Below are 115,343 nucleotides of genomic sequence, written 5' to 3'. Positions count from 1 at the left end.
CCTTCTTTAATTAATGCTTTGGCACCTTCTCCAATTTCTTCTGCAGGTTCAAATATAAATTTAACATTACACTTTAATGTGTGTTTTTTTTCATTTAATATTTTGGCTAATCCTAAAGCAATTGCAACAATACCATCATGACCGCAAGCATGCATAACACCATTATTCTTTGAAGCATATTCGCATGATTTTTCATCTTGTATTGGAAGTGCATCCATTTCTGCTCTAACTGCAATGGTTGGTAATTTCTCATCATTTATAATTGTTGCTATTACTCCTGTATCTAGAACCTTTATGTATTCAATGCCTAAATCATCGAAAAAGTCACAAATAGTTTGGGAGGTTTGAAATTCTTTAAAACTTAACTCTGGAAACATGTGCAACTTTCTTCTTATTTTAATTATTTCAGAAACAATGTTATCAATTGATTCAACTGTATGTCTATAGTGCATCTAAACACTCTCCTCTCTTTTTAAATTTACTGTATATATTTTTAGTAAAAACCTTTGTTAAGATAAATTACAACTTTAGCACTGTTTTGTATTTTAATTTTTTAAGTATTCATATGTATCTTTTACTGACATATTAAGTGCAGTTGAAATTTCATTAATTTTCATGCCTTCTTTTGACATTATCTTTACTTTGTTTATAATAGTATCTTCATATTCCTTGGTAGAAGTATAAATTGGCTCCAACATATCCTTCCAAATATCAACATCCCCATATTCATTTTTCTCAATTATATCATATATTAAATCATCTAACTCTCTACATGTAATCCTTGGATTAGTATTTTTCATACTCTTTTCACTAATAAAATTATTTATACATTTAATTTCATTTATAAACTTATCTATGGATTCTGACAAGTAAGTTCCTCCACTCCAATCTCCCATTCCATGCATTAATAATGATATTGGAAAGCCCTCTTCTTTAATATCCATTATAATAGGATCTCCACATAAATTTTCACATCCTATTACAATCCACCCTGACTCCCACGAACCTTCTTTACCAGAGACTAAAAAGTTACCATCTTGATCAATACTATATCCTATTTGTTCTTCTTCAATATCTTCTATATTAAAAAATTTAAAATTTACAAATTCTTCAATCTTTTGTATTTCGCGTTTAAGTAACAGTAGCTTTTCTTTCAATTCATAACTTAAATTCAATTTTTTCATCCTCTCTTACTTTATATTTTTACCTTTCTATCCTTAAAATCGTGTTTTTATAGCTTAAACTTTACTTATATGGAAATTATAGAATATACTTTTTAGGTAACAAAATACCTGCAATTAAATAAATTAGTATTATAGATTTAATAATTAGCAGGAGGATTATAAATGAACTATGAGGTGAGAGACTGTATAGATGCAGGAAGTGAATATTGTCCTTGCCACTTAGCGGAAAGTGGTGAATGTATATTATGCTCCCAATTAAAAAATAAAAATTTTTGTGATTGTATAAATTGGAAGGGAGTATGCATCTATCAAGAATTTGTATGGAATGGAGAAAAAGCAAAGGAAGGAAGAAAAGAACTTGAATGTATATTGATAAATAAGAATTTTATATATGATGATTTAGCTTTATTTACTATATCAGTACCTCATAAATTAGCTAAGGAATTAACAGCTCCTGGAAGTTTTGTTTTCTTGAGAAATCCAAATAGTGAATCCTTTTTTTCTACACCAGTATCTATAATGGATGTAAATGTAGAAGAAAATAGAATAATTTTAGCTATTGAAATAAAAGGAATAAAAACCAAAAACCTTAATTTAATCAAAGAAGGAGAAAAAATTATAGTAAAGGGTCCTTTTTGGAATGGAATATTAGGATTGAAAAATCTTTATAAAAGTAAAGATGGAACTTCTATAGTTATATGTAGAGGTATAGGGCAAGCACCTATTGTGCCAGTACTTAAAAGGCTTTATGCTAATAGAAATAAAATATATGTAATAATGGACAAAAGCCCCTATAAAGATTTATTTATAAAAAAATATACGGATTTATATAATTGTCAGGTTATTGATACTATATTAATAAATGAAAAAGGAGAAATAACTTCTGAATTTAAAAACATACTATTATCTATATTAAAAACTGAAGATGTAAATGTGGTCCATTCCTCTGCTGCAGATATTATAAATTATAATGTTTTAAATCTTATAGGAGAAACCATTGAATTTTCCTGTTGCAATAATGCAAAAATGTGTTGTGGCGAAGGAGTATGTGGAAGTTGCAGTGTTAAAAATAAATATTTTAATATAGAAAGATCCTGTAAACTTCAAATAGATCCTAGAAATATTTTGGAGGGAAGAAAATTACTATGAAAATTATAATTATAGGTGGAGGCTGGGCTGGTTGTGCTGCAGCTATAGCTGGAATAAAAGCTGGTGCTAAAGTAGTTTTATATGAAAAGACAGATATGTTAGTAGGTCTAGGTAATGTAGGTGGAATAATGAGAAACAACGGACGATATACTGCCGCAGAAGAACTTATAAACTTAGGAGCAGGAGATTTATTAAATATAACAGATAAAAATACAAGACATAGAAACATAGAATTTCCTGGTCATGGGCATGCTTGGTTATATGATGTTAATAAAATAGAGCCAGAAGTAAGAAAACATCTACAACATTTAGGTGTAGAATTGCACTTTATGAATAGAGTAGTAGATGTAGAAAAAGACAAAGATAAGATATTAGGAATTTATTTATCTGATGGCACTTATGTAAAAGGAGATGTATTTATAGAAGCCACAGGTTCTACAGGTCCTATGGGAAATTGTTTACGATATGGCAATGGTTGTTCAATGTGTATATTGAGATGCCCTGCTTTTGGCCCAAGGGTAAGTATAAGTGCTAGAGCTGGAGTGGAAGATCTCCAAGGAGAAAGAGAAGAAGATGTTTATGGAGCCTTTAGTGGATCCTGTAAGTTATGTAAAGAAAGTTTAGATGAAACACTTCTTAAAGAAATAGAAGAAAAAGGATCTGTAGTATTAAAAGTTCCTCCAGAGGATATAAATATTGATAAATTAAAACTTAAAGTTTGCCAGCAATATGCTCTAAGAGAATTTGCAGAAAATATAATACTTTTAGATACTGGTCATATAAAACTTATGACCCCTTTTTATCCTTTAGATAAATTAAGAAAAATAGAAGGATTACAAAACGCAAGATTCATGGATCCTTATGCAGGAGGAAAAGCTAATTCAATAAGATATTTATCTGTAGCACCACGAACAGATGATATGAAAGTTAAAGGCTTAGATAATTTATTCTGCGCTGGTGAAAAATCAGGCTTATTTGTAGGCCATACAGAAGCTATGTGCACAGGGTCTTTAGCAGGCCATAATGCAGTAAGATATGGTTTAGGTATGCCACTTTTAATTCTTCCAAAAGCTACGGCCATAGGAGATCTTATTTCTTATGCTAATTTTCAAATGGCCACAAAAGAAGGAAGAAGAAAAAGATATACCTTTGCAGGGGCAGAATATTTTAAGAGAATGAAAGATTTAGGATTATATACAATAGATAATAAAGAAATAATGAAAAGAATAGAAAAATTAAATCTTACAGGAATAATGGCAGAAAAATTAGTTTAAATAAAAAAGGGATACCATTTTTTAATAAGTGGTATCCCTTTTTTCCATATGTCAAAACACTTTACATAAAATATGATTAATAACTTTACAAAATTGGGCATGAAAAGAGAAGATATATATTTTATATTGTGCTAAACTTTTTAACATAAGGAGGTCATGATATGGAGTGGTTGAAAAAACTAAGCCAAGCAATTGATTATATAGAAAACAATTTAGATGGTGATATTTCTTATTATGAAGCTGCAAAAATCGCCTGCTGTTCAACCTATTATTTTCAAAGAATGTTTTCTTATGTAGCAGGTATTCCCCTATCTGATTATATTCGTCGTAGGAGAATGACAAAAGCTGCTTTTGAACTACAGATAAGTGAAAACAAAGTCATGGATATTGGTTCAAAGTATGGTTATGTTTCGCCAACATCATTTAATCGTGCATTTCAGAGCGTTCATGGTGTTGCTCCAACTGCGGCTCGCAGGGCTGGAATCAAATTAAACTCTTATCCACCTATTAGTTTTTCTATTAAAGTCACTGGAGGTGAAAGTATGAGGTATCGAATTGAAACAAAAGATCCTATCAGAATTGTTGGGGTGAGAGTTCCATTAAAAGAAGACTTAGAACAAAATTTCAAAATTGTTCCTACATTTTGGGATAAAACATTAAAAAGTAATTCATTTTCGAGAATTTGTAAATTAACAAACCAACCCCCTCATGGTATCTTGGGTGTAAGTGTTTATAAGAATCCAAAGGACATCTATTATTATATAGCTGCAGCCACAGATGAAGCTGTACCAGAAGGAATGGTTGAACTAAAGATACCAAAAGCTACATGGGTTATATTTGAATGTGATGGCCGCTTTCAAGATTCCATTCAAACAATCTTCAAAAGATTTATCACAGAATGGCTTCCCTTTTCTGGATATGACTATGCTAAATTGCCAGATATAGAAGTTTATCCTATAGGTGATCCAAATTTAGGAAGCGGACATTCTGAAGTTTGGATTGCTGTTAAGAAAGAAAAATAACTTTAAACATATTTAAGGAGGAGAAAAAATGAATTATAAAATTGAAATTAGGTATATTGAGCCTATTAGAGTAGCTGCAATGCGTTATAAAGGCCCTGTTACCGAAGCATCAAAAGTATTTCCTAATGTATTTAAAGCCATAAAGGGCAAAGTAAATGGCGCACCTTTTTTCTACTACTATGTAATGGATGAAAAAAGTAAAATAGGAGAAATGGAACTCTGTGTGCCTACTGCTGAAAACCCAAACAGCAATGGTGTTACCATAAAAGATATTCCAGGTACAAAAGCTGTCTGCGTTACCCACATAGGCCCTTATGAAACCATGTATGAAGCATACGAAGCAATTCACTGCTATGCGCAGGAAAATAAACTTTCACTACAACCACCCTTTAGAGAAGTTTTCATAAAAGGTCCTGGAATGATATTAAAAGGTAATCCCAATAAATATATTACAGAAATTTTATTTCCATTGAAAGAGGTGGAATAGAATGCTAGCAATTGAAGTTGACAAATTGGTTAAACAGTACAAGAATGGCGTGAGAGCCTTAGACGATTTAAATCTGGAAGTAAAAGGTGGAGAAATCTTCTCTTTACTAGGACCAAATGGTGCGGGAAAATCTTCTCTTATTAATATCTTAACAACCTTTTATAAGCCAACATCAGGGAAAGTAACAATGTTTGGAAAAGATTTATGTAAGGAACCTGCCTGGGTCCGCACACAGATTGCTTGTGTTGCTCAACGTGTATCTATTGATGAACACCTATCACTTATGGAGAACATGATGTTTCAAAGCAGGCTGTACAAAGTAGACCCACAGGTAGCAAAAGAAAGAGCTAATTCTTTAATTGACAGCTTTGAGCTTTCTGGGTACCTAAAATACCCTACTGCATCCTATTCAGGAGGAGTAAAACGTAGACTTGACATAGCTATGAATATGATATCAATGCCTAAGGTTTTGTTTTTAGATGAGCCTACAGTTGGTATGGATGTTGATTCCCGTAGGGCTATGTGGAAAATGCTTTTAAAAATTCGAAATAAATATAACACAACCATTTTTCTTACGACCCATTATCTTGAGGAGGCAGATCAACTAAGCGATACTATCTGTATTATGAAAGACGGTAAGGAATTAACTCAAGGCACACCTGACAACTTGCGTAATTACATTAGACAAAACATGCTTCGTATAGGATTTGGTAATCATCAAGAAACAATAAAATACAAAGATATTCTTTATAATACAGAGCTTATTAAATTTACCAATGTGCGAGGAAATTCTATTTTTGCAGCAGTGGATGATAGTAAAACATCCTTTACAGCTGTGAATAAGTGGCTTTTGGATCACCATGTAAAATTTGAAGCAATTGAAATTGTAGAACCTAGTCTTGAAGATGTATTTTTGGCATTAACTGGCTCAAAAGAAGATAAAAAGGAGGAATGGATGTGTTAAATATTTTGTGGAGAAATATGAAATGGCGCTTTCAAACTCCTATTTCCATTGCAATTACAATACTACAGCCTCTTCTTTGGCTTGTTATATATAGCTCTGTTGCCAGCCAGACAATGGAAAACATAGGCATTAGCAATTACACTGCTTTCATTCTACCTGGTATTATGGTACTAGTAACCTTTTCTTCTTGCTGTAGTGGTGGTATAATCAATTTCATTATGAAATCCAGTGGCAGTTTTTACAGAGTATTGATCTCCCCTGTAAGCCGAAGTTCTATAGTGCTTGGACAAATGCTGGAGGCAATATTACTTTCTTTCATAGAAATAGCAATTTTATGTGTGGTAAGCCTTTTTTTCTCAGTAAAAGTAGCGTCTGGCGTTTCAGGCATGTTGCTTATGATACTGATTATTTTTATGACAGCCTTCTTCTTATCAAGTCTGGCCTATTCCATCAGTCTCTTCCTACCAAATGAAGTGATCTACGAAACAATCATGACTGCCATTATACTACCTATCTTTTTTTTAAGCACAGCGCTTTTCCCTTCAGAAAATTTGTCTGGAGGCTTGGCTGTAGCTGTAGCTATGAATCCATTTACACATATTATTAACGCTCTGCGAAGCTTAATATTTGGTGAAAGGATTTTATTGGGAGACATCCTTCCTGTTATTGTACTATTTGCAGTGATGTGCTGTGGAAGCTTTGCACTGGCGATGTGGAGACTGAAAAAGGAAACATCTCACTAATATATACTTTCTTTAGCTAAAATTGCACAACAAAAGCCTAAGGCGGTTTTGAAATAAACTTCAACACCGCCCACCTTCGTTTTTAAAATTTTAATTTAATTTATTTAATTCCTCTTTAACAAAATCCATAAGTTCTTTTATCATCTGCTCTGAAAAATCAAATTTTATTCCTGCTTTGTTATACACTTGGTCAATAGAAACAGAGCTTCCTAAAGATAAAGCTTTTTTATAATCTTCTATAGCTTTTTTACGATTTGTATTATAGTTTCTCCATATCTGTAATGCTCCTAATTGAGCCATGGCATACTCTATATAATAAAATGGTACTTCATATATATGAAGTTGTTTCTTCCAAAAATGTTTTAACTCTTCTTCATAGCCTGAAAAATCTACTGTAGGAAATTGAAATTCCTTAGCCATTTCTAAAAACTTATTATTTCTTTCTTCAATGGAGCTGTTAGGATTTAAATATAAAAAGTGCTGGAATCTATCAACTAATATTCCCCAAGGTAAAAATGTTATTATCCCTTCTAACTGCTCTCTTTTAGCTCTTTTTAATTCCTTTTCATCTTTATAAAATTCATTCCATCTATCCATAGATAAAAGCTCCATACTCATACTAGCAAGTTCTGCTGTTTCGCTAGGCATATCTCTGTATTCATATATTTTTATATCTGAAGTCAATGTATTATGAACAGAATGTCCTCCTTCATGTACTAATGTTACTAAATCATCCTGTGAATGAGCTCCATTCATAAAAATACAAGAAAGTTTACTTAAAGGAAAATAATCACAAAATCCACCAGGTGATTTTCCCTTTCTGCTCTCTAAATCAAGAGTTCCTGCATTTTTCATATTAACCATTGTATTTTTAAATACTTCATCTTTTTCTTCAAATATTTTAATTACTCCATCTATTAATTCTTCTATATTATTATAAGGTTTTAATGGTTTTTCCCCTTCTTTAATTCCTTCTAAATCCCAAGGTCTATAGCTGTCTATATTTAATTCTTGTTTATGCTTATTACGTATTTCTGAAGCAAGTGGTACTACATATTTTAATACAGATTCATGAAAATTTAAGCAATCCTCTGGAGTATATGAAAATCTTTCTAACTTCTTAAACATATATTCTCTAAAATCATTACAGTCTGCATTTTTTGCTTTTTTATCTCTAATTTTTATGAGTTTATCCATTACTTCATCTAACTTTTCTTTATCTTGAAGTCTTCTTTTTTGAACTAGAGTCCAAGCTTCTTTACGAATTTGCCTATTAGCATCTTTCATATATTTATTCATCTGTTGAAGAGTTTTCTCTTTCCCTTCCCAATTTACCATCATATTTCCTGTTATATTATAATACTCAGTAGATAATTTAGATTCCTCTACCTCTAAGGAAATATTTTCTTCTCTAAATAATTCTATAGAATTTACACATTTTTTTATTAATAAATTATATTCTTGAGACAGCTCATCTTTAAATTTATTTTCATAAAAATATTTATCCAGCTGTGCTGAATACTTTTTTACTAAAGGCATAAGAATCTGTTCATCATACTCATAAGCTTTTCTTAATTCTTCATTATTATTATTTCCATTAAAAGCAAAGTAATTTCTGCTCACATTCTCCTTTATTTCATCTCCTAATTTGCTTCTATCTTCTATCCATTTTTCTAATTCTTTTACTTGATGTATTTCTCTTTCTAGAAGCTCTTTAAAATCTTTTTCTAGTTTATTTATGTCTATTTTATATACTTCAGTCATATGCTACTCCTTCCTAATATATTATAATTTATATTTTTCTAATATTTCTTCTTTAAACTTTCCATTTTCATAGAATAATTCTCCATCTGCATATATTTTACCCCCATGTCTCATATCACATAACATATCCCAGTGGATTGTAGATCTATTTTTCCCACCAGCTTCAGGCATAGAATCTCCAATAGCCATATGAACTGTTCCACCAATTTTCTCATCAAATAACATATTCTTTGTAAACTCTTTAATTCCATAATTTGTTCCAATAGCAACTTCTCCAAAAAAAGAAGCTCCTTCATCTGTGGATAATAGGGTTTTTAAAAGTTCCTCTCCTTTTTTAGCTGTAGCTTCAACTACTTTACCATTTTCTACTTTAAGCTTGATTCCTTCTATTTCCTTTCCTATATATATGCCTGGAAAACTAAATGTAATAACTCCATTTACTCCATCTTCTACTGGAGATGTGAATATTTCTCCATCTGGAAAATTAACTTTTCCATCACAGTTAATCCACTTACGTCCAGAAATATTGACTTTTATATCTGTTTCTTCTGAAATAATATGTAGTTCATTTTTGGTGTCTAAATATTTAATCCATTTTTCCTGTTCTAAGCTAATTCTTTTCCATTCCTTTACTGGATCTTCACTATCCAATAAACCTGCTCCATATACAAAATCTTCATATTCTGCTAAACTCATTGAAGCTTCTTGGGCATTAGCATGAGTAGGAAATTGAGTTCCACACCATCTTAAAGTACCATTTCCCATTTTTTCAGAATATATTTTTCTCCAAGATGCAGAACCTTTAGCAGATGATTTTATATTGTCTACATTAATATTTGAGTTTAATTTTGTATTTAAAGTTCCCCACGCGGTTAACCATACATCTGCTTTATCTAATGCATTTTTTTGTATAAGTTTCTCTTCTTCTAGCTGCTCTTTTGAAGCATATTTTAATTTTGTATAATTTACTTCACTAGAATCTATTAAAGTTTCTACATGGGCTCCAGCCTTTATTGCTTCCTTTACTACTTCTACCATCCAAGGAATAGCTACATCCTCACACTGAACTAATACGAAATCTCCTTTTTTTACCTCTGCTGAATAATTAACCAATAGTTTTGCTAACTTATTAAGTCTTTTATCTGCCATAATTTTCCCTCCATTAAATAAAAATTATTAATAGCTTCAAAAGAATCTATTATAAAATTATGAATTAAAATACTCTCCTAGAGCTTTTAAATTAATTTTTTCTCCAAAGCTTACAATGGATACTCCTAATATTATTATTAAGCATCCAATTACCTGTTCTAAAGCTACATTTTCATTTAAAAGAATTTTTGCTCCTATTAAACTTACAATTGGTTGTAAATTTATATGAGTAGTTATTGTAGTAGCCCCTAAATTCTCTAGACAATATATATAAATAGCATACCCTACACAGGAGCATATAATAGCTAAATATAATAAATTTGCAATTACCTTCATTGATGGTACATGGACTGGCATAAATAATATAGATGGTGATAAAAATACACATCCCCATATAGATTGATATGTTGTTATAGTTATACTCTTGTAACTTCCTTTAAAACTACTAGTAAGAATAGTATATAGAACCCAACATAGTGCAGCTCCTAATGCCATTAAATCTCCTTTAGTTCCACTGGAAAAGAGACTTATTTTTCCCTTTGATAATACTATAATAAATATACCTATAGCACTAAACATTGTCCCAAATATCTTAGGCATTGTTAATTTCTCTTTAAATAATATTCTTTGAGTTATTAGAGTAAATATAGGTATAGATGATATTAAAACTGCCACATTTGAAGCTGTGGTATAATATACGGAATAATTCTCAAAAAAGAAATACATAGCCACACCAATTAAACCGCTTAAAACCATCTTTATTCTATCTTCTTTTAATATCCTCTCTTCTGGGAATTTAGTTTTTAATACTATAAAAAGTATTATTGATGCCATAAAAAACCTATAAAAGGCTGCTTGTATAGGATTAATTTCTCCTACTACTACTTTAATACTTATAAATGATATTCCCCAGATAATCATTAAAAGTATGGCTAAAAAATGTGCTGTTTTTTTATTTTTCAATTTCCCACCCCCGTAAATACAATATTTAATAATTATATAGGTAGTTTACTCTAACACTATGTTAAATCATAAATTACACTTCAATTCTACCATAAAAAAGGGAATATTTATATAATTTTGTATAGGCCACCAAATTTATTTTTAATCTTATTTGGAAATAAAAGAACTGTTGACAAAATATATTTATCAACAAGTTAAAAGAGGCTGTCGTATTAAGAAATTTACATACAACATATTGCTTTGCAAATGAATAACAAACACAATATACTGTAACATTTATTCTTAGTACGACAGCCCCTTCATCAATCTTTTTGTTCTGACCAATTAGCTGGATAAGTAACATATAAAAATCTAGCATAATCGGGTACATTAAATTTAATATTAGAGCCTTTAGGAATAAAAATTATATCCCCTTCTTCTCCACTAATAGTTCTTCCATCAATAATTATTTGAAGGTTTCCCTTAATAATATAGTCCACTTCATCATAATTTAAAGTCCAGTCAAAACAAGTCTTATCCATTTCCATTAATCCACAGCCAAGTCTTGGACTTTCTTCTAAGCTAACTACATCTTTTAAATAAACTTTATCTCCTTCTTTTCCAGTATCAAATTTATCACATTTTACAGTAGGTAACTTTACACTTAAAACTCCACTTTTATCTATATGTTTTTCAGTACTATCTTCCTTCATTTTTTCTGTTAATATTTTTCTTACAATTTCCCCTATAAGCTTTTCATCAAGTTCCATTTATTATTCCTCCCTTTTATATTCCCTGTGAATTGCTATTTAGGTCAGAATTAGATGACTTTTTTATAGTACTTGTTGGAGCAATGATGCAAGCTAGTATAACCGCTGTAATTCCTCCTACAAGCTTTCCAACTATCATAGGAAATATCATATCTTTATTTACTCCCGCCGTAAATCCTAAATGATCACCAAATACAAAGGCTGCACTAACAGCAAAAGCTACATTTATAACTTTACCTCTGTCATCCATATCTTTCATCATTCCAAACATTGGTATATTATTAGCAAGTGTAGCTACCATTCCTGCTGCAGCCACATCTCCCATTCCTAAAATTCCACCAAGTTTCATAAGAGGTTTTTTAAATACTTTTGTTATAAAATATACCATTGGAAATGCTCCTGCAAGCATTATAGCTATAGATCCTATTATTTGTATACCTTCTGTTATAGGTGCCATTCCTGGTATAACTACAATTCCAGTTAAAGTCTCAATTATTATTGCAGCAAGTCCAATTGTAATAATTATTACTACTATTTTACCAAATACATTAAATCCTTTAATCATCTTTTCAGGTATTTTCCATAACCCTAAGGCTATTAAAACTGCAAATATTATTATAGGAACTAAATTTTTAAGTATCATTGTTAAACTAAATCCTGCAACTAATCCACCAACCAAACATCCAATAGGAATAGTTATAATACCAGCTAAAACTCCTGAAGCTAAAAATTTTCTATCTTCTTCTTTGATTATTCCTAAAGCAACAGGAATTGTAAATACTATTGTAGGTCCCATCATTGATCCTAAAATTAATCCAGCAAATAATCCAGCATCTTGAGATTGTGCTAATTCTATAGCTAGTGGATACCCTCCCATATCACAAGCTAAAAGTGTAGTAGCAAACATAGATGGGTCTGCCCCTAGTGCTGTATAAAGCGGAACTACTACAGGTTTTAAAACTTTCGCTAAAACTGGTGCTAAAGATACAACTCCCACCATGGCGATAGCCAAAGATCCCATAGCCATAAAACCTTCATCAAATTTTTCTCCTAATCCAAATTTATTGTCTAAACATTTATCTATAGCACCTAAAGTCATAAAGATAACCATTATATAAACTATTATTTGGTTAATACTACTCATTATACAACCTCCTTAGGCTAACAGGTTTTTAAATTAAATTTTTAAATAATTCTTTATCAGGTGATGGAATTAAGACTTTACTTATAAGTTTTTTCTTATTTATACCATGTGAAGCAGCCTCCAAAGCTTCTTTTACTGAACTTACATCACCGGAAATTATAAAATAAGACTTTCCTCCTATACCCATTCCAAGTCTTAGTCTTAATAAATTAACATTTCCGCTTTTACATGAAATATCTGCTGCCACAATGCTTGAAGATATATTAGAAAACTCCATAATGCCAATTGAATCAAAATCTAAAATAATAATTTTACCTTTTATTCCATCTAGCAATCCATTATAAATTGAAGGAAGGATTAATTTATCTACTACATAATTTTCTGAAATACTAAGTCCCTTATTAATAGCTTCTTCTACCTCTGCTACATCTCCACTAATAAGTATAATATATTTTCCTGGACATACAGTTCTAGAAAAAACAACTTCTACCTGTGAAGCTTTAACCATAAAATCTGTAGCTTCTATGCCTTTGGCGATACTTCTAAGCTCTATCATTCCAATTGTTTTAATCATAATATCACTTTCTTATTCTAAACTTTTTTCAACTTCCACTGTATCAATAATCCCTACTATGGTAGCATCAACAGGTACATTATTATTTCCTACAGATACTCTAGCGGAGCTTCCTTGAACTATTAGTACAGTTTCACCTATGCCTGCTCCTATACTATCTACTGCTACAAAAGTAGGAAATTCTTTATTCGAATAATAATCTATTGGCCTTATTACTAAAAATTTTAAGCCATTTAAATTTTCATCTTTCCTTGTAGCCCATACATTTCCTAGCACTTCCCCTATAATCATTTTATACATCCTTCCTTCTTATTTTTAAATTCTCTTTACTATTATCTTCTTTATTCTTATATAATCTTTTGCTAAAGGAGTTATTACTGTTTTATTCTTTATAATGATTTCCCTTATGCCAGATTTATATAGTTTATCAATATCAGTTTCTGTTAATAGTTTTTTATCTCCTTCTAATATACATTGCTGATTACATGTGTTAATATCATTAGTTTTAATATCTGTATTTTCATTTTCTTCTTTTTTAACTTCTTTATTTTCTTCTTCCTCTTCGCTTAAAGTATTAAACTTATTTTTACCTACTATACTTAGCCCAAACTCTATAAGCTTTTTTTCATAATCTTCATACATTTTAAAGAACACCTTGTTACAAGTTTTATTATATTTTCTATATTCCAATCCTTCTTCAAATATATATACTTTTTTGCCTCTTAATATAGAATCAATAACTATTTCTTCTCTTATCCCACAAGATATTCCTAAAGATATATTAGCTAATTCCCTATTATTTAGCTTTGGTACTAATATAAAGTCATAACATTCAGTATTTTTTTCATACAAATCCAATGAAAAACACTCATATAACTCTTTATTATAGTTCTCTGTTAATACTAAAAATTCCTCACTATTTGATTGCTCAAGAACTAAAATTTTTCTTTTCTTGTAACTTTTTATATTATCTTTAAGTCTTCTTGTTACTTCATCTGTAACAAATTTTATTAATTCTTCTAACTCCATAAAGTCACATCCTTTATACAACACAATTCATAGCAATCCCTAAAGGTGTTACTAAAAATGGATTAACAGGTTTAAAAGTTTTTATTCCAGTATCTTTTTCTATAACTTTTTCTATTCCTTCTAAACAACAGGTTCCTCCAACTAGATATATTGAGTCTACATTAAAATCCTTTATATTATTCTTAATAATATGAGAAATCTTTTGTATAACTGGAAGCACTATATTGAATACCTCTTTAGAACGTTCTTTAGATTTTTTTATATCTTCAGCTTGTTCAAAGCTTATTTTGTAATTTCCTGAAATAACCAAAGATAAGTGTGTGCCTCCTGTAGCCTCATCTGCAGTATAAACTACCTCACCATTTTCAAATATAGATAATCCTGTAGTACCACCACCTACATCTACTATAACTCCATTTTCTATGTTTAACACTGCATTAGCAGCAGTAGGCTCATCTAGTATATTAGTTACTTCAAAGCCAGCTCCTTCTACCACATATCTATGAGTATCACAGTCTCTTTTACCTGTACCTGGCGGAACTGCAATAGCTGCTTTAGTAAGTTCAACACCTAATTTTTCTTCAATTTTATCTTTTAGTCTTTTAACTATAGTTCTTGCTCCAGCATAATCTACTACTAATCCATCTTTTATAACTTGTGCAAACTCCATTTCACAAGCCACAGGATTTTTATCTTTATCTAAAACTACTATAACTATATAAGCTGTTCCAAGATCTACTCCTACTAAAAGTTCTTCATTGAAATTTTTTCTTTCATAACTTTCATTTCTTTTTTCTAAATCTTCTATAAGATTATTTATTCTATCAAAATTTACCATATCATATTACCTCTCACTTTATAATTTCAGCTTTTACTCCTTTAATGTATCCACATGCATTAGCTTCATCATAATCTATGTGCATATTTAATTTGTAATTATCACTTACTCTTACTAATACATCCTCAAATATAAGAGGTCTTTCTCCGTAAATTTTAACCTTTACTATTTCTTTGTCCTGTACTTTAAAATACTTAGAATCCTCTGGAGTCATATGAATATGTCTTTTAGCTATTATTACCCCTTCTTTTATCTGTAAAAATCCTTTTTGTGATAAAAGAATAATGCCTTCACTATTCTCTATATCTCCTGAGTCTCTTACAGTTGGATTAATTCCAAGTATTAAAGCATCAGTTTTTGAAATTTCAACTTGAGTTTTATTTCTTACAGGACCTAAAATAGATACATCCTTTATTACTCCTTTTTTACCAACAAGCATAACTTTTTCACTAGATTGAAATTGTCCTGGCTGCGAAAGCTCTTTTTTTACATTTAATTCATAACCTTCTCCAAATAGGCTATATAAATCATCTTTACTTAAATGCACATGTCTCCCTGAGGCTTCTACTTCAATCATACTTTTTTCTTTTATTTTTTTAACTACTTCTTCTACAATAGGTTTTAAATCAATACTTGTCATTTAACACACCTCTTATTTATACTGACCTGCTAAATGTTTACACATCATTATATAAAAACAACTACTTAACCTATTTAAGCATTGAATTATATCATTTCTCTTAATTTCTCCTTCTTCATTCTTAAATGCGTTTAATGCTGCAATTTCCACTTCTCTTGAATAACTTCTAAGTGAATTTAACTCTACTAAAATTTCTCCCATTTTATAGCTTGGCAATATATGATCTACATTAAAATATTTTTTAGGGTAATGAGACATTTCCCTCATTTCACTTTCATTCATTCCAAGTAAAATAAAATCTTTTATCTCCTCTTCTAGCACTTCACTTCTTAAAATATTTCTTACAAAATAAATAACTTCTTCTAAATCTTTAACAAGTTTTTCATTTCGTTCTTTGTTCGCCAGTATTTGAACTTGTAGTATTCTTGACTCTAAGCTATCTATTTTTCCTCTTAATACAATCCTAGGATGAGTTTTAAATACAAGTTTATTTCCTAAAAGTTGAGTCATATGCTCTGGTTTTTTTTCAAAATATCCCCCTGAATACATACTCACGTATTTAGGCATAATGTATTTATCCTTATTTTCATCAACTATACTATTTTTAGTATTTTCCTTTTCTTTTTCTTCCTTTATAACAAGTTTAATGTTTCTTTCATTTAAATACTGTCTAGCTGATGGGGTAACTAAAGTATCCTTGCTAACCACATACTCATCCATTTTTTTATTTCTCAATTCTGATCTTAATTTGTATTCTGTTAATACACTCACAGCATCACATCCTTTTATGAATGTATATTCCCGGATCCCTAGATCCGGGATTTAATATATTAGCCCTCTAATTTAGGTAAAATAATTTCAACTTCTCCATGAGGTCTTGGAATTACATGAACTGAAACTAAATCTCCTACTCTTTCAGCAGCTGCTGCTCCTGCGTCTGTTGCAGCTTTTACCGCTCCAACATCTCCTCTAACCATTACAGTTACAAGTCCTCCACCTACATGAACCTTTCCTATTAAAGTAACGTTTGCTGCCTTTACCATTGCATCTGCAGCTTCTATTGCTCCTACCAAACCTTTAGTTTCAATCATTCCTAATGCATTTGTATTAGCCATAATAAATTCCTCCCTATAATCAAATATTTAAATTTTAAAAATATTAACTGTTTAATTTTTCTAATACCAATTTTGTTATTTCTGAAATCAATTCATCATTAACTATTGGTGACTCTTTTGGTTTTAAATCCTCTAATTCTCTTGCTCCATAAGCAAGTCTTCTAATGTTTATTAAATTTAATGGACTAACATTATCAGAAGTTGCACTTCCTCCTACAGCACCACATCCCAAAGTTAATGCTGGCAGTAAATTAGTAGTTCCTCCTATTCCTCCTAATGCTCCAGGAGTATTTACTAATATTCTAGAAACGGGCTTTTTTAAAGCAAATGCTTTTATAACTTCCTCATTATTTGAATGAATTATAAGAGTGTGCCCAATTCCTTCATTATTTAGGATTTCTATGCATTTTTCACAAGCTTCTTCCCAGTTCTTTTCTGTATAGAAAGCTAATAAAGGAGCTAACTTTTCTCTTGAAAATGGATATTTCTTTCCAACTTTTTCTTGTTCATATATTAAAACTTTTGTCTCACTTGGGATACTTATTCCAGCCATGTTAGCTATATCTTTTGCTGCCTTTCCAACTATCTGTGGGTTCATTGTCCCATTAACTCTTAATATAAACTTAGATACTTTTTCTCCCTCTTCTGTATTTAAGAAATAACATTTTTGTGCTTTTAACTCTTCTATAACCTCTTCTCTTATGCATTCTTCAACCACTATAGATTGCTCAGAAGCACAAATTACTCCATTATCAAAAGTTTTACTATCGATTATTCTTTTAACAGCCTTTTTTATATCTGCTGATTTTTCTATAAAAGCTGGGCCATTACCTGGTCCTACACCTATTGCAGGAGTTCCTGAACTATAAGCTGCTTTCACCATAGCACTTCCACCAGTAGCAAGAATAAGTGCTACATCATCATTTTTCATCAACTCATCTGTTCCCTCCATGGTAGGTATAGTCATGCATCCTATTATTCCTTCTGGAGCACCTGCTTCTACTGCTGCTTTACTTAATATGTTTACAGTTTCTATTATGCAATTCTTAGCATTAGGATGAGGACTAAATATTATTGCATTTCCAGCTTTTAATGATATTAATGATTTATAAATTGCTGTAGAGGTTGGATTAGTAGAAGGTATAAGTCCAGCTATTACTCCTACTGGAGTTCCTATTTCTACAACTTTCTTATTCATATCTTCTTTTATAATACCTATAGTTTTTAAATTTTTTATACTTTCATATACAACTCTACTAGCAAATTTATTTTTTATAATTTTATCTTTATATTTTCCAAATCCTGTCTCTTCAACGGCTAATTTAGCCAATGTTTCAGCATTTCTTTCTCCTGCTTCTGCAACTTTTTTTGCTATATAATCTATTTTTTCTTGTCCTAGCTCACAATAAATCTTTTGAGCTTTTTTTGCCCTTTCTATGAGACATCTTACCTCTTGTATTGACTTTAAATCATTATAGATAAGATCCATTTCTCCCTACTTCCTTTCGTAAAATTGAAGAATAGCTTTAATTATTTCCTTCTTTCTTCCATCTCTTATTTGAACTTTAGTTAGTGTATTAATTTTTAATTTTCTTGCAAGTCTTCTAAGTTCTATTACCTTCATTTTTTCTAAAGTTTCTTTACTTATTTTTAACTTTTTTTTTCATCTTCTATTTTTTTATTTTCGTCTTCTATTAATTTGTCCTCTTCAACTTCTTCTTTAACTTTTTCTGAATTATCTTCAATATCTTTATTTTTTTCTTTATTATCTTCTAACTTTTCTAAGGTATTCTCATTTTCTTTGTTATCATAATTTTGTAGATCTTCATTTATACTTTTATCTTTTGGGTCAGTTCTTTCTAGCATATTCCACACACTATCAGCTGGTCTAGGTATTACATGAGTTCCTATTAAACTAGAAGAATTTTGCAAAGAACCTGTAACAGAATCTATAGCAGCTTTAACTGCACCTACATCTCCAGAAATAGTTATATTAATAAGTCCTCCTCTAACAAAATTACAATTTACAAACTTTACGTTAGCTGATTTTAAACTTATATCCAAGGCTTCTACAGCAGCAATGTATCCTAAGGTTTCAATAATTCCTAAAGCTTCTTTTCGCATAGACATTCCTTTAATTAAAACTTATCAGGATTTTCCGCTACATATTGAACTGCTGCTGCAAAAGCATCACAAGCTGCTTTACATGCGGATTGACTTCCTGTTAAGAGTCCTCCACCAAAGTTTGTTTCAGATGGTGGCCCATAGAATGCAGCCATTTTTACATCTGCTGCTTTTAGTGCCGCATCTAATGCATACATTGCTTCCAATGGAGGAGCTATTAAATAAGCTATTGCTTCTCCTTCTTCAATATTAGCTACTTTGGATAAATAAGAACCTGTTCTTGATATACAATGAGCATAGTAAACAATATTATCTTCATCATTAGCACTATAAAAACAAGCATCATTTTCTATAAAGTCTATAGCAGCATTTAATCCACTTCTTACCTCTGCTGGATTAGGTCCTGCAATAATTCCAATAAACTCACCTGCAAGTTTCGTATTAGCGTTAGCAGAACCACCATACATGGATCTAGCATATACTACTTCTATATCTGCCTTCTTTGTTGCTTCATCTAGCGCAGTATAGGAAACGTCATCTATATCTGCGGATATAAGTCCTAGACTTCTTTGATGTGGTTGTAGTTTAAAAGCTTCAACCATATCCTCATCTACATTTGGTATCATCTTTACACTTAATACTTTTGCTCGAATAGGATCATTTTTCATGAATTTCCCCTCCAAAATTAAAGTTTTAGATCAAGTCCGCTGGCCTTCTTTTCAAGCATTAACTTTATAATATCTGCAATATGTGCCCCAGCTTCAACAGGTGGTGTTCCACCTTTATGGATATTAGATACAACTGTTCTTCTGGCTTCTGGCATATTTATTGTAGCTTTATATGCAATATAAGCACTCATACTTTCTCCAGTAGCAAGTCCAGGTCTTTCCCCTATAAGAACACAGGTTACATCTGCACCTGTTGTTTCGGAAATTACATCCATAGCTGGTACTCTTCCATATTTTACAAAGAACGGAGTGCCTACTTTTATTCCATATCCTTCAAGTCCCTGTATTATAGCTGGTAGTACATCTCTTACATTTGCTTCAATAGAAGTAGAGCTTAGTCCATCAGATACATATATTTGTACTTGAGGATTCTTAATGCAGTTATTTTTTATATTCTGTAATTCTTCTTCATCAAATTTTCTCCCTAAATCAGGCCTTGTTAAATATTCATCCTTATTATTACATTTTGTCTTTATGGAAAATAAGTTCATTTCATTTAAAAATTCTTCTGAAACATCATTAAAAACTGCATCCATTGCTACTGCATGATCTGCTCTAAATCTAAGCATAGTTTCTGTTTTATACCTTGGACCTGCCCTCCACACTCCAACTCTAGCAGGTGTACTATTTTTAAGCTTTAAAAATTCTTCTTTATGTTCTGGATTAGGAACTAATATTTGACTTTTTAAATCTACTTCTGTTATGTCCGGAATTTCTCCATCTTCTATTACTGCATTTATACATTCATTAACAATGCTATTATCTTGACAAGTATTGTCATCTTTATTTTTCTTATTTAATTCCAACATAACCTGTTCTACTAACTTCATTATGTCATTTTCATTAATCATATAATTCACCCCTCTACTTATCTAATAAATATTGATGCATCCCCTGCTCTATCAGTTAATTTTCCATTTTCCATAAGTCCCATATTTTCTAACCATTGTTCAAACTCTTTTATAGGCCTTAGATTTAGTAATTGTCTTAATGTTGGAGTTTCATGGTATCCTGTACATTGATAATTTAACATTACATCGTCGCCATGAGGAATTCCCATAAAATAATTACATCCAGCATTAGATAATAATACAGCCAAATTCTCTATATCATTTTGATCTGCCTTCATATGATTTGTATAACAAGCATCACATCCCATTGGTATGCCTGTTAATTTACCCATAAAATGATCTTCTAGTCCTGCTCTAATTACTTGTTTATTATCATATAAAAATTCAGGTCCTATAAAACCTACAACTGTATTAACTAAAAAAGGACTATATCTTTTAGCAAAACCATAACATCTTGCTTCCATTGTTACCTGGTCTGCACCATGATGTGAATCTGATGATAATTCAGAACCTTGTCCTGTTTCAAAATACATAACATTAGGTCCTGTTCCTGTACCTTCTTTTAAAACCAATGCTCTAGCTTCCTCTAACAATTCTCCTGTAATACCAAATGCTTCATTACCTTTTTGACTTCCTGCAATACTTTGAAATATAAGATCTGAAGGAGCTCCTTTTCTTATTGCCTCCATTTGAGTAGTTACATGAGCCAAAACACAGCACTGAGTTGGTACCTTCCATTCCTCTTTAAATTCATTAAACCTACTTAAAACCTTTGTTACACTGGCTACAGTATCTTCTACAGGATTTAACCCTATAACTGCATCTCCAACTCCATAACTTAATCCTTCCATAAGAGAAGCCATGATACCATCTATATTGTCTGTTGGGTGATTAGGTTGCAATCTTGCAGATAGTGTTCCTTCAAGACCTATAGTTGTATTACAGTGAGCACTAATTCTTATTTTTCTTCCACCATATATAAGATCTAAATTTGACATAAGTTTTGTTACTGCTGCTACCATTTCACTAGTAAGTCCTCTGCTTATCCTTTTAATTTCAGTTCCTGTGGTGTGATCATTTAATATCCACTCTCTAAGCTCTGATACTGTCCAATTTTTTATTTGGTTATATATTTTTTCATTCACATCATCTTGAATTATTCTAGTTACCTCATCTTCTTCATAAGGCACAACAGGATTATTTCTTAAGTCACTTAATGTTAAGTCACTTAGTACAACCTTCGCTGCTATTCTTTCTTGTACAAATGTAGCTGCAATACCTGCTAATTTGTCACCGGATTTTTCTTCATTAGCTTTCGCTAACACTTCTTTAATTGATTTAAATTCATAACTTTGTCCAAATAGTCTAGTTTTAAGTTTCATTAAAATTCACCTCTCACTATAAACTTTAAGTATTAAAAACTAATGTTTTCACAACAACAGGAAGCACTCTTCCATTTGAAAGTGGCCTACCTACATCAATATAATCGCCATTTTCTACTTTTATACTGTCTATACATATTACTTCTTTGCTTCCATTAAGCAACCTATTAATGGTCTGTCCTAGAACTTTAGCTACATCATTCTCCACAACCACAAACACTGGGAAATCTTCTTTTAAAATACTTTCCATACCCTGAAGTAAAACTTTTGCTATATGCTGAATCTGTTTAAAACTTGGGTTCTTCACCCCCTTTAAAGCGATGGCTACATGCTGCATACCATCTTCTACATTAAACCATTTAAGTTTTTCCTTTATTATTTGGGCTGTATCTTTATAATTATTAGCCTCATCATTAGATGAAAGCTTTAATATTGGTACGTTTTTTATAGGAAACAAATCTTTTGTAAAAGTTATTGTACTTCCACTTATTTCGGTAGTATGTGATCCTGCTCCAACTACTGTAGCTCTTATGGTTTCCTTAGGAACCTCTAATTTTAACTTTTTTACTATATCTGAATCCTTAATCTGTTTACCTAGTAGTATTCCTATATCTGAAAACTTAAATAAATCTTTATTTTCATCTTTGTAAATACAATCTGCAACTCCTCCGGAAAAGGTAACACAATCAATTTTATAATTTAAATTCAATCCTTTGTTTGTAATAATCCTTCTATATATTAATGATTTCTCTCTTAATCCAACAGTTTCTTCTAAAATATTTACCATTTCCTCTACTGCTTTACTAATTATATTTAAATCTATTTCCATGCCCTCTTTTAGTTCAATCTTTTTAAAACTACACAATTCTTTGATTTTAGGAGCAATATAATCTATCTTATTATCTTTAAATTTTATAAGTCTTCCTCCTATATCTAAACATCCAGTATCTATAACTTCTCCATCTTTAAATACTGCTAAATTTGTAGTTCCCCCTCCTATGTCCAAATTGACAACAGTTCGTCCTTTGTCTTTTGAAAGGGAAGCTGCTCCAGCTCCTTTACCTGCAATTATTGATTCTAAATCTGGCCCTGCAGTTGCAACTACAAAATCTCCTGCAAGTCCACTTAAATTTTGTAAAACTTCTTTAGCATTTTCTTTTCTAGCTGTTTCTCCTGTTATTATTACAGCTCCTGTATTTACTTCACTTAATTTTATTCCTGCTTTTTTATATTCCTTTTCTATTATTTCTCTTACCTTTACCCCATCTATCTCTTTTTGTGAAATTAATGGAGTAAAATATATATCACTTTTATAAATTATCTTCTTATCTGTTATTACAATTCTTGGTATTGAAAAACTAGAAGCCATATTTTCTATAATTATTTTGCTAAATACAAGTTGAGTTGTAGATGTTCCTATATCAATTCCTACACTTAATATGTCTTCACTCAATTTACTTCCCTCTTTTCTTTAAATCCCTATTTATCACTAAAACTAAAAGCCCAGAGCTATACCATAATAGTATAAATCTGGGCTTCTTTGCCTTAATATAAAAACACTTCTTTGTGTTTTATTATTCAATTTTTAAAATCAAATTCAACTTTTGTTCCTTTATTTCCTGAATATATATTTAAACTTCCATTTAATTTATCTTTTACTATACTTCGCACTATATTTAATCCTAAATTTTCTGGATTAGTACATTTTGGATCAAATCCTCTTCCATTATCTTCTATACTTAATTTACAATAATTAGTCCCTTGTTCTACCTGTATATTTATCTTCCCTTCATTTTTATCTACAAATGCATGCTCTAATGAATTTTGTAGTATTTCATTTACAATCAATGCAATAGAAGTTGCTTTATCTGAGTTTATATTTAAACTATCTCCCTCTACATTAACTTCTATATTCCTAGATGATATACTAAAAAATCTTAATATATTTTCCTTTATTCTAAGTATAACTTCTTTAATATCTACATCATCTACTCCATTTTGGGCTAATATTTCATGGGTGGCTGCAATACTTAATATTCTGCTTATACTTTCATTAAAAGCATCTTTTGTAAGTTCATTATCTATTCTTCTTGACTGAAGTCTTAAAAGACTTGCTATAGTTTGTAAATTATTTTTTACTCTGTGATGTATCTCCTTTATAGCTACTGATTTTAAAATTAATTCCTTTTCTTTTTCCTTTACCTCTGTTATATCTCTTACTATCATTAACATCTTTATACGATCATTTTTAGGTTTTGTTAAAATATATTTTATTTGTAAACATAGTTTTCCAACAGTTACTTCTGATATAATGGAGTCACCATCTTCCACCATATTATTAAAGTTCCTACCATCCAAAACTAAGTTTTCAAAATTCATTCCAACTATTTTATCTTTATATCCTAATTTTTTATATAGCAAGTTAGCAACTGGGTTTGAAAATACTGCTATACCATTTGAATTAAATATTATTATTGCATCATTTAAATGGTATGTAATATTTTCTTCATTATTAGTATTACTTAAAGATACAATAGTTTCTGTAAGCTGTTCTGTAGTCTCTTTAAGCATTTTCATATGTCTATTATTATTTATATGTTCAGTTATATCTTGTTCTAAAATAAGCACCCCTATGGTTCTTCCTTCATTATTTTTTATAGGTGCTACCTTTTGAGTAACATTGGCATTTTCTTGAGTAACAGCCTTTAAATTTATTGTAGTGCGACCTAATTCCAATGTTCTTAATGCTGCTGGCTCATTATCCCTTAAAGCCAGTTGTCCTACAACAGTTTTGGTATACATGGAAGGTACAGTAGTGGGCTTAGCTTCTGCTACTACAATAGCCTCATTTGTATCCCTTGTAGGGCAATCAATGAATACATCTGCCTTAGCCAAATCTGCTATACCTTGAAGTATATCCTCAATATTTTCTAGTTTCTCTATATCCTTATTGGATAAGTTAGTGTATTCTCTACACAATTTTCTAATCATTGTCATAATAGCCACCTTAAATCACTGATTCATAATTATTATTGAAGCAATGTCCTTCATAGTACATCTCTTATCCATACTTAATTTTCTTAATTTTTGATATGCTTCTTCTTCACATAAATTATATTCTCTCATTAAAATTCCTTTAGCCTTTTCTATAACTTTTCTGGCATCAAGCTTCTCTTTAGTTTCCTTTGCTATTTTTTTTATATTTCTTATTTCCCTTCCTTTATGTTCTGCAATTTCTAATGTAGGTATTAGGGATTTTTCCTCTATAGGCTTTACTAAATATCCCATTATACCAGCCTTTTTTGCTTCTTCAATAAAGTCTCTGTCACTATATGCAGTAAGCAACACTACTGCACCTGCTAACTCCTGACTTATAATAATATTTGAAGCTTTAATTCCATCAAGTAAAGGCATTTTTATGTCCATTATTACAATACTTGGATTAAACTTCTTGCATAATTCTATTGCATCAAATCCGTCAGAGGCTTCTCCTACAACATTGTATCCAACTTCCTCTAACATTTCTCGTAAATCCATTCTAGTAATAGGCTCATCATCGGCTATTACTATAGTCCTCATATTTCTCCCCCTCTAATGTTATATAATGTAATTTTTATCATTTTATCCATGATATTATAATAGCATAAAATGCCCTATTCATAAAGCATCTAATACAATATTTCCTTTATTCTGTCTATTCCTTCATTATTAATAGCACTTACTTCAAATATTTCATTTACACCACTACTTATCAAATAATTTTTTGCAGCATCAATATCTTCTTTACACTTACACATATCTATTTTGGTTATGATCCCAATCACTGGCTTAGAAAATGTAGCTGCAAAATTAGGTGGAAATATATTATCTTCACTTGTGCAATCCTGTACCAATGCCATAATGTCACAATCACAAGCTAAAACTATAAGTGCATTATAATACACTCTATTTTCTATATATTCTCCTGGTGTATCTATTATATTTTCATAATATTCCACTGCTTGAGTTTTTTTATAGCTTATATTCTCATTATTAATAGTTTGAATTAATGTAGTTTTACCACATCCAGTTTTTCCTATTAGCATCAACTTTTTCAAAATGTATTTCCTCCTAATTAAGATTTAGTAACTTTGGTAGGAGTAAAAGATAATATATTTGTTAGTACATTTAATACCTCTTTTAATGCTTCTTCTACACTAGATACATCACCTACTATAACTAAAGAGCCACTAAATCTATCAATAAATCCTATTTCTATATTAGCTGCTTTTCTTGCCACATCACCAGCTATTATTGCTGCTTCACTAGGAGTTATAGTAAGTATTCCTATAGCTTCTCTATAATCTTCACTTAATCCTAACTTCCTATATACATTTCCATCAGGGTGTGCAATTACATGGGCTAATGTTACTTGTTTACCTGGCACATATTCTTGAATAACCCTCTGTTTTTCTTCCAAAACATCACCCCTTGCTTAAATAATAAATAAAAAAGCTTTTTAAATACACGTAGTTATACCGTATAATTAAAAAGCCACTTTGCTCCATTAATCAATCACTCCATTGTGATTTTTTATTTAATTTTATATTTATATTCTATAACTAAAAGCTTTACATGTCAAGTAAATTATCAAAAGTATCTCTTTTTTCTAAAAATTCTAACATATTTTTCATCTTCCATAATAGGCTTTTAAAAATATCTTTTCTACTTCTCCCTCTGTACATATTTTAGGATTCGTAGACGTACACCTATCTTCTATTGCTATTTTAGCCATATCCTTTACTTCATTTAAAAATTCTTCTTCTTTAATATTTAAATCTTTTATTCTAGTAGGGATATTTAATGCTTTTAACATACTTTTTATTTCAATTATTAAACTCTTTACTCCTTCTCTAGGATTGTAAGATGATAACTTTAAAAATGAAGAAATTTCAGAGTATCTTTCCATGTTTTTAGAAACTTTATTGTTCCTTATAATATTTATATCTGAATTATATTCTATAACATATGGAAGTAAAATCCCATTAGCTTTTCCATGAGGAATATGAAATTTCCCACCTAAAATATGTGCCATACCATGATTTAATCCTAAAGATGCATTGGTAAAAGCCATTCCAGCTATGCAGGATGCATTATGCATTTTTTCTCTAGCTTCCACATTGCTTCCATCTTTATATGCTTTTATTAGATACTTAAACACAAGCTTTATTGCCTTTTCTGCAAGAGCATCACTATAATCAGAAGAGTTTGTAGATACATAAGCTTCTATAGCATGAGTTAAAACATCCATACCTGTGTCTCCAGTAATATTTTTAGGAACAGTTAAAACTAAATCTGGATCAATAATTGATTCATCTGGAGTTAAACCATCTTCAACTAATGGATATTTTATATTTTTAATTTTATCTGTAATAACTGAAAAATTAGTAACCTCTGACCCTGTACCACTAGTAGTTGGAATAGCTATCATTAAAGGTTTTTCATAATTCTCATTATTTATTTTATTTTTTATAATTTCTTGAAATATTTTTATTCCTTTTGCAGCATCTATTGAGGATCCTCCACCTATAGTTATTATTACTTCTGGTTCAAAATCAGCCATTGAATTTATTCCTTTAGCTATGGTCTCAATAGGAGGATCTGGAACAATATCTGAAAATATTTTATAATTGATTTCTGCCTTATCTAACTGTTCTGTAATCTTTAAAATCATATTTGATTGTACTATAAATGGATCTGTAACAATAAAAGCTTTTTTCACATTTATATTTGATAAATGTTTAATAGAACCTTGTCCAAAATAAATTTTAGGAATAATTTTAAACTCATTCATTATATACTCTCCTTTTCTATTATTCATAAAAAAGTGTAACACACCTTTTTAGTTGATATATATCAGTTGAAAATTGAGAAGGGGTGATTTACAATTCCCTATAGAGTAAAAAAAGCCTCTAAAAATCCTAAGATTCTTAGAGGCTTCTATGCCTTAAATTAATTGCACTTCATTGTACAACATTGATTATATTTAATTTTAGTTTAATTTTACATCTGTTTACTACCGCTGTCAATATATTTATAGCACCTATACAATTGATTTACTCTAAATATTCTATCAATTCTTTTCTTCCTATGTGAGAAAACTCCCCAGCATTCAATTTAATATATTGAACACTCTTATCTTCTTCTATTAATTCTATAAGCTTACTATGACAAGTAAGTATAAAAATTTGATTTCTCTTAGATAATTCCTTTAATATTTTAATTGTAGATTTTAAACTTTTTGAATCAAAGTTTACTAAAGAATCATCTATTATAATAGGCATAGGCTCTAACTCCATTATTCTACTCAACCTTACAGAAAAAAATAATCCTTCTCTTGTACCTCTGCTTAATATACTGGAATCCTCATGTTTTTCCCCATGTTTTAAAAGGGTTTTAAAATTAAGTTTATTTAAATCTTCTCCTGGAAGTATTTTTTCATATTCCCCTGAGGTTATCTTATTGAACATTGAGCTAGCATCTTTTAAAATATTATCCTTAGCTTCATTTAAAAAACTTTCATATACCTTTTCTAAAATAAAAGATGAAGCTTTTAAAATGGCATACTTCTCAGCTAAAGGCTTTAATTCTCTTTTAGCATCATAGATTTTCCCTTGAGATTTTTCCAAATTACTAGACTCTTCTAGCCTTTTAATTTTGTATAGACTTTCATGTTTTTTTTCTTTTAGCTCTTCTATACACTTATTTAATATATCCTTTTCTTGTAAAAGTTCTTTATAATCTTCTTCTATTTCATATAATGAAGAATATTTTTCTTTCATCTTTTCAAATATATGCTCTATAGAATTTACTTCCTTTTCATCAATTAAAAGGCTTACCTCTTTGTGCATTTCTACTGCATATTTTAAACCAGTAAAAGTTTTATTTTCTTCTTCTTTTAATTTTTCTAATTCTCTAAACTTTTTTATATTTTCTATATAAGCATATAAAATTTCTTCTATATTTTCTCCATGATTTAAAGAAAGATATTCTTTTATTTTGTTTTCTATTTCTTCTTTCTCTAATTTATAAATTTTAATTTCCTTTATAATATTTCCTAATTGTAATAACTTTTCTATTTCATCAAAAATAGTATATTCATTTAACTTTATAAAGTTTTTATCTTTATGGTAACATTGCTGTATTAACAAGTTAATTTCATCTACTAAATTCTTTAATTCATTTTTAAGCTGCATTTCTTTATTTTCATTTAAATACAGATTTTGAATTTTAAATTTTATATCTTGAATATAAATTAAATATTCCTTTATCCCTTCATAAGATATATTACTATTTAATTTGAGAATTTCTCTAAAGTCATTAAAATCTTTTTCTATTTGGTCTATTTTATTTTCAATATCTTTTAATCTTTCCTCATCCTTTTTTATTGAATCTTTTCTCTCATTTCGTACTTCTATTTTTCTATCTTTTTTACTTAGCAATGTTAAAAAATAAAAAGATATTATACCTATAGTTACCATTGAAATTCCTATAAATAAAGATAAAAATTTGTTTTTAGAAGCAATTAACATAGGTGTAGTAATTCCACAAAATATAAGTAAAATAATATAATATATACCCTTTATTCTTTTTAATTCTCTATTTTCTTTCACTTTGTCCAAAGCTAAATTTTCTTCATTATTTATATAGTTCAATCTATTACTTATATCCTTTTTCTCTTCTTTTAATTCCCTATATTTTTCTATTAGTTCTACTACATAATTAATGCTTATTAAATCACTATTAATGCTCATTATATAATCTAAATTACCTTTTACATTACTATTAGCATTATTTATTTGCATTTTTATATTTTCTCTTTCTCTTTTGTTTTTTTCATTTAAAGATAAAAGATTTTTATATTTTTCCTTAATACCAGAGCTTTCTTTAAAGTAGTATTCTATCTTAGGTAAACTTTTTATAATCATCTCTTTATTTATTTTATATTCTTTTAAAATATTATTAGAATAAATGATTTTTTTGCTATACTCTTCACTTATTTTTTCATGTTCTTCTTTTAAATCATATACTCTTTCTAAAGAATACATGCTAAACTTCTTCATTATTTCTTTATTATAATCTTTTTCTAGTTCTTTTTTTATTTTCTTATATTCAATATAATTTTTATAATTATTTTTCCATAAATCTACTAAAGCTATATTTTCTCTTAGCTTTTTTAGATTAGATTCTTCTTTTTCTATTTTCTCTATTATACTTTTATATTTTTCTTTTTCCTGTAAAAATAGTTTCTTCTCCTTTAAAGCTTCATCTCTTTCTAAAGAAGCCTCCTTAATTTTTAAATAATAGGGTTTAAATAACTTAGTACTTGGATTTCCTTGTTTCCCCCCAATTTTTTCTCCTTCCTTTTTAAGCTGCTCTATAATATTAGGTAATTTAATTACCTCTTTGAGTCCAGCTCCTAAAAGTATAGAGTAAAGTTCTTTATCTCCCTTAGAAAAATTATTTAGTCTATCTAAATCTATTGTAAAAAGTTCTTTATAAGTATACTTATCTATATTATACAAACTACCAGATTGAGGAGTTATAATAGGCTCCCCATATCCTTTCATTTTTAAATTATATATTTTATTTTCCTTTTCTAAATCTGCCTCTATATAATACTCACTAATAGGTGATGGAAGATTACCCACTTTAGTAAATCCATATCCTAAATTAGTTAGCACTTTAAGCAAGGATGACTTACCAGCTCTATTTAGTCCACCTACAACTACTATACCATTATGTAATTCTTTTACACTTTCATTATGAAAGATACCAAAATCTCCAATATAAAGCCTTTTTATAAACACTTTCAATCACTACTTTCCAAAATTTTTTCTTTAATATGAGAAAAAGCTTTAAGGATAATTTCACTATATGTATTTTGGCTTATTGAAAATTCTGTGTCATTACACTCTTCCTCTGCCTTATTAGTCCATATTTTTCCAAAGCTTTTGCAGATGATTTTTTTATACTCTTCATTATATAAACATACTTCTACTATTTCTTTTATCTCTTTATATAAAGCATGCTTTTCCAACTCATCCTCATCTATTAGTTGTCTTGTTTCAATACCTACATATTCTGTCCATATAGGAATCTGTTCATTAAACAATTTATTATTTAAATTTTCTTTTAAAAGTCCAATTATATCTTCTTCTTTTTCTTTTAATATATTGTGCATTGCTACTTTCCCTTTTAATATCCATTGCACAATGTAACCTTCTATACCAAAAACATCATCCTTCTCTTCTATCCCTAAATTTAATGAATTACTAGTATCTATAAGTTCTTCACCTTTTTTAATAATTAACTCTTCTATATCCTCAATATTATTTGCCTCTTCATCTTTTTCATCAATATTTACATATATTTTTTCCCAAACTATGGGGGAACAATGAATAAACTCTACCTTAGTATAAAAATTTTCATCTACATTGACATAAAAGAAACCACCTATATTATCTTCTCCAAAATCATAACCCTGAGGCACACCTGGATAAGCTATAAAAGGTTTCTCCTTACATACAACATTAGCCTTATGAATATGTCCTAATGCCCAATAATTTATATTTTCTATTTCCTTTAACTCTCCTAATGAACATGGAACATAATTATTTCTCTTACTTTCTAACTGTGTATGTAAAAGAGCAATGTTATAAACATTGTTTTCTTTTATATATTCTCCATAATTTTTATGTATCTTTTTTTCTTCAGCCTTTTTTCTATAAGATTGTCCTACTATTCTGCATAATAAATCATTGTGTTTATACACTTCTTTAACTTCTACTAAATCACCACTAAAATAAAATAAATTTGATGGCGTATTAAATACTTCTATTCTTTCTTCTATAGGATCATGATTTCCTGCTATTACAAACACTTTTATAGGTGCTATTTCATTACACTGCTCATAAAAAAATTTATCTGCATTAATAGATCTTCCTTTACTATGAAATAAATCTCCAGAAATCAATATAAAATCAACTTTATTCTCCATGGCAAAACTGCATATATTACAAAAAGCCCTGTAAGGAGCTTCACTAAAGGCTTTATTATAATAACTGCTATTTGAATGTAGCCTATCTCCTAAATGTATATCCGCAGTATGTATAAAACTAAAATTTTTTCCCATTAAATCTCTCCTTTTCTCTAATGGTTTGCATACTAAATTATATCATATAAAAGAATTAATAAGTTATTAGTTAATTTTTTATATTTAAAGTATTAGTTTTTTTCTAACTATGATGTTATAATTTAACTATACTTAATGACATAGGAGGGATAATTATGGTTAAAATAGAATTTTTCGGGGCTGCTGGTTGTGTAACTGGATCCTCACACTTATTAAAAGTTAAAGATAAAAAAATTCTCTTAGATTGTGGTTTATATCAAGGAAAAGATGAAAAAGAAAGAGGTAATGAAACCTTCAATTTTAATCCTAAGGATATTGATTATGTAGTATTATCACATGCTCATATAGATCATAGTGGAAGAATTCCTCTATTATATAAACAAGGTTTCAAAGGCGACATTATTTGTACTGAAGGAACAAAGGATTTATGTAATATAATGTTAGAAGATAGTGGCCATATCCAAGAAATGGAAATACAATGGATAAATAGAAAAAGAATGCGACTTGGACAACCTCCTATAGAACCTCTATATACTGTAAAAATCGCTCAACTATCCTCATATCTTTTTACTGGATATCCTTATAACCAGTGGATAGAATTATTTGATGGATTTAAAGTAAGATTTAGAGATGCAGGTCATCTTTTAGGATCGTCTATTGTTGAAATGCTTATAAGAGAAGATGAAAAAGAAATAAAGTTAGTTTATTCTGGTGATCTTGGTAATAAATTAGTTCCCTTATTAAAAGATCCTACTAATATCGATTATGCTGATTATGTAATAATGGAAACTACATATGGAAATAGAGTTCATGAAAATTTAAATGATAATTTGAGGGAATTAGTTAATATTATAAAATCTACATTTAAAAGAGGTGGCAATGTAATCATTCCTTCCTTCGCTGTTGGAAGAACTCAGGAAGTTCTCTATGCTTTAAATCATTATGTAGAGAATGGATTGTTAAAAGATCTTAAAGTTTATGTAGATAGTCCTTTAGCTGCAGAATCTACCTCTATATTTAATAAATACACAAAATATTATGATGAAGAAGCTACAAAGCTTGTTGAAAATGGAGATAATCCACTGGCTTTTGAAGGACTAACATTTACTAAATCTCCTGAAGAATCTATGAAAGTAAACAAAATACACAGTGGAGCTTTAGTTATATCTGCTAGCGGAATGTGTGAAGCAGGTAGAATCAAACATCATTTAAAACATAATCTTTGGAGAAAAGAAAGTTCTATTGTATTCGTAGGATATCAGGCTGAAGGAACATTAGGGCGTGCTATTTTAGATGGAGCAAAAAAAGTAAAAATTTTTGGTGAAGAAATAGCAGTAAATGCAAAGATATATAACCTTCAAGGCCTTTCAGGTCATGCAGATAAAAATGGTTTAATTGAATGGATAGAAAACTTTAAAACTAAGCCTAAAGGAATTTTATTAGTTCATGGTGAAGAAGATGCTCAAAATAGCTTTAAAGAGCTTTTAGATAATAAAGGATATAATTCGATTATAATGCAAGCAGGAAATACCTTTGTACCTGGAGATGAAGTAAAAGAAAAGAGTATAGTAAAAGATAAAATCTTAACACTTCTAGACTCTCTTACAGACATAGATAAAATAGATAAAAATTTATTATTAGATAAAATAAAAGAAAGCATTGAATAAAGTATAATACTATATACAATTTTTTAGAGTACAGAGTACAAATAATACAGATAAGGAAGCTTTTCTTTTGTTATCACTACAGAAAAGCTTTAATCTAAAATTTTTCGTAATATTAATGAAGAAAAATTTTCCTTATCTGTACTCTATGCTCTGTAATTTGTACTCTAAAAAAAGTGTGACGCACTTTTTTATTTAGTGAATAAATCAATAAATATTGGTAAATATATTATATAAAATATTTATATTACTCTACTACTAATTATTTAAAAAAATTTTACATAAACTTGACATACAAAACACAGTATTATATCATAGAATTAATCTGATCATGCCACCTTTCGTCCCTAATCTGTGGATGAGAGGTGTTTATTTTATCTTAGGGGCTCTGTTCTAGTAATAAGAACTTCCCCTTAAATAAGTAATATATAATTTACTTATGAATTTAAATATCCTAAAGTAAGTAAATTTAGTCTTTAGTTTAATAAGCTATTTAAAGATTAAATTCACTTCATAGGTTTAAAATAATAAAATGAGGAGTTGAAAATTATGGATGGTAAAAAAATAAGAACAAGATTTGCTCCAAGTCCTACAGGCTATATGCATGTTGGTAACTTGAGAACTGCATTGTATGCTTATTTAATAGCAAAACATGATAATGGAGATTTTTTATTGAGAGTTGAAGATACAGATCAAGAAAGACAAGTAGAAGGAGCTCTTGATGTTATTTATAACACTTTAAAAATTACAGGTCTTCACCACGATGAAGGTCCAGATATAGGTGGTCCTGTAGGTCCTTATGTTCAAAGCGAAAGAAAATCTATATATATGGAATATGCAAAAAAACTTATTGAAAAAGGTGAAGCTTATTATTGTTTCTGTACAAAAGAAAGATTAGACATGATAAGAGAAAACTCAGAAGCCCTTGGTAGACCTCATAAATATGATAAGCATTGTTCTCATCTTTCAAAAGAAGAAATAGAAGAAAATCTAAAGTCCGGATTACCTTATGTTATAAGACAAAATAATCCTTCTACTGGTACTACTACTTTTGAAGATGAAATATTTGGAAAAATAACTGTTGATAATTCAGAATTGGACGATATGGTTCTTATAAAATCCGATGGATTCCCAACATACAATTTTGCAAATGTAGTGGATGATCATCTTATGGGAATTACTCATGTGGTTAGAGGAAGTGAATATTTATCTTCTTCACCTAAGTACAATAGATTGTATGAAGCTTTTGGATGGGAAATTCCAAAATACATACACTGTCCTCCAATAATGAAAGATGCTCATCAAAAATTAAGTAAGAGAAATGGAGATGCTTCTTTCCAGGACTTAATGGAAAAAGGTTACTTAAAAGATGCTGTAATGAACTATATAGCATTACTTGGTTGGAATCCAGGAACTACTCAAGAAGTATTCTCTTTACAAGAACTTGTAGAAAAATTTGATTATAAAAATATAAATAAAGCGCCTGCTATATTTGATAACGCTAAATTAAAATGGATGAATGGTGAATATATAAGAAAACTTCCTTTAGAAGAATTCCATAGTTTAGCATTACCTTACTATAAACAGGTAATAACTAAAGATTTAGACTTTATGAAATTAAGTGAACTTATGCATACAAGAACAGAGGTACTAAATGAAATTCCTGAACAAATTGATTTCTTAGAAGCACTGCCTGATTATTCTTCTGAAATGTATATTCATAAGAAAATGAAAACAAATTACCAAAATTCATTAGAAAGCTTAGAAAAAGCTCTTCCTATACTTGAAAGTTTAACTGAATGGACTTTTAATTCAATTCATGATTCAATGATGAATCTTGTTCAAGAAATGGGAGTTAAAAACGGTATAGTTTTATGGCCGCTTAGAACTGCAGTTTCAGGTAAACAATTTACTCCTGGTGGCGCTTTTGAAATAGCTGAAATATTAGGCAGAGAAGAATCTTTAAATAGAATAAAAGTAGGTATTGAAAAATTAAAAGAACTTCAATAGATAATAATAAAAGCCTCCTAATTTAGGAGGCTTTTATTATTATTCACATACCTTTCCTGGATTTAAAATATTTTTAGGGTCAAATGCTAATTTAATTCTTTTCATAAGTTCCTTTTGTTCTTTTCCTATAAGGTCAAATAAATATTCTTTTTTAGCAAAACCAATACCATGTTCTCCTGATACTGTTCCCTGTAGTTCCTTTGCTTTATTGTACATACAATCAAAAACTTTTTGCAATTTGTCTTTCCACTGTTCTTCTGATAACTCGTCTTTTAAAACATAAATGTGTAAATTACCATCTCCAGCATGACCGAAATTTTTGATACGTATATTGAACTGTTCTTGAAGTTTATAAGTATATTTTATGAACTCTGCAATTTTATTTCTTGGAACACAAACATCACATTCATCCATTTCAGTTGTAGAAGCTTTGATTGCTTCAAGAAAGGCTCCTCTTGCAGACCATATAGATTCCTTTCTTTCATCCGTATCTGCAATAAGCACATCTATAGCTCCATTTTCTAAACAAATTTTTGCTACACTATCATAACTATTTTCTATTTCTTCTTTACTGTTACCATCAAAGGTAAGTAAAAGATAAGCGTCTGCTGAGTTATCTGGAAATTTCTTTCCTAAGAATTCTTCTGATGCCAATATTACATCTCTCTCCATAAATTCTATGGAAGTTGGTATTGATTTTGACTTTATTATTTTAGGTACTGTTTCAATAGCTTTATCTAAATCCTCAAAAGGTATCAATAAGCTTATAGCCTTTTTAGGCAATGGTAGTAGTTTTAAAATAGCCTTAGTAATAATACCTAAAGTTCCTTCTGAACCACATATAAAATCCTTTAAACTATATCCTGAACTATTCTTTACTACCTTTCCTCCTAGCTCCATAACTGTGCCATCAGCCATTACTATCTCTAGTCCCCTAACATAGTCTCTTGTTACCCCATATTTTACTGCTCTCATACCTCCAGCATTGGTATTAATATTTCCTCCAATGGTAGCAGACTTCTCACCCGGATCTGGTGGATAAAATAAATCATTTTCTTCAACAAACTTAGCTATTTCCATTAAAAGAACTCCTGGCTCTACTGTTAAAGTTAAATTTTCTTTATCTAATTCTAATATTTTATTCATAGAAGAAAGATTAATCATTATTCCTCCATGGATTGGTACTGATGCTCCTACAAGTCCTGTACCTGATCCTCTAGCTACTACAGGTATATTATTGTCATAAGCATATTTCATTATTTTAGAAACTTCCTCTGTAGATAATACTTCTATAAGAACTTCAGGCATTTTTTTAACTCCACCTAATTCATCATGACTAAAGTCCTCATTTATTTCATCTCCTATATATATCCTATCTTTATCTATTATAGATTTTAAAAACTCTATATCATTTTCATCTATTTTTTTATAATTATTACATAATTCCATAATCAATCAACTCCCTCTTCAACTTTAGCTTTACGCTAATGTATTATGGTTTTTTATATTATTTATAAGTGTTGGTATAACTTCATATATATCTCCTACTACTCCATAATGGGCTACATCAAATATAGTAGCATTTGGATCCTTATTTATAGCAAATATATGCTCTGAATTGTTCATTCCTGCTACAAATTGAACTGAACCTGATACTCCACAGGTAATAATAAGTTTTGGTTTAACAGTTCTTCCGCTTAATCCTATTTGTTTTTTAGCATCTACCCATCCCATTTCTATTAATGGTCTAGTACCAGCTACTTGTGCACCTAAAATATCTGCAAGTTCATTTATAAGCTTCATATCCTTTTCAGACTTTACTCCTCTTCCAGCTACTACAATTACATCTGCTTCCGATATATTTTCTTCTTTTTCTTTTTTAGTAACTTTTAAAACTTTTATATTAGATTTAAATTTATTTTCTTCTATATTACATAATGTAATTTTCCCATTAGCTTCACTGCTTCTTTCTGGAGCATCCATTATTTTATATCTTACAGTACAGAATTGTGGTCTATGATTAGGATTTATGATCTGAGCCATTATATTTCCACCAAAAGCTGGTCTTATTTGAACTAAATCTGTATTGTCTTTCATATCAAGTATAGTACAATCTGCTGTAAGGCCTGTTCTAAATCTCGCTGCAACTCTTGGTGCTAATGATCTTCCTACCGTAGTTGCTCCTACTAATACTGAGGAAGGCTTTACCTTATCTATAAAATCTTCAAATGCTGCTGTATATGGTTCTATTCTAAAATCTTCTAGTTCTTTATGATCATATACAAAAACTTCATCTACTCCATAATGTAGTAATTCTTCAGCTTTGTCTTTTATATTATGGCCAATAAATACTGCATATACTGGATGTTTTATTTTAGCTGCTAATTCCCTTCCTTTTCCTATAAGTTCATAGGTTACAGGATGTATTTTCCCTTCTACATGATCTACATATACCGCTATACCGTTCCATTCATCTTTATTTATACTTTTTTTATCTTCTACAAACTCCATTGCTCCTTTTGGTCCCTTTTTTACACAAAGTTTACACATCTTGCATCCAGCATTAATGGATAATTTCCCATCACATTCTTCTAAAGCATTAAAAGGGCATATACTCATTAATTCTTTTATTACTTCACTATTTAATTTATCTTCATTTATTATTAACTTTCCCATATTACTTCCCCCTACTTCAATAATTTAGTTATAAAGCTTCTTTATTATATTACTAGCATCAATATCTTATCTTTTAAATAATGTCATTTAGACAAATTTCATCTCCCTTAAAGATTTAAATATTCTATTTCCTAATTCTTCTCCAGTTCCCTTCCACATTTCTTTATGATCATTAACTGCTGGAGGAAATATTCTTTCCACTTGTGTAGGTGACCCATTGAGTCCATATCTTAATTCATCTTTATCTTCAAAATCATCTAAGCTAAACACTTTTATTTCCTTATCTTCTGTAGATTTCTTTCTTTTATATGACGGTAATCTTGGTTGAAAAATATCCTTTTCTACAGTAATTAAACAAGGAAATTTTATTTCTGCTACTTCTATAGCATCAGGCATATCCATTTCAACAACTATAGATTTTTCTTTAACTTCTAATATTTTTAATACATTTGCAATATGAGGTATATTTAAATATTCTGCCATTTCTGGTCCTACCTGTGCAGTATCTCCATCTGTTGTTTGTTTTCCACAAATTATTAACTGAAACTCTCCCATATTTTTAATTCCTTGGGATAAAGTATAGGATGTGGCAAGTACATCTGCTCCTGCAAACCTTCTATCTGAAAGAAGTGCCCCATCATCTGCTCCCATAGCATAAGCTTCTTTTATTACTTCTTTTGCCTGAGGAGGTCCCATAGTTATAACTTTTAACTTTCCTCCAAACTTCTCTTTAAGTTTTAAAGCTGTTTCTACAGCAAATAAATCATATGGATTCATCTTAGAATCTACACCATCTCTTTTTAATACTCCTGTAGCTTCATCTACCTCTACTTTTGAAGTTCCTGGAACTTGTTTTATACAGACTAAAATATTCATATTATTACCTCCATTTTCTATATAAAGAATTTTTTACTTCAAGATGAAGTTTCCATTCCATCCTAAGCTTACATATTTATATAAAATTAATATTATAAAAAAACTATCTAACTATAACAGATACTCCATCTGGGATAACTGCTATTTTTGCATCATTACCTTGAATATCAATGGCTTTTTTTAAAGCTTCTTCAAAAGTATTAGCATGATCCATATGCATGTCTGTTATAATTTTAGGATCACACATATCTGTAACCATAATTACTTTATGCTTTGATAATATTCTACATAATATTTGGAACTCCCATTGATCTGGAACCGTCTTATTTCTAGGTACTTTACTAATTTTTTGTAGTAAATCTTTTGGTGTTTCTGCTTCTGCTACATTTCTATAAAAGGATTCCCCACCATGTCCATCATTACATGCTGCTACCATAATTATTACACCATCATCTTTACAAATTGCTTCTGCTGCAGTCATTCCTTTTACAGCTTGATATATATTTTGATCCAATGGATATCCTCCATTAGTAGATATTGCAACATCTGCCTCTATTTTTTTTACTTCACATAACTCTGATACAAATTCACATCCTCTTTTATGGGCATTTTCACTATGTCCTGCTACAGCATAAATAATCTTTTTATTATTATCTATTACTACATTTAATATAAAAGCCAATTTTGCCATTTCTGCTGCATATAACATGTCTTTATGCACTGGATTATCTTTAAGCTTTCCAGTTCTTGCATTAGGACTTCCTATAAATTCAGAACAATGATTTGCCATTATAGTTTCTGCTGCTGCGATTCCTGGTAATATACTCTTTCTTCCTCCTGAAAAACCTGCAAAAAAGTGAGATTCTATAAAGCCTTCTGCTATTAAAAGTTCAGCCTCCATTGCCAATTTATTCAAATATAATTCTCCACCAGATGGAAGTATACCTACCTTTACCATGCTTTCTTTATCAGTGGATACATGCATAACTATATTCTCATTTTCAACAATTTTTTTTCCAAACTTATCAATAAGCTCTTCTTTGGTAGAAGGTCTATGAAATCCTGTAGCAATAAGAATCTTTATATCTACATCAGGATTTACCTTCCTAATTCTTCTTAAAAGTATAGGCATAGTTATTTTACTTGGTACTGGCCTAGTATGGTCACTAGTTATTATAACTATGTTGCTTTTTCCTTTAACCAATTCTTCTAAACTAAGACTATCTATAGGATTATCTAAAGCTTCTTCTACTATTTCTTCTTCAGTTTTAGTAGTTTTATAATCTTTTGCTTTTGATTCTAAAACTCCTATTAAATTTTCATCTCTTATTTCTATGTCTATTAGTTTCTTTTCATAAGGTATTTGTATGTTTGCCATTTATATTATCACCTCTTCTTCAATTATATTTATCTAAATTTGAAATAAAGGAGCTCCAAAATATGCTATTAGTCCTAAAAATATTACATAAATCATACAAAACTTTAAAGTAGCATTTAAAATTTTACCTTCTACTCCTAATAGTCCCGTAGCAGCTGTAGCAACAGCTATACTTTGAGGAGATATCATTTTCCCTGCTGTAGCTCCTCCAGTATTTGCAGCAGCTAACCAATAAGGACTCATATTTAGACTCTTTGCAACTTCTACCTGAAGTCCTCCAAATAAAACATTTGCGGAAGTATCGCTTCCAGTAACAAATGTACCTAGTGCACCTATAATTGGTGCGAAAAATGGATAATACTTTCCTGTAACTTTTACTAATACTAAAGCTATAGATTTTATCATTCCACTATATCCCATAACCTTTGCTAAAGCTACTATAGATAATATGGTAATAAAGGACTTGCCCATTTGTTTAAATGTATTTAAAAGCACTGTAGAAATTTCCTTAAATTTTGCTCCCTGTATTAATCCACCTATAAAAGTAGCTATAATAATTAAAGTACCAGGAGTAGCTAACCATGAAAATGTATATAGCTTACCTCCTTCTCCTGTATATATGTTTACAGAGGTTTTTACAGAAGATAGTAAATCGTTTACTTTTGGGAATAACGGACTTGTAAATAATATAAATATAAATACTAAAATGAATGGTAACCAAGCTATTACACCTTGTTTATATGGAATTTTCTCTTCCCTTGAGGCTGTATCTTTATAAAACAATTTTGTAATTAAAATAGTAAAAAACATTGAAGATATACTACCAAGAATTGCTGGAAGTTCTGCTCCTAAGTATTTAGCAGTCAAAACCTCTGGAATTGCAAAAGCTAGTCCTGATATTATAGAAATACCAAATACTCCTTTTATAGACTTTATACTTTTTCCAGTAAGCATTACAAGAATCACTGGAACTATTACTATTAAAAATGAAAGCTGAATCCCTACTGCATAACTTAATTTTGCTACATCTATGCCTGTAACTTTTGCAAGTGTTGTTACAGGTATTCCTATAGCTCCAAAAGCTGTAGGAGTAGTATTAGCTATTAAACATATAATAGCTGCAAATATTGGGTCAAACCCTAAAGCTGCCATTATACTAGCTGGAATTGCAACAGCAGTTCCAAAACCTGCAATAGCCTCTAAGAATCCTCCGAATCCCCAAGCAAGTATCAAAACTAATATTCTTTTATCTGTAGTTATATTTGTCATCATTTTTTTAATGATTTCCATACTTTTTGTATATACAGATAAATTATAAGTAAATACTGCCGCAATAATAACTAACATTATTGGCCATAATCCTAAAGCCACTCCTTCTAATGCCGCTGTAAAAGAATTTACTACAGGCATTTTCCAAAATACTATAGCTAATATCAAAGTAATAACTAATGTTGTAAAACAAGCTTTGTGTCCTGAAATTTTTAATACCCCAAGTGATATAATAAGCCAAACAATGGGTGTCAATGCAATGATAAATTGAACATATTCATTCATTTTTTACCCCCCTATTTACTGGTAGTATGGTACGACCAGTTGTTATTTTTATGTTATCATAATTTTTCAAATATTTCTACCATAGTTAATTTATTAACATATTTTTCTTATATATTTTATTTATCTCTTTCCTTTTAAAGAGATTAAAATTTTGATTTTATTATTACTTCAAATTTTTTAAAATATTTGATAAACTGTAAAAAAAATAAGGTACATTGTTACGATTGTAACAATGTACCTTATTTTCTCATATACTCATTAGCAAAATCTAAGTGTGTTTTCATTGCCTGCAAAGCTTTTTCTCCATCCCTATCTAATAAAGCTTTATAAATATCTTCATGTTGTTTAAAAAGTATTTCTTTGTTGTCTTTCTTTATTAAAATATTTTTTCTTGCATCTTTAATACAGGTTTCCATTAATGAAGACATTGCATTAAAAATACTTAAAATCAAAAAGTTTTTAGAAGCCTGAGCTATTTTATAGTGAAATTCTCTATCCACTTTAGCCATTTCTTCCCCTTCTTTTAGTTCTTTTAGTTTCTCCACTAGTAATTCTATTTCTTCTAATTCCTCATCAGTTATTCTTTGTGCTGCTAAAAGAGCTGTTTCTCTTTCTATACTTATCCTTAGCTCAAGTATCTCCTCTGATTTACTATCCTGTAACATAAACATAATAGATAGTGGTTCTATTAAACTATTCTCAAAGCTACTTCTTATAAAATTTCCTTCTCCTTGTCTAGATTCAATAAGACCTATTATTTCTAAAGATCTTAGTGCTTCTCTTATAGATGTTCTGCTTACTTGTAACTTCTCTACCATTTCTCTTTCTGAAGGAAGTTTATCTCCTTTCTTTAAAATTCCCCTATCAATCATATCTTTAATTTGAAAAATCACTTGTTCATATACTTTTGTATTTCTTATCGGATTAAACATAATTTTCTTCCTTTCTTTCAATATAAATAAATAATATAACATTATTGTAAATTCTGAAAGTGCTACAAAAAATAAAGGTTGCAATGTTTACATACAACCTTTACCTATCACCTTTAACCAATTAAGTGACATATAAAATAAACTAACTACATCTTGTTCATTATAAAGTAATATCTTTTCCTTCTTTTCTTTGGGCATTCTATTTATATAATCTTTATCCTTCATAATTTTGCCGAAAGTCTTAGCTAAATTCTGTCCACTAATAAGTTCACTTTCTCTTTCTATGTTAAACTCTTTTTCTAAAACTTTAAGACCTATATTACTTCCTTTAGCTTTTTCATACTCTTTTTGAATATCTACATGAGTAAAATGAGCTTTTATATCAAAATCAACTCCATATTTCTGAAGTAGATAATTAATTACAGTAAAATCATTATTTCCAGAAAACGTAACTATATACTTTTTATTATTCTTTTTATACGCATCTTGAAAATATTTCTTAGCTAAATTTAATATTTTAATAGAATCACTTTTGTCTTCTATCATATATTGAGTGATATTTATCATTCCTTTTTCCTCATCATAATAACAAGCTCCAAATACACCTACACAAATAGGTTTTTTATAAACATAATGTTCTAAATCGAAAAATATAGCGTCTTTATATATACTGTATCCCTTATGCTTAAAAGAAAATGTATCTTGGACATTTTCTGCTTCCACATGTTTCTCACTAAAAATCAATGCTACCACTCTTTTCTAATACTATAGTTGGAATAGACTTAAATTCTCTGAATTTAAATTATAAATAACATCTTTTCTTTCTACAATAATTCTTATTTTTTCTTTAACTTCTTTGTCATTTAAAACTTTATTTAAAAGTTCCTTAGTAGGATTTACGCATACAGGATATTTTATCATCTTAAACATAGAAAAATCTCCTGCTGTATCTCCATAAGCATAACTATTTTCTAGATCAATATCATATTGTTTTGTTAACTTCTCTATAGCTTTTTTCTTGCTTACACTATCCCACATAGGTATAACTTCTCCGGTATACATCTCATTTTCATCCATAGCATAAATAGTTCCCCTATAATCATCAAATCCATGCTTCAAGCTCATTTCCTTTACCAATTCAATAGGACTTCCTGATATAGTTATAACTATGTGCCCTTTAGATTTGTGCCATTTTATTCTATCTCTAGTAAAAGTATATACCCTATCACCTTTTTGCTCTACTACATTTTTAGCTATGAACTCAACTTGGTATCTATGCAATCCTTTAATAGCTTCTGTATATATTTTTGCCATTTTTAAAAGATAATTATCATAGTTTCCTTCTCTTCTATCCCACTTTATATATTCTGGTCTTACTTCATTATACCATCTTTCAGGTTTTATTATCTCACATTTAATTAACTTTTTAAATACCTCAGTAATAAGACCTTCTCTATAAAGAGTTCCATCTATATCAAAAAATGCTGCTACTTTTTTCATATTAAACCTCCCCTGATAATTATGCAATATCTATATAAAGAAATAGTAGAATTTATGAAAAAACCCTACTATTTATATAATATATATTATTCTACTATACATTATGTGTTCTTATCAATTAATAGCCTAAATAATCTTTATAAGGAATTTCTGCACTATTTTCTACATATTCTTTAATTGTATTTATTTGTTGCATTGTTAAAGAAAAAAATTCACAACCTACTAAGCAATTATTTACATTTGAATTTACCCATTTAGCTTCGCATAAACACCAAAAAGAAGGATAATCTCCTATTCTCATAGAAAAAGAAATAAAATCTCCTGTCTTAACAGGTACCTTGCTTAATAATAATATGCCTGTAGAAGATATATTGATTCCCTTCATTAAAGGTTCATCAGTTTCATATTTGATATACATACTTTTATCATTTATTCTAGGATAATGTATATCTAAATCAAATTGTGCTCTTTTCCTAGATCTTTTTTCATTAATCTTATATATATATTCTCCTTTTTTATAAATATTAGAAGACAATACTATCACCTCATCAGCCAATACATTTTAAAATTACAATTTACAATTTATTATATCATAAAATTTATATTGTTAATTGTCCTATTTAAAAATATATTATTTTATATTGACATGTCATTATAAAAATGATATATTTTATTTGATAATGATAATAGTTTTCAAATAAAATAAGGAGTGATATTATGAGTATTTTTGATTTAAAACCTGGACAAACAGCTTTAGTTAAGGATATATACGGTAATGAAAAATTAGCAAAAAGATTACTAGCTTTAGGATGCATAAAAGGTACAGAAGTTTGTGTAAAAAAAGTTGCTCCTTTTGGTGATCCTATTATTATTAATTTAAGAGGTTTTGATCTAGCTATTAGAAAAAATGATGCTAAAAACATCTCTATAGAATCTAAAGAAAGACTGGAGGCAATATATGATAACTGCTGCACTGCTAGGTAATCCAAACGTTGGTAAAACTTCTCTATTTAATGCTTTAACTGGTTCTAACCAATATGTGGGTAATTGGGCTGGAGTAACTGTAGAGAAAAAGGAAGGTTACATTGGTAAATCTATAAAGATAGTAGATCTTCCAGGAATTTACGCTATGGATACCTACTCAAATGAAGAAAAAGTATCAAAGGAATTTTTAAAGAATGGAAATGTAGATGTAATTTTAAATATTGTAGATGCTTCAAATTTGGAAAGAAATCTATATTTAACCTGTCAACTTAAAGAATTTAAGAAACCTATTATTTTATTATTAAATATGATTGATATAGTAGAAAATAAAGGTATTAAAATAGATTATGAAACTTTAAGTAAAGAATTAAAAGTTACAGTAATACCTATATCTGCTTCCAAAGGTATAGGCATAGATAAAATTAACAAACTGCTTTTAAGCGGTGATTTTTTAAGCACTATTGATGATAATGAATATCAATTTCACAATGAAGAAGAAACTTATAATTATATAGAAAAAGTACTAAACAAAACATTGTCATATACTAAAACTAATCAATCTTCCATAACGGAAAAAATTGATAATTTAGTATTGAACAGATTTTTGGCTTACCCTATTTTTTTAGGAATACTATTTTTAATATTTCAATTTACTTTTAGTTGGGTAGGCCAACCCTTAGCTGATATGTTAGACGAATTATTAAATGATAAATTTATACCAATTTTAGATGTATATTTGTCTGGAACAAGTCCTTGGTTTAAGTCCTTATTGATAGATGGAATTGTTGGTGGTGTGGGATCTGTTATAGTCTTTCTTCCTGTAATTCTTGCATTATTCTTAGGAATATCCTTCCTAGAAGATAGTGGTTATATGGCAAGAGCAGCTTTTATAATGGATAAGATTATGAGAAAAATGGGGCTTTCAGGAAAGGCATTTATTCCTCTTGTAGTTGGTTTTGGATGTTCTGTTCCTGGCATTATGGCTGCAAGAACCTTAGAAAGTGAAAAAGATAGAAAACTTGCAGCACTTTTAGTTCCCCTTATGTCATGTAATGCTAGGCTACCAGTTTACGCTTTATTTGCGGCAGTATTTTTCCCTGGGAAAGAATCTTTCGTGGTTTTTTCTCTTTATCTTTTAGGAATACTGTTAGCATTTATTGTAGGAATCCTTTTTAAGAATACCCTTTTTAAAAAGGATGAGGAACCTTTTATAATAGAACTATCTGAATATAAAATGCCTGAATTGAGAAACCTATTATTACATACTTGGGATAAGGGAAAAGGTTTCTTAAAGAAAGCAGGTACTATTATATTCTCAATTTCAGTTATAGTTTGGGTTTTATCAAACTTTAGTTTTAGTGGTATGGTAGATATTAATGAAAGTTTATTAGCTTCTATCGGAAGATTTATCAACCCTATATTTGAACCTTTAGGATTTGCTTCTTGGGAAAATTCAGTATCACTTTTAACAGGTCTTATGGCTAAAGAAGTAATTATAGGTTCTATGGGAGTTATTTATGGTGGAAATCTAACAGAAATTTTACCAAATCATTTTACTGTGCTTTCCTCTTATAGTTTTTTAGTATTTATATTACTATACACTCCTTGTGTATCTGTTATAGCTACTATGAAAAAAGAGTATGGAACAAAAATGACTTTATTTTCTGTATTCTATCAAATGATGTTAGCATGGGTTGTTTCATTCTTAATATTTAACATTGGGAATTTAATTTTTTAGGAGGTTGATGCCCTATGGCACTTCAAATAGGAATTACTTCAGCTATAGTCGTTTTTGCTGTATATATTTTATATAAAAATATAAAAAATAAAGCTAATGGAAAATGTGATTGCGGAAGTTGTTCTTCTCATTGTCCAAGCTATAAAAAAGATGAGTAGTGATATTCACTACTCATCTTTTTTTAAAACTTTTTCTAACTCATATAATTTATCTTTATCCATATTTCCTATGTGATTTAATTTATATTTTATATTTAACTTTTCATATTTATATTTTCCTAATGTATGATATGGAAGCAACTCTATATTCTCTACATTATCTATTTTCTTTATAATTTTTTCAAGCTTAATTATATGCTCTTTAGTATCTGTTAATCCTGGTATTACTACATGCCTTATCCATACCTTTTTATTTGCTTTATTTAAAGCCTCAATAAAGTCATTAAGTCCTTTAATACCATGTCCTGTTATATTTCTATATCCATTATCATCTATGTGTTTTATATCTAATATTACTAAATCCACATATTTAAGTATTTCATCATAGTTTCCTGTTCCATATCCTGAAGTATCAATGGCAGTATGAATACCTTCCTTCTTACAAAGTTTTAATATTTGAAGTAAAAAATCCTTTTGTATTAAACATTCTCCTCCTGAAAAAGTTACTCCTCCATTAGATTTATTAAAATAAGGTTTATATCTTACTATCTTTTTTAAAAGTTCTTTAGATGAAATTTCATATCCTTCTTTACAATCCCAAGTGTCCGGATTATGACAATATATACATCTTAAATTACATCCTTGAAAAAAAACTGCTACTCGTATTCCAGGACCATCTACTAATGCCATACTTTCTATAGAATGAATTTTACCATTACATTCTTTCATGAAAAGTTCTCCTTATTACCTCTAATTGTTGTTCTTTTGATAATCTATTAAAATTAACTGCATAGCCTGATACTCTTATAGTTAAAGTAGGATATTTTTCTGGATGCTCCATAGCATCTATTAAAGTTTCTCTATTTAATACATTAACATTTAAGTGATGAGCTCCTTGACAAAAATACCCATCCATAATACTTACTAAATTATCTATTCTATTTTCTATATCCATACCAAGGGCATCTGGAACTATAGAAAATGTATTTGATACTCCATCTTCGCAATGAGCATAAGGTATTTTAGCCACAGAATTCAATGAAGCTAAAGCCCCTTCCATATCTCTTCCATGCATAGGATTTGCTCCTGGTGCTAAAGCTTCTCCAATTTTTCTTCCATCAGGGGTAGTACCTGTCTTTTTGCCATACATGACATTTGATGTTATTGTAAGAACTGATAGAGTATGTTTTGCATTTCTGTAAGTTGGATTTTTCTTTAACTCTTCTGAGAACTTTTTTACTAGTTCTATCCCTATTGTATCTACTCTATCATCATCATTGCCATACTTAGGAAATTCTCCTTCTGTTTTAAAATCTATTGCTATGCCATCTTTTCTTATAGGAGTAACTTTAGCATACTTTATTGCACTTAAAGAATCTATGGCTACTGAAAGACCAGCTATTCCAAAAGCCATAAGTCTTTCTATTTTTGTATCATGTAAAGCCATTTGTGATGCTTCATAGGCATATTTATCGTGCATAAAATGTATTGTATTCATTGTATTTACATATAGATTCGCTAAATATTCTAATACTTTGTGATAATTTACAAGTACCTTTTTATAATCTAATACTTGATCTTCTATCTTCTCTATATTAGGTACAATAAGCATTCCTTTCTTTTCATCTATGCCACCATTTATAGCAAGGAGCAATGCTTTTGCTATATTACATCTTGCTCCAAAAAATTGCATTTGCTTTCCCATTTTCATAGCTGATACACAACAAGCTATGCCATAATCATCTCCATAAATAGGTCTCATTATATCATCATTTTCATATTGTATTGAATCTGTTAATATAGACATTTTTGCACAAAACTTTTTAAAATTTTTAGGAAGATTTTCTGACCAAAGTACTGTCATATTTGGCTCAGGAGCTGGAGTTAAATTTTTTAAAGTATGCAAAAATCTAAAAGAATTTTTTGTAACCAATGGTCTTCCATCTATTCCCACACCACCTATTGATTCTGTTATCCAAGTTGGATCTCCTGCAAATAATTCATTATATTCAGGTGTCCTTAAATGTCTTACCAATCTTAATTTTATAACAAACTGATCTATTATTTCCTGGGCTTCTTCTTCAGTTATTATATTATTTTTAATATCTCTTTCAATATATATATCAATAAAGGTACTTGTCCTACCAAGTGACATAGCTGCTCCATTATTTTCTTTAACCCCCGCTAAATATCCAAAATATAAAAACTGTACTGCTTCCTTAGCATTTGAGGCTGGTTTTGATATGTCAATTCCATAAGATAAAGCCATATTCTTTACTTTGCCTAAAGCTCTTATTTGCTCTGTAACTTCTTCTCTAAGCCTTATTTTTTCATCTAACATAGTTCCTTTTATTTCATCTAAATCTCTTTTCTTCTCTTCTATTAAAAAGTCTATACCATATAAAGCTATTCTTCTATAATCTCCTATTATTCTTCCTCTTCCATAAGCATCTGGAAGTCCTGTTAGCACTCCCGCACTTCTAGCTTTTCTCATTTCATCTGTATAAGCATCAAAAACTCCTGCATTATGTGTTTTTTTATATTTTGAAAACACCTCATCTATATATGAATTCATTTTATATCCATACTCTTCTAGAGCTTGTCTAACCATTCTAATTCCACCAAAGGGATTTACTATTCTTTTAAGTGGTGCATCTGTTTGAAGTCCAACTATAACTTCCCTATCTTTTTTTATATATCCTGGTTCATAACTATCTATGCCAGCTATTGTATTTGTATCTACATCTAATATACCATTTTCTAATTCCTTTAAAATAAGATCATTGCTTATATCCCATACAGCTTTTGTTTTGCTGCTTATACCTTTTAAAAATTTATCATCCCCATAATAAGGGACATAATTCTTTTGAATAAAGTCTCTTACATCAACACACTTCATCCAATTTCCTTCATTAAATCCTTGCCACTGTTTATTCACTCTGTCATCCTCCTTCAAATATTTATACGAATATTTTTATAAATTTTATAGATTACATTCACATTGTACCATATATTTAATAAAAATATACTTATATCATACGTTAATATAAAGCAAAATAAAAAATAAGAGTAAATTAGCTTTATCTTTTCACTAATTTACTCTATTTTTCACTTTATCACGTTAAATTACAATATACCAAAATATTAATCTTCCTTTTTCAAAAAATAATCCATAATATCTTCTATAGTGATTATCCCTTTAATTATGTTTTCTTCATCTACTATAGGCATGGCTATTATATCTTTTTCTCTTAATTTTCTACCTACTTCTAATAAATCATCTTCTAGCTTTCCAGTTACAACATTTTTAGTCATAACCCAATCTACGGGGCATGTATCATAGTGGCCTTCTTCCATTAAAAATCTATAGATATCAGCCTTTACTATCATTCCAACTAAACTTTCATTATCGTCTACAACTGGAGTTCCATTAATATTTTCCTTATTCATAATATTTAAAGTCTTTTTCAATGTATCTTCAGGTTTTACAGTTACTAAATTAGGACTAATTATATCCTTTATTAGCATAATCAAACACCCCCTCTATTAATTATACCATTTTATTCAATTTGTGTCTAAGGATTATGCTTTAATAACTATTTTTAATTAATTCTTCTAGTTTATCTTTATCATTGATTCCCTTTAAAATACTATCAATAACTCTAGATGCAGCTTTTTTTGATATTTTTTTTAAATCGCTATTCAAATTTATATTATTTTTCTTTAATAAAAAACTTAAATATTTAATCTGTTTTTGTGTTACAGCATCTTCTCTTACAATATAATCACTCTTCTCAACTTTATATATTATATTAAATAATTTAGGAAGGTTTAATACATCTTCATAATTATGAAGCATAATTTTTTCCCTTAAATCTTCATTTAAAGTTTGAAGATATCTATTATAAAGTTCTACACTTACTCCTCCATCAATAGTATCCTCTCTTTCTATACCAACAAATTTCTCTACAGTTTTTAAATTACATCTATTCATACCTAATTGTTTATAATAAGGTCTTATTAATCTATATAAATCTACATGTTCATTAGGCATATTAAACGTCAATTCATATCTTTGCAACCTATGTTTTATAAAAGGTTCATCAAAAGCTATACCATTATATGAACACCAAATTGAAAATTTCTCTATATCTCGTCCAAAAACTTCTAATATAAATTTTTCATCTGTTAAATCTTCAGCATAATATTGTTTTACTGAAAATCTTTCATTATCTAAATACCATCCTAGAGAAATTAATATTATATTGTTTTCCTCTTTATCAAATCCTGTAGTTTCTATATCAAAATAAGCTAATGTATCCATTTTATATTTATGAAAAATTTCATACTCTATGGATACTTGCTGTATATTTTCTCTAATTATCATTTCTATCCTCCAACCCCTATACTGTAAGAACGAATATAATTATACAACAATATATTGACTAATTAAATACTAAGTATTAGCTATTTAATTAATTTTTATAGTAAAATGCAGAATAGAAAGTACTCTATTCTGCACAAATTAAAATTTACATTTTCTCTACTACTTCTATGCCTAATAAATTTAATCCATTCTTTATTACTTGACAAGTAGCTTCTACAAGCTTTAATCTTGCTTTCTTTATTTCTTCATCTTCTGCATTAATTATACTATATTGATTATAGAACTTATTAAAGTTTTTAGCTACATCTATTACATATCTGGTAACTATTGAAGGTTCTAATTTATCTATAGCGTGTAATATAGAATTATTAAATCCTTCTAAAATCTTTATCAATTCAAATTCTTCCTTTGAATTTAATTTACTGTAATCTATTTCTCCTGATGCACTACCTAATTTTCTTAATACACTTTTTCCTCTCGCATAGCTATATTGTACATATGGTCCTGTTTCTCCATCAAAACTTAACATTTCATTCCAGTTAAATACTATATCTCTTTCCCTGTTGTTTTTTAGATAAGTAAATATTACTGCTCCTATACCTATCTTTTTAGCGACTTCTTCTTTATTTTCTAAGTCTGGATTCTTTTCATTTATTACCTCAATTGTTTTCTCAATAGATTCATTTAATAAATCTTCTAAAAATATTACTTCTCCCTTTCTTGTTGATAGCTTTCTATCTGCAAATCTTACTAATCCAAACCCTACATGCTTACAATGATCTGCCCATTCATGTCCCATAAGCTTTAATGTAGTAAATACCTGTTTAAAGTGAAGGGATTGTTCTAGTCCTACTACATATATACTCTTATAAAAATTATATGTGTTCTTTCTATAAATAGCTGCTGCTAAATCACGAGTAGCATATATAGTAGCTCCATCAGATTTTTTTATAATACATGGCGGCATATTATATTCTTCAAGCATTACAACTTTTGCTCCGTTGCTCTCTGTAATTAATCCCTTATTTTCTATTTCCTCTACTACAGCATCCATTTTATCTCCATAAAAACTTTCTCCTGCATAGGAATCAAACTGTACATTCAACATTTGATATACTTTTTCGAATTCCTTTAAGCTTAAGTCTCTAAATCTCTTCCAAAGCTTAACTTCCTCTTCTGCACCTTCTTCTAACCTTTTAAAATGCATTCTACCTTCTTCTTCTAATGATGGATCCTTTTCTGCTTCATCATGGAATTTTACATATATTCTTAACAATTCTTTTATTGGTTCTTTTTCTAAAGCTTCTTCATCTACCCATCTTTCATAGGCTGAAATAAGTTTACCAAACTGAGTTCCCCAGTCACCTAAATGGTTTATTCTTGTGCAATTATATCCTTGTGAAGATAATATTCTATATAAAGAATTTCCTATAGATGTACTAAATAAATGTCCAACATGAAAAGGTTTTGCTATATTAGGTGAAGAGTACTCTAATGCAATATTTATATCCTTTCCTATTTGTGATTTACCATAGTTATTACCTTCATTAAGAACTTTTTCTATAGTATCTTTAGTAAATATAGCTTTGTCTACAAAAAAGTTTAAATAAGGTCCTAAATCTTCTATTTTTTCAAAGCCTTCTTTATCTATATTTTCTTTAAGTTCGCTAGCTATCATATTAGGAGCCTTCCTTAAAGTTTTAGCTAATTGGAAACATGGAAATGCAAAATCTCCCATCTCTGGTCTTGGTGGTATTTCTATTAACTGTTCTATTGTTTCTATAGGCAGATCTACCTTTGCACCTATTCTTTCCGCTACAATCTTTTTATAATCCATTTTAAAACCTCCTGAAATTTTAAATTTAAAATGTTAAATAATAAATGTGGATAAAAATCAACAATTGAATTTTTTATAATTTCATGTTTAGAACTTTTGTTAAAAAGTTCTTTCATTATTTTTTATTTGTTTTTGTATAATATAAAAACCCCTCTCTTAAATAAAAGAGACGGGTAATATTCCGCGGTACCACTCTAATTGACAAAAGTCCACTTAATGCCTTAACGGGGCTAGCGTCTCACTTTACTCTCTAAATAAGATTTCAAATGGGCTTCTCCAAGGTTCTTTTCCTTTTTACCCTCTTACAGGCTCTCACCATTCCCTGCTCGCTTAAAGAAACGTTAAAAAGTACTCTCCTTATCATAGAATTTTTATTGAAGTCTTTTTAATTTCAAAGTAAATTATATTATTTGTGTTCATACTTTGTCAAGGAGAAGCAATACTTTTTCTACTAAAGTTTACTAACCATCTCATTAACACTGCAGCAATTAAAGTAACTATGAATAATAGTGTCCAACCTTTTTCTATTCCATACATTGATGAAAACTTTCCCATAGCTACAGGTCCCATGGCCCATCCAGCTCCATAAATAGTAGGAAGTATAGCATTTATTCTTCCTCTATGACTTACAGGACTATTATTAGATATAAATACTGGAGTAGTTATAGAAACTACTATTTCCCCCATAGTCATAACTGCTACTGCTATAAAAAATAATACTATATTATTAGTAATGGAAAATATTAAAAATGATACAGAATATAGTACTCCTCCTAAAGATATCACTTTCAAATTATTTTTCTTACTTGTAAGTCTTAGAAGAAAAGGAGTAAAAGATATAATTAAAAATCCATTAAACCCTGCCATAAATCCAAAATATTTTGCCCCTCCTTCTCCAAAAATATTCCCTAGCTGTAGTGGTAATAAAAAACCCCACTGTGAATAAGCAAACTGGTAAATAAAAGATATTAGTGCAAAATAAATTAAACTCATTCTATTGAATAACACTTTAAAAACAGATCCATCTTCTCTTTTTTCTAAAGTCTCTTCTTCTTTTATTTTATGCTTAATCTTATACTTAGAACTTTCTCCAACAAAAATAGTTAAAAGAATTAATGACACAAATGTTGTAAAAGCATCACCAAAAAATACAAATGACAAATAATTTTTATATAAAAGACCTCCTATTACCGGTCCTATAGCAAACCCTAAATTATGCCCCATGTAGAGAAGAGAAAATGCCTCTTTTCTGTTTCTTTTTGTAGTTAAGTCTGCTGTCATAGCATCTTGAGCAGGCATACAAAAGGAATAAAATATAGGAGCTAACATCAATATATAGGCCATTTTTAATGAAGGTTCTAAAAATCCACAAACTATAAATACTGTTAATGCTAAGCTCTGAAATATTAATATTACTTTTTTTCTCCCTATTGTATCTACAAGTTTTCCTCCAATAAGCATACCTGGTGCTGAAAATAATGATATAGAAGTCATAAATAGTCCTGCATTCTTTACATCAATATGTATTTTTTGAGTAAGTATAAGCGTAAGCAATGGATATACAAAGCTTCCCAAACTGTTTACCATTCTAGATATAAAAATTATATATATTTCCCTTGGTAGTCCCTTATATGGTTTTATAAATTTATGTAGCAAAGTTTTCATAAAGCCCCTCCATTTTTTCAATTTACACTATTAATTATATATTGCCCCAATACTAATTTGTTTAAAAATTTCAACTTTTATTTTCCTATGGTATTTCTAATAAAAAAGTAATAGAATAAATATTGGTTGTTTAAACTTCAGATTTAGAAAAGAGGTGTTACCTTGAGATTACTAAGACAGTTAGGAATAATTTTATTAATTTGCCTATTAGGTGAAGCAATACATAATTTTTTCAAACTACCTATCCCTGGAAATGTTATAGGAATGATTATATTGTTTTTATGCTTATCCTCAGGAATAATAAAATTAAATAAAATAAATTATATAAGTAAATTTTTGCTTGATCATTTAGCATTTTTCTTTGTTCCCGCAGGAGTAGGCATATTATCTTGTATTCCTATCCTTAAAGGGAAATGGCTAGCATTCTTAGCAGTATGCTTAATAACAACTATAATAATAATAGTTATTACAGGTTGGACTATTCAATTATACATAAAATTTACAAGTAAGGAGGCATAATTATAATGATTCAGGAAATTTTAAATTCCCCTATTTTCGGAATACTGGTATCTATAATAGGTTTTGAAATAGGTCTTTACATATACAGAAAAACAAAAATAGCTTTGTTCAATCCTCTTTTAATATGTATAGCCTTAATAGTATGTATGTTAATATCTTTTAACATTAAATTAGATTATTTTGATGGAGGCGGAAAACTTATTTCCTTTTTTCTTGGACCTGCCACTGTAGTACTTGCTGTACCTTTATATAAAAAAATAAATGTAATAAAACAATATGCTATACCTATATTACTTGGAGTAACAATAGGATCTATCACAGCTATACTAAGTATCTTCTATCTTTGTAAAGCTTTTGGTCTGACCAGTGAATTATCCTACTCACTAGTTCCTAAATCCATAACAACTCCTATAGGTATAGAAGTATCTAAAGTTTTAGGTGGTATACCTGCTATTACAGTATCAGCTATTATAATAACTGGTATAATGGGAGCAGTTATAGCTCCTATAGTATGTAAAATATTTAAAATTAAAAACCCTATAGCTATTGGTATATCTATAGGAACAGCCTCTCATGCCATAGGGACTACAAAAGCTATAGAAATGGGTGAAACTCAAGGAGCCATGAGTAGCTTAGCTATAGGTATAGCTGGGCTCATTACATCTTTTTTAGCTCCTATAATAGTAAAGTTTTTACATTAGCAATATCCCCACTTGCATATAAGTGGGGATATTTTATTTACTTATTGATAATATTTAAGAATTCTTCTAAAGTAGAAACTGGTTTGCTACAGCTAAAATTCTTACATATATGAACATATGTATCCTCTTTATTTATTTCTTTTATAGATGTTACATTAAAAGGTAAAAACCTTTTATTTATTTGTGGTAATATTTCCTTGGTAATACTATCCTCTTCTCCTTTTTCTATAACTATTTGCTCATTACCAAAAATATTATACATAAAAGCTATGAGTAAAAAGCTATGAGACTCCAAATTATTTTTTATATTATATGCAAAACAGTTAAATAGTCTTTCTACCTTTTCTTTAAAAAATCCATCTTCTGTTATATTATAAAGTCTAATCATGTTATATGCAGCTACAGAATTTCCTGAAGGTATAGCAGAATCATAACTATCCTTAGGCCTTAAAATAAGCTGTTCCCCATCATTTCCATATATAAAGAATCCTCCTTTATCCTTATCTTCAAACAGATTAATCATTTCTTCATTTAATGATATAGCTTTTTGTAAATATTCATTATTAAATGTACTTTCATAAAGCTCTATTAATGCCCATACTAAAAAGGAGTAATCTTCTAAATATGCTAAATGAGCTGCTTCATTTTCTCTATATCTAGCAAGTAATCTTCCATCTTCTCTTATTAAACTATTTAATATAAAATCTATAGCTTTTTTAGAAGAATTTATATAATCTTCATTATTAAACACTCTACCTGCATATGCTAAAGCAGCTATGGCTAATCCATTCCATGCTGTTAATATTTTATCATCTTTATAAGGATGTACTCTTTTATCCCTATAAGAAAATAATTTTTTCCTTATTTCCATCAATTGTTCTTCTAAATTTTTATCTATGTCTTCTATATCATATTTTATTAAATTAGGTATATTTTTTCCTTCAAAATTTCCTCCTTTAGTTATATCATATATTTTACAAAATAATTCCTCATGTTCTTTTCCTATAATGTTTGATATTTCCTCTTTTGTCCATAAATAAAACTTTCCTTCTTCTCCTTCTGAATCAGCATCTTCTGCTGAATAAAAACCACCTTCCTTATCTGTCATATCTCTTAAAATATAATTAATTATTTTTTCTGCTATGTTTTTGTAAATTTCTTTTCCTGTAGCTTGGTAGGCTTCTGTGTATGCAATAATTAGAAGTGCATTATCATATAACATCTTTTCAAAATGTGGTACAAGCCATTTTCTATCTGTGGAATATCTTGAAAATCCAAAACCTATATGATCGAATATTCCTCCTTTATACATACTTTGCAAAGTATTTTCTACCATTTGTAAAGCTTGATCATAACCATAAATCTTCCATATTCTTAAAAGAAACATAAGTTTATGTGGGGTAGGAAACTTAGGTTCAGTATAAAATCCTCCATATGCGGGATCATATATCTCTCTTAAATTTTCGTATGCCTTTTCTATAATTGTTTCTTCTAATTCATCACTTTTTTCATTTATTACATATTTATTTATTTCTTTTGTAAGCTCCTCTGAAGAATTAATCAATTCTTTTTTATTATTTTCCCACTGTTCCTTAATAGTATATAAAATATCCAATAATCCTGGTCTTCCAAATTTACTTTCCTTAGGAAAATATGTTCCAGCAAAAAAAGGTTTTTTGTCTGGAGTCATAACTATAGTTAATGGCCATCCTCCACTACCTGTAGTAACCTGACAAAAGGTCATATATATGCTATCAACATCAGGCCTCTCTTCTCTATCTACCTTTATGGAAATAAAATTCTCATTTAATTTTCCCGCAACTTCTTCATCTTCAAAAGATTCTCTTTCCATTACATGACACCAATGACATGTAGAATAACCTATGCTTAAAAATATAGGTTTATCTTCTTTCTTTGCTTTTTGAAAAGCTTCTTCTCCCCAAGGATACCAATCTACTGGATTATGTGCATGTTGAAGTAAATATGGCGACTTCTCATGAATCAATCTATTAGGTTCTCTGTTCTTAGTCATGGACATCATCTCCTTGTTTTATTCTTTCAATCATATACTTACTCTTCTATCTTCTCCAATTTTATTCTTTATATCCTTGTGAAATAATATTTATACTTATTACATTTTAATTAATTGTTACAATAAAAAGTACAGATGCACAATCAATTTGATTCTAACATCTACACTGTATATCTAATCATTTATTTGCTCTAAAAGCCCATTAAGCCATAAGTTAACTAAATTTATAGCTCCTCGAAATCCCATAAATGGAGATTCATAAGGATTTAATCTCCATTTTATATCAGGGTTAGATATTTGAAGCTCTATATTTCGTTTTGCCCATTTCAAAGCTTCTCCACTTGCCATTAGAAGTCCCTTTTTCTCCCATTCTATAGCCTGTACCCATTTAGTTTCTGAAAAATAAGGAATCTCTTCACTTGTCATACTTGGACAATCGCACCAACAAGTTCCTTTAATTAATGATAGTTCTTTTTCTGCATAACAAAGAATACCTTTTACTACATCTCTATGACCTCCTAATGAAATTCTTGTTTCATCAGGATGTTCTCGTATTATATGTTCAAAGATAGGAATTGAAGGTGAAATTTGACTGATAATTGTTTCTTTTTCTAATTTTACAAAACTATTATCTAAAGTTAATCCAGAAATCTTAGCTATATTATCTATCCAATCTAAAGTTCCCTCAATTCCGTAAGGTCTAGCCAATAAATATGGCGTTCCAAATTGCTTCTTCAATTGTTTTGCCGCAGCCTCTCCCTCTTGTCGTATCACTAAATTAATATAGGCACCACCCATATTCTCAATTTGTTCTACAGATGTATCAGAGGTCATAACGCAAAGTTTCTCCATACCAAAAGCGCTTTTCATTATACGGATAAGTTCTTCTGCATCAGCATGAAAGCGAAATAAATCAGCACAAGAACCAATTATATTAAATGTAGGCTCTTGTGTTTTTTCTATATCCTTTGGTAATGTTTTGGCAAGAAGCAAAAGTGCTTCTTGAACACCCCGATGTCCACATATGTTAAACCCCCCATATCCAAATGGAAGTAAAAAAACCTTAGGATATTTGGGTTGTAATTCTTCACATATAGCCTTTAGGTCCGTTCCAATAACCGTTGGCACTGAAGATGGCAACAAAAAAACAATTTTAGGATTATCCTTTTCTACAATTTGAGCAATAACACTATTAAGCCTTCTAGTATCTCCTAATGAAATATCTGCTTCGTCAATATGAGTAGAGTATAATTTACACCCTTTAGATATACCAGCTTGATTTAAAAACATTCGCCCATACTGCATATGTCCCATGCATCCGTATTCAATCAAAGCGGCATCACGGATTGAAGCAAGAGTCCATAATATTCCCATTCTGCCTGACATCGGCGGTTTAAATCTATGAATTCCCATAACTATTCCTCCTTATTTCCTGCATATTTACTTTTTCATACATCTTTAACATCCTACTTAATAAAACTACTGTTCTTTCATAGCCCATTTGTCCATATAAATCCTCCAAGTATGGCACACAAGGAATTGAAGAGGAATCTTTTAAAAGTTCTCCTAAAGAAAATTCTGCCTTAATATGTTCAGCTATATCCGAATTATCGTTTACCATATGACAAATCATAGGATCATAACCTTGCTTTTTAATAGCTTTTGCCCATTTTGTATCATCAGGATAAAATTCATCCATATGTAAAAGCATAGGCTTCATTTGAAATTTGGTTAAATATAATACAAGTGGTAAAGGCATCATGGCACCAATGTGAGTTAAAATATAGCTTTTTTCTTTAAACACATCTTCTACTTGCTTCTCCAATGTAATAGCTCTTTGTCTCCATTCATCAAATTCATGGTTAAACCTAATTTTTAATGATTTTGCCACAGCTTCGTAGAGATTATCAATTTCAAATACATCATAAGTCTCATGAAGACTTATAAATGGAACTTGAAACTTCTCCCACATCATTTCAGCCAAAGAATTCATGAAAGGTGAAAGTACAAGATTAAGAGCTGCATCCGGTGAAACAATAAAATCCTCAACATCAGATTTTGGAGCAAGCATTCTAAGATAAAATCCTCTTTTTTCTAATGCTGTCAATAATCCTGGCATAGGAACATGCTTTTCTCTTGGACTACGACCAAGAATATTGATTGTATCAGAACTTGTTTTTCCCTTTTTCATTAAATTCCTAAATGATACTAAAGTTTTCCAATAACCAGAAGGATAACTATTACATTTAAAATGTGCCATTAATACAAACGTCAATAGAGCTGAAACTTCAGGCTGCATTTCATGTACAATGGCCTCCATATCTTCTCCAATCACCTCCGGAACACAAGTTAAAATTATCATAATAGCTTTTGCACCAGACTTATCCATTTCTCTGATAGTTTTAATCAATCCCCTGCGACATCCAAATACAACCTCGTTTGAATCTAAAATATACGTCCAATTTATCTCTCCTTCTTCACTTTTAATATTGGAAATAACATTACGACTATAGGTTCCACATTCCGGTGTGCCCACAACCAATGTAGACATTCCCTTGACCCTTGAACTAAGTGCCAGTGTAGTATGCATGGGACAATGATTTCCCGGAAAAGCTGCAGGAGTCAAAAACTTTACACCGGCATTTGTCTTAACTGAAGATAAGTGTTTTAGATGTTTTAATTCCTTCATTATCACTTTCCTCCCTCCAATAGAATCTTTGCCAAAGTACGATAGTGCTCTGCCATCTCACATTCAGGGAAGGCTTCAACTACAGTTTTTCCTAAAGCCTCAGCCTTCTGTACATAAGGATCTCGTGCCATAGTGTGAATTACTGGAGTTTCAATTTCCTCTGCAACTTTTCTAACTAACTCTTGTTCATTTTCAATTTTTTTAGAGTTTAATATCAATCCTCGTAGGGATGCATATCCACGCTTACCAAAACTTTTAACCGCATGTGCGATATTTGTAGCTGCGTAAAGTGACATCATTTCCCCTGATGTCACTATGCAAACCTCATCAGCATATCCTCCTCTAATAGGCATAGCAAATCCACCGCATACCACATCACCCAATACATCATAGAGGATAACATCTGGTTTATATACTTCATATGCATCTAATTCTTCCAACTTTTCAAAAGCAGTAATTATTCCACGGCCGGCACATCCTACACCTGGAACTGGTCCTCCTGATTCTACACACAAAACACCAGTACTACTTTTAAATACAAGGTCATCTAACTCTATATCACCCTTTTCTCTCAAAGTATCTGATACTGTAGTAATGTTTTTACCACCAGTTAGATTACGAGTAGAGTCCGCCTTGGGATCACATCCAATCTGCATTACTGTTAGCCCCATTTCTGCCATAGCTGCAGATACATTAGATACTGTAGTGGACTTACCAATACCACCTTTTCCATAAATTGCAATTTTATTCATATAAACATCTCCTTTTAATATTATTTCTACTACTTGATAAGTTCATAGGAAATACATGTGGGTCTCCCTGTTCTAGACTCCCACCCAATCTCCGCATCAATGTGAAAAGTATCCTTTAAAACCTTTTTGGTCATAATCTCTTTTGGAGTTCCATGCCTTATAATTTTTCCACTACGTATTGCTATCATGTAATCGGCAAAACGCGCCGCTAAGTTCAAATCATGGAGTACCATGACGATTGTACAATTTTGTTCTCTATTCAGCTTGTATAAAAGCTCCAATACCTCTAACTGATATGCCATATCCAAATAGGTGGTAGGTTCATCTAGCAATATCAAATCAGTCTGCTGTGCTAGTGCCATTGCAATCCACACTCTCTGACGTTGTCCTCCAGAAAGGTTGTCCACTGTTCTGGTCTCAAATTCAGTTAGCTTAGTAATCTCTAATGCCCATGTAATTATTTTCTTATCCTCAGAGGACAATTTACCAAATCCCCTCTGATGTGGAAATCCACCGTAAGATACAATTTCACCAACGGTAAGCCTTGCTTGAGCTTGAGGAGATTGCGGCAGTATAGCCATCTTTTGTGCTACCTCCTTAGTAGAAAGATTTCTAATATCATCACCGTTTAAGTACACTACGCCTTTTTTTGGTTTTAGAATACGTCCTACAGTCTTCAGAACAGTTGATTTTCCACAGCCATTTGGTCCAATTATGGTAGTTATCTTACCTTTTGGTATATTAATATTCAAATCATCAACTATGAGTTTGTCATCATAAGCGATGGCTAATTTTTTTGTTGCAATACTGTTCATAATCCCTTACTCCTTATATTAAATACATGGTTTGTCCATAGTAAAATCTATTAACTAAACCTTTATCTACTGCTAAAATTAAAATTTTTGTAAACTTCATTTACTTAATGTGCATTCAATACCATTAATCATCTTATGGTTAGCCCTTGCTATTAGAAAGAAGATAAAGAAAATATGGTGCTCCGATAATAGCTACCACAATTCCTGTTGGAACCTCAGAAGGTTGAATGATAACACGTCCAATAGTATCTGCCACAGATACTAATACAGCACCAACCAATATACTAGTCAATAGAAGTACACGATGACGTGGTCCAACAAGTCTCTTTGCCAAATGTGGTGCTATAAGCCCTACAAAACTAATGCTTCCACTAACTGCTACACATGATGCGGCAAGGGCTACTGCTGCTGCAAGCAGTCTACGACGTTCTTTTTCTACTGAAGCACCAAGACTATAGGAAATATCATCACTAAGATTCAGTATATCCATAACACGAGATTTGGTTAATACATAGGGAATCAATACTAATAACCAAGGCAGCAATGTTAGCACGAATTTCCAGTTGGAGCCCCAAATACTTCCTGCCTGCCAAGCAACAACAAAGTTATACTGTGTATCATCCAATTTCACCACCAGTAAGGTGGTTAATGCCGAAACTCCTGCCTGTACTGCCACACCAGTTAAAATAAGTCACATAGTTGAAACGCCCTCATTTTTCTTATAAGAAAAAAGATATACTACAGCTGCCGTAATACCCGCTCCTATTAACGCTAGAAAAGGTAAGGTAAACACCGATAGAAAAGATTTGGCACTAAAAATTAGTACATACAAAATTACCATTAAACTGGCCCCCGCATTAATGCCCAAAAGTCCAGGATCAGCTAGAGGGTTTTTAGCTACACTCTGTATTAAGAACTATAATTGAAGAAAATGTATTTACCACCTTTATATTTATTCCCAGTCCCTTTGCAACATCCTGGCCTAGACTTAAAATAGAAATGTAAGGTGATAATAAAACCGCTCCTATGAGTCCTACTATTATCCAAGGCCACATTATCCTAACCTGTTCCCAATTAGAGCCTGCAACACCACCAACAGTCCAAAACATAATGCTTTGAGCCACATTAAAACAAAGGGCAATTCCCTGGCTCATTGCCATCAGCAGTGTACTGACAGCTGCACCTGCCAATACAAGACGAATAGGTGTTTGTCCACCTCTTTTCATAGAAGCAATTCCATTAACTAATCCGGCTCCCAAAGCTGCTCCTAAAAAAGAAAAGAAGATAATATGCATATACTTCATCCCAGGAAAGAAGGCAAAACATATAGAAAGAGTAAAGGCCGCCCCTGCATTAAGCCCTAGTAAACCTGAATCAGCCAGAGGATTTCCTGTAGTTCCTTGCATAATAGCTCCTGCAACAGCAAGAGATGCACCAACTAAAGCACTTGCTATAACACGAGGCATACGGAGATTTATTATAACAATATGATTCATTTCTTTGCCATTAAAGTAAAACAAAGCATCCCATAGGGAAAATAAGGTCATCGCCCCTGTTCCCTTGGTTATAGAAACCGCCATAATAAAAGCAAGTAATCCTAATCCCCCTAATACAATCAACCACATTGTCCATAGATGGTTTTTTTTCTTCATCTGTACAGTATTTGGCTTCTTCATCCAATTGCTACCTCCTTATTACTGTAAACTATTTTTATTAGGCCAAACAAATCTTAAACTTCCATTTAAGTTACATCTAGTTTGCCAATGAAAGGTTATTTTGATATGGCTTTTGTTAAATTCTTAGCTGCAATCTGTAATGCCAGTGGACTTTCACTATTTAAAGAATCATCGAAAAATAAAATATTATTGTTCTTTACTGCATTAAGTGACTGCCATACAGGAGAAGATTTTTGTTTTTCAACTGTAGAATTAACAATTTGTGCCAAATGTCTAAATATAATATAATCTGGATTTATCTTAGACAAGCCTTCTAATGAAATAATCTCACTATTCTCAGGATAGCCATTTGGTATTGACAAGTTAAAGCCCTGAGTTTTGTTGTAATAAATAGTATTACTTAAGCCAAAAGCAACAAAATTTCCCTTTCCATCAACTCGAAGTAAAGCAACTGTTTTGTCTTTATGATTTTCTAAAAGCTCCCTAGTTTTTTTAATTTCCTTCTCAGTTTCATCTATAATTTTAATGGCTAACTCCTCTTTTCCAACAATTTTTGCACATTGCATAGTTTTATTTTGCCAAGAATCTTTAAGGTCAATCTGAACTACAGGAGCTATTTTAACCAACTTATCATAAATCTTATCTACATGACCTCTAAATGTCACAATTACATCTGGTTTTGATTCCAAAATCGCTTCTAAATTTAAATCTCTAGCACTACCTAAATCTATAACATTGGCAGTACCTTTATATGGCTTAAGTGTTTCAAATTCATCTAAAGACTTCATTGCGCTACCAACTGTTGCTCCAGCAGAAGCAGTTGGTGGTGTTTTTAAAGCAAAGAAATAATCCAAAAACGAAGCATGAAGAATTGCTACTCTCTTAGGTTTTTTATCAAATTTAATCCCTTTTCCTGTTGCATCTTTTATGGTCCTTGGCCACTGAGAATTTTCATTATCTTTTGTTTCTGACTTATTTGTATATGTCTCTTTCGTGGACGTATTATCCGATTTACTTGAGTTATCCTTATTATGAGTTCCACTACAAACAGATAGTATACCTATGATTAATATAAGTGAGACAAATAGTCCCATAAATTTTTTCATTTTCATTCCTCCTTGTATAATTTAAATGCTATATAATGGTCATCATATTAGCTAAGTTAGTTATGACTAAGTGGACTACGACTAATATAGCAAATAAAAAATTATATGAAAATGGATAATTACTGAATCCATAATGCATTATTCCTGAATCTCTTCTAAATAGCAAATTCAATAATCAAATAGTATTATTGAAGACTTTTCATGAGATAAGCTATAATTTTTATTGTAATTCCAACAAAAAATCAGTATTAAAAGCTGTAAAAAATGGTTTTAAAAAAAGAAGCTCTTAAATCCTTAAACAATAAGAATCCAAAAACTTCCTTTTATCTATATTAAATATGAAAAATAAGTAATATAAAATGATTTAATTCTAGCAAAATGGAAAGCACCCTAAAATCATCACACTTTATATCTGAACTTCTCCCGAAACTTACTTGGGGAAATACCAAATTGCTTTTTAAATCTCTTGCTAAAATGATATGGATCATGGTATCTCACACTTTTGGCTACCGCCACTACAGGAGCATCACCTGTTACCAGTAATTCCTTTGCTCGATTTAGTCGATGAATCATAAGATAATCTCCTGCACCCATTCCTGCATATTTTGAAAACACATAGAATAATCTATTTTCATTTACCCCATGTAGTTCCGCAAGAGATCGAATGGTAAGCGTGTCCATATAGTACTCATGAATATAATCTGATACTTGTTTAAATAATATGCGGTCATCACCATTTGATTGGTTACGTGCACATATAAAAATTTCATCCAATATGCAACGAAATATGGTTTCCGTTTGGAATGTAGCAATCGCTCCAGGTTGATTTGATACTCTCCATAATCGTTGTAACAACTCAAGAAGCCTGGGACTTTGTCCTATAACAAATTCAAAATGTTCATCTTCTAGGGAAAATCCTTCTGGTTCAGGCTTACGTATGCTGTAAAGAACCAAAATATAATTCCATTTTTTTTTACCAACTACCCTCTTACCCAACCTCATATTTGCGCCACCATGAATCACATTTCCAACTCCTGCTGTATAAGAAGTTCCATCAAAAATAAAATTCGCCTCACCTGCCAAGGGAAAGATAAATCCCGGAAATGGTGATGTTTTTACACTACCACAACTCCCCGGTTCAATACTATAATTATATACTCCTTCCACTTGAAAAGAGGTATGGGCAAAATGTTCTACAATATCAATTAATTCCATTTCCATTTATTGCTCCCCCTTTAGCACTAAGCTCTATAACAATTCTACCATCTTGTTCGTATTCTTCAACATACAAATATTATAATATTATATTACAAATTAATAATAGTTTGCTTTTCATTGGCTAATCTATATTCCTTTAATATAGTTATATAACTTAGGCTGTACATTAAACATACTTTGAAGTTTTTTATAATCTTCTATAAATTTCTCTGCATGTTTATTATTTAATGTTCCTATTTTTTCAGCCCTTAACATAATATTTTTAGGTGTTTCACTAGAGGCTACATAATCAAATAATTTAACCTTATATCCCTTACTTTCTAAAAGTAGTGCTCTCATAGAGTCTGCTACCATATCAACTAACCTTTCTTTATATACTCCATGCCTAGTAATAGCAGTTAATGGATGTTTTTTTATTTGATTTAACACAGTATGTTGACAACAAGATACTGTCATTATATACTTAGCGTCTTCTAAAATTCCTTTGGCTATTGTCATATCAGTTGCCGTATCACAAGCATGCAAACTATATACTATATCAGGCTTTATTGTTAAAAACTCCACATTGAAAATATTACTACATATAAACTCCATATTATTAATTTTAAGTTTCTTCGCTGCTTCTTTTGAAGCTGCTATAACATGTTCATTATAATCAATACAAATAAACTTTACTTTCCTCTTTTCAATTGTAGTAAGATAGTAATTAGCAATAAAAGATAAATAGCTTTTACCACACCCACAGTCTACTAATACAATTTCCCTCTTACGAGATAATCTATCTATAGCTTTATTTAAATGTATTAAATAGTCAATTATCTGTTTATGCTTTTTTAATCTTTCTTTATAATTTTCGCCATTTATATTCGATAATCCAACTGCTGAAAAAATATATTTTAATTCATTTGTTTCTAAATTTATAGTTTTCATTTCTTACCATCCTTTTATATATATTCTAATCATTAAATTCATATAGGTTTGGAAGCAATACCAATAACTAAAAAATAGCCGTAGACAACTCTACGGCTAAATAAAAAAGTAGCCCTAGAGAATACACAAAAACCATTAACTGATAAATTAGGAATTACAAATAAACTGTTTATTAAAAAACAGTTTTTCCCAATCATTCAGTTAATAAATTTGTATTATTCTCCAAGCTACTTATGTTATTCGAACTAATATAACACTAAGTGGTCGGATGTCACCCCACCTTTTCTTATAAATTTAGTTATTGTTATTGCTTCCAATGTTAAATATTTTAGCATGGCTTATGTACTAAGTCAATTCTATTAATAATTGAAACTCTTTAATTATAAAAACATATACACCTAAGTCATTAATGTATATAGATGTTACTCTTACTATATTCAGTTACTAGATCTATAGCTATTAAACTTAATGCACATAATACTCATCGGGTTGTATGGGTTGTCCATTTAAATTTCTTATTTCAAAATGAAGATGTGGTCCTGAAGAAATCCCAGAATTACCTGAGTAAGAAATTAACTGTCCTCCATTTACAGTCTGTCCTACAGATACAGCTAATGAAGAATTATGGGCGTAAACAGAAGTTATATCTCCATGGTCAATCATCACTACATTTCCATACCCTGACATAGCTCTGGCTGCAATTACTACACCATCTTTTAATGCATAAATTGGAGTACCTATCTGTACTCCTATATCTATTCCTGCATGAAGTCTACTGTAATTTAAAACTGGATGAAATCTCATTCCAAAGGAAGAAGTAATAGGATAAGGTGTTCCTGTTATACAAAACAATTTTCCTTCAGAGTTTACTTGTAAAGAAGATGCATTGATATTACTTCCTCTTGTGTTTGCTATTTTATTACTTACACTTTTCATACGTTGAATGGCTCTAGACAGTTCTTCAGAATCTGATTGCTCTTTGGAAATAATTCTTTCATAAAAGCTCTTATCTCTTTCAAGCTTTGCAACTAATTGTTTTTTTACATTTGATGATGCCTGTAATAACTTATATTTTTCATATACCTCATCTTTTAATATAGCTAAATTTTTCTTAGTATTCTCTAAGTCTGACCTGTTTTTTTCTAAACTTTGTTGCTTACTTTTTATATCATCTATAAGATTCTTATCATAAGCTATAATTCTTTTTACTGTATCTATTCTACTTATAAAATCCGAAAAACTCTTTGAATTTAAAATTATATCTAAATATCCTCTGTTTCCTGCCTTATATATTGCTCTAACTCTTTCCTTAAATATTTCATTCTTTTGTGAAAACTCCTGCTTTCTTAGTTCAATCTCTTTTTCATGTTTCTTTATATCAGAGTTTAAATTTATAATTTTAGAATTTAATTCTTGAAGCCTTAAAGCTATTTTCTCCATATCCTTATCTAATTTTTCCACTTCTTTTTCTTCATTATTTTTATCCATAGTAACATTATTTAACTTGTCTTTGTTCTGCTGAATGGATTTCTTTATTTCATTTAGTTTACTCTGATTATCCTGAATTCCTGCTGCATCAGCATAAGAAAATACAGAACTGCTTATTGCTATAGTTATTAGTAAAGCTATACTGCGTCTCATATGATTTCATCCCTTCAATATTATGTTGTAAATTTAACTATACTTTTATATTATATCCATTAAATATGAAGATGCTATGAAGACACTACTAAGCATTTGAATGGAATTGTTACCTAAAATAGAAGGGCTAACTCAACACTTTATTTTGAATTAGCCCATAAATCATATTAGACTTTAACTAGCATTAATATTAAGCCCACCCAATGGGTTTAATATAAATAGCATAATATAAACAACTGCTCCAGCATATATTGTAACATTAAATCCAAATTTCATAGATATAACTACTGCTAATATTGATCCTAGAACAGAAAAAACGCCGTTTACTCCAATCATAAGAAGAATTACGCTTTCATTATTTTTAAAACTTCCAAGTTTTTTAATTCCTGAAGGAAAAGCCATCCCCATAAGGAATCCCATAGGAAACACATTAAAAAATATTACAAGGAATTTATATGTGATTTGCCAATCTCTTGTAAGATTTAAAATAGAACTTGATCCTAACTGATTTGCTACAATCATAATTCCAGCAGCAAGAATATAATAAGGTAATTTGAATGTAAACTTTTCAACTATTTTGCTTCCACTTACAAGACTTCCTACACCGCTGCTAATTAATAAACTAAATACAACAAAACTAAAAGCTATAGAAGAACTTCCAAAATATAAAATCATCTTTTGTATTAGTGGAATTTCAATTAACATATAAGCCATACCTAAAGCAGCAAAATATGTGGCTGCTTTTCTGTATTCAATCTTGTTTAAAAACTTATCTTTAATAACTAATATAACAATGGAAATTAAAATTATTATAAAAGTCATTTCTATAGGAATAGATTTAGAATTATTATAGAAAAATGGACTATTATCAGTAATTGGTTTAGAATTAAAACTTATACTGTCTATAATCTGATTATAAGTCATTTCTCCAGTTCCTAAAAATTTATATGGTTCCATTTCATTTCTGGAGTAATGCAACATATATCTATTTTGCATTTTTGCAGTATTTAGTATTGAATTAATATTCTCTTGAGTAAAAGGCTTATTTTTAAATATAACTAATGGCATAACCACTTGCTTTCTATGAACATTTTTCTGTTCTTTAGTAATTCCATCTACTATAACAAAATAGTTGGTTACATCTTTTTCCTGTACCCCTTTATTTATTAATACCTTAATCCCAGTATTTACTACTTTCATAAGATCTTTTGAGTTGTGAACCATAAAAGATAGTTTTCCATCTTCTGATAGATGATTAAAATACTGATTTAATGCTTCTTCTGTGAATATATAATATTCAGATAAAGAATACATAGTATTCTCTACAGAATTCGTCATTACCATTGATAAATATATATTGTCATATTTTTCCTTGCTATTTTCTATAAAATATCTTCCATCTTGGTTATATAAATTTACTCCAGGAAAGTTATATATGTTACCACTAAATTCTTTAAAATTCTCTACTGCTTCTATAGTAGAAGGATTTATTTCAACTGCATCAATTCTTTTATTTCCACCAAGTAATGCAAAAATTACATCCTTTCCTCCACCAGAACCTATAACAAGTGATTTTTTATTTTTTCCAAAAGAAAACGGAATATAATTAACTTCGGATTTTAGTTCTCTAACTGAGTCTAGATTCCCATTAAATTTTACAATAGGAGCAGCTGCCCCTCCATCTGTAATAATAAATTTTTCATTATCATTTTTGATATCAATTACATCTGTCTTTGATATAGAATCCCATTTTGAAAATAAAATTTCAACTTTGTTATTTGAATTTGCATATCTTCCCATTACTGTTAAAGGACTTGTATGATATGAATAAAAATTTTTACCTATAGTTTCAATTATATTATTATTTGATATTAATACACTAATTATTATTAAAGCGAATGAACCTATAATTATTCCTAGTGTTTTTTTGTAATACAAACTAATGCTAATTATAGATATTATAGCAAAAATGCTAACTATAATTATAGTTTTTAAAAATCCAAATGAATCCATAAGTTTAATAATAATTAAACTTCCTAAACCAGAACTAAATAAATCTATGAAATACAATCTATTGCTTTGACTACACTTTTCTTTAAATATAATAGATGTTATCATTCCACCCAAAATAAATGGCCCCAGTGATGCTGGCATATATATTAAGAAAGTTGGACTAAATGGAAAGAAATACATTATTGATATAGATATAATAAAACTTATAGGTAGCAATACCGAAGATAGCATTAATAACCTTTCTCCACTTCTCCCCTTCAATATTTTATAGGCTATTATTGCACCAATACCACCTCCAAGAATTGCAAAAGATACTACTATAAAAACTAGATTATAAGTTAATATAACTGAAAATAGTCTTGTAAGTAGTGTTTCATATGTGAACAGTGCCATTGTAGTAAAAAATATAGATAAATATATATATACCATGGGTCTACTCTTAATATCCATCTTATTATATTTTGCTTTCATTCTTACCTCCATAAATTAATTAAACTTCTATAATAATTAATCAACAAAAGTTACTTTATTGTAAATTATCTTCCCATCATATAATTGTGCATATTGACCATTTCCTGCCTATCTATAGAATCCATCATTTTACTCATGCCTTCATATCCTCTGTTTTTCATCATATCTATCATTTCTCTATATTGTTCATCTGTAATATTATTCATAAAGTCCATCATAGTATCATAATCTCTATTTTCCATTAAATCTATCATTTTATTATAAGCGTCATTGTTAGTTATATTATCCTGATATTTTATACCTCTTTCAAAGCTAAAATTATTTAATTTATTATTTTCTTTTGTATATGCAAAAGTTGCAGTCCCTATAGTGAATATAGATATTATCATTATTATAAATATCTTCTTCATTTAAAATCTCTCCTTTTTATTTTAATTTGTTTCTATATGTGTATTGTATATAAGAATTATGAAGAAATTATGAAAGAGAACATTAAATTAAAAGCTACTCTCCTTTCTTTAAATCTTCATATAATCTTCATATATCAACGCTATAATAGGTAATTATTATCTAATATGAAATAACAGCATTTAATAGGAGGAATTTTATGAGCACTAGAAAAGAAAAAATTAAGGTATATGAAATGACCTGTATCTCATGTGAAAAACAGGTTGAAAGAGCCATCAAAAAACTAGAAGGAGTTATAAATGCTAAAGCAAATTATAGTGGCCAGTTTGTTGAAGTGGAATATGAGGATACGTTATGTAATGTAAATAAAATTAAAGCATCCATAAAATCTGCTGGCTATAGTACAGAACGCTCTAATGACTATAAATTTATGGGAATTCTTATGATAGTAGCCGCAGTAGTTTTGCTTGGTTTAAAAACTAGCGGTTTTGACATGGAATCAAAGCTTACTAATGCTTCTTATGCTGTTCTTTTTGTAGTAGGTATTCTTACCTCACTCCACTGTGTGGGTATGTGTGGAGGAATAATGTTATCCCAAAGTTTATCAAAACAAAGTAATAATAAAACTGAAGCTATACTGCCTGCAATATTATACAATTTAGGAAGAGTAGTATCTTATACCATTCTAGGTGGAATAGTAGGTGCCCTTGGTTCCATAGTTTCACTTTCAATTACTGCAAAAGCAGCAATGCAAGTGTTTGCCGGTGTATTTATGATTATAATGGGCTTTAATATGGCTGGATTTAGCACTTTTAGAAAGTTTAATATAAAACTTCCTCATGCTGTATGCAAAGTTAAAAATAAATCTGGCTCCCCTTTTATAGTTGGACTTTTAAATGGTCTTATGCCTTGTGGTCCTCTCCAAACTATGCAACTTTTTGCTCTTGGGACCGGAAGTGCTATAAAGGGTGCTTTGTCAATGTTTATGTTCTCTATAGGAACAGTACCTCTTATGTTAACCTTTGGTGCATTATCAGGACTTCTTAGTAAAGGATATACTAAAAAAATTCTTAAATTTAGTGGAGTTCTTATTATAGTTCTTGGTATTATTATGGGAAATAGAGGTCTTGTATTAGCTGGTATAAACATCAATCCAATGACAGCACTTGTTAGTAGTTCAAAGAACTTGTTAGGTGGTGGCAGCACCTCCAATACAAATATTACCAAAGCCACTATTAAAGATGGAGTTCAAATAATAAATATGTCAGCTAATAATAATGGCTATACTCCTAATGCTTTTTATGTTCAGAAAGGACTACCTGTTAAATGGATAATCAACGGAGATCAACTTAATTCTTGCAATAACAGCATTATAATACAATCCTTAAATAAAGAACAAAGATTAAAGAAAGGAGAAAATGTTATTGAATTTACTCCTGGAGATGAAGATATAAATTTTAGCTGTTGGATGGGAATGATTAGAGGAGTAATAAAAGTTACAGATAATCTTGATTCAGTAGATACCTCAAAATCTGATCCATCTATACCACCAGCAAGTACAGGTCCAAGCTGTTGTGCTGGTCCTGTAGCCGATGATGGTTCTGACTCAACAGCTTCTAATAAACCTAGCATATACGGAAATGATTTAACAAAAGTTCCTACAAATATGCTAGTAAACAAATCACTAGCTGCTGAAAATTATCAAAGTGCTAAATTCAAAGGAGATGGCTATGAACTTCAACCATTAATTATTGTAACAAGCAACAGTTTGAAAACAAAATTAACCTTTGATTTAAAAGCATTTGATAATGCTGAAGGCCAATATGTTATTGTAAATGCAAATACAGGAGATGAGGTTTCTTCATTTACTGGCAAAAAAGGTTTAAACGAAGTAGAACTTAATCCTAAAAAAGTTGGTGCCTATGCAGTTGTTAAAGATAATACTGTACTTGGAATAATTGAAGTTGTTGACAACTTCAATGGTACTGATTTAGAGGAAATTAGAAATAAATATCTCCGTCAACAATAATTAGCATGATATAATCTTAAAATAAAATTGCATAATAAACTTTATATAATAAATAATAATCCTAGTTTTTTATAGTATAACTAGGATTATTTTAATGTTTTATCGCAACTAGTATTTCCTTTTTTAATATACAACAATAATCAATAGGTATATTTATTGAAATATACAGTAAATTTTGATCCTTTTCCTTCTTCACTTTCAACATCTATACTAGCTAAATGAAGTTGTAATATATTTTTAACAATAGTTAAACCTATCCCACTACCTTCAATTTGATGTCTACTTTTATCTCCTCTATAGAGGCGTTCAAATATAAATGGCAAATCTTCTTTTTTAATTCCAATACCATTATCCTTAATATCTATGATAATGTTTTTATGGTTACTGTATAAATTAACTGATATCTCACCATCTTCTTCAGTAAATTTAATAGCATTAGATATTAAATTTATAAATATTTGTTTTAGTTTATCCTTATCTCCAGCTATACACAATTCCTTATTATTCTCCATAATATAATTCAATTTAATACCTTTATTTTCTGCGGCTATATAAAAATCTTTACATACATCTTCAATTAACTCATTTAAAAACACCTTTTCAAAATTAATTCTTATACTTTCAGATTCAAATTCCTTTAATACATTTAAATTATTCAATAATCCTCCAAATCTAACTACCTCTTCATTAAGATAATTAAGTGTATCATTTGTAACAGGAAATACTCCATCTATCATAGCTTCCAAATTATTTTGAAGTATATTTAGTGGTGTTCTTATTTCATGAGATATATCAGAGACTAATCTTTTTCTAAGAGTATCCTGATATTTTAATTTTTCTGCTAGTATATTAACACTTTTTCTTAAATTTTCTAACTCTTCAATATTACTTTTAATATTGGATTTCGTATTAAAATTACCTTTAGATAGATTAACTGACATGGCCTCCACCTCTCTAATTGGAATAGAAAACTGTTTAGAAAAATAAAGACTTATAACAACTATAATAATAAGTGTTAGAACTCCACTAGCAATGATGCTTTTATTTATAGTTGTCTTAAAGTTAATATCATCCTCAGATAGAAGCACTGAAGAATACTGACCTATCTCTACATATCCCACTACTTTATTATCAACTTTTATTTCAAACCTTTTAGAATTATAAACTCCTCTGTCTTTTACCAACATTTTACTTAGATTTAATTTACTTTGAATATCCTTTGGATTCATTCCCCATATAGATTGTTCATCTGTATTAATTAAGGTTAAGCAATAATTTCCCATGTAGGCTTCATGCATTAACTCAATACCTGAATTGTCTGTCCATCTTCCATCTCTTTTATAAATTTGTTGAAAATAAGTTACAATCCTTTCATACTTCCTGTTTTGTATATCCATCATATATTGATTAAATTTATTATTTATAGTTACATTCACAAAAATAGTAATTAATAATAGTGCAGTTATTGAACATATCATAAATAAAACACTTAATCTTTTCCTAATGGTCTGCATTAATTATCACCACCAAGCTTATAGTTTTTATATTATACTTTGCTGTAAAGTATTATAATAATTTTATTTGAAGATACTATGAAGACTTGTGGTAAAAATAAAGAGACAGTTAAACTGCCTCTTTATTTCATGACTCTTTTTGCTGTAATATAGTCAGATCTATTATATGGTGATATTTTAATAACATCTCCCGTTCTTGGGGAATGTATATACATACCATTGCCAACATAAATGCCCATATGAGTTGGGCTTCCACCTCGTCCATAGAATACTAAATCTCCAGGTTGAAGTTCATCTCTAGAAACGGTATAACCATCTTCTATTTGATCGTAAGTAGTCCTTCCAACATTTATGCCAAAGTGCCTGTACACATATTGAGTAAATCCTGAACAATCAAATCCTGCTGGTGTTGTACCACCCCACTTATATGGTGTTCCTAAAAAATTAGATGCATAAGCTACCACTGCATTACTAGATGCTGCTACAGCCCCTCTAGATGGTATGTATTTTGGTGTTGCTTTTCTTATAGATTGTATTTGTTTTAAAGTTTCATTTAATCTAGCTTGTCCTTCATATGCTGCTGAAGCATACAATCTCTCTTGCCTTTTTGCCTCTTCAATAAGTATATTTTGCTCGTCCTTACTTGATTTTAAGTTATTTATTTTTTTAGCGCTTTCATGGTTTAGTTCTAATAATTTAGCATTTTGTTCTGCTAATTTTATTTTTTTATTATTCAATTCTTCCTGTCTCAATGTTATACTTGCTATAATTTTTTTATCCAATTCAATAATAGTTTTTATTCTTTCTATTCTGGAAAAAAAGTCACTAAACCCTTTAGATTCAAATAAAATATCTAGGTATCCACCAATACCACTTATGTACATTGCACGTATTCTCTTGTCAAATAAATCTTTTTCTTCTTTTATGTCTTCTTCTGCTTGCTTTAATTCATTTTCCGCATTTTTAATTTCTTCTTGTGTCTTATTCATTTGTTTCTTATTTTCTTGAATCTGATTTATAACACTTTCAATTTGGTTATCCAAATTTTCTATCTTTTGCTCAATTTCAAATCTTTTATCTTGTGCTTTTTTAAGTTCATTTCTATCTGCTTGCAACTGTTCCCTTTGCCTTTGTACTTGTTCAGATGTTGGTGCTGCTGATATTGGCTTGTTTATTACCACCACTAATGTAAAAATTAATATAAAAACTCTTACTCTCTTCTTCATCACCTTATCTCCTTACAAATTTAAAAAATTATCTTTTTCGTAGTATGATACTTTAATTTTTTCTTAAACTTCATTAACTACATGCACCTCCATATCTAATATAAAAGATACCTAAAATAAGATTTAAACAAGTGCTTTTAAATCTTATTAGTTTATTTAGTCATGTATTATAATAATAAAATGTGTAGAAATTATGAAGATTCACTCTATACTTCTTCGAACTGCCATCAATACTAACCAAATTATATATTAATATTTCTTATTTTTTTAAATAGAGAAAATAGACGGTCAATATAATCTATATCAGGAAAAATTATTAGGCACTTTAGACGTGGGTAAATTAGCAGACATTGCAGTATTAGATAATAATCTTATATAAAAAACCAGCTTATCATAACCATAATAAGCTAGTTTTCTCCTAATATTTTATTTATATTTATTTAGGTAATTTACTTAAAAGGTTCACATAATCAATATACCAGTCTTTAACATTGCCAAATGTACCTATTATATCCATATGATCTGTATTTATAATTTTAGGCATTACATTCCACTGACCTATTTTAGCTCCGCCATTATACTGTTCAATAACATCCTTTGATCCCAATTTAGGTCCATTTTGACTAATGCAATTTACCACACCATCATTTGGAAACCATTTCTTATCAATAATAGGAAGATCTTTTTCATTACGTGTATATCTTCCCATTAGGTTTGCTGATAGATAAAATAATGGATTCATTGGTCCAATTTGTGCTACAGAATGATCAGTAAGTATAGATTCTATAGTTGCTTGGGTTGTCCAAGAAAAATAATATACATCAGGTTGAGCCTTTACCCATGTATTAAGTTCTTTTGCTCCTTTTGTTGATAAATCATATGTTGATATATCTTTTGTTTTATTCCAAATATCACTTTCTAAAACTCTTCTAATATAGTCACTTTGAGATTCTCCCTGTTGTTTTTTTAGTCCCCATTGATCTAATTTAAAATCATAGAATGAGCTGAATAAATCATTTTTACCAGTTATTGTTCCTAATACGCCAAATGTAGAAGTTATTAAATCTTTTGCTGGCATTAAATCTGACAAGGTTGTCCCATCATTAGGTGTAGATATAGTAGTAACACTATGAACCCAATGTTTTCCTCCTTCAAATAACGGTGAAATATTCTTTTGTCCACAATTCATTTCCTCTTTGCTGCCTTCACTTAACAGTTGTGTAAGTGTACGTATAGTTTGTCCACCCATGCTATGTCCTATTAAATGTATTTTATTTTCATTACTTATATCTTTATATAAGCCTGAATAAGTTCTTCCATATCTATTATGACCAAATTTTTTCGCATGAGCTTCACCATAATCTACTGTGCCCCCTACTATGTAAGCATAGAGTTCACAAGCTCTATCCCAATTACTAGATACTGGTCCTACTGTTGCTGTATACGTTTTATATCCTAAATCATTTAACTTTTCTTGAACATCAACTATTCCACCCCAATATTTATATCCTAATAATTCGTCTCTTCCAAACCCCATAAAGCCATGAACTAAAACAATAGGATAATTATTTCCTTGTACAATATTATTAGTATTAAGTTCTGGAAACTTCAATGGAGCTATTTTATCAACATCTTCTTCTTGTTTAACTTCCTCTTCTCCTAAATCTATTGAATTATTTATCTCTTCTAATTCAGGTAAATTTACTGTGTCTTTTGTATCCTCTTTAACAGAATCTACTTCTATGCTTTGTGCTGTTTGTACTTTTGGTTCAACTGCTCTTACAGTCATTGAGAAATTTGCTAGTATCATAGAAAATGCTAATAAAATAATAGTTGTTATTTTTGTTAAATTTTTTTTCATTTTCATCTCCCCCTAATTTGATCTTTAAATAGATATTATAAGTTATTAAATCATCTTTTCTTTCAACCCCTTCCATTATTTTTATTTAATTACTAAATATATACAATTATATCTTCTTTTTTCTAAATTTTCAATACTTTTTTAATTTTGAATTTATTGCCACAAACTATATAAAAACTATCAAAATAATTATATTTTTTTTGATTTATTCAGATAGCCAAACTATATTCTTGTTGTATATTGTGCTAAAATGTAAAATATAAATGATTAACATTAATATATAAAAGGAAACCTATTTATAGGAGGCGGTTAAAAGATGTTCAACGTAAATTATAAGCCCACAGATAATAGCTTTTGGCAAGGAAGAATTGATAGTGAAATTGATTTTGACGCTTTTAGGTGGCATCAGTGGGTAAAAAATATTGATTTGAGAGAAGAAAATTTAAGTCCATTTAGAGGGAAGCTCGGCTTTGCTTTTATAGGCTTTTGCTGTGATGAAGGTATTAGACGTAATAAAGGAAGAATAGGAGCTTCTAAAGGCCCTGAAAGTATAAGAAAAGAATTAGCTAATCTTCCCTGTTGTTTCAAAGAAGATGTTAAACTTTTTGATGCTGGTAATATATTTTGTGAAAATATATCTTTAGAAGAAAGCCAAGACTTACTAGCTCATGCTGTATCAAAAATTTTAAGTCTAAATCTTTTTCCTGTTGTTTTAGGAGGTGGACATGAAACCGCTCTTGGAAATTACAACGGTGTACTAGAACATTTAAGCGAAAAAAACTCTAAACCAAATATAGGTATAATAAATTTTGATGCTCACTTTGATATAAGACCTTATACAAATGGTGGCAGTTCTGGAACAATGTTTAGACAAATAGCTGATATATGTAAAGAAAGAGATATAGATTACTCTTATTTCTGCATCGGAGTTCAAAAACATAGTAATACAATTGGTTTATTTAAGACTGCTGATAATCTTGGGGCTAAATATATTTTAGCTAAAGATATTATAGATGGAGATAATTGGAATGTATTTGAACAATTAGACGATTTCATAAAACTTAAAGACAACATTTATGTAACTATCTGTTCTGATGTATTTTCTTCTGCTTTTGCTCCTGGAGTAAGTGCAACTCAATCTTTAGGTTTAGACCCTGAAAGAGTATTAAAATTTCTAAAATATATATTAAAATCAAATAAAGTTATAAGTTTTGATATAGCTGAAGTATCTCCTAGATTTGATCAAGATAATACTACTGCAAATTTAGCTGCAGTAATTATTTTCTCTCTAATTAATACTGTGTCTAGAATATACAATCTTTCTATATAATAAAAATGGATTACAACGCATTACATGCATTGTAGTCCATTTTTATTATATTTTAAAAGTAAATTTTACTCCCTATTTTTAGCCTAAATATCAATTTTATTATTTAATTTAAAATTGAAACTTTTTAGAATATTACTTCTTTATTTTTTTATGTAAAACATCTTATATTTTATATAAATTTGTCGTATAATATGCTTAGAAAATAATTATGTGGACATTATCATCATAATTGTTATTTTTTTAACTTTTACTTGATAATGATTTTCACTATCAGGAGGTAGTTTAATGTTTAAACAATGGAATGGATTTAAAACTGGTCACTGGACTGAAATAATTGATGTTAGAGACTTTATTCAGAAAAACTATACCGAATACGTATATGATGAGTCTTTTTTAACTAATATAACCAAAAAGACCTCAAAACTTTGGTATGAAGCTAATGCCTTAATTATTGAAGAAATCAAAAAAGGAATAATTGATGTTGAAACTACTAAATTCTCTGGAATTGGTAATTTTGATGCTGGATATATAGATAAAGATAATGAAGTAATCGTGGGACTTCAAACAGATGCTCCTTTAAAAAGAATAATGAATCCCTATGGTGGTATGAGAATGGTTAAGCAATCCCTTGCTGAATATGGGTTTAAAATGAAAGATGGTTTAGAAGAAAACTTTACTGAATTTAGAAAAACACACAACGATGGAGTGTTTGATGCCTATAGTGAAGCTACTAAAACAGCTAGGCATGTAGGTCTTTTAACTGGCCTTCCTGACGCTTACGGTAGAGGAAGAATAATAGGTGATTATAGGAGAATAGCCTTATATGGTATTGACTATCTAATAAAACAAAAAAAGATGGATAAATCAGAATTAGATATGCAACCTACTACTGAAGAAAATATTAGAAGACGAGAAGAAGTATCAGAAGAAATAAAAGCATTGGATAAAATAAAAAAATTAGCATCTAAATATGGTGTTGATATTTCACAACCTGCTGAGAATACTAAAGAAGCAATCCAATTCTTATATTTTGGATATTTAGCAGCAGTTCAAGAAAATAATGGTGCCGCAATGTCTTTAGGAAGAAATACTGCTTTTCTTGATATCTATATAGAAAGAGATATTAATAAAGGAATTTTAACCGAAGAAACTGCTCAAGAATTAATTGATCAATTAGTTATTAAATTAAGGTTAGTAAGACATTTAAGAACTCCTGAATATAATGATTTATTTGCTGGAGATCCTAATTGGATTACAGAATCTTTAGGTGGTGTATCTTTAACTGGTAAATCATTAGTAACAAAAACTACCTATAGATTCATTCATACACTAACTAATTTAAGCCCTGCTCCAGAGCCAAATATGACAGTACTTTGGTCAGAAAAATTGCCTGAAGCATTCAAAAAATATTGTGCTAAAATGTCCATTGAAACAGATTCTTTACAATATGAAAATGATGATATGATGCGCCATATTTTTGGAGATGATTATGCTATTGCTTGTTGTGTATCTGCTATGAAAATTGGTAAACAAATGCAATTTTTTGGAGCTAGAGCTAACTTAGCAAAATCTTTATTATATGCTATAAATGGTGGTATTGATGAGGTTAAAACAAATAAAGATGGCAGCTTAATTACAGTTGTTCCTAATATAGAGAGAATTACTGATGATGTGTTAGATTATAATAAAGTTAAAGCTAACTATGATAAAGTTTTAGACTATGTAGCCAAGCTTTACATAGATACAATGAATGTAATACACTATATGCATGATAAATATGCCTATGAAGCTGGACAAATGGCATTACATGATACAAATATAGGAAGATATATATCCTTTGGTATTGCAGGTCTTTCTTGTGCTGCTGATTCCTTAAGTGCTATAAAATATGCTAAGGTGAAACCTATAAGAAATGAAAATGGAATTGCTATAGATTTTGAAGTTGAAGGAGATTTTCCTAAATTCGGTAATGACGATGATAATGTTGATGATTTTGCAGTTCAGTTAGTAAAAGATTTTACTACAAAACTTAAAAAACATCCTACTTATAGAAATGCTGATGTATCTTTATCTGCATTAACAATAACTTCAAATGTTGTATATGGTAAAAAAACAGGTTCTACTCCTGATGGAAGAAAAAAAGGAGAACCTTTAGCTCCTGGTGCTAACCCAATGCATGGAAGAGATATTAATGGTGCTTTGGCTTCATTAAATTCTGTAGCTAAAATACCTTATAGAGAATGGTGCCAAGATGGCATTTCAAATACTTTCTCCATAATTCCAGATGCACTTGGTAACCAAAAAGATATACAAATTGAAAATCTAGTAAATTTACTAGATGGATATTTTTCACAAAATGCTTTCCATCTAAATGTTAATGTTTTAAGTAAAGAAACTTTAATAGACGCCATGGAAAATCCTAATAAATATCCAACCTTAACAATAAGAGTTTCTGGTTATGCTGTTCACTTTAATAGATTAACTAAAGAACAACAATTAGAAGTTATTAGAAGAACATTCCACGAAAGAGTTTAAAAGGAGAAATAAAATGGTAATTGGTAGAATACATTCTTTTGAAAGTATGGGTTTAGTTGACGGTCCTGGTATAAGAAACGTTATATTCCTTCAAGGATGCAACCTTAGATGCAGCTTTTGTCATAATCCAGATACATGGAATTTTAATGCTGGTGAAGAAATATCCTCTGAAGAATTAATAAAAAAAATACTTCGTTTTAAACCATATTTTAAAAAGAGTGGTGGTGTAACCTTCTCTGGAGGTGAGCCTCTTCTTCAACCTGAATTTCTACTTCAAATGCTAAAACTCTGTAAAGAAAATAATATTCATACTGCTATTGATACTGCTGGATATGGTAAAGGAGATTATGATGAAATATTAAAATATACGGATTTAGTTTTACTAGATATAAAACATATAGATAGTGAAAAATATAAGTATTTAACTTGTCAGTGTAAATGTCACTTTGATAAGTTTTTACACTCTATAAAAAAGAATAAATCTAAGTTATGGATTAGACAAGTTATAATTCCTAATTTTAATGATTCTAAAGAATATATAACTTCCCTAGCAAATGTAATAAATGAAATTAAGTCAACAAATGTTATAGAAAAAGTAGAACTTCTCTCCTACCATATACTAGGAAAAAGCAAATATGAGAATTTAAATTATCCTTATAGACTTTTAGATGTTCCTCCAATGGATAAAGAGAAATGTAAAAAGCTTGAAAATCTACTTTTGTCTTTAATTAATTAAATATTAATATAAGGGCTGCTATAAAATTAAATTTTATAGCAGCCCTTTCAATATTATAAATATAAAAATTTTAATCACCTTATATATTTTTATTGAATAAGTATATATTATAACTTATTATTTTTCATTATAACTCTTCCAAAAGTTATCACTATTGACAATTATACTTCTATATTATATAATGATGTAAACGTTATGTTAATTAAAATTCAATATTTATTTTACTAGGTGAAGGATATGAGAGAGCGCTTATAATTAAGCCGCCGAAGGGACAAGTTTTGTTTATCCCAATTAAGCAAAATGAAATTCTCAGGCAAAAGGATTATATCTGGATAGACTCTGGATACAAACAGAGAGAACAAACTTTGGGTTTTGTTCTCTCTTTATTTTTTTACTTTTAAAAGAATAGCTATTCTATTTAAATATATAAAAAATATAACTATAATCAAAGGATTTTTAAAATTTAAAATTTAATATTTATTCTACTAGGTGAAGGATATAAGAGAGAGCTTAAATTAAGTCGCCGAAGGGACAAGTTTTGTTTTATCCCAATTAAACAAAATGAAATTCTCAGGCAAAAGGATTATATCTGGATAGACTCTGGATACAAACAGAGAGAACAAATTTGGGTTTGTTCTCTCTATTTTTTATTAAAAAAATAAAAAATTCATCAAGGGGGAGATATTTTATGACAGATTCCAAAAATAAAAAAGGATATCTATTAGCTTTAATTGCAGGTGCTTCTTGGGGAGCTATGGGTATCTTCGTAAAAAATTTAGGAAATATGGGTTTAGACTCTATGACTATATCCTCTTTTAGACCCACTATAGCTGTACTTGTCTATGTTTTAATAAATTTAATAAAAGATCCAAAAGCATTTAAAACAGATTTAAAAGGTCTATTATTATTTGCTATTTATGGTGTATTTGCATTAGATGGTATGTTTATTGCATCTAGCTATGCAGTTCATTACACCGGTGTGGCCACTGCTTCAGTTTTACTATTTATTAATCCAATTATTGTAGTAGTGTTATCCTATTTCATATTTAAAGAAAGTTTTACACTAAAAAAATTTATAGCTTTAATTTTAGCCTTACTAGGATGCTGTTTAGTTGTGAAAGCTTATGATAGTTCCGCTTTTAAACTAAACTTTGTAGGAATAATGTGGGGTATAGCTTCCGGCTTTGCAGTAGCACTCCAAAATATTTTGGGTAAAATAGGTTTAAAAAAGTATTCATATAAAACTCATATGATTTATTCATTTTTATTTGGAGCAATATTTTTATGGTTCTTCGTACCACCATGGACTTTAGTAAAATCTATTTCAAATACCTCTACATTAATCAATATTCTTGGATTAGGAGTATTAGCTACACTTGTACCTAATAATGCCATTGTAAAGTCTCTACAATATATAGAATCAGGTAAAGCAAGTATTGTAGCTAGCGTAGAACCTGTAGTGGCTTCTGTATTAGCTTTCATAATTTTTGGTGAAGTTTTTCAAATACCTCAATTATTTGGTATAGTGTTGATAATGACTTCTATAATATTGATTCAACTTAAAGAAAAAGTATGTACTAAAAAAGCAGAAGAAGTAAAGCCATTGGAAAACACTATGGAAAATTTAAACTCTTCGCTAACTGAAGAAGAACCTATAAAAGAAGAATTATCTATTTGTGAAAAATCTAAAACAACAGAACATGATAAAGCATTTAAAGAACATAACGTAGCCTATTAGAAAATGAAGAGTTATAAACTCTTCATTTTTATTTTAAATTGTTCTTATAATTCCTACAGCTTTTCCCAATATAAATATCCCCTCTTCATTTACCGGAATAGGCTCATATTTTTCATTTTCAGGCATTAAAAATATTCCCTTTTTATTTATATTTAATCTTTTTAACGTAGCACTTCCCAAAATATTCACTGCTACAATATCATTATGCATTGCATCGATTTGTCTATTTATTACTACATAATCTCCGTCATTAATATTTGCATTTAACATACTATCCCCTTTTACCTTGAGCATAAAACAATCTTTAAGTCCCTTAAGCCAATATTTAGGCAAAGAAAATTCATCCTCTAAAGATGGATTTATTAGAATTGGTTCTCCTGCTGCTATATTAGTAAACATAGGAATTTTAACTACTTCTTCTTTATTATATTCTATAGTTTCATTATCATTATTTACTATTACTTCTTCTGAATTTAAAGCTTCCTTAATCATAACAAACTCTTGATTATGTCTTAAATCAAAATACTGAAATTTTTCCATAAAATTATGATTCTTGATTTCTTCTATAGTATTTTGTGTATCTTTTAAAATATTTTTATAGTTAAACCTTTTTACTTTCTTTTGAAAATTTTTCATATACATTTTCCCTTTTTTAATAAATGGAGAATATACAGATTCCCCTTTGTTTGTGTCAAATGAAAAATTAATAGTAGAATAAGATTTTTCTTTAGAAAGGGCTTTTATAAACTCCCACTGAAGATTTGTGATTTTTTCACCTTCATCTATAAATATATGTATAAATTCAGGCTTCAACTTTGCTTCATGTATAGCACAGGAAAGCATGTCTTCATACGTTATATATCCTGCATCTTTAACTTTATTTTCATATACTTCCTTTAATCTAAAAATGGCTTCTCTAGCTTTGCTTTTTTTAGTTAATTTCTGATGAGTTGGTGAATTCTTATAATCCTCTAAGCTATTGTAATTAAAATTTTTCATCCATTTTATTTCATTTATAAAAAACTCACTACTCTTATTCTTTAAAACTTTAACTCTTCTATAATCATCTTTAACAATTTCTATACACTCTTTAATTATCTTTTTTTCTAATTCTTCATCCTGTATCAATTTTAAATGCATATTATTTCTTCTCAAATAATCTTGAAAATATTTCATAACTACATCATTAAGCTTTAATATATAAGGTTCTCTAGAAAAAGAAGATAACAAAGTATAATATTTATAATCCGCTTTACTTTCAATATTTTTATAAAATGATTTTATATATTTATAATTATTATTTGTAAGAGACAATAATAGTATTTTATCATCACTAGAAAAAGAATAATTATTCTTAGCATATAACATTCTAAGTATCAAGGATGTGCTTTTCCCTGTACCTGCTACTCCACTTAATACATTTATTTTGTTAAGTTTGCCTTTTACAAATTTTTTTTGAACTTCATTTAAAATCATATTATCACCTCTTTAAGGTCCAATCTTAATATTTAATATCTGCTATTTAATCTATTATACATTTTATTATCAAATAAATAAAGTTAACTTTATTTAAACTGAGAATATGCTACAATTATCCATGAGGTGATTTTTATGAGCAGAATACAAGGAATATTTTACGTTATACTATCTTCTATATGCTTTAGTGCAATGCCAATTTTCGCTAAATTTTGTTATAATTCTGGCATGAATTCTTATAATGTTTTATTTTTTAGATTCTTAATTGCTTCTATACTTTTATTGCTTTACCTTAAAATAAAAGGAATATCTATTAAAATAAAAAAACACCAATTAAAAATATTATTCTTTTTAAGCACTATAGGATATTCCGCTACATCTATTTTACTTTTTTTATCCTATAATTATATTTCAGTAGGCATGGCTACTATTATACACTTTGTTTATCCTTTGATGGTAACTATTGTTTCCTTTTTCATATATAGAGAAAAAATTACACTAAAAAAAATTTCTTCCTTATTTCTTGCTATTATAGGAATTTATACATTAGTAGGGTTTGAAGGTGCTTCTTTAAATAAATATGGAATTATTATATCATTTTTATCTGCAATATTTTATGCTTATTATATAATTGGGGCTTCTCATAAAAAGGTAAAGACCATGGATAATTTTCTTATGACTTTTTACATTACTTGTATATCAACTTTATTTATTGGAATTATATGCTTTTTTAGAGGAGATTTTAATTTTACTACAAATTATTCAGGTGTAATTTCTCTATTTCTAATAGCCATTATATCAACAATACTTGCGCTAATGTCCCTTATAAAAGGAATAAAGATAATAGGTCCATCCATAGCTTCTATACTAAATACTTTGGAACCTATTTTAAGTATTCTATTAGGTATACTTATACTTAAAGAACCCATTACCATATTTATTGTAATAGGCTCTCTCTTAGTAATATTATCAATTATAATTATAACTCTAGATAATAACTGTTATTGTGAAAAAAATCAATCGCAGGCTTTGGTAGATTTGCGAAAAGAAGAAACTTTATAAAACTAACTAATTTTTTATAACATCTTTATTATTTTTCTATAATAAGAAAATCTATGAATTGCTATATTAATTCCAGACCAAAACATAGCTGCCGACCATCCTGCTAATACATCACTTAAATAATGCACTCTTAAATATACTCTACTTAATCCAATGAATATAGCCATTATTATAAATATTGTAGATATAATATATTTGATACTTTTATTTTTAATATATAAAAGTATCAAATATACAATAATAATAGAAAAAGTTAAAAACACCATAGCATGTCCACTTGGTAAACTATATCCTCTTGCTGAAATAATTCTTATAGAAGGTCTATCTCTTTTAAACGATATTTTTAACACTTCATTAAAGAGCCATACCCCTAAAATATTAAGAGCAAAAAATGTTCTTTCATTTTTCATTCCTTTTAAATAAAGTAATGCAACAACAACTACTGTCATTATTATAACAGATACTGGATCTCCTATATTTGTAAATGCTTTAAAAAAACTATTCAAAGCATTATTCTCTATTGTTTTAACATATTCTATTGCTAACATATCAATTTTCAAGTTTCCCTTTTCTTTAAAATAATATTGTATTATATTTACAAAAGCTATAATAGCTATAAAAGATACTACAATACCTACAAAAAAGTATCTCCATCTTTCATCATTTTCTTTATAAGACTTTATAAAATTTTTATGGGATGAATTTAAAAAATATTTCAAAATACCACCTCTAAGTTCAATTGTATAAGTATATATACCATAGACTTTCTAATGTTGTCAAATATTACGATTTTATAAATAAAAAACATCAAGTTTTATTTTTCTCGATGTTTTTTATTAATTTATTATTTATTTTTTTCAACTTTGTTACTAGGATTAGTATTATATAAAAATTTATATACCTTGTCATATACATTATTGCTTCCTATAACTACAATAGTATCTCCTGCATGAAATACATAATCCGGTCCTGGTGATATTATTATCTTCTGTTTTCTTCTATAAGCAACTATGGTAGCTCCTGTTGCTTGCCAAAATCTTATTTCATTTATCTTTTTTCCTAAAACATTGCAATCTTCATTAACTTCTATCTCTATTAAGGTAAAAGGAGTAATATTCTTAAATCTATCTATAAAATCTAATATTTTTTCAAAATTTAATTGTATTTCATCATCTAGTTCTTTTTTCTTATCAATTAACTTAAATATATTCTCCTTTACTGTGCTTAAGTACTCAGTATCCTTATTTTTTTCTATAAACTTCTCCGCAGCAGGGACAGATAATATCTCTATTCCACTCCCCTTTGTGGAAGATACAACTCTCATATCTTCTAATAACGCTATAGCTCTCCTTATTGTTTCTGGTGATACATTATACATACTTGCTAAAGTAGATCTTCCACTAATTTTTTCATCAGTTTTTAGTTCTCCTAGGACAATTTTATTTGCAATATCTAATGCTATATTTTTATATACTGCCCCGCCTTGATGACCTTTCATTTCAATTCCTCCATTAACACAATTATATATAATGGATAATTATCCAACTATTTTATCCAATCCTATACTATATTACACCAATTTTTATTTATTTTCTACTATTTTCTCATTTTTTTCAAAATATTCTATGGTTCCTCTGTAAATAGCTCTATTAAAATAGTCATCACTTAAATCTGAAAAATCCTTACTGTCTAATCTTATAATTTGTTGAACTATAGGAAATAGCTGCATTCCATATAAGTACATACATTCTTTTGGTTTTATTCCTGGCCATGCATTACAACTTACTACAACTCTTCTATTTTCTTTATTAACACCTTCGGGTATTACATTGTAAATAGGGTCATCTGGATATATTACTGGCTTATCTAAAGTTCCTGTAGGTATTCCTTCTATAGCTTTAACTTGTATAGGATTAATATCTGTTAAATAAGGATCTGCAGTTAAATCAAGTATTACAGCATGAGGCTTTAAATAGCTAATTAAATCATTTGTTATTATATAATCAGAAGCATTATCTCTTGTAGAAGCATCAACTAATATATCTGTTTCTTTCAAAGCCTTTATAAGTTCTTCTCTATCACTTGTAATACTTCTTGGCAGCATACTAACTAAAATACCTTTAGCTCCTATTTCCTTCATTTTTTTATTTAAATCTAGGTTTCCATATTTACCAGCTGCCTTTGCAGCGTATAATCCTACCATTCCCATACCTATAATGGTAACTTTTATAGTTTCTCTATTTTTTTCATAGAAGTTCTTCATATTATTTGAAAGTTCTTTAAAGGCTAATTCTATTCCATTTCCAGAAGTTCCATTATAGTTTACTACTATCCTTTCTAAAAAGTCATTTCTTAAAGAATCCATGGATACACCAAAAATATTTTTATCCTTTAATTTTTTTACTCTTGTAGCTCTTGTTGGATAGTGGAGCATACTGATTAAAGCACTCTCATCTTTCATATAATCTATTTCATTAAATTCTGGTGAGCGCAACACTGTTACTATATCTTTTTCATAACATTCTCTATTTGAAACGAACTTTATATTATTATTTGCCTGTAAATATTCTTCTTTAGATATGCCCATGGCTTCTCCGTAACCTTCTTCTAAAAAGAATTCTGCATTTTCACCGCTTAATCTTCTAAAAAAGTCTGGTAAAAAATCTCTTTTTTCATTTTTTTCTTTATGCATTCGTGGAAATCCTAATGTTATCATAACAATCCCCCTCTTTACAAAAATTTATATGAAAGTTTTTGACAATAAAAAACTCATATAGTATAATTAAGTTGTCAATAGTTACAACTTCATTATATACTGCAAGTTGTAATTTTTCAATATATTTTATTAAAGGGGGACAAATACTTGAATAATGTAGAAAATTTTTTAAATAAAAAAGGATTTTCTTTTGCCCTTTCTATAGATTGCGAAGGAACTAACTTTGATAAAAATTTAGAAAATAACGTGAAAAATTTAGAAAGACTTCTAAAACTTAATTCAGAAAATGATATATATACTATACTTTTTATTACTCCTTTTTTTGCAAATATGCTTTCTAATTTAAATTTAGTCCAAAGAATAAAACAGTATAAAGTTATATTTGGACTTCATATACATCCAGATAATCTACCTGAGGAAATAAAAATTCATTGTCCTTTTATAAATGATGAAGAAGAACTCTTAACAGCTTATTCTTATGAAGAACAAAAAATAGTTATAAAGCACTGTATGGATTATTTACATAATAAAGAAATAGCTCCAATAGAAATTTTTAGAGGTGGATATTTCTCTATGGATGATAATACAACTAAATGTCTTATAGAATTAACAAATATACGGTATGAATCACATAATATTTATAGAGAACAATATAAGGTTACTGAAAACTTGTTATCTCCATTACCAGTATATGCATTTGATGATAAAGAAGAATTAAGACTTGAGTATTTCTCCACAGAAAAATTAGTAGAACTACTTATAAATGCTATTAAAGAGGATAAGAAAGCTTTAGGTATTACTCATAGTTATCTACTAGATCCAGAAGATTTTCATTATAAAAGAGATAATATAAAAGAAGATATTCATTTTAGATTAAATAAGTTAATTAAAGTAATAAATTTATATAAAAAAGCTATAGAACCTATAGAAAATATAAAAATATAAAAATATAAAAATAATTGTATAGATAAGAATGGAGGTTTTTTATGAGAGATTATAGGGAAATTGAATTATGGAAGGACGTCACAGAAGAGCAGTGGAACGATTGGAAATGGCAAGTAAGAAATAGAATAACCTCAGTGGAAACGTTAAAAAAAGTTATTAATCTTTTACCCGAAGAGGAAGAAGCTATCGATAAATGTTTAGAAACTCTAAGGATGGGTATTTCCCCTTATTATGCGACTTTAATAGATCCTAATGATCCAAATGATCCTATAAGAAAGCAAGCTGTACCTACTATAAATGAATTGAGTTTTTCTAGTGCAGATATGAGTGATCCTTTACATGAAGATGCAACTTCTCCAGTGCCAGGATTAACCCATGCATACCCAGATAGAGTATTGTTTTTAATTACAGATATGTGTTCTATGTACTGTAGACACTGTACTAGAAGAAGATTTGCAGGCCATACGGATGCTTCTATGCCTAAAAATAGAATTGAAATGGCCTTAGATTATATAAGGAATACTCCTACTGTAAGAGATGTTCTCTTATCCGGAGGAGATGCGCTTATGGTAGATGATGATAGATTAGAATATATAATAAAAAATTTACGTGAAATACCTCATATAGAAATCATAAGATTAGGTTCAAGAATTCCTGTAGTAAATCCTATGAGAATTACAGATAATCTTGTAAATATGCTAAAAAAATATCATCCTATTTGGTTAAATACACACTTTAATCATCCACAAGAAATAACTGAAGAATCAGTAAAAGCCTGTGAAAAATTAGCAAATGCAGGTATACCTTTAGGAAATCAATCTGTTCTTTTAAAAGGTGTTAATGATTGTGTGTATATTCAACGAGATTTAGTTCATAAATTGGTTAAAATGAGAGTAAGACCTTACTATTTATATCAATGTGACTTATCTCAAGGTATAGAACATTTTAGAACTAAAGTTGCAAAAGGTATTGAAATAATAGAAGGCCTAAGAGGTCATACTTCTGGTTATTGTGTTCCTACTTTTGTAGTTGATGCTCCTGGTGGCGGAGGAAAAATCCCTGTAATGCCTCAGTATTTAATAAGTCAATCTCCATCTAAAGTAGTATTAAGAAACTACGAAGGAGTTATAACTACCTATACTGAACCAGAACATTTTGAAGAAACTAAATGTTCCTGTCATGTATGTAGTGGTAAAAAAGAAGAAGAAACTACTGGTGTTTTTTCACTTTTAGAAAACAAGAGAATGAATTTAGAACCAAAATCTTTAGATAGAAAAAATAGAATAAGTGAATATAAAAAACTTCACAGTAAATAAAGTAAATTCTATTTTAAAATACAAAAGAAGGCAACTATGATTATAGGTGCCTTCTTTTTAATTTATTCTATTTTGAAAGTTTTAATTTCATCTGTAAGTTTTTGTGACATTCTATTCAATTCTTCAGCTAATGCATTTATTTCTTCCATTTCTGCATTTTGTTCTTCAGTAGCTCCACAGACATTCTGAGCTGCATCTGCTATCTTCTCTGATACCTCTGAAACTCCTTCTACTACAGAAAGAACTTTGTTTCTACTCTCATTAACAGTTACTAAACTTTCAGATATATTATTTATTTTTTCTACTACATTTTCAATAGATAAATTTATTTCTTTAAATGTTTCTTTAGTATTATTTACAGCTTCATTTTGTTTTACCACTACTACTTCTGATTGTTTTATAGTACTCTTTGCAAGTTCAATATCTTTTTGTATATTAGTTATTATTGATTTTACATTATTAGTTGATTCTGCTGTATTCTCAGATAATTTTCTAACTTCTTCTGCAACAACAGAAAATCCTTTTCCTGCTTCTCCTGCTCTTGCTGCTTCAATAGCCGCGTTTAAAGCAAGTAAGTTAGTTTGTTCTGATATAGAAGTTATAGTCTCTACTATAGTTCCTATGCTATTTGCTTTTTCACTAAGAGCATTTATTACTTTATTAACTTCATTAGATACCTTTCTATTTTCCTCATTTTTCTCTTCTAATGTGTTAATAGTTTGGAATCCCTTATTAGAAACTTCATATACTCTATTAGAATATTGTTTACTATTATCTATATGTTTTACTACTAAATCAAGTTCCCTTGAAAGTTCATTAACAGCACTCAATCCTTGTTTTGAAGTTTCAGCTCCTGATTCCATATTACATGCCACTTCTGTAATAGTTTGAGCAACTTCGTTGATGGAGCTAGAAGTTTGCTCTGTTGATGCCAATAACGATTCTGAAGAATTTGTAACTACTAAAGATGCTTCATTAATATTTTTAATAAGATTTTTCATATTATTTATCATTAAATTAAAGCTATTACTTAGAGTTCCAATTTCATCTTTAGATGTATAATCACTATTTACTGTTAAATCTCCTTCAGATGCCTTTGTAGTTAGGCTCACTAAGCCAATTAGTGGTTTTGTAAATGTATTTGAAAGAATATAAGTAATTACTATTACTGCTAATAATATAATTAGTCCTACTATAATAGTTTTATTTTGAATACTTTTCACCATAGCAAAAGCATCTTGTGTTTTTTCTACTGTAATTACAGCCCAATTTTGCGAATTTCCAGGTAACTTTATTGTTTGGTAAGCACTTATTATTTCATTTCCTTCTAAATCCTTATACTGAATTATGTCGCTCTTACCAGATAAAGCTTCGAGAGTTATTTCTTTAAGTTTTTCTGGAACTTTAACTTCTTCAATTTTTGTCTTTGGGCTTCCGTTAGCATCTTTTATTACCTTTCCTGATCCATCTTTTAATTTAATAGTTTTTTGTAAGCTCTTGTAGTTATAAATTTCTTGAACTTGGTTTTTATCTGGATGAGCTATAACCGCTCCTTCGCCATCAATTACATATGCATATACTTGCTGTGAACTATATTTTTCAACCATTTTCTGAAGCTCGTCCAATTTTAAATCTGCATCCATTACTCCCCTCATTTTATTTTTATCATCAAATATAGGAAAAATAATAGAATTTATTGCTTCACTATCATCATTTACAGTAAGATAAGATTTACTTACAAAAGGCTTTTGAGTATTTACACTTTGCTTAAACCACCATCTATCTGCTCTATTTGCTAATTTACCTTTAGTTCTAGCTGTCTGATCTCCTTTCATATCTTGTATGCAGAACAAATCAAAATAAGGATTTCTCTTTATAGTGTCCTTTACCGCCTTTGTTTGTTTTGTAGCATTAAATTCCTTTATATTGTCATTACTTATAAGTTCTTCTGTTAGAACATAAGCTTTAGTCATATAATCTGTTACGCTATTTCCTATAGTTTTAGCTAAAGTTTTGTGATCTTCATAGATATGACTTTTTAAATTTTTAGTTGTGTAAAAGTTAAAAATAAAGCTAGATATTATAAGTGGTATAGTTACAAGTAATATTGAAGCTACAATTAGCTTATGTTTGATAGATCTAATTTTGATCCCCTCCCTTATGTAACATTATATATAAATTATAGACATTAAAACTTTTATATTTACATTTATCATTTTAATGCCTTATAATTCAAAATTATATTTCTACCAATAATACTATATAGTGCTAAAGTTCTAATATACATTAATTATTTTACTTCCATTTCTCTAATATGTAAATAAAAATTTCTAAACTTTCATAATATTACTTAATCAAACATAATCCGCTATTTTATTTAATTAATTTAAAAATTATTCATTTTATTTAAATTTGTCTAATATTATTATCGTATACTATTGATAAAATATTATTATAAAAATAAGGAATCCAAAATGGAATCCTTATTTTCTTATTCCGTATCCACCATAAACAGTTTTAATATCATTTATTGATATTACTGAATTTATATTAGTATTTTCAATTAGTTTAACTATCTCATTTTTTCTTCTTCTTTTTGCATGTACCATTAAAAGAGTTTTAGTTTCATTCATTCCTTCAGCTTTAACCTTTGTTACTCCTATATTTTCTTTTCTTAATATACCTGCTAAATTATTTCCATCAGCTTCTGAAACTATGACATTTATAGTTAAAAGCCCTAGAGCTAACTTTTCTTCTATAATTGAACCTAAATAGTTACCACATGCAAATCCTAAAGCATATATTACCATTCTTATAGGATCTTCATTAATACCATTTAGAACTTTATTAACAAGATAAAGCCAAATTGATACTTCTGCAAACCCAATTATTGATCCATAGCCTTTTTCTCCCCTTGTTATTAATACAGTTCTTACAGTCATAAGGGATACTTCTAATATTTTAGCTGAGAAAATAAGCAAATAGGTCATCATAACAAATTGCCCCCTTTTTATTAAAATGTTAATAATAACTTATTCTATTCTCTACAGATATTTATTATGTCTTTTAAAGCTGCCGCTGCTGCTCCTGTTGGGTTAGAAGCTCCTCCTAAGACACATATTTCCCCCATAATATCTGTATTAAAAATTATACCCTTATTTGTATTTTTAATAGCTGCTAAAATATTATTTTTATCTATCTTTTCTGGGCAAACCTCTAAAATTACATTTCCATCTTTAATATGAGCTTTACTTAATAATTTTATTATTTTTCCTTCATTCTTAGCTTCTTTTATATCCTCTCTACTAATATCTCTTATTCCTTTAATATTAATTTGCTCTAATCCACACTTTGTATTCATAAAACTATTTGATAATATTAAAAGTTTACAAGCGCTGTCTATTCCATCGATATCCATAGAATTCTCTTTTTCTGTTATTCCTTTATTTATTGCTTCCCTTAATGCATCATCAAAAGAAATATTGTCTTCATCCATCCTATCTAGTATATAATTTGTAGTTCCGTTTAGCACACCTAATATAGATTTTATTTTAGCACCTGCTAAGCTGTAATAACCCATATCCATAGTAGGAAGTGCTGCTGCAGTAGCTCCACTATATTTTATATTAACCTTTTCCATTTTTGCCAGTTCCATAATTTTATTAAAATTAGTAACTAAAGCTCCTTTAGAAACCATTACAATATCCATGCCTCTTTTTATTGCATTTATTATATATTTTAATCCGTCTCCTCCAGTATGAATATCACTATTTGTACATTCAATTAATATATCTCCTTGAAAAACCGTATAATCGTAGAATGAATCCTTATATATATTTCCATATTCTAACATTCCTCTAGAACCCTTACTACATTTTAAGAGCATCTCTAAATTTAACCCATTATCATCAAATACACAACCATTTTTTCCTATAACACCACATAATATTAAATCAATATTATGCTTTTTCTTTATTTCATCTTTTCTTTCATATAGCAATTTAACAAACTCTCTTCCTACATTTCCAAAGCCTGATAATACTAAATTCTTTTTCATAAGATCACCCATTCCTTAAAAAATAATATTAACATTTTTACAATTTAAATTTTTATACTTTTTAAGATTTAGTGTATAGTTTAATAACTCTATTTTATTTCTACTTTTTTACCATCAATTCCTATACCATAAAGACTATTATCTATATCATTTATATAATATAAAACTTCTCCCTTTCTTACAGCTTCAGAATTAGAATTTAACGATTCTCTTAAAAACTTGAAATTCTCTTTATTACATAAAATATACTTACTTCTATTCCAATTATGATCTTTACTTATTTCTGCATCTGTCATATTAAAATATTTATAACTCACATTTTCTTTATTGTCAGGTAATGAATCATCCCATGTAGCATCCACATGGTAATAATTGTTGTTTATTTTAACAATATTCCAAGCATGTTCTCCATCAACAGTTGTTCCCTCTACTCTCTCACATTCTATTTTAGCTTTGTTCAACAACATTTTCATTGTAAGAGCATATCCATTGCAGACACCTTTTTTCTTTAATAAAATACCATAAGGATAATATTCCTCCTTAGGAACTGTACCTTTTACAAAATTATCGTAATCATATACTGTATTTTTAACAATATAATCATGAATTGCATATTCTTTTTCCAGTTCACTCATATTAGGTTTAATTATTTCTCCTATTATTTCATCTGCTTTTTTATGTAAGGATTTTCTTATATTTAAATACTTTTCTTTTGATATGTCACCTGGATATTTAATATTAATCTTAGTGAAATCATAACTTATATTAGCTATAGAATAAAATCCTGTATAATCTTCTTTAAACATATTATTTATTATAGTATTAATTTGTGGAGCATTACTCCATTTATTATTTATATATATATCTATTTCATCTTTTCCTTGGTAAAGTGAATCTTCAATAGTTTTTATGAATTCATCTTCATTGTTTATGATTTTACTATCTTTTGAAGCCACTTTTATTGGTATATAAAAATATGAATCATAAGCATTATAGCTTTCTTTGTCTCTAGAATTTTTCCTATATTGAACTTTAATATTTCCTTCTCCTTTTTGTAATGCTTTTATATTTCCATTATCATCTATGCTTAGTACATTAGGTTGATCTACAGAATAACTTACATTGGTTATATAATATTTCTCTTTTAAAGATTGTAATGTTATTTTCCCATAATTATTAGGAAGCATTACTTTTTTATCTAACCTACAGCTTATATCTCCTGTAAAATCGTAATCTTGAAAACTATTGTTTATAAAGTAAAAATAGTCAATATATATCATTACTTTTGACAAATCCAATTTCATATCTTCATCATAGGAATAAAATGTTTTTAAATTATTATAATAATTTAAATCCGAATTATTTAAATTTATCTTATTTTTAGCTTCTAATAATGCTTTACGTGTAGAAATTTCATCAAATTTTTTCATGTTTAAAACAATATTATTTTCCTTATTTTTTATAGCATTTAATAAAACATCATACACTTCTTCCTTATTTTCTATATCTATTATCTTTAATTTATTTTCATTAAAATTTTTTAGTGTTTGAAAAGATATTTTCTTTTCATTCTTCAGAAAATTACCCTTGTAAGCTTTAATTCCTTTTCTTATATACAAATCATATTGTCCCTTATCTTCATATTCTTCATTTGGTATAACTCTTACACTATTTGTTTTATTATCATATTGTAAATTTACAGTTTTTTTTCTATTATTTTTGTTATCGTATACATAAATATTTTCCTCATTTACAGTACTCTTTTCTAATGGACTATTAAATAATACATTCCATACTTTATTTGTTGAAACATCTTTTATTACATAGTCATCCACGTTCAATGAAGCTGCATTACAAAATGAATATGGAATAAATATTTCACCTAAAAAAACTATAATGAATATTATTCTTAATTTTTTGCTAAAATTTTTCATAAACTTCCTCCTCTATAGAAGTCATGTGAATGTCTGTTTATTTACTATATTATATCATAATAATTTCTTTATTAATAATAAAAAAATATAAAATAACAGCTAATCAGATATTTTTTACCAAATTCGCTGTTATTTATACAAATCTTTATATACTGTATTAAATACTTTTAATGCTTCTTCAATTTTATTTTTTAATAAGTCTTTCTTTTCATCCAATTCTTTATATCCCATTTCTGTTAATGTATATATCTTTTGCATCTTCTTTTTGGAATCATCCCATTTTCCTTCTACTAATTTCTGTTTTTCAAATTTCTTCAAAAGTGGATAAATACCTCCAGTACTAGGAATCCAAAGTCCATTTGTTCTTTCCCCTATTTGGTGAGCTATATCATTACCATTTGTAGGGGATAAATTTAATATAAATAAAACATATAGGGGCAGTAGTCCCTTTGTAAAAACCTGTCCTACTGCTTCCTTCTCTCTTTCTACTTTTTTTAAATTTTCTAGCTTTTTCTTATACTCCTCGTATAATCTCTTTTCTTCTGCCTTTGTATCTTCAAAGCTACTCATACTATGTTAACTCCTCTTTTAATACAACTCCTATTAATCCTGGCCCACTATGAACACCAGAAACAGGACTTATTTCTCCTCCTAAATAAGCTTCACTAACATTATCCATAGTTTTTATGGTTTCAAATAATTTATTACTCTCTTCTAGAGCATCTCCATGAACTACGCATATTTTACATTTCTTTTCCTTTAATATACCTTTTATTATTTCAATTAATCTATTTATTGATTGCTTTCTACCTCTTACTTTATCAAAAGTATAATATTTTCCGTCTTTCGCGTCAACTGATATTATAGGCTTTATATTCAAAAGCTCTCCAATAGTACCGGAAACTCTTCCTATTCTTCCACCTTTCTTTAAATATTCCAATGTTCCTACCACAAAAAATAAATTAATTCTCTTCTTTATATTAGGTATTTCATTTACTATTTCATCAAAACTCTTTCCATTCTTTATCATTTCACCACATTCTTCTACTATCATGCCTTCTCCTGCAGATATAGATTGAGAATCACAAACAAAAGTATTTATATTAGGATGATTATCACTAACTAATTTTACTGCGTTATAAATTCCTGATAATCCAGAAGATAAAGTTATTGCTATAGCGTGAGTAAATTTCTGTTCCTCAAGCTTATAAAATAGATCCTCCATATCCTGAATTGAAGGCAATGAAGAGGTAGGCACTTCTTTTTCGAAATTTCTATAAACTTCTTTAGGGCTTATTTCTAATTTATCTTTATATTCCCTATCCTTGTATATTATTCTAAATGGTAATACATTTACATTATACCTTTTTATTATATCTTCACTTAAATCTGCTGTAGTATCTGTAATTAAAGCGATTTTTTCCACTTTATATTTCCTCCTTATATGCAAATTGGTTTTCTTTAGCTAGTATTCCACACTATATATAAAATTATATCACCAAATAAATAATTATCAATAGTGATATGTATCACTATTGATATATATCACTATTGATATATGTTTAAAGATAAAAAACCACTGTAATATACTTATTATCAGTGGTTTAGTTAATATTTCAAGTTTTAAGTTTAAACTTAAAAGAACATCTAGGACAAGTTACCAATATGTTTCCTTTTCTTTTTGGCAATCTTAGCTTTTGGGAACAATTTGGGCATCTTATTATTAAAAAGTCTTTTTTTTCTTTTAACCTGCTTTTTAAACTTTCAATACCATCTTTTAAATTGTGGGAAAAACTATTCATATTAAAGTAATGCAAATAGTCCCTTATTTTTCTTATATAACTTTCATAAATTATTTCTTCTTTTGCTCTTCTATTAATATTTTTAGATCTAGTTCTCCAAAAAGAATAGATCATTAAAATCCCTCCTAGTATTTTTACATCATTGAATAAAGCTATAAATGCACCTATAATGAAAGTGGATTTGGATAACTTATCCCATCCATATATATTATTAGAATAGTTCATATTCATTTGTAAGACTACCTCCCTGCAGATAATTAACTATATTAAATATATATTATCACAAATACAAGTATATCTTTATTAAAGTTTTATAAATTTTTTGTGTATATAATTTTATACTAAAATCAATAAAAAGCCCTTACTTATAAGGACTTTTTATTGATAAAATTATATTTATTTTAAATTAATCTCTACAGCAGTTTTTCTGTTTATACTTTTTCCACCTATGGATTTTATATCCTGTATAACAAGATAATACCTTCCATTAAGATTTGCAGCTTCTTTTGGTATTAGTATTATTTTATTTCCTTCTTCAAATTTATAATCAATGTCTATATCTTTAAATGTATTATCTTGTAACAATTTTATTGTATCATTATTTACAGTTTGCTTATCTATATCTTTATTAAAGACAATACTAAACTTTGTATTATCTTTGCTTTTAACTAAAGTAGGAAACTTTTTAAAATCACTAAAATAAAAACCCATTGTATTTTTAAATATTTCTTTGTCTAATTTTTCCCATGTATTTTTTGACCCTAAATAAATATTGTTTGAATCTACATTGTCAATGATATGCTTAAAGGCTTTTAAGTACTCATTTCTTCTACATTTATTTAAATCAATTATAAACTCATTTCCATTTATTTTTACTTTTATCATATTACTATTATCTGCTTTATTTTTAGCTGAATATAATAATTCTGCTACCGCCAATGCATCAATATCTTTAGTATTAAAATCAGGAGTTATCCCAACTTTATGTATAGTATTTCCTTTAGGAGAATAAAAACTATGAGTAGTTAACTTTAATACTCCTCCATCTTCTAGAGGAAAAGTACTCTGCTGTACTCCTTTTCCAAAACTTTTTATACCAACAAAAAATGCCTTCTTATAATCCTTTACTGCTGCTGACAATATTTCTGAAGCAGAAGCAGTATAATCATTAATTAAAAATATAATAGGTTTATCTATTACATGTCCATGACCTATTCCTTTAAAGTCATATTCGTTTCCTGCCTTGTTCTTCATCTTTATAACAGTTTTTTCTCCTATAAAGTGTCCTGCTATATTATATGCTGAATTAGTATATCCACCTGTGTTATCTCTTAAATCTACAATAAATTTATCAACTTTCTTTTCTTCTAATTCATTTACTGCTTTTGAAAAAAGTTCTGGTGTCTCCATACCAAAAGATATTATTTTTATATAACCTATATGGTCATCAATTACTTTCCAGTTTACTGTTGGCAAATCTATTTCTCTTCTCTTTATAGTAAACTTTAAATTTTCCTCTCCTCTTAGTATTTCTAATTCTACTTTTGAGCCTTCTTCTCCCCTTAAATACTTTGCTGACTCTTCAAGCTTAAGTCCTTTAAGGCTATGTCCATCTACCCTAATAATTATATCTCCAGCTTTTAATCCTGCTTCTAAGGCTGGTGAACTATCCATAACGGATTTAACTTTTATGCCCTCTGAGTTTTCCTCATTATAAATTCCTATTCCACAAAAACTGTTGTTTATTGCATTAACAAAGCTTTTAAAATCTTCAGAAGAAAAATATTTAGTATAGGGATCATTTAGCCCTTTTACCATATCTTCTATATTATTAGAGTCTAAAACTTCCTTTGGAACTTCATTTACATATCCATTTTGTATTAAACTCCTAACTTGGTTTAATACATTATTGTTGTCAGCTTGTGCATAAACCTTTATACCATTTCCAATGGATATAATAAAAGTAAATATCAACATAAAGAAAAATGACTTAAAGAATTTATTATTTTTATGTTTTATCATATACCTTACCACCTTTCTAGCAAGATAATTATACCATAAAAATCCTGGAATTAATAAATTTATTAATTTAGGATTTTCGTAGTAATAATATTATTTTAATCTCCGTCAAATAGACTTCCTATATTAAAAATACTTCCTTCATCCTTATTTTTGCCTCCAATTGATGGTGCTGAAGAAAATATTCTATCTGCTAACCTACTAAATGGCAATGATTGTATCCAAACTTTTCCTGGACCTTTTACTGTAGCAAAAAATAATCCTTCTCCTCCAAAAAATGCAGATTTTATTCCTCCTACATATTCTATGTCATAGTGTACATCTCTAGACATTGCTACTAAACATCCTGTATCAATTCTAAGGATTTCTCCATAATTCAACTCTTTTTCAATTATAGTTCCACCAGCATGAATAAAAGTTAATCCATCACCTTCTAATTTTTGTAGAATAAATCCTTCTCCTCCAAAGAAGCCCACACCCAATTTCTTTCTAAAATCTATCCCAACTGAAACTCCCTTAGCAGCACATAAAAAAGCATCCTTTTGACAAATTATCTTTCCACCCATCATACTTAGATCTACAGATATTATTTTTCCTGGATAAGGAGCAGCAAAAGCTACTTTTTGCTTACCATATCCAGCATTAGTAAAAGCTGTCATGAACAAACTTTCTCCAGTAAGAACCCTTTTTCCTGCACCAAAAATCTTATCCATAAAACCACCACTGCTGGTATTTCGGCCATCTCCAAATATTGTTTCCATTTTTATACCTTCAGTCATCATCATCATAGCACCTGCTTCTGCTATAACTGTTTCCATTGGATCTAATTCTACTTCTACAACCTGCATATCATCTCCATATATTTTATAATCAACTTGATGTGAATTCATTTTGTTTCCCCCTCTCTTTATATAAAATTATTATATCAGAACTTATTATATTTTTATTTATATTTTTACAATAATCCTTAATATTATTTTAAAAAACTTCATTATTTGTACTTTGAAACTTAAAACACATGTTTGAAAACACATACTTGAACAAACTCCGAAACAAAATAAAAGCTAATATTATTATAGTTAACCAAAAAACTAACTTCATTGTAACCATCTCCAATCTAATTTATACTGTAATCCTAAAAATTTAGTATAGAAACTTGCCATTAATTAATACTATACATCTAACTTTCTTCTCAAAATGTAGGATGTAGCTGTAAAAAATATTGCTACAATACATATATCGAAAATAAATTGTGCTATATTGATATTAGAATTTAAATTTACTCCTGGAATATTCATTGTACTAATATAAATTGCTTGAGGAAATATTTCTAATAGTGCATCTGAAATTTTAACCATAACTATAGAAATTAAAATAAATACTATCCAAGGTCCTAATTTTGCAATTTTCATTTTCTTCTTAATAGCTGCCTTACTTAAAGCTATTGAAAAGTAAATGGTACATAAAATTCCTAAATAACCTACTATGTAATAAAATATAGAAAATAATATAAAATTTATATTTAGGTTACTTATTGCTTCATTTACCTTTATATCTAATTTTAAAACATTGTGATATAAAAATATCAAGTTTGTTATAGCTACTGCAAAATATTGAATAAGAGAAGAGATTAGTTTCGAAGTTAATAAAGAATTACTAGACACTGGTAGTGCATATATTAAATAAGATGTATTTTCATTTAAATCTTTGCTAAAATTTTTTATATTCCATATAAATGCTACTACCATAGTTGCAACAGTTAATATAGTACAAAAACCAGTTACCACAGGCCTTGGCCATGTACCAACTTTTGTAAGTAAAAATAAATTGGCTACTATAACAACCATTATTAACCCTATGGTTTCTTTCCAATATCCCTTAATTTCATACTTTATTAAATTTTTCATTATACAAATACCTCCCTATAAAGCTCATCTATAGATTTTCCTTCATTAGATCTTAATTCTTCTGCATTTCCAGATAAAACAATACTTCCATTAGCTATAAATAGCACCTCATCAAATAATCTTTCTATATCATTAACTAAGTGAGTCGTAATAAGCATAGAACTTTCTTCATTATAATTTTCGATTATAGTATTAAGTATTTTTTCTCTCGTAGTTGGATCAACTCCTCCTAATGGCTCATCTAATATATATAACTTAGCTTTTCTAGATAAAGTCAATGTTAGATTTAATTTTTCTGTCATACCTTTAGAAAGGGTTGTAACTTTGCTATTTTCATCTAAATTCATAAATTTTAATAATTCTTTTGCCTTTTCTTCGTTAAAATCCTTATAAAAATCCTTATAAAAAGCTATAGCGTCTTTTATTTTCATCCATTTATATAAAAATGGTTTATCCGGTAAATATGCAACTATAGATTTTGTATATACTCCTGGTTCTTTTCCGTCTATTAAAACCTGTCCTGAAGATTGTTTTAACAAACCTGCTAATATTTTTAATAAAGTGGTTTTGCCACTACCATTTGGTCCCAAAATTCCTACTATTTTTCCTTTAGTTATTTCTATATTTACTAAATTTAATGCTTTCTTTCCAAAATAACTTTTAGTTAAATTTTCAACTTTTAATAAATTATCCATTATTTTTATCCTCCTTTAATTTTTCTTCAATAATTTTTACTATTTCTTTTTCTGTAAATCCTATATTTTTCATCTTTTCTATAAATAAATCTATAACCTCTTTAGCCATATCTTTTTTTAATGCTTCTATCATTTTTTCATCCTCCTTAACAAAAGTTCCCATACCTCTTTGAGTATAAGTAACATTCTCCCTCTCTAATTCCTGGTAAGCTCTTTGTAAAGTATTTGGATTAACTTTAAGTAATGCTGACATATCTCTAACAGAAGGTAGTTTATCTCCTGGATTTAGCTTTCCTGAAATAATATTTTCTTTAATATAATTCATTATTTGAATATATATTGGAATTTTTTCATCAAATTTAATATTCATTTTTACCTCCTTATATATTGTTTTAGTGTACTATATACATAGTACACTAAAACAATATATAAGTCAACATTTTCTATAGATTTTTAATTTAACATTATTTATATAATTTGCATAAGATAATATGGTATAAATTTTAAATAGGAGTAACTATGGCGAATATAAATAAACAAACCTATGATTTTTCTACAGTTAAAGGAATAAGCTTGAATCAATTAAATCAACACTATAAGTTATATGAAGGGTATGTAAATAAACTAAATGAAATCTGGTCTATGCCAGTAGACGCTGAGTATTATGGCAAAGGAAATTCTACTTACAGTCCTATGCGCTGTCTAAAATTAGGAGAAAGTTATGCTTTAGACGGCGTTAAACTTCACGAATTATATTTCCAAAATATAGTAGAGGGAAATACCAAACCCTTTGGAGCTATATTAAATCTCATCATAAGAGATTTTAAAAGCTATGAAAACTTTTTAGCTTACTTAAAAAAAGTAGGCCTTTCCATGAGAGGATGGGCTGTACTTACTATAGACCCTTTAGATAATAAACTTCATATTATTGGTTCAGATGCTCATGATGTAGGTGCAATATGGATGTCATATCCTTTACTAGTAATGGATGTTTATGAACATGCATATATGATAGATTTTGGCATAGACAAAAGTAAATATATAGACAGGTTTATTGAAAACATAAATTGGTTAGTAGTAAATAATAGATTAGCTGAATATATGAATCTAACTAATTTAAAAAAGTATTGTAGAAACTTCTATTTTCCTTATTAATTTACATTAAAATGGAGCTGTTGCATTAAGAAATTTACATACAATATACTGTTTTGCAAGTTTAAAGTTAACACAATATATTGTAGAATTTATTCTTAGTGCCACAGCCCCATTTTTTTAAATTCTTCCTCTATAATATCTATTTTCTTTCATTTTTATAATAATATTGTCTGGTGTTTCAATGTCAAGCTTTATATCTTCAGGTACTTTTCCTGTCCAGAATAGCGTTAATACTAACTTATTTTTATTCTTAGGATTATTGCATATAAAAGCTCCTCTTATATCTTCATCTTTTATTCTAATATTTTTACCATTCACTTCATTTTTAGTTAATTTTATAGGTAAATCCTTTAGATTATCATTAAAGACCTTGTTGTTTTCAGGATTGCCCAAGAAAATTACATTATTATTTTTTATATCTTCCTCTTTTACTTCTTTATCTTCTTTAACAATAATTAAATTATCATCCACACCATATAAACTTTCTTTTATAGAATTATACAAATCATCTAATTTAGATTTTTCTTTAGAATCTATTATATTGGAAGGTTTTATTATAATTATTTTTTCGTCATTTAATCCTCTTAAAATAATACTTGTCATTGACATTCCTATGTCTTTTTCTTTTTTAGAAAAAGAAACTTTTTTTTCTTCTTTTCTTATCTTTTTATTATCTTCCTCATCTAATTCTAAATTTTTGGGAACATATTTATCTCCATTTAGTGCCTTTTTTATATGTTCTTTTATATCTTTACCACTTTTCTCTTCAATTACTTGTAAAAATCCTTCTATAGTTGAATTTTTAAATTTGAATTTTTTAAAGTATTCCTGCATTATTTCTCTAAATTTCTCTTCCCCTACTCTATTCCTTAAATCTTCTAATACCAAAGCTCCTTTTTTATAAATAGCAGTATTATACTCATACATCTCTTTAAAGTTATCCACTGAGGATGCAATCTTTTTAGGTTCTATATTGGACATTTCATCAATATATACATATATTTCTCTTAAATCTCTCTTTATAGCTTTTGATGAGTATTCCCCTTGTGTTTTTTCAAAGTAATATGCTGTAGAAAAAGAAGTAAATGATTCGTCTAAAAATGGTTCCTTAAATTCATTATTTCCAACTGTTACATACCACCATTGATGACCTACTTCATGTACTGCTGCCTCTAATAAGAAAGGAATATCCTCCATTTCTAACATAAAATCTTCATATTTGCCCATCTGTATAATTTGGGGATATTCCATAGCTCCACCTGCTAAATAAGTCTCCATTATATCCAATTCTTCATAAGGATATTTACCAAATTCATGACTAAAAAATTTCACAGCATCTACAGCTATGTTCAATATTTGTTCTGCACATTTTGATTGTCCTTTAGAATCCTTATCTTTTATATAGTAACTATTTACCTTAATGCCATCTATCTCTTTAGACATTACTCCAAAATGTGGACTCATAATTACAACAAAGTCTCTTACATTTTCTGCTGTTAATATAACTGTCTTTTCATCTTTTTTTATTTCATCTTCCTTTTCTTTTCCAGTAGATGCAACTATAAAATTCTTTGGAACTTTAATCTTTACATTATAATTAGCCACATCACTATAGTTAGATTCCCCTATTTTATGAAATGGATTTTCATCCCATTTATCTTCTTTTTCATTATACATAGACAATATAGGATACCAGTTAGTAAGTGAATATACTTCATTGGTATATCCAAGTCTTCCTGTTCCCATAGGAATCTTTAATTTGAACTCTATATAAACTTGAATCTTCTCATTTTTCTTTAAGGTTTCATTTAGATTTATCTTTAATATTTGACTATTTTCAGTGTATTTAGCTTCTTTGCCATCTACAAGAACTTTGTTTATCTTTATATCTCCTATTTCTTCTTTAGTTATTTTTTCATCTTGTTTTTTAGGTCTTGTAAATAAAGGTTGAGTATCATAGTCATTATAGGAATCTGCATATAAATGAAATACTATTTGCCCTATTTCTTTATTTAAATTATTTGTAACAACTACGTTTTCTACTCCATCTAGTGCTTTTTCTTTTTGATTAAATATTAAATCCATATTGTACTGTACCGAAAGTCCTTCTGCTTTTACTACTACGCTTTTAAATGAAAAAACAATTAAAAATGCAATAAATAAAGCATTGATTTTTTTCAAATTTTTAATTTTCATAACTTTTGCCCACTTTAAGAGCTATCCCCCCTTTTCTATTTGCTAACTTTTCACCATAATTATAACACATTTTGAAACTTTATTAAAATTATTACAAAATTAAACTTACATTTTAAATACATCTATTTTATTTTTCATATCCTTTATAGCTTCTGAAAAATAATGTATAGAGTTCACTACTTTTTCTGATGATAAATACATCTCCTGTGATAAGGCTGCAATCTCTTCTGATGAAGCTGATACCTCTTCAAACTCTTCTTTCATGGTACCTGTATTTAAAAACCAGCTCATTAGTATCTTTATATATGCTCTGAGTTAAATTATAAATATTATCTCAAGATTTTTTGCTTTCTTCTGCTAACTTTCTTATTTGATCTACTACTACAGCAAAACCTTTACCTTCTTCTCCTGCCCTTGCAGCTTCAATAGCTGCATTTAAAGCTAATAAATTGGTTTGCTGTGATATGCTATTTATTGTATCCGTTATTTCATTTATTTTTTTACTCTATCATCTAAATTTGAAACTTTTGATATAACTGTTGCTAAAGAATTGTTTATTGACTCATATAACTGTTCTAATTCCTTCTCACTAACTTCAGCCTTATTATTTATATCTCTTACATTAACATCTACATTTTTAATAGATTTCACAATATTATCAAGTTCTTCACTAAAATAATTCAATATGCTTGATATATCTACCAATTCATCAGCTTGACTTCCTGTTCCTTTAGCTATGTCCTGTATAGCCTGTGATACATTTTGTGATGATGGTATCATTTCTTTAGATACAGCTGACAATTCTCGAGAATTTTCTTCTATATTTTCTGAGCTATCTTTTATATTATTTATTAATGATTTAATATTTTCTATAGTTAAATTTAACGCGTCACCAATATCCTTTATTTCATACTTAGAATTAACTAATCATCTTTGTGTTAAATCTCCTAAAGCTACAACATTTAATGTATTTAATATATTTTTTATATTATTTACTAATTTATTAGTTCTTATTTATTAGTTCTTATGTTAGCTAAAAGTATAAATATAGAAAGTATTGTTAATGTTAGAATAACAATTTCAATTGGCTATTTTTCCATTATCTATTACATTGGTAGCTATTCTCTTTTCCCTTAAAAATATTGTAGTTGCTGCATCTGTGTTATTCTTTATTTCATCAACAAACTCAGTATCTTTATTTAATAACTTTTCTCCCTTATATAGTTTGTCTCCAACAACTTTCCACTCTCCAAGATACTTTTATTCTACATTTTTATAGGAATCCATGCATTTTTCTCAATAAAACATTAAAATATATTAATATGATATAATGACTTATCTAGAAGCTTAACATCTTATATGATACCTAATAAATATAGATCATAAAGCTTATGTTAGTGCTACATTATAAAATAACAATTAAGGAGGAAGAAAATGAAGGTTGTTTGTTTAGGAGATAGTCTTACTTACGGCTATGGTGTTTATCCTGATGAAAATTGGTGCTATATTATAAAAAAACATTTTAACATAGATTTAGTCAATAAAGGTGTAAATGGAGATACCTCCGCTGGTATGCTTTTCAGATCATTTTCTGATATTATAAATATTTCTCCTTCTCATGCCATTATTATGGGAGGAACCAATGATTTATTAATGGGATATAGTATAGATACTATAATAGACAATATGTCATCCCTCCTAATGGAAATTAAAGATAAAGGCATAATTCCCTATCTAGGTATTCAACCTCCTACTAATGAGTATCTAGCAAAAAAATTCTGGGATGGAACTATAGATTATTCTCAAGTGAATAATAATATAAGTATTTATAGAAATGAGATGATTAAATTTACTAATAAATTTAATATTAATTATTTTGATTTTTACAATGAATTCATAAACAATATAAGAAATTTAAACTATTTATTTATGGATGGTATTCATCCTTCGAAAAAAGGGCATGAACTTATGGCTAAAATTATTAAGTTTTAATTATTATTTTAAATAAATAAATTTTATGAGTTTTTGATAAAAATTTAACAAAAAACTATTTGATTTTATATGAAAACGTGATAAAATGTTTTCGTCGGTATTCTTATGGAACTGAACGCTTATTACTTTAATAAGAAAGTTCCGAATTATATCCTTAAAAGGAATAAGAACGGAGGTCATTATTTTGGAAAAAAAATTAAAAAGTTCAACAGGATTGAACACAAGGCAAATGGCTATCATAGGAATGTTATCAGCCATTTCTATTCTACTAGGTGTATCTGGATTAGGATTTATACCAATTCCACCAGTAAAAGCTACTATAATGCATATTCCTGTTATCATTGGTTCAATACTTGAAGGTCCAGTGGTAGGTGGAATGATTGGGTTAATTTTTGGTTTATTTAGCGTTATACAAGCTATGACAAACCCTACACCTTTATTTTTTGTTTTTATAAATCCAGTAGTATCCGTACTTCCTAGAATTCTTATAGGTATTGTATCCTACTATTGTTACAATATGATTAGAGGAAAGCATACATCTATAAAAATTGGCATAGGAGCAGCTATTGGTTCTCTTACAAACACTTTTGGTGTTTTAGGATTAATGTACTTATTATATGTTGAAAGATATGCTAAAGTTTTTAACATAAGTGTTTCTGCTGCTAAAAAAGGTATAATTGCTATTGGTTTCACCAATGGATTACCTGAAGCTGCAATTTCTGTTTTAATTACAATTCCTGTAGTTATAGCAGTAAAAAAACTTAAAAAATAAATTTCATCTCCTGGCTTTTTGTCAGGAGATTTTTGCAAATTTACAATCTTTTTAAAAGGAGAGTTAAATTATGAAAGAAATAAAATTCATAGATATAGATGGAATTAAAGTTGGGCATGCCCAAGATTTTGAAGCTGGTACCGGCTGTTCCGTTGTTTTATGTAAAGATGGTGCTTCTGCTGGAGTAGACGTACGTGGAGGTGCTCCTGGTACTAGGGAAACAGACCTTTTAAATCCAGTTAATTTAGTGCAAAAAGTTCACGGAATAGTATTATCTGGTGGCAGTGCTTTTGGATTAGATGCTGCTAGTGGAGTAATGCAATACTTAGAAGAACGAGAAATAGGATTTGATGTTAACGTTGCTAAAGTTCCTATTGTTCCTTCTGCAGTTCTTTTTGATTTAACTGTAGGTAATAGTAAAATTAGACCAAATAAAGAAATGGGTTACAATGCTTGCTTAAATTCAGAACATAATGAAGGAGATTTGCAAGGAAATATAGGTGCTGGTACCGGTGCTACTGTTGGAAAATTTCTAGGTCCCAAACATTCAATGAAAGGTGGTCTTGGAAGTTATTGTCTTCAAATAGGAGATTTAAAAATAGGAGCATTGATTGCTGTAAATTGCTTAGGAGATGTTATAGATCCTGAAAGTGGGAAAATACTAGCTGGAGCTTTAAAAGAAGATAATTCTTTTGCTAATACTGAGGAAATTATGATTAAAAATTATAGTGAAAAGAAAAATGTATTTTCCGGTAATACATCTATTGGGATAGTTGCTACTAATGCCATTCTTACGAAATCTGAAGCCAATAAAATAGCTTCTATGGCTCATAATGGCTATGGAAGAACTATGAGACCAGCTCATTCTACCTTTGATGGCGATACTATATTTACCATGGCTACTGGAAAAGTTACAGCTGATATAAATGTAATAGGCTTACTTGCAGCTAAAGTAGTAGAAAAAGCTGTAGTTAATGCAATACTAAATGCTTCCACTATGTATGGTCATATTTCTTATAGTGATTTATATAATTTTTATAATTGCTAAACCCATATATTTTTATAAACTTATAGAATACTTATAATTAAAATAATAGTTGGGGATTGAAAAGGTCCCCAACTATTATTTTAACATTGACTTAATTATGAATTAGTTATTACTGCTATAACTGTTTCAGGATCCTTAAGTAATTTTATAGAAGGATCTAAATTTAAATCTTTTATCTTAATTTCTTCACCAAACTTCATATTGTTAACTTCTATTTCTACCTTATTAGGAATTTTTGAAGAATCTCCTTCAACTTCCACATCACTATTATATACTTGAATATATAAATCTCTATTCTTTAATAAATCCTTTCCTAAAAAATCTACTGGAACAGTCCATTTAACATTCTCTTTTTCTGTAATAGCTTGAATATCTATATGGATAATCTCTGTTGTAGCAAGATCTCTTTCTACTTCTTTAATTATCCCCTGTTTTTTCTCATTATTTAATAGAAAATTTATTTTTGCTTTTTCTCCTTTTTCCTTAAGAAAGTTTAACAATTTGTTTCTTTCAAATTTTACAGGCATATTTTTAACATCTTTTCCATAAACAACTCCTGGTATAAATCCCTCTCTTCTTGCAATTCTTGCTTTTTCACTTCTTGCAAATGCATTAATTGTTCCTTCCATAATAAAACCTCCTTAGTAAGTCTTTACTTCTTAAATTATAACACATTATTGGAATTATTATGATGTTTTATAATATTGTTTACATTTTTGTAATATTGTTTACAGTTAATTTATATTATATTTAAAATTTTATGATTATTTTACCGATTATATATTTATACAAATAATTTACATTTCTATGTATATAAATTTCTATAATTTTAATATATACTATAAATTATAATAGTATATAAAATTTAACTATTGGCTCTTTAAAATAATATGTATAAATTATAAACTTTGAGGTGATGTTACAATGAATACGGAAAATCCTTCTATAATATTAGAAAAACAACGTAAATTTTTTAAAAGTAATAGAACTTTAGATATAAACTTTAGAATAAATGTACTGAAAAAGCTAAAGAATATAATTATAGAAAATGATGAGCTAATTTATAAAGCTCTTAAAAAGGATCTTAATAAATCTAAATTTGAAAGCTATATAAGTGAAGTGGGCTTTGTTATTAGCGAAATAAATTATACTATAAGAAATATTAAAAGTTGGAGTAAAGTAGAAAAAGTTAAAACTCCTTTAATGCATTTTCCTTCAAAAAGCTACATATTGAAAGAGCCTTATGGTTCTGTTTTAATTATTGCTCCATGGAATTATCCTTTTCAACTAATATTTGCTCCTTTAATAGGAGCTATAGCTGCAGGTAATTGTATTTTCTTAAAACCTTCTGAGTTATCTCCTAATATATCTAACCTTATTACAGATTTAATAAATAAGAATTTTGGAAAAGATTATATCTATTGCCTTCAAGGTGGTATTAATGAAACCTCCTCTCTTCTATCTTTGAAATGGGATTATATATTTTTTACAGGAAGTATTCAAATAGGAAAAATAATCATGGAAAAAGCCTCAAAAAACTTAACTCCTGTAACCTTAGAGTTAGGAGGTAAAAGCCCTTGTATAGTTGATAAAAATGTAAATTTAAAAATTGCTGCTAAAAGAATTGTTTGGGGTAAGTTTTTTAACTGTGGTCAAACCTGTGTTGCACCGGATTATCTCTTTGTGCAAGAAGATATTGTAAAAAACTTTATTTCTTTATTAAAAAAAGAAATCTTAAATTTTTATGGAAAAGACCCTAAACTTAGCCCTTATTATGGTAAAATTATTAATGAAAGACACTTCTATAGACTTAGTAATTATTTAAAAGATGGAACTATAATCTTTGGAGGAGATACAAATATAGATAAATTATATATATCTCCTACATTAATGATAGGAAGCTCCATGAATTCAACTATTATGTTAGAAGAAATCTTTGGACCGATTTTCCCGATATTTAAATATAAAAATTTAAATGAAGTTTTGAACTTTGTAAATAGTAGACCTAAGCCTTTGTCATTATACTTTTTCTCTTTAGATAAAAATAACATAAATATTATTCTAAAAGGCACTTCTTCTGGAAGTGTATGCATTAACGAAACTCTTTCTCAAATTTCAACTCCTTATTTGCCTTTTGGTGGAATAGATACTAGTGGTTTAGGTAAATATCATGGTAAATGGAGTTATCTAAGCTTTACCCATGAAAAGTCTGTAATGGAAAAAAATTTTTTATTTGACTTAAGCTTAAAATATCCACCTTATACTTTTCCTATTAAAGTTTTAAGGAAGGTATTCGAATGAATTAATCAGAGCCTAAGTTAATATAAACATTAATTATTTATTGTAAAATTTGTTGAATAATAGTAAAATATAAATAATAGCTCTTAAAAATTTATATGATAGTATAAAATATAGTAATAAGAATACATTATGTATATAATGATTATTATATAATGTAAAATAAAGAAACCAAAGGAGGATTAAACGAATATGAAAAGAAAAAATAATACTTTAGGCAAAGTTGCTATGATAACCGCTGTAGCAGGATTGGGAGCATATGTATATAAAAAATTTATGAATAAAAATAATGACAATAATGAAATTATAGACAGAGGTGTAGTTGAAGTTGAAGATTTAGATGATATTTCTTCTGAATGTGCTGCTGAAAATTCTGTAGACGGTAACAAAGACTCTAATTGCTGTTGTAACTCTTCAGAAAATGAATCAAGCTTTGAAATAAATTTAAATGATTTAAAAGATGACTCTAAGTCAGATGCAGAAATGAAAAAATAAATATCCACCAGCTAAGCGAGGCCACTGAAAAAGCTATGCTTTTTCTCTTGATATCGAATTAAGCAGATAAATGAGCACGAAGTATTCTATAATTTCTAAGAATACTTCGTGC

The 115,343-nt window shown here is 28.9% G+C and carries 105 protein-coding genes, 3 pseudogenes, 2 riboswitches and 1 other annotated feature (1 of these 111 running past the window's edge); of the genes and pseudogenes, 27 read left to right on the top strand and 81 right to left on the bottom strand.

The genetic code is table 11. The features are described from left to right. Positions 1 to 452: the 5' portion of a M20 metallopeptidase family protein gene (locus J2Z24_RS04050; RefSeq protein ID WP_035146285.1), read on the bottom strand. 724 nt of this gene lie to the left of the window's left edge; only the first 452 of its 1,176 coding nucleotides appear in the window; the start codon lies at positions 450 to 452; its stop codon lies off the left edge, out of view. Positions 453 to 545: 93 nt separating this feature from the next. Further along, entirely contained in the window at positions 546 to 1,175 is a 630-nt protein-coding gene (locus tag J2Z24_RS04045) for a hypothetical protein (RefSeq protein ID WP_051593174.1), read from the bottom strand. 171 nt (positions 1,176 to 1,346) lie between these two features. On the opposite strand from J2Z24_RS04045, the gene J2Z24_RS04040 reads away from it, so the two are divergent. From J2Z24_RS04040 to J2Z24_RS04015, 6 genes are all read left to right on the top strand, one after another. Next, positions 1,347 to 2,333 (top strand): sulfide/dihydroorotate dehydrogenase-like FAD/NAD-binding protein, encoded by a 987-nt coding sequence (locus tag J2Z24_RS04040; RefSeq protein ID WP_035146280.1) that lies wholly within the window; start codon positions 1,347 to 1,349, stop codon positions 2,331 to 2,333. Then, positions 2,330 to 3,607: an FAD-dependent oxidoreductase gene (locus J2Z24_RS04035; protein WP_035146278.1), complete on the top strand. Its 1,278-nt coding sequence runs from the start codon at positions 2,330 to 2,332 to the stop codon at positions 3,605 to 3,607. The genes J2Z24_RS04040 and J2Z24_RS04035 overlap by 4 nt, the downstream gene beginning before the upstream one ends. Positions 3,608 to 3,768: 161 nt before the next feature. Next, positions 3,769 to 4,629 carry an AraC family transcriptional regulator gene (locus tag J2Z24_RS04030; protein WP_035146275.1) on the top strand — a complete coding sequence of 287 codons (861 nt, stop codon included), beginning with the start codon at positions 3,769 to 3,771 and terminating at the stop codon, positions 4,627 to 4,629. A 28-nt stretch (positions 4,630 to 4,657) separates the two neighbouring features. Further along, a complete protein-coding gene (locus J2Z24_RS04025) occupies positions 4,658 to 5,116 on the top strand; it encodes a GyrI-like domain-containing protein (RefSeq protein WP_035146273.1) in 459 nt (152 codons plus the stop codon). Positions 5,117 to 5,141: 25 nt separating this feature from the next. Then, on the top strand, positions 5,142 to 6,080 hold the full coding sequence (locus J2Z24_RS04020) for an ABC transporter ATP-binding protein (protein WP_241428042.1): 939 nt from the start codon (positions 5,142 to 5,144) through the stop codon (positions 6,078 to 6,080). Further along, positions 6,068 to 6,823 (top strand): ABC transporter permease, encoded by a 756-nt coding sequence (locus J2Z24_RS04015; RefSeq protein ID WP_035146268.1) that lies wholly within the window; start codon positions 6,068 to 6,070, stop codon positions 6,821 to 6,823. The genes J2Z24_RS04020 and J2Z24_RS04015 overlap by 13 nt, the downstream gene beginning before the upstream one ends. A 90-nt stretch (positions 6,824 to 6,913) precedes the next feature. Here J2Z24_RS04015 and J2Z24_RS04010 read toward each other — a convergent pair whose 3' ends face one another. From J2Z24_RS04010 to J2Z24_RS03890, 26 genes are all read right to left on the bottom strand, one after another. Further along, complete coding sequence (locus tag J2Z24_RS04010) at positions 6,914 to 8,587, bottom strand: M3 family oligoendopeptidase (RefSeq protein ID WP_035146264.1); 1,674 nt, start codon at positions 8,585 to 8,587, stop codon at positions 6,914 to 6,916. 21 nt (positions 8,588 to 8,608) lie between these two features. Further along, positions 8,609 to 9,736, bottom strand: coding sequence for an aminopeptidase (locus tag J2Z24_RS04005; RefSeq protein ID WP_035146263.1), 1,128 nt, complete (start codon positions 9,734 to 9,736; stop codon positions 8,609 to 8,611). A 57-nt stretch (positions 9,737 to 9,793) separates the two neighbouring features. After that, positions 9,794 to 10,699: a DMT family transporter gene (locus J2Z24_RS04000; protein ID WP_035146260.1), complete on the bottom strand. Its 906-nt coding sequence runs from the start codon at positions 10,697 to 10,699 to the stop codon at positions 9,794 to 9,796. Between the two features lie 302 nt (positions 10,700 to 11,001). After that, positions 11,002 to 11,448: a EutQ-related cupin domain-containing protein gene (locus tag J2Z24_RS03995; RefSeq protein WP_035146258.1), complete on the bottom strand. Its 447-nt coding sequence runs from the start codon at positions 11,446 to 11,448 to the stop codon at positions 11,002 to 11,004. A gap of 16 nt (positions 11,449 to 11,464) precedes the next feature. Beyond that, positions 11,465 to 12,592 (bottom strand): ethanolamine utilization protein EutH, encoded by a 1,128-nt coding sequence (gene eutH, locus J2Z24_RS03990; protein ID WP_035146256.1) that lies wholly within the window; start codon positions 12,590 to 12,592, stop codon positions 11,465 to 11,467. Positions 12,593 to 12,620: 28 nt separating this feature from the next. Continuing rightward, complete coding sequence (locus J2Z24_RS03985) at positions 12,621 to 13,166, bottom strand: BMC domain-containing protein (protein WP_035146253.1); 546 nt, start codon at positions 13,164 to 13,166, stop codon at positions 12,621 to 12,623. Positions 13,167 to 13,178: 12 nt separating this feature from the next. Continuing rightward, positions 13,179 to 13,457, bottom strand: coding sequence for a EutN/CcmL family microcompartment protein (locus J2Z24_RS03980; RefSeq protein WP_035146250.1), 279 nt, complete (start codon positions 13,455 to 13,457; stop codon positions 13,179 to 13,181). A gap of 24 nt (positions 13,458 to 13,481) precedes the next feature. Beyond that, positions 13,482 to 14,195 (bottom strand): hypothetical protein, encoded by a 714-nt coding sequence (locus tag J2Z24_RS03975; protein WP_035146248.1) that lies wholly within the window; start codon positions 14,193 to 14,195, stop codon positions 13,482 to 13,484. A 13-nt stretch (positions 14,196 to 14,208) separates the two neighbouring features. Beyond that, positions 14,209 to 15,033 carry an ethanolamine utilization protein EutJ gene (gene eutJ / locus J2Z24_RS03970; RefSeq protein ID WP_035146244.1) on the bottom strand — a complete coding sequence of 275 codons (825 nt, stop codon included), beginning with the start codon at positions 15,031 to 15,033 and terminating at the stop codon, positions 14,209 to 14,211. Between the two features lie 13 nt (positions 15,034 to 15,046). Then, positions 15,047 to 15,673, bottom strand: a complete 627-nt coding sequence (pduL, locus tag J2Z24_RS03965) for a phosphate propanoyltransferase (protein ID WP_035146242.1) — start codon at positions 15,671 to 15,673, stop codon at positions 15,047 to 15,049. Positions 15,674 to 15,685: 12 nt separating this feature from the next. Further along, the gene (locus tag J2Z24_RS03960) at positions 15,686 to 16,444 is read right to left on the bottom strand and encodes a cobalamin adenosyltransferase family protein (RefSeq protein WP_035146240.1); all 759 of its coding nucleotides are present in this window, start codon (positions 16,442 to 16,444) and stop codon (positions 15,686 to 15,688) included. Positions 16,445 to 16,503: 59 nt separating this feature from the next. Continuing rightward, positions 16,504 to 16,788 (bottom strand): BMC domain-containing protein, encoded by a 285-nt coding sequence (locus J2Z24_RS03955; RefSeq protein ID WP_035146237.1) that lies wholly within the window; start codon positions 16,786 to 16,788, stop codon positions 16,504 to 16,506. A gap of 43 nt (positions 16,789 to 16,831) precedes the next feature. Next, the gene (locus tag J2Z24_RS03950) at positions 16,832 to 18,277 is read right to left on the bottom strand and encodes an acetaldehyde dehydrogenase (acetylating) (protein WP_035146234.1); all 1,446 of its coding nucleotides are present in this window, start codon (positions 18,275 to 18,277) and stop codon (positions 16,832 to 16,834) included. 6 nt (positions 18,278 to 18,283) lie between these two features. After that, a complete protein-coding gene (locus tag J2Z24_RS21580) occupies positions 18,284 to 18,412 on the bottom strand; it encodes a hypothetical protein (protein WP_276512150.1) in 129 nt (42 codons plus the stop codon). Positions 18,413 to 18,438: 26 nt separating this feature from the next. Beyond that, positions 18,439 to 18,912 carry a BMC domain-containing protein gene (locus J2Z24_RS03945; protein ID WP_035146233.1) on the bottom strand — a complete coding sequence of 158 codons (474 nt, stop codon included), beginning with the start codon at positions 18,910 to 18,912 and terminating at the stop codon, positions 18,439 to 18,441. A 14-nt stretch (positions 18,913 to 18,926) separates the two neighbouring features. Beyond that, complete coding sequence (eutL, locus tag J2Z24_RS03940) at positions 18,927 to 19,580, bottom strand: ethanolamine utilization microcompartment protein EutL (protein WP_035146231.1); 654 nt, start codon at positions 19,578 to 19,580, stop codon at positions 18,927 to 18,929. Between the two features lie 17 nt (positions 19,581 to 19,597). Continuing rightward, positions 19,598 to 20,488 (bottom strand): ethanolamine ammonia-lyase subunit EutC, encoded by an 891-nt coding sequence (gene eutC / locus J2Z24_RS03935; protein WP_338078438.1) that lies wholly within the window; start codon positions 20,486 to 20,488, stop codon positions 19,598 to 19,600. Positions 20,489 to 20,508: 20 nt separating this feature from the next. Next, a complete protein-coding gene (locus tag J2Z24_RS03930) occupies positions 20,509 to 21,873 on the bottom strand; it encodes an ethanolamine ammonia-lyase subunit EutB (RefSeq protein ID WP_035146227.1) in 1,365 nt (454 codons plus the stop codon). Positions 21,874 to 21,898: 25 nt separating this feature from the next. Next, on the bottom strand, positions 21,899 to 23,326 hold the full coding sequence (eutA, locus tag J2Z24_RS03925; protein ID WP_035146225.1) for an ethanolamine ammonia-lyase reactivating factor EutA: 1,428 nt from the start codon (positions 23,324 to 23,326) through the stop codon (positions 21,899 to 21,901). A gap of 125 nt (positions 23,327 to 23,451) precedes the next feature. After that, on the bottom strand, positions 23,452 to 24,870 hold the full coding sequence (locus J2Z24_RS03920) for a GAF domain-containing sensor histidine kinase (protein WP_307861357.1): 1,419 nt from the start codon (positions 24,868 to 24,870) through the stop codon (positions 23,452 to 23,454). A gap of 15 nt (positions 24,871 to 24,885) precedes the next feature. After that, positions 24,886 to 25,452, bottom strand: coding sequence for an ANTAR domain-containing response regulator (locus J2Z24_RS03915; RefSeq protein ID WP_035146220.1), 567 nt, complete (start codon positions 25,450 to 25,452; stop codon positions 24,886 to 24,888). Positions 25,453 to 25,541: 89 nt separating this feature from the next. Continuing rightward, positions 25,542 to 25,970, bottom strand: coding sequence for a EutP/PduV family microcompartment system protein (locus tag J2Z24_RS03910; RefSeq protein WP_035146217.1), 429 nt, complete (start codon positions 25,968 to 25,970; stop codon positions 25,542 to 25,544). Between the two features lie 17 nt (positions 25,971 to 25,987). Continuing rightward, a complete protein-coding gene (gene eutS, locus J2Z24_RS03905; protein WP_035146215.1) occupies positions 25,988 to 26,332 on the bottom strand; it encodes an ethanolamine utilization microcompartment protein EutS in 345 nt (114 codons plus the stop codon). Between the two features lie 210 nt (positions 26,333 to 26,542). Next, a complete protein-coding gene (locus tag J2Z24_RS03900) occupies positions 26,543 to 27,706 on the bottom strand; it encodes a 1-propanol dehydrogenase PduQ (RefSeq protein ID WP_035146211.1) in 1,164 nt (387 codons plus the stop codon). Between the two features lie 262 nt (positions 27,707 to 27,968). Beyond that, positions 27,969 to 30,722 (bottom strand): ATP-binding protein, encoded by a 2,754-nt coding sequence (locus J2Z24_RS03895; RefSeq protein WP_307861358.1) that lies wholly within the window; start codon positions 30,720 to 30,722, stop codon positions 27,969 to 27,971. A 2-nt stretch (positions 30,723 to 30,724) separates the two neighbouring features. Continuing rightward, positions 30,725 to 32,047, bottom strand: a complete 1,323-nt coding sequence (locus J2Z24_RS03890; RefSeq protein ID WP_051593099.1) for a metallophosphoesterase family protein — start codon at positions 32,045 to 32,047, stop codon at positions 30,725 to 30,727. A 155-nt stretch (positions 32,048 to 32,202) separates the two neighbouring features. Here J2Z24_RS03890 and J2Z24_RS03885 point away from each other — a divergent pair, with 155 nt between their 5' ends. Together J2Z24_RS03885 and gltX are read left to right on the top strand one after the other, a co-directional pair. Further along, a complete protein-coding gene (locus J2Z24_RS03885; protein WP_035144620.1) occupies positions 32,203 to 33,714 on the top strand; it encodes an MBL fold metallo-hydrolase RNA specificity domain-containing protein in 1,512 nt (503 codons plus the stop codon). Positions 33,715 to 34,260: 546 nt separating this feature from the next. Beyond that, on the top strand, positions 34,261 to 35,721 hold the full coding sequence (gene gltX, locus J2Z24_RS03880) for a glutamate--tRNA ligase (protein WP_035144621.1): 1,461 nt from the start codon (positions 34,261 to 34,263) through the stop codon (positions 35,719 to 35,721). Positions 35,722 to 35,760: 39 nt separating this feature from the next. Here gltX and J2Z24_RS03875 read toward each other — a convergent pair whose 3' ends face one another. The 9 genes from J2Z24_RS03875 to J2Z24_RS03835 all read right to left on the bottom strand — a co-directional run bounded on the left by J2Z24_RS03875 (position 35,761) and on the right by J2Z24_RS03835 (position 45,172). Continuing rightward, the gene (locus J2Z24_RS03875) at positions 35,761 to 37,170 is read right to left on the bottom strand and encodes an FAD-binding oxidoreductase (RefSeq protein ID WP_035144622.1); all 1,410 of its coding nucleotides are present in this window, start codon (positions 37,168 to 37,170) and stop codon (positions 35,761 to 35,763) included. A gap of 30 nt (positions 37,171 to 37,200) precedes the next feature. After that, positions 37,201 to 38,397: an electron transfer flavoprotein subunit alpha gene (locus tag J2Z24_RS03870; protein WP_035144623.1), complete on the bottom strand. Its 1,197-nt coding sequence runs from the start codon at positions 38,395 to 38,397 to the stop codon at positions 37,201 to 37,203. Positions 38,398 to 38,484: 87 nt separating this feature from the next. Beyond that, complete coding sequence (locus J2Z24_RS03865; RefSeq protein ID WP_035144624.1) at positions 38,485 to 39,273, bottom strand: electron transfer flavoprotein subunit beta/FixA family protein; 789 nt, start codon at positions 39,271 to 39,273, stop codon at positions 38,485 to 38,487. A 103-nt stretch (positions 39,274 to 39,376) separates the two neighbouring features. Beyond that, positions 39,377 to 40,651, bottom strand: a complete 1,275-nt coding sequence (gene larA / locus J2Z24_RS03860; protein WP_035144625.1) for a nickel-dependent lactate racemase — start codon at positions 40,649 to 40,651, stop codon at positions 39,377 to 39,379. A gap of 33 nt (positions 40,652 to 40,684) precedes the next feature. Beyond that, the gene (locus J2Z24_RS03855; protein WP_035144626.1) at positions 40,685 to 42,205 is read right to left on the bottom strand and encodes an L-lactate permease; all 1,521 of its coding nucleotides are present in this window, start codon (positions 42,203 to 42,205) and stop codon (positions 40,685 to 40,687) included. 239 nt (positions 42,206 to 42,444) lie between these two features. Beyond that, positions 42,445 to 43,137, bottom strand: a complete 693-nt coding sequence (locus tag J2Z24_RS03850) for a FadR/GntR family transcriptional regulator (RefSeq protein ID WP_035144681.1) — start codon at positions 43,135 to 43,137, stop codon at positions 42,445 to 42,447. An 87-nt stretch (positions 43,138 to 43,224) separates the two neighbouring features. Beyond that, positions 43,225 to 43,860, bottom strand: a complete 636-nt coding sequence (locus tag J2Z24_RS03845) for a ribonuclease H-like domain-containing protein (protein WP_111947567.1) — start codon at positions 43,858 to 43,860, stop codon at positions 43,225 to 43,227. A gap of 42 nt (positions 43,861 to 43,902) precedes the next feature. Further along, positions 43,903 to 44,637 (bottom strand): HAD-IB family hydrolase, encoded by a 735-nt coding sequence (locus J2Z24_RS03840; protein WP_035144629.1) that lies wholly within the window; start codon positions 44,635 to 44,637, stop codon positions 43,903 to 43,905. 118 nt (positions 44,638 to 44,755) lie between these two features. Then, entirely contained in the window at positions 44,756 to 45,172 is a 417-nt protein-coding gene (locus J2Z24_RS03835; protein WP_051593100.1) for a PilZ domain-containing protein, read from the bottom strand. A gap of 182 nt (positions 45,173 to 45,354) precedes the next feature. On the opposite strand from J2Z24_RS03835, the gene J2Z24_RS03830 reads away from it, so the two are divergent. The 3 genes from J2Z24_RS03830 to J2Z24_RS03820 are packed head-to-tail and all read left to right on the top strand — an operon-like array spanning position 45,355 to position 47,517. Then, positions 45,355 to 45,621, top strand: a complete 267-nt coding sequence (locus J2Z24_RS03830) for a FeoA family protein (RefSeq protein ID WP_051593101.1) — start codon at positions 45,355 to 45,357, stop codon at positions 45,619 to 45,621. Further along, positions 45,596 to 47,359 (top strand): ferrous iron transport protein B, encoded by a 1,764-nt coding sequence (gene feoB / locus J2Z24_RS03825; RefSeq protein WP_035144631.1) that lies wholly within the window; start codon positions 45,596 to 45,598, stop codon positions 47,357 to 47,359. The genes J2Z24_RS03830 and feoB overlap by 26 nt, the downstream gene beginning before the upstream one ends. Before the next feature lie 14 nt (positions 47,360 to 47,373). Further along, positions 47,374 to 47,517: a FeoB-associated Cys-rich membrane protein gene (locus J2Z24_RS03820; RefSeq protein ID WP_085058963.1), complete on the top strand. Its 144-nt coding sequence runs from the start codon at positions 47,374 to 47,376 to the stop codon at positions 47,515 to 47,517. 9 nt (positions 47,518 to 47,526) lie between these two features. Here J2Z24_RS03820 and pflA (J2Z24_RS03815) read toward each other — a convergent pair whose 3' ends face one another. The 6 genes from pflA (J2Z24_RS03815) to J2Z24_RS03790 form a co-directional block, all read right to left on the bottom strand. Then, the gene (gene pflA, locus J2Z24_RS03815; protein WP_035144633.1) at positions 47,527 to 48,246 is read right to left on the bottom strand and encodes a pyruvate formate-lyase-activating protein; all 720 of its coding nucleotides are present in this window, start codon (positions 48,244 to 48,246) and stop codon (positions 47,527 to 47,529) included. After that, on the bottom strand, positions 48,233 to 50,455 hold the full coding sequence (gene pflB, locus J2Z24_RS03810) for a formate C-acetyltransferase (protein WP_035144636.1): 2,223 nt from the start codon (positions 50,453 to 50,455) through the stop codon (positions 48,233 to 48,235). The genes pflA (J2Z24_RS03815) and pflB (J2Z24_RS03810) overlap by 14 nt, the downstream gene beginning before the upstream one ends. 206 nt (positions 50,456 to 50,661) lie before the next feature. Continuing rightward, complete coding sequence (locus J2Z24_RS03805; RefSeq protein ID WP_035144638.1) at positions 50,662 to 51,045, bottom strand: CBS domain-containing protein; 384 nt, start codon at positions 51,043 to 51,045, stop codon at positions 50,662 to 50,664. Positions 51,046 to 51,106: 61 nt separating this feature from the next. Then, positions 51,107 to 51,904 (bottom strand): ribonuclease H-like domain-containing protein, encoded by a 798-nt coding sequence (locus J2Z24_RS03800; RefSeq protein ID WP_035144639.1) that lies wholly within the window; start codon positions 51,902 to 51,904, stop codon positions 51,107 to 51,109. Between the two features lie 145 nt (positions 51,905 to 52,049). Beyond that, positions 52,050 to 53,741, bottom strand: a complete 1,692-nt coding sequence (gene argS / locus J2Z24_RS03795; RefSeq protein ID WP_035144642.1) for an arginine--tRNA ligase — start codon at positions 53,739 to 53,741, stop codon at positions 52,050 to 52,052. A gap of 162 nt (positions 53,742 to 53,903) precedes the next feature. Continuing rightward, positions 53,904 to 54,114, bottom strand: a binding site (T-box leader). Between the two features lie 53 nt (positions 54,115 to 54,167). After that, entirely contained in the window at positions 54,168 to 55,406 is a 1,239-nt protein-coding gene (locus J2Z24_RS03790; RefSeq protein WP_035144646.1) for an MFS transporter, read from the bottom strand. A 162-nt stretch (positions 55,407 to 55,568) separates the two neighbouring features. Here J2Z24_RS03790 and J2Z24_RS03785 point away from each other — a divergent pair, with 162 nt between their 5' ends. Both J2Z24_RS03785 and J2Z24_RS03780 read left to right on the top strand, forming a co-directional pair. Next, the gene (locus J2Z24_RS03785) at positions 55,569 to 55,925 is read left to right on the top strand and encodes a CidA/LrgA family protein (protein WP_035144647.1); all 357 of its coding nucleotides are present in this window, start codon (positions 55,569 to 55,571) and stop codon (positions 55,923 to 55,925) included. 5 nt (positions 55,926 to 55,930) lie between these two features. After that, positions 55,931 to 56,626 (top strand): LrgB family protein, encoded by a 696-nt coding sequence (locus J2Z24_RS03780; RefSeq protein WP_035144649.1) that lies wholly within the window; start codon positions 55,931 to 55,933, stop codon positions 56,624 to 56,626. Positions 56,627 to 56,663: 37 nt separating this feature from the next. On the opposite strand, the gene J2Z24_RS03775 is transcribed toward J2Z24_RS03780, so the two are convergent. The 13 genes and pseudogenes from J2Z24_RS03775 to J2Z24_RS03715 form a co-directional block, all read right to left on the bottom strand. Beyond that, a complete protein-coding gene (locus J2Z24_RS03775; protein WP_035144650.1) occupies positions 56,664 to 58,658 on the bottom strand; it encodes a thioredoxin domain-containing protein in 1,995 nt (664 codons plus the stop codon). 174 nt (positions 58,659 to 58,832) lie between these two features. Next, a complete protein-coding gene (locus J2Z24_RS03770) occupies positions 58,833 to 60,071 on the bottom strand; it encodes a nitrogenase component 1 (protein WP_035144652.1) in 1,239 nt (412 codons plus the stop codon). Then, positions 60,058 to 61,347: a nitrogenase component 1 gene (locus J2Z24_RS03765; protein WP_035144654.1), complete on the bottom strand. Its 1,290-nt coding sequence runs from the start codon at positions 61,345 to 61,347 to the stop codon at positions 60,058 to 60,060. The genes J2Z24_RS03770 and J2Z24_RS03765 overlap by 14 nt, the downstream gene beginning before the upstream one ends. Before the next feature lie 2 nt (positions 61,348 to 61,349). Beyond that, the gene (locus J2Z24_RS03760) at positions 61,350 to 62,099 is read right to left on the bottom strand and encodes a nucleotide-binding protein (RefSeq protein ID WP_035144656.1); all 750 of its coding nucleotides are present in this window, start codon (positions 62,097 to 62,099) and stop codon (positions 61,350 to 61,352) included. A gap of 29 nt (positions 62,100 to 62,128) precedes the next feature. Next, entirely contained in the window at positions 62,129 to 62,914 is a 786-nt protein-coding gene (locus tag J2Z24_RS03755) for an ABC transporter ATP-binding protein (protein ID WP_035144658.1), read from the bottom strand. 139 nt (positions 62,915 to 63,053) lie between these two features. Next, positions 63,054 to 63,827: pseudogene (locus J2Z24_RS03750) on the bottom strand (FecCD family ABC transporter permease); the annotation flags it as partial. Beyond that, positions 63,826 to 64,590: pseudogene (locus tag J2Z24_RS03745) on the bottom strand (FecCD family ABC transporter permease); the annotation flags it as partial. The pseudogenes J2Z24_RS03750 and J2Z24_RS03745, both read right to left, overlap by 2 nt. 95 nt (positions 64,591 to 64,685) lie before the next feature. After that, a complete protein-coding gene (locus J2Z24_RS03740; protein ID WP_035144659.1) occupies positions 64,686 to 65,696 on the bottom strand; it encodes an ABC transporter substrate-binding protein in 1,011 nt (336 codons plus the stop codon). Positions 65,697 to 66,095: 399 nt separating this feature from the next. Continuing rightward, a complete protein-coding gene (locus J2Z24_RS03735; protein ID WP_035144661.1) occupies positions 66,096 to 66,917 on the bottom strand; it encodes a helix-turn-helix domain-containing protein in 822 nt (273 codons plus the stop codon). Between the two features lie 123 nt (positions 66,918 to 67,040). Next, positions 67,041 to 67,844, bottom strand: a complete 804-nt coding sequence (locus J2Z24_RS03730; protein WP_051593103.1) for a class I SAM-dependent methyltransferase — start codon at positions 67,842 to 67,844, stop codon at positions 67,041 to 67,043. 465 nt (positions 67,845 to 68,309) lie between these two features. Continuing rightward, positions 68,310 to 69,485: a murein hydrolase activator EnvC family protein gene (locus J2Z24_RS03725; protein WP_051593104.1), complete on the bottom strand. Its 1,176-nt coding sequence runs from the start codon at positions 69,483 to 69,485 to the stop codon at positions 68,310 to 68,312. A 174-nt stretch (positions 69,486 to 69,659) separates the two neighbouring features. Continuing rightward, the gene (locus tag J2Z24_RS03720) at positions 69,660 to 71,969 is read right to left on the bottom strand and encodes a spermine/spermidine synthase domain-containing protein (RefSeq protein ID WP_051593105.1); all 2,310 of its coding nucleotides are present in this window, start codon (positions 71,967 to 71,969) and stop codon (positions 69,660 to 69,662) included. Between the two features lie 65 nt (positions 71,970 to 72,034). Further along, positions 72,035 to 72,379, bottom strand: a complete 345-nt coding sequence (locus J2Z24_RS03715; RefSeq protein ID WP_051593106.1) for a hypothetical protein — start codon at positions 72,377 to 72,379, stop codon at positions 72,035 to 72,037. 197 nt (positions 72,380 to 72,576) lie between these two features. Here J2Z24_RS03715 and J2Z24_RS03710 point away from each other — a divergent pair, with 197 nt between their 5' ends. Then, positions 72,577 to 74,406: an urease accessory protein UreH domain-containing protein gene (locus J2Z24_RS03710; protein WP_035144662.1), complete on the top strand. Its 1,830-nt coding sequence runs from the start codon at positions 72,577 to 72,579 to the stop codon at positions 74,404 to 74,406. A gap of 140 nt (positions 74,407 to 74,546) precedes the next feature. Here J2Z24_RS03710 and J2Z24_RS03705 read toward each other — a convergent pair whose 3' ends face one another. From J2Z24_RS03705 to J2Z24_RS03695, 3 genes are all read right to left on the bottom strand, one after another. Continuing rightward, on the bottom strand, positions 74,547 to 75,920 hold the full coding sequence (locus J2Z24_RS03705) for a sensor histidine kinase (RefSeq protein ID WP_035144664.1): 1,374 nt from the start codon (positions 75,918 to 75,920) through the stop codon (positions 74,547 to 74,549). Between the two features lie 122 nt (positions 75,921 to 76,042). Beyond that, positions 76,043 to 77,146, bottom strand: a complete 1,104-nt coding sequence (locus tag J2Z24_RS03700; protein ID WP_035144665.1) for a C40 family peptidase — start codon at positions 77,144 to 77,146, stop codon at positions 76,043 to 76,045. A 436-nt stretch (positions 77,147 to 77,582) separates the two neighbouring features. Next, the gene (locus J2Z24_RS03695; protein WP_035144668.1) at positions 77,583 to 79,007 is read right to left on the bottom strand and encodes an esterase/lipase family protein; all 1,425 of its coding nucleotides are present in this window, start codon (positions 79,005 to 79,007) and stop codon (positions 77,583 to 77,585) included. A 316-nt stretch (positions 79,008 to 79,323) separates the two neighbouring features. Here J2Z24_RS03695 and hutG point away from each other — a divergent pair, with 316 nt between their 5' ends. From hutG to J2Z24_RS03675, 4 genes are all read left to right on the top strand, one after another. Further along, positions 79,324 to 80,337, top strand: a complete 1,014-nt coding sequence (gene hutG, locus J2Z24_RS03690) for a formimidoylglutamase (protein ID WP_035144670.1) — start codon at positions 79,324 to 79,326, stop codon at positions 80,335 to 80,337. A gap of 285 nt (positions 80,338 to 80,622) precedes the next feature. Then, a complete protein-coding gene (gene pflB / locus J2Z24_RS03685) occupies positions 80,623 to 82,872 on the top strand; it encodes a formate C-acetyltransferase (RefSeq protein WP_035144675.1) in 2,250 nt (749 codons plus the stop codon). 13 nt (positions 82,873 to 82,885) lie between these two features. Next, complete coding sequence (gene pflA / locus J2Z24_RS03680) at positions 82,886 to 83,608, top strand: pyruvate formate-lyase-activating protein (protein WP_035144677.1); 723 nt, start codon at positions 82,886 to 82,888, stop codon at positions 83,606 to 83,608. 228 nt (positions 83,609 to 83,836) lie between these two features. Further along, a riboswitch (glycine riboswitch) is annotated at positions 83,837 to 83,943 on the top strand. 154 nt (positions 83,944 to 84,097) lie between these two features. Further along, a riboswitch (glycine riboswitch) is annotated at positions 84,098 to 84,204 on the top strand. 92 nt (positions 84,205 to 84,296) lie between these two features. Further along, positions 84,297 to 85,346 (top strand): DMT family transporter, encoded by a 1,050-nt coding sequence (locus J2Z24_RS03675; protein WP_051593127.1) that lies wholly within the window; start codon positions 84,297 to 84,299, stop codon positions 85,344 to 85,346. 33 nt (positions 85,347 to 85,379) lie between these two features. Here J2Z24_RS03675 and J2Z24_RS03670 read toward each other — a convergent pair whose 3' ends face one another. Next, positions 85,380 to 86,822: a S24 family peptidase gene (locus tag J2Z24_RS03670; RefSeq protein ID WP_035145243.1), complete on the bottom strand. Its 1,443-nt coding sequence runs from the start codon at positions 86,820 to 86,822 to the stop codon at positions 85,380 to 85,382. A gap of 135 nt (positions 86,823 to 86,957) precedes the next feature. On the opposite strand from J2Z24_RS03670, the gene J2Z24_RS03665 reads away from it, so the two are divergent. Then, complete coding sequence (locus J2Z24_RS03665; RefSeq protein WP_035145245.1) at positions 86,958 to 87,884, top strand: DMT family transporter; 927 nt, start codon at positions 86,958 to 86,960, stop codon at positions 87,882 to 87,884. A 14-nt stretch (positions 87,885 to 87,898) separates the two neighbouring features. Here the strand turns inward: J2Z24_RS03665 and J2Z24_RS03660 are convergent, their stop codons facing one another. The 3 genes from J2Z24_RS03660 to J2Z24_RS03650 all read right to left on the bottom strand — a co-directional run bounded on the left by J2Z24_RS03660 (position 87,899) and on the right by J2Z24_RS03650 (position 90,600). Beyond that, the gene (locus tag J2Z24_RS03660) at positions 87,899 to 88,603 is read right to left on the bottom strand and encodes a phosphatase PAP2 family protein (RefSeq protein WP_035145246.1); all 705 of its coding nucleotides are present in this window, start codon (positions 88,601 to 88,603) and stop codon (positions 87,899 to 87,901) included. A 125-nt stretch (positions 88,604 to 88,728) separates the two neighbouring features. Then, on the bottom strand, positions 88,729 to 89,382 hold the full coding sequence (locus tag J2Z24_RS03655; RefSeq protein ID WP_035145248.1) for a GntR family transcriptional regulator: 654 nt from the start codon (positions 89,380 to 89,382) through the stop codon (positions 88,729 to 88,731). A gap of 84 nt (positions 89,383 to 89,466) precedes the next feature. Then, a complete protein-coding gene (locus J2Z24_RS03650) occupies positions 89,467 to 90,600 on the bottom strand; it encodes an alanine dehydrogenase (protein ID WP_035145250.1) in 1,134 nt (377 codons plus the stop codon). Positions 90,601 to 90,747: 147 nt separating this feature from the next. On the opposite strand from J2Z24_RS03650, the gene J2Z24_RS03645 reads away from it, so the two are divergent. Then, entirely contained in the window at positions 90,748 to 91,545 is a 798-nt protein-coding gene (locus tag J2Z24_RS03645) for a polysaccharide deacetylase family protein (RefSeq protein ID WP_035145252.1), read from the top strand. 41 nt (positions 91,546 to 91,586) lie between these two features. Beyond that, positions 91,587 to 92,861, top strand: a complete 1,275-nt coding sequence (gene kamA / locus J2Z24_RS03640) for a lysine 2,3-aminomutase (RefSeq protein WP_035145254.1) — start codon at positions 91,587 to 91,589, stop codon at positions 92,859 to 92,861. 62 nt (positions 92,862 to 92,923) lie between these two features. On the opposite strand, the gene J2Z24_RS21750 is transcribed toward kamA, so the two are convergent. From J2Z24_RS21750 to J2Z24_RS03580, 12 genes are all read right to left on the bottom strand, one after another. Then, entirely contained in the window at positions 92,924 to 94,930 is a 2,007-nt protein-coding gene (locus J2Z24_RS21750; RefSeq protein WP_278320936.1) for a methyl-accepting chemotaxis protein, read from the bottom strand. 414 nt (positions 94,931 to 95,344) lie between these two features. Then, positions 95,345 to 95,854: a DUF2179 domain-containing protein gene (locus J2Z24_RS03630; protein ID WP_035145258.1), complete on the bottom strand. Its 510-nt coding sequence runs from the start codon at positions 95,852 to 95,854 to the stop codon at positions 95,345 to 95,347. A gap of 44 nt (positions 95,855 to 95,898) precedes the next feature. After that, positions 95,899 to 96,918: a homoserine dehydrogenase gene (locus J2Z24_RS03625; protein WP_035145259.1), complete on the bottom strand. Its 1,020-nt coding sequence runs from the start codon at positions 96,916 to 96,918 to the stop codon at positions 95,899 to 95,901. A gap of 89 nt (positions 96,919 to 97,007) precedes the next feature. After that, entirely contained in the window at positions 97,008 to 98,852 is a 1,845-nt protein-coding gene (locus J2Z24_RS03620; protein WP_051593129.1) for a transglutaminase domain-containing protein, read from the bottom strand. A 129-nt stretch (positions 98,853 to 98,981) separates the two neighbouring features. Further along, on the bottom strand, positions 98,982 to 99,422 hold the full coding sequence (locus tag J2Z24_RS03615; protein WP_035145260.1) for a PadR family transcriptional regulator: 441 nt from the start codon (positions 99,420 to 99,422) through the stop codon (positions 98,982 to 98,984). Position 99,423: 1 nt separating this feature from the next. Next, on the bottom strand, positions 99,424 to 100,278 hold the full coding sequence (locus tag J2Z24_RS03610; protein WP_035145261.1) for a DegV family protein: 855 nt from the start codon (positions 100,276 to 100,278) through the stop codon (positions 99,424 to 99,426). Between the two features lie 190 nt (positions 100,279 to 100,468). After that, positions 100,469 to 100,885, bottom strand: coding sequence for a zinc ribbon domain-containing protein (locus J2Z24_RS03605; protein WP_111947536.1), 417 nt, complete (start codon positions 100,883 to 100,885; stop codon positions 100,469 to 100,471). 165 nt (positions 100,886 to 101,050) lie between these two features. After that, a complete protein-coding gene (locus tag J2Z24_RS03600) occupies positions 101,051 to 102,676 on the bottom strand; it encodes a S41 family peptidase (RefSeq protein WP_051593130.1) in 1,626 nt (541 codons plus the stop codon). A 95-nt stretch (positions 102,677 to 102,771) separates the two neighbouring features. Further along, positions 102,772 to 103,563 (bottom strand): TIGR00266 family protein, encoded by a 792-nt coding sequence (locus tag J2Z24_RS03595; RefSeq protein ID WP_035145266.1) that lies wholly within the window; start codon positions 103,561 to 103,563, stop codon positions 102,772 to 102,774. 282 nt (positions 103,564 to 103,845) lie between these two features. Next, entirely contained in the window at positions 103,846 to 104,580 is a 735-nt protein-coding gene (locus J2Z24_RS03590; RefSeq protein WP_035145268.1) for a hypothetical protein, read from the bottom strand. After that, positions 104,580 to 105,275 carry an ABC transporter ATP-binding protein gene (locus J2Z24_RS03585; protein WP_035145270.1) on the bottom strand — a complete coding sequence of 232 codons (696 nt, stop codon included), beginning with the start codon at positions 105,273 to 105,275 and terminating at the stop codon, positions 104,580 to 104,582. Before J2Z24_RS03585 ends, J2Z24_RS03590 begins: the two co-directional genes overlap by 1 nt. After that, positions 105,268 to 105,645 carry a GntR family transcriptional regulator gene (locus J2Z24_RS03580; protein ID WP_035145272.1) on the bottom strand — a complete coding sequence of 126 codons (378 nt, stop codon included), beginning with the start codon at positions 105,643 to 105,645 and terminating at the stop codon, positions 105,268 to 105,270. The genes J2Z24_RS03585 and J2Z24_RS03580 overlap by 8 nt, the downstream gene beginning before the upstream one ends. A 149-nt stretch (positions 105,646 to 105,794) precedes the next feature. Between J2Z24_RS03580 and J2Z24_RS03575 the strand changes: the two genes are divergently transcribed. Next, on the top strand, positions 105,795 to 106,430 hold the full coding sequence (locus J2Z24_RS03575; protein WP_035145273.1) for a superoxide dismutase: 636 nt from the start codon (positions 105,795 to 105,797) through the stop codon (positions 106,428 to 106,430). A gap of 117 nt (positions 106,431 to 106,547) precedes the next feature. Here the strand turns inward: J2Z24_RS03575 and J2Z24_RS03570 are convergent, their stop codons facing one another. The 5 genes and pseudogenes from J2Z24_RS03570 to J2Z24_RS21880 all read right to left on the bottom strand — a co-directional run. After that, positions 106,548 to 108,626 carry a M1 family metallopeptidase gene (locus J2Z24_RS03570; protein ID WP_051593131.1) on the bottom strand — a complete coding sequence of 693 codons (2,079 nt, stop codon included), beginning with the start codon at positions 108,624 to 108,626 and terminating at the stop codon, positions 106,548 to 106,550. 105 nt (positions 108,627 to 108,731) lie between these two features. After that, entirely contained in the window at positions 108,732 to 108,917 is a 186-nt protein-coding gene (locus J2Z24_RS03565; protein ID WP_051593132.1) for a hypothetical protein, read from the bottom strand. A gap of 43 nt (positions 108,918 to 108,960) precedes the next feature. Continuing rightward, complete coding sequence (locus J2Z24_RS21575; protein ID WP_278320937.1) at positions 108,961 to 109,092, bottom strand: methyl-accepting chemotaxis protein; 132 nt, start codon at positions 109,090 to 109,092, stop codon at positions 108,961 to 108,963. A gap of 26 nt (positions 109,093 to 109,118) precedes the next feature. After that, positions 109,119 to 109,427 carry a hypothetical protein gene (locus J2Z24_RS03555; RefSeq protein ID WP_051593133.1) on the bottom strand — a complete coding sequence of 103 codons (309 nt, stop codon included), beginning with the start codon at positions 109,425 to 109,427 and terminating at the stop codon, positions 109,119 to 109,121. A 279-nt stretch (positions 109,428 to 109,706) separates the two neighbouring features. Then, positions 109,707 to 109,820, bottom strand: a pseudogene (locus J2Z24_RS21880) (cache domain-containing protein); the annotation flags it as partial. 240 nt (positions 109,821 to 110,060) lie between these two features. Between J2Z24_RS21880 and J2Z24_RS03545 the strand changes: the two are divergent. The 3 genes from J2Z24_RS03545 (at position 110,061) to J2Z24_RS03535 (ending at position 112,438) form a co-directional block, all read left to right on the top strand. After that, the gene (locus tag J2Z24_RS03545; protein ID WP_035145276.1) at positions 110,061 to 110,618 is read left to right on the top strand and encodes a GDSL-type esterase/lipase family protein; all 558 of its coding nucleotides are present in this window, start codon (positions 110,061 to 110,063) and stop codon (positions 110,616 to 110,618) included. A gap of 184 nt (positions 110,619 to 110,802) precedes the next feature. Further along, positions 110,803 to 111,390 (top strand): ECF transporter S component, encoded by a 588-nt coding sequence (locus J2Z24_RS03540; RefSeq protein WP_035145277.1) that lies wholly within the window; start codon positions 110,803 to 110,805, stop codon positions 111,388 to 111,390. Between the two features lie 70 nt (positions 111,391 to 111,460). After that, complete coding sequence (locus tag J2Z24_RS03535) at positions 111,461 to 112,438, top strand: P1 family peptidase (protein ID WP_035145280.1); 978 nt, start codon at positions 111,461 to 111,463, stop codon at positions 112,436 to 112,438. A gap of 95 nt (positions 112,439 to 112,533) precedes the next feature. Here the strand turns inward: J2Z24_RS03535 and J2Z24_RS03530 are convergent, their stop codons facing one another. Then, complete coding sequence (locus J2Z24_RS03530) at positions 112,534 to 113,067, bottom strand: 50S ribosomal protein L25 (protein WP_035145282.1); 534 nt, start codon at positions 113,065 to 113,067, stop codon at positions 112,534 to 112,536. A gap of 295 nt (positions 113,068 to 113,362) precedes the next feature. Between J2Z24_RS03530 and J2Z24_RS03525 the strand changes: the two genes are divergently transcribed. After that, positions 113,363 to 114,739 carry an aldehyde dehydrogenase gene (locus J2Z24_RS03525; protein WP_035145283.1) on the top strand — a complete coding sequence of 459 codons (1,377 nt, stop codon included), beginning with the start codon at positions 113,363 to 113,365 and terminating at the stop codon, positions 114,737 to 114,739. A gap of 189 nt (positions 114,740 to 114,928) precedes the next feature. Beyond that, on the top strand, positions 114,929 to 115,231 hold the full coding sequence (locus J2Z24_RS03520; protein WP_035145285.1) for a hypothetical protein: 303 nt from the start codon (positions 114,929 to 114,931) through the stop codon (positions 115,229 to 115,231). Positions 115,232 to 115,343 lie beyond the last annotated feature (112 nt).

Origin of the sequence: Clostridium tetanomorphum (assembly GCF_017873215.1) — a bacterium.
Lineage (GTDB): Bacteria > Bacillota > Clostridia > Clostridiales > Clostridiaceae > Clostridium_AO > Clostridium_AO tetanomorphum.
This window is presented reverse-complemented; position numbering and strand designations above follow the sequence as displayed.

What these genes read in the sequence shown, in the direction of transcription:
- J2Z24_RS04015 (WP_035146268.1), top strand. Translation starts at nt 6,068, where the DNA reads ATGGATGTGTTAAATATTTTGTGGAGAAATATGAAATGGCGCTTTCAA.
- J2Z24_RS03800 (WP_035144639.1), bottom strand. Translation starts at nt 51,904, where the DNA reads ATGATAATTAGAGAAAATATACAGCAAGTATCCATAGAGTATGAAATT.
- J2Z24_RS03770 (WP_035144652.1), bottom strand. Translation starts at nt 60,071, where the DNA reads ATGGGAATTCATAGATTTAAACCGCCGATGTCAGGCAGAATGGGAATA.
- J2Z24_RS03920 (WP_307861357.1), bottom strand. Translation starts at nt 24,870, where the DNA reads ATGACAATGATTAGAAAATTGTGTAGAGAATACACTAACTTATCCAAT.
- J2Z24_RS03755 (WP_035144658.1), bottom strand. Translation starts at nt 62,914, where the DNA reads ATGAACAGTATTGCAACAAAAAAATTAGCCATCGCTTATGATGACAAA.
- J2Z24_RS03780 (WP_035144649.1), top strand. Translation starts at nt 55,931, where the DNA reads ATGATTCAGGAAATTTTAAATTCCCCTATTTTCGGAATACTGGTATCT.
- J2Z24_RS03605 (WP_111947536.1), bottom strand. Translation starts at nt 100,885, where the DNA reads ATGAATATGAACTATTCTAATAATATATATGGATGGGATAAGTTATCC.
- J2Z24_RS03585 (WP_035145270.1), bottom strand. Translation starts at nt 105,275, where the DNA reads ATGGATAATTTATTAAAAGTTGAAAATTTAACTAAAAGTTATTTTGGA.
- J2Z24_RS04040 (WP_035146280.1), top strand. Translation starts at nt 1,347, where the DNA reads ATGAACTATGAGGTGAGAGACTGTATAGATGCAGGAAGTGAATATTGT.
- J2Z24_RS03900 (WP_035146211.1), bottom strand. Translation starts at nt 27,706, where the DNA reads ATGAATGAGTTTAAAATTATTCCTAAAATTTATTTTGGACAAGGTTCT.
- J2Z24_RS03735 (WP_035144661.1), bottom strand. Translation starts at nt 66,917, where the DNA reads ATGGAAATGGAATTAATTGATATTGTAGAACATTTTGCCCATACCTCT.
- pflB (WP_035144675.1), top strand. Translation starts at nt 80,623, where the DNA reads ATGTTTAAACAATGGAATGGATTTAAAACTGGTCACTGGACTGAAATA.
- J2Z24_RS03955 (WP_035146237.1), bottom strand. Translation starts at nt 16,788, where the DNA reads ATGGCTAATACAAATGCATTAGGAATGATTGAAACTAAAGGTTTGGTA.
- J2Z24_RS03655 (WP_035145248.1), bottom strand. Translation starts at nt 89,382, where the DNA reads ATGAAAGGTCATCAAGGCGGGGCAGTATATAAAAATATAGCATTAGAT.
- J2Z24_RS03615 (WP_035145260.1), bottom strand. Translation starts at nt 99,422, where the DNA reads ATGAGTAGCTTTGAAGATACAAAGGCAGAAGAAAAGAGATTATACGAG.
- J2Z24_RS04005 (WP_035146263.1), bottom strand. Translation starts at nt 9,736, where the DNA reads ATGGCAGATAAAAGACTTAATAAGTTAGCAAAACTATTGGTTAATTAT.
- J2Z24_RS03520 (WP_035145285.1), top strand. Translation starts at nt 114,929, where the DNA reads ATGAAAAGAAAAAATAATACTTTAGGCAAAGTTGCTATGATAACCGCT.
- J2Z24_RS03885 (WP_035144620.1), top strand. Translation starts at nt 32,203, where the DNA reads ATGGTTAAAATAGAATTTTTCGGGGCTGCTGGTTGTGTAACTGGATCC.
- J2Z24_RS03700 (WP_035144665.1), bottom strand. Translation starts at nt 77,146, where the DNA reads ATGAAGAAGAGAGTAAGAGTTTTTATATTAATTTTTACATTAGTGGTG.
- J2Z24_RS03945 (WP_035146233.1), bottom strand. Translation starts at nt 18,912, where the DNA reads ATGCGAAAAGAAGCTTTAGGAATTATTGAAACCTTAGGATACATTGCT.
- argS (WP_035144642.1), bottom strand. Translation starts at nt 53,741, where the DNA reads ATGGATTATAAAAAGATTGTAGCGGAAAGAATAGGTGCAAAGGTAGAT.
- J2Z24_RS03985 (WP_035146253.1), bottom strand. Translation starts at nt 13,166, where the DNA reads ATGATTAAAACAATTGGAATGATAGAGCTTAGAAGTATCGCCAAAGGC.
- J2Z24_RS03805 (WP_035144638.1), bottom strand. Translation starts at nt 51,045, where the DNA reads ATGCTAATAAAGGATATAATTAGTCCTAATTTAGTAACTGTAAAACCT.
- J2Z24_RS03545 (WP_035145276.1), top strand. Translation starts at nt 110,061, where the DNA reads ATGAAGGTTGTTTGTTTAGGAGATAGTCTTACTTACGGCTATGGTGTT.
- J2Z24_RS03740 (WP_035144659.1), bottom strand. Translation starts at nt 65,696, where the DNA reads ATGAAAAAATTTATGGGACTATTTGTCTCACTTATATTAATCATAGGT.
- J2Z24_RS03710 (WP_035144662.1), top strand. Translation starts at nt 72,577, where the DNA reads ATGAGCACTAGAAAAGAAAAAATTAAGGTATATGAAATGACCTGTATC.
- J2Z24_RS04010 (WP_035146264.1), bottom strand. Translation starts at nt 8,587, where the DNA reads ATGACTGAAGTATATAAAATAGACATAAATAAACTAGAAAAAGATTTT.
- J2Z24_RS03670 (WP_035145243.1), bottom strand. Translation starts at nt 86,822, where the DNA reads ATGATTTTAAATGAAGTTCAAAAAAAATTTGTAAAAGGCAAACTTAAC.
- J2Z24_RS04025 (WP_035146273.1), top strand. Translation starts at nt 4,658, where the DNA reads ATGAATTATAAAATTGAAATTAGGTATATTGAGCCTATTAGAGTAGCT.
- J2Z24_RS03890 (WP_051593099.1), bottom strand. Translation starts at nt 32,047, where the DNA reads ATGGGAAAAAATTTTAGTTTTATACATACTGCGGATATACATTTAGGA.
- J2Z24_RS03730 (WP_051593103.1), bottom strand. Translation starts at nt 67,844, where the DNA reads ATGAAAACTATAAATTTAGAAACAAATGAATTAAAATATATTTTTTCA.
- J2Z24_RS03975 (WP_035146248.1), bottom strand. Translation starts at nt 14,195, where the DNA reads ATGGAGTTAGAAGAATTAATAAAATTTGTTACAGATGAAGTAACAAGA.
- pflA (WP_035144633.1), bottom strand. Translation starts at nt 48,246, where the DNA reads ATGAAAGAATGTAATGGTAAAATTCATTCTATAGAAAGTATGGCATTA.
- hutG (WP_035144670.1), top strand. Translation starts at nt 79,324, where the DNA reads ATGTTCAACGTAAATTATAAGCCCACAGATAATAGCTTTTGGCAAGGA.
- pduL (WP_035146242.1), bottom strand. Translation starts at nt 15,673, where the DNA reads ATGACAAGTATTGATTTAAAACCTATTGTAGAAGAAGTAGTTAAAAAA.
- J2Z24_RS03995 (WP_035146258.1), bottom strand. Translation starts at nt 11,448, where the DNA reads ATGGAACTTGATGAAAAGCTTATAGGGGAAATTGTAAGAAAAATATTA.
- J2Z24_RS04030 (WP_035146275.1), top strand. Translation starts at nt 3,769, where the DNA reads ATGGAGTGGTTGAAAAAACTAAGCCAAGCAATTGATTATATAGAAAAC.
- J2Z24_RS03695 (WP_035144668.1), bottom strand. Translation starts at nt 79,007, where the DNA reads ATGAAAAAAAATTTAACAAAAATAACAACTATTATTTTATTAGCATTT.
- J2Z24_RS03720 (WP_051593105.1), bottom strand. Translation starts at nt 71,969, where the DNA reads ATGAAAGCAAAATATAATAAGATGGATATTAAGAGTAGACCCATGGTA.
- J2Z24_RS03530 (WP_035145282.1), bottom strand. Translation starts at nt 113,067, where the DNA reads ATGGAAGGAACAATTAATGCATTTGCAAGAAGTGAAAAAGCAAGAATT.
- J2Z24_RS03820 (WP_085058963.1), top strand. Translation starts at nt 47,374, where the DNA reads ATGGCACTTCAAATAGGAATTACTTCAGCTATAGTCGTTTTTGCTGTA.
- J2Z24_RS03620 (WP_051593129.1), bottom strand. Translation starts at nt 98,852, where the DNA reads ATGAAAAATTTTAGCAAAAAATTAAGAATAATATTCATTATAGTTTTT.
- feoB (WP_035144631.1), top strand. Translation starts at nt 45,596, where the DNA reads ATGATAACTGCTGCACTGCTAGGTAATCCAAACGTTGGTAAAACTTCT.
- J2Z24_RS03570 (WP_051593131.1), bottom strand. Translation starts at nt 108,626, where the DNA reads ATGAAAATTAAAAATTTGAAAAAAATCAATGCTTTATTTATTGCATTT.
- J2Z24_RS03535 (WP_035145280.1), top strand. Translation starts at nt 111,461, where the DNA reads ATGAAAGAAATAAAATTCATAGATATAGATGGAATTAAAGTTGGGCAT.
- J2Z24_RS03590 (WP_035145268.1), bottom strand. Translation starts at nt 104,580, where the DNA reads ATGAAAAATTTAATAAAGTATGAAATTAAGGGATATTGGAAAGAAACC.
- J2Z24_RS04035 (WP_035146278.1), top strand. Translation starts at nt 2,330, where the DNA reads ATGAAAATTATAATTATAGGTGGAGGCTGGGCTGGTTGTGCTGCAGCT.
- J2Z24_RS03870 (WP_035144623.1), bottom strand. Translation starts at nt 38,397, where the DNA reads ATGGGAAAGTTAATAATAAATGAAGATAAATTAAATAGTGAAGTAATA.
- J2Z24_RS21580 (WP_276512150.1), bottom strand. Translation starts at nt 18,412, where the DNA reads ATGAAGGTAATAGAACTTAGAAGACTTGCAAGAAAATTAAAAATTAAT.
- kamA (WP_035145254.1), top strand. Translation starts at nt 91,587, where the DNA reads ATGAGAGATTATAGGGAAATTGAATTATGGAAGGACGTCACAGAAGAG.
- J2Z24_RS03525 (WP_035145283.1), top strand. Translation starts at nt 113,363, where the DNA reads ATGAATACGGAAAATCCTTCTATAATATTAGAAAAACAACGTAAATTT.
- J2Z24_RS03830 (WP_051593101.1), top strand. Translation starts at nt 45,355, where the DNA reads ATGAGTATTTTTGATTTAAAACCTGGACAAACAGCTTTAGTTAAGGAT.
- J2Z24_RS03575 (WP_035145273.1), top strand. Translation starts at nt 105,795, where the DNA reads ATGGCGAATATAAATAAACAAACCTATGATTTTTCTACAGTTAAAGGA.
- J2Z24_RS03665 (WP_035145245.1), top strand. Translation starts at nt 86,958, where the DNA reads ATGAGCAGAATACAAGGAATATTTTACGTTATACTATCTTCTATATGC.
- J2Z24_RS03875 (WP_035144622.1), bottom strand. Translation starts at nt 37,170, where the DNA reads ATGGAATTATGTAATAATTATAAAAAAATAGATGAAAATGATATAGAG.
- J2Z24_RS03855 (WP_035144626.1), bottom strand. Translation starts at nt 42,205, where the DNA reads ATGAATGAATATGTTCAATTTATCATTGCATTGACACCCATTGTTTGG.
- J2Z24_RS03760 (WP_035144656.1), bottom strand. Translation starts at nt 62,099, where the DNA reads ATGAATAAAATTGCAATTTATGGAAAAGGTGGTATTGGTAAGTCCACT.
- J2Z24_RS03595 (WP_035145266.1), bottom strand. Translation starts at nt 103,563, where the DNA reads ATGAATTCACATCAAGTTGATTATAAAATATATGGAGATGATATGCAG.
- J2Z24_RS03630 (WP_035145258.1), bottom strand. Translation starts at nt 95,854, where the DNA reads ATGATGACCTATTTGCTTATTTTCTCAGCTAAAATATTAGAAGTATCC.
- J2Z24_RS03705 (WP_035144664.1), bottom strand. Translation starts at nt 75,920, where the DNA reads ATGCAGACCATTAGGAAAAGATTAAGTGTTTTATTTATGATATGTTCA.
- J2Z24_RS03775 (WP_035144650.1), bottom strand. Translation starts at nt 58,658, where the DNA reads ATGACTAAGAACAGAGAACCTAATAGATTGATTCATGAGAAGTCGCCA.
- J2Z24_RS03725 (WP_051593104.1), bottom strand. Translation starts at nt 69,485, where the DNA reads ATGAGACGCAGTATAGCTTTACTAATAACTATAGCAATAAGCAGTTCT.
- J2Z24_RS03675 (WP_051593127.1), top strand. Translation starts at nt 84,297, where the DNA reads ATGACAGATTCCAAAAATAAAAAAGGATATCTATTAGCTTTAATTGCA.
- J2Z24_RS03765 (WP_035144654.1), bottom strand. Translation starts at nt 61,347, where the DNA reads ATGAAGGAATTAAAACATCTAAAACACTTATCTTCAGTTAAGACAAAT.
- J2Z24_RS03580 (WP_035145272.1), bottom strand. Translation starts at nt 105,645, where the DNA reads ATGAATATTAAATTTGATGAAAAAATTCCAATATATATTCAAATAATG.
- J2Z24_RS03565 (WP_051593132.1), bottom strand. Translation starts at nt 108,917, where the DNA reads ATGAGCTGGTTTTTAAATACAGGTACCATGAAAGAAGAGTTTGAAGAG.
- J2Z24_RS03915 (WP_035146220.1), bottom strand. Translation starts at nt 25,452, where the DNA reads ATGAGGACTATAGTAATAGCCGATGATGAGCCTATTACTAGAATGGAT.
- eutJ (WP_035146244.1), bottom strand. Translation starts at nt 15,033, where the DNA reads ATGGTAAATTTTGATAGAATAAATAATCTTATAGAAGATTTAGAAAAA.
- J2Z24_RS03865 (WP_035144624.1), bottom strand. Translation starts at nt 39,273, where the DNA reads ATGAATATTTTAGTCTGTATAAAACAAGTTCCAGGAACTTCAAAAGTA.
- J2Z24_RS03600 (WP_051593130.1), bottom strand. Translation starts at nt 102,676, where the DNA reads ATGATAAAACATAAAAATAATAAATTCTTTAAGTCATTTTTCTTTATG.
- J2Z24_RS03650 (WP_035145250.1), bottom strand. Translation starts at nt 90,600, where the DNA reads ATGATAACATTAGGATTTCCACGAATGCATAAAGAAAAAAATGAAAAA.
- J2Z24_RS03625 (WP_035145259.1), bottom strand. Translation starts at nt 96,918, where the DNA reads ATGAAAAAGAATTTAGTATTATCAGGCTTTGGAAATGTAGGAAGAGAG.
- J2Z24_RS03790 (WP_035144646.1), bottom strand. Translation starts at nt 55,406, where the DNA reads ATGAAAACTTTGCTACATAAATTTATAAAACCATATAAGGGACTACCA.
- gltX (WP_035144621.1), top strand. Translation starts at nt 34,261, where the DNA reads ATGGATGGTAAAAAAATAAGAACAAGATTTGCTCCAAGTCCTACAGGC.
- J2Z24_RS03850 (WP_035144681.1), bottom strand. Translation starts at nt 43,137, where the DNA reads ATGTTTAATCCGATAAGAAATACAAAAGTATATGAACAAGTGATTTTT.
- J2Z24_RS03715 (WP_051593106.1), bottom strand. Translation starts at nt 72,379, where the DNA reads ATGAAGAAGATATTTATAATAATGATAATATCTATATTCACTATAGGG.
- eutH (WP_035146256.1), bottom strand. Translation starts at nt 12,592, where the DNA reads ATGAGTAGTATTAACCAAATAATAGTTTATATAATGGTTATCTTTATG.
- larA (WP_035144625.1), bottom strand. Translation starts at nt 40,651, where the DNA reads ATGGCAAACATACAAATACCTTATGAAAAGAAACTAATAGACATAGAA.
- J2Z24_RS03930 (WP_035146227.1), bottom strand. Translation starts at nt 21,873, where the DNA reads ATGAAACTTAAAACTAGACTATTTGGACAAAGTTATGAATTTAAATCA.
- J2Z24_RS03980 (WP_035146250.1), bottom strand. Translation starts at nt 13,457, where the DNA reads ATGATTATAGGGGAAGTGCTAGGAAATGTATGGGCTACAAGGAAAGAT.
- J2Z24_RS03950 (WP_035146234.1), bottom strand. Translation starts at nt 18,277, where the DNA reads ATGGATCTTATCTATAATGATTTAAAGTCAATACAAGAGGTAAGATGT.
- eutL (WP_035146231.1), bottom strand. Translation starts at nt 19,580, where the DNA reads ATGAAAAATGATCCTATTCGAGCAAAAGTATTAAGTGTAAAGATGATA.
- pflA (WP_035144677.1), top strand. Translation starts at nt 82,886, where the DNA reads ATGGTAATTGGTAGAATACATTCTTTTGAAAGTATGGGTTTAGTTGAC.
- J2Z24_RS03840 (WP_035144629.1), bottom strand. Translation starts at nt 44,637, where the DNA reads ATGAAAAAAGTAGCAGCATTTTTTGATATAGATGGAACTCTTTATAGA.